At 50.5% G+C, this 115,343-nt stretch carries 102 protein-coding genes (2 of these 102 cut by a window edge); 74 read left to right on the forward strand and 28 right to left on the reverse strand.

The annotated features are described in order from the left end of the window. The 5 genes from AC6ESO_RS02285 to AC6ESO_RS02305 form a co-directional block, all read left to right on the forward strand. Positions 1-1,601, forward strand: the 3' portion of a protein-coding gene (locus tag AC6ESO_RS02285) for a sensor domain-containing diguanylate cyclase (protein ID WP_497089981.1). Its footprint begins 256 nt before the window's first position; 1,601 of the gene's 1,857 nt are visible here — the last part of the coding sequence; its start codon lies off the left edge, out of view; the stop codon is at positions 1,599-1,601. A gap of 130 nt (positions 1,602-1,731) precedes the next feature. Further along, positions 1,732-2,466 (forward strand): hypothetical protein, encoded by a 735-nt coding sequence (locus AC6ESO_RS02290; RefSeq protein WP_497089982.1) that lies wholly within the window; start codon positions 1,732-1,734, stop codon positions 2,464-2,466. Positions 2,467-2,535: 69 nt separating this feature from the next. Continuing rightward, entirely contained in the window at positions 2,536-3,651 is a 1,116-nt protein-coding gene (locus AC6ESO_RS02295; protein WP_497089983.1) for an aminopeptidase, read from the forward strand. 78 nt (positions 3,652-3,729) lie between these two features. Then, positions 3,730-3,969 carry an HPr family phosphocarrier protein gene (locus AC6ESO_RS02300; RefSeq protein WP_091215406.1) on the forward strand — a complete coding sequence of 80 codons (240 nt, stop codon included), beginning with the start codon at positions 3,730-3,732 and terminating at the stop codon, positions 3,967-3,969. 139 nt (positions 3,970-4,108) lie between these two features. Continuing rightward, positions 4,109-4,390: an Fpa/YlaN family protein gene (locus tag AC6ESO_RS02305; protein ID WP_475780457.1), complete on the forward strand. Its 282-nt coding sequence runs from the start codon at positions 4,109-4,111 to the stop codon at positions 4,388-4,390. A gap of 77 nt (positions 4,391-4,467) precedes the next feature. On the opposite strand, the gene cax is transcribed toward AC6ESO_RS02305, so the two are convergent. After that, positions 4,468-5,529, reverse strand: a complete 1,062-nt coding sequence (gene cax / locus AC6ESO_RS02310) for a calcium/proton exchanger (protein ID WP_494817176.1) — start codon at positions 5,527-5,529, stop codon at positions 4,468-4,470. Between the two features lie 408 nt (positions 5,530-5,937). Between cax and AC6ESO_RS02315 the strand changes: the two genes are divergently transcribed. Then, entirely contained in the window at positions 5,938-6,315 is a 378-nt protein-coding gene (locus tag AC6ESO_RS02315; RefSeq protein WP_090978210.1) for an Asp23/Gls24 family envelope stress response protein, read from the forward strand. Between the two features lie 48 nt (positions 6,316-6,363). Here the strand turns inward: AC6ESO_RS02315 and ftsW are convergent, their stop codons facing one another. Both ftsW and AC6ESO_RS02325 read right to left on the reverse strand, forming a co-directional pair. Next, positions 6,364-7,554, reverse strand: a complete 1,191-nt coding sequence (gene ftsW / locus AC6ESO_RS02320; RefSeq protein WP_497089984.1) for a putative lipid II flippase FtsW — start codon at positions 7,552-7,554, stop codon at positions 6,364-6,366. Between the two features lie 6 nt (positions 7,555-7,560). Further along, positions 7,561-7,905 (reverse strand): YugN family protein, encoded by a 345-nt coding sequence (locus AC6ESO_RS02325; RefSeq protein ID WP_494817178.1) that lies wholly within the window; start codon positions 7,903-7,905, stop codon positions 7,561-7,563. A 219-nt stretch (positions 7,906-8,124) separates the two neighbouring features. On the opposite strand from AC6ESO_RS02325, the gene AC6ESO_RS02330 reads away from it, so the two are divergent. The 10 genes from AC6ESO_RS02330 (at position 8,125) to AC6ESO_RS02375 (ending at position 17,440) form a co-directional block, all read left to right on the forward strand. Beyond that, positions 8,125-9,336, forward strand: a complete 1,212-nt coding sequence (locus tag AC6ESO_RS02330) for an amidohydrolase (RefSeq protein WP_497089985.1) — start codon at positions 8,125-8,127, stop codon at positions 9,334-9,336. 85 nt (positions 9,337-9,421) lie between these two features. Further along, complete coding sequence (locus AC6ESO_RS02335) at positions 9,422-9,868, forward strand: CBS domain-containing protein (RefSeq protein ID WP_497089986.1); 447 nt, start codon at positions 9,422-9,424, stop codon at positions 9,866-9,868. 136 nt (positions 9,869-10,004) lie between these two features. After that, positions 10,005-11,741 carry a DNA repair helicase XPB gene (locus tag AC6ESO_RS02340; protein ID WP_497089987.1) on the forward strand — a complete coding sequence of 579 codons (1,737 nt, stop codon included), beginning with the start codon at positions 10,005-10,007 and terminating at the stop codon, positions 11,739-11,741. Next, entirely contained in the window at positions 11,738-13,540 is a 1,803-nt protein-coding gene (locus tag AC6ESO_RS02345; RefSeq protein ID WP_497089988.1) for a hypothetical protein, read from the forward strand. The genes AC6ESO_RS02340 and AC6ESO_RS02345 overlap by 4 nt, the downstream gene beginning before the upstream one ends. A 94-nt stretch (positions 13,541-13,634) precedes the next feature. Further along, the gene (locus AC6ESO_RS02350) at positions 13,635-14,126 is read left to right on the forward strand and encodes a YlbF family regulator (RefSeq protein WP_494817182.1); all 492 of its coding nucleotides are present in this window, start codon (positions 13,635-13,637) and stop codon (positions 14,124-14,126) included. 30 nt (positions 14,127-14,156) lie between these two features. Next, the gene (locus AC6ESO_RS02355; protein WP_090635781.1) at positions 14,157-14,420 is read left to right on the forward strand and encodes a YlbG family protein; all 264 of its coding nucleotides are present in this window, start codon (positions 14,157-14,159) and stop codon (positions 14,418-14,420) included. Between the two features lie 177 nt (positions 14,421-14,597). Continuing rightward, positions 14,598-15,035, forward strand: a complete 438-nt coding sequence (locus AC6ESO_RS02360; protein WP_497089989.1) for a hypothetical protein — start codon at positions 14,598-14,600, stop codon at positions 15,033-15,035. Between the two features lie 118 nt (positions 15,036-15,153). Beyond that, a complete protein-coding gene (locus tag AC6ESO_RS02365) occupies positions 15,154-16,065 on the forward strand; it encodes a selenium metabolism-associated LysR family transcriptional regulator (RefSeq protein ID WP_494817184.1) in 912 nt (303 codons plus the stop codon). Continuing rightward, on the forward strand, positions 16,056-16,907 hold the full coding sequence (locus AC6ESO_RS02370; RefSeq protein ID WP_497089990.1) for a PHP domain-containing protein: 852 nt from the start codon (positions 16,056-16,058) through the stop codon (positions 16,905-16,907). Before AC6ESO_RS02365 ends, AC6ESO_RS02370 begins: the two co-directional genes overlap by 10 nt. 5 nt (positions 16,908-16,912) lie before the next feature. Further along, the gene (locus AC6ESO_RS02375) at positions 16,913-17,440 is read left to right on the forward strand and encodes a MerR family transcriptional regulator (protein WP_497089991.1); all 528 of its coding nucleotides are present in this window, start codon (positions 16,913-16,915) and stop codon (positions 17,438-17,440) included. A gap of 77 nt (positions 17,441-17,517) precedes the next feature. Here the strand turns inward: AC6ESO_RS02375 and AC6ESO_RS02380 are convergent, their stop codons facing one another. Beyond that, positions 17,518-19,368, reverse strand: a complete 1,851-nt coding sequence (locus AC6ESO_RS02380) for an Rqc2 family fibronectin-binding protein (protein ID WP_497089992.1) — start codon at positions 19,366-19,368, stop codon at positions 17,518-17,520. Positions 19,369-19,528: 160 nt separating this feature from the next. Between AC6ESO_RS02380 and AC6ESO_RS02385 the strand changes: the two genes are divergently transcribed. The 20 genes from AC6ESO_RS02385 to spoVM all read left to right on the forward strand — a co-directional run bounded on the left by AC6ESO_RS02385 (position 19,529) and on the right by spoVM (position 42,216). Beyond that, a complete protein-coding gene (locus tag AC6ESO_RS02385; protein ID WP_497089993.1) occupies positions 19,529-22,321 on the forward strand; it encodes a calcium-translocating P-type ATPase, SERCA-type in 2,793 nt (930 codons plus the stop codon). A 92-nt stretch (positions 22,322-22,413) separates the two neighbouring features. After that, positions 22,414-23,424: a MerR family transcriptional regulator gene (locus tag AC6ESO_RS02390; protein ID WP_497089994.1), complete on the forward strand. Its 1,011-nt coding sequence runs from the start codon at positions 22,414-22,416 to the stop codon at positions 23,422-23,424. Positions 23,425-23,482: 58 nt separating this feature from the next. Beyond that, positions 23,483-24,184: a class I SAM-dependent methyltransferase gene (locus tag AC6ESO_RS02395; RefSeq protein ID WP_497089995.1), complete on the forward strand. Its 702-nt coding sequence runs from the start codon at positions 23,483-23,485 to the stop codon at positions 24,182-24,184. Between the two features lie 700 nt (positions 24,185-24,884). Further along, positions 24,885-25,715, forward strand: a complete 831-nt coding sequence (gene dapF, locus AC6ESO_RS02400; RefSeq protein ID WP_497089996.1) for a diaminopimelate epimerase — start codon at positions 24,885-24,887, stop codon at positions 25,713-25,715. A gap of 32 nt (positions 25,716-25,747) precedes the next feature. Then, complete coding sequence (locus tag AC6ESO_RS02405) at positions 25,748-27,625, forward strand: bifunctional homocysteine S-methyltransferase/methylenetetrahydrofolate reductase (protein WP_497089997.1); 1,878 nt, start codon at positions 25,748-25,750, stop codon at positions 27,623-27,625. Positions 27,626-28,035: 410 nt separating this feature from the next. Then, positions 28,036-28,296, forward strand: coding sequence for an extracellular matrix/biofilm regulator RemA (remA, locus tag AC6ESO_RS02410; protein WP_020615370.1), 261 nt, complete (start codon positions 28,036-28,038; stop codon positions 28,294-28,296). Positions 28,297-28,310: 14 nt separating this feature from the next. Continuing rightward, positions 28,311-28,928: a guanylate kinase gene (gmk, locus tag AC6ESO_RS02415; protein WP_494817193.1), complete on the forward strand. Its 618-nt coding sequence runs from the start codon at positions 28,311-28,313 to the stop codon at positions 28,926-28,928. Positions 28,929-28,949: 21 nt separating this feature from the next. Then, positions 28,950-29,159: a DNA-directed RNA polymerase subunit omega gene (gene rpoZ / locus AC6ESO_RS02420; protein WP_090978245.1), complete on the forward strand. Its 210-nt coding sequence runs from the start codon at positions 28,950-28,952 to the stop codon at positions 29,157-29,159. Between the two features lie 104 nt (positions 29,160-29,263). Continuing rightward, positions 29,264-30,490 (forward strand): bifunctional phosphopantothenoylcysteine decarboxylase/phosphopantothenate--cysteine ligase CoaBC, encoded by a 1,227-nt coding sequence (gene coaBC, locus AC6ESO_RS02425; protein WP_497089998.1) that lies wholly within the window; start codon positions 29,264-29,266, stop codon positions 30,488-30,490. After that, positions 30,487-33,018, forward strand: coding sequence for a primosomal protein N' (priA, locus tag AC6ESO_RS02430; RefSeq protein ID WP_497089999.1), 2,532 nt, complete (start codon positions 30,487-30,489; stop codon positions 33,016-33,018). Before coaBC ends, priA begins: the two co-directional genes overlap by 4 nt. A 30-nt stretch (positions 33,019-33,048) precedes the next feature. Then, positions 33,049-33,537 (forward strand): peptide deformylase, encoded by a 489-nt coding sequence (gene def, locus AC6ESO_RS02435; protein WP_494817196.1) that lies wholly within the window; start codon positions 33,049-33,051, stop codon positions 33,535-33,537. Continuing rightward, a complete protein-coding gene (gene fmt, locus AC6ESO_RS02440) occupies positions 33,538-34,482 on the forward strand; it encodes a methionyl-tRNA formyltransferase (protein ID WP_497090000.1) in 945 nt (314 codons plus the stop codon). Beyond that, positions 34,479-35,972 (forward strand): 16S rRNA (cytosine(967)-C(5))-methyltransferase RsmB, encoded by a 1,494-nt coding sequence (gene rsmB, locus AC6ESO_RS02445; RefSeq protein WP_497090001.1) that lies wholly within the window; start codon positions 34,479-34,481, stop codon positions 35,970-35,972. The genes fmt and rsmB overlap by 4 nt, the downstream gene beginning before the upstream one ends. A 134-nt stretch (positions 35,973-36,106) precedes the next feature. Beyond that, positions 36,107-37,153, forward strand: a complete 1,047-nt coding sequence (gene rlmN, locus AC6ESO_RS02450) for a dual-specificity RNA methyltransferase RlmN (RefSeq protein WP_497090002.1) — start codon at positions 36,107-36,109, stop codon at positions 37,151-37,153. Positions 37,154-37,159: 6 nt separating this feature from the next. Next, positions 37,160-37,915, forward strand: coding sequence for a Stp1/IreP family PP2C-type Ser/Thr phosphatase (locus AC6ESO_RS02455; RefSeq protein WP_497090003.1), 756 nt, complete (start codon positions 37,160-37,162; stop codon positions 37,913-37,915). A gap of 5 nt (positions 37,916-37,920) precedes the next feature. Further along, positions 37,921-40,053 (forward strand): Stk1 family PASTA domain-containing Ser/Thr kinase, encoded by a 2,133-nt coding sequence (pknB, locus tag AC6ESO_RS02460; protein WP_497090004.1) that lies wholly within the window; start codon positions 37,921-37,923, stop codon positions 40,051-40,053. Next, the gene (gene rsgA, locus AC6ESO_RS02465; protein ID WP_497090005.1) at positions 40,019-40,972 is read left to right on the forward strand and encodes a ribosome small subunit-dependent GTPase A; all 954 of its coding nucleotides are present in this window, start codon (positions 40,019-40,021) and stop codon (positions 40,970-40,972) included. Before pknB ends, rsgA begins: the two co-directional genes overlap by 35 nt. A gap of 1 nt (position 40,973) precedes the next feature. Further along, complete coding sequence (gene rpe, locus AC6ESO_RS02470) at positions 40,974-41,618, forward strand: ribulose-phosphate 3-epimerase (protein ID WP_497090006.1); 645 nt, start codon at positions 40,974-40,976, stop codon at positions 41,616-41,618. 17 nt (positions 41,619-41,635) lie between these two features. Further along, complete coding sequence (locus AC6ESO_RS02475; RefSeq protein ID WP_494817204.1) at positions 41,636-41,905, forward strand: hypothetical protein; 270 nt, start codon at positions 41,636-41,638, stop codon at positions 41,903-41,905. 230 nt (positions 41,906-42,135) lie between these two features. Continuing rightward, positions 42,136-42,216, forward strand: a complete 81-nt coding sequence (gene spoVM / locus AC6ESO_RS02480; RefSeq protein ID WP_010345573.1) for a stage V sporulation protein SpoVM — start codon at positions 42,136-42,138, stop codon at positions 42,214-42,216. Positions 42,217-42,366: 150 nt separating this feature from the next. On the opposite strand, the gene rpmB is transcribed toward spoVM, so the two are convergent. Then, positions 42,367-42,555, reverse strand: coding sequence for a 50S ribosomal protein L28 (rpmB, locus tag AC6ESO_RS02485; protein ID WP_091215486.1), 189 nt, complete (start codon positions 42,553-42,555; stop codon positions 42,367-42,369). Positions 42,556-42,777: 222 nt separating this feature from the next. On the opposite strand from rpmB, the gene AC6ESO_RS02490 reads away from it, so the two are divergent. The 5 genes from AC6ESO_RS02490 (at position 42,778) to AC6ESO_RS02510 (ending at position 48,286) form a co-directional block, all read left to right on the forward strand. Continuing rightward, positions 42,778-43,137 (forward strand): Asp23/Gls24 family envelope stress response protein, encoded by a 360-nt coding sequence (locus tag AC6ESO_RS02490; RefSeq protein ID WP_210654399.1) that lies wholly within the window; start codon positions 42,778-42,780, stop codon positions 43,135-43,137. Positions 43,138-43,191: 54 nt separating this feature from the next. Continuing rightward, entirely contained in the window at positions 43,192-45,000 is a 1,809-nt protein-coding gene (locus AC6ESO_RS02495) for a DAK2 domain-containing protein (RefSeq protein WP_497090477.1), read from the forward strand. 11 nt (positions 45,001-45,011) lie between these two features. Continuing rightward, positions 45,012-45,866 (forward strand): DegV family protein, encoded by an 855-nt coding sequence (locus AC6ESO_RS02500; RefSeq protein ID WP_497090007.1) that lies wholly within the window; start codon positions 45,012-45,014, stop codon positions 45,864-45,866. A 10-nt stretch (positions 45,867-45,876) separates the two neighbouring features. After that, entirely contained in the window at positions 45,877-47,925 is a 2,049-nt protein-coding gene (recG, locus tag AC6ESO_RS02505) for an ATP-dependent DNA helicase RecG (RefSeq protein WP_497090008.1), read from the forward strand. A 73-nt stretch (positions 47,926-47,998) separates the two neighbouring features. After that, complete coding sequence (locus AC6ESO_RS02510) at positions 47,999-48,286, forward strand: stage VI sporulation protein F (RefSeq protein WP_494817208.1); 288 nt, start codon at positions 47,999-48,001, stop codon at positions 48,284-48,286. A 45-nt stretch (positions 48,287-48,331) separates the two neighbouring features. Here the strand turns inward: AC6ESO_RS02510 and AC6ESO_RS02515 are convergent, their stop codons facing one another. Further along, complete coding sequence (locus AC6ESO_RS02515) at positions 48,332-49,000, reverse strand: SOS response-associated peptidase (protein WP_497090009.1); 669 nt, start codon at positions 48,998-49,000, stop codon at positions 48,332-48,334. Positions 49,001-49,148: 148 nt separating this feature from the next. On the opposite strand from AC6ESO_RS02515, the gene AC6ESO_RS02520 reads away from it, so the two are divergent. Continuing rightward, a complete protein-coding gene (locus AC6ESO_RS02520) occupies positions 49,149-50,459 on the forward strand; it encodes a DUF2515 family protein (protein WP_497090010.1) in 1,311 nt (436 codons plus the stop codon). Positions 50,460-50,512: 53 nt separating this feature from the next. Here the strand turns inward: AC6ESO_RS02520 and mtnB are convergent, their stop codons facing one another. The 8 genes from mtnB to AC6ESO_RS02560 all read right to left on the reverse strand — a co-directional run bounded on the left by mtnB (position 50,513) and on the right by AC6ESO_RS02560 (position 58,512). Continuing rightward, the gene (mtnB, locus tag AC6ESO_RS02525) at positions 50,513-51,163 is read right to left on the reverse strand and encodes a methylthioribulose 1-phosphate dehydratase (RefSeq protein ID WP_497090011.1); all 651 of its coding nucleotides are present in this window, start codon (positions 51,161-51,163) and stop codon (positions 50,513-50,515) included. 2 nt (positions 51,164-51,165) lie between these two features. Continuing rightward, complete coding sequence (locus tag AC6ESO_RS02530; protein ID WP_497090012.1) at positions 51,166-51,858, reverse strand: 2-hydroxy-3-keto-5-methylthiopentenyl-1-phosphate phosphatase; 693 nt, start codon at positions 51,856-51,858, stop codon at positions 51,166-51,168. Next, positions 51,858-53,087, reverse strand: a complete 1,230-nt coding sequence (locus AC6ESO_RS02535) for a 2,3-diketo-5-methylthiopentyl-1-phosphate enolase (protein WP_497090013.1) — start codon at positions 53,085-53,087, stop codon at positions 51,858-51,860. The genes AC6ESO_RS02530 and AC6ESO_RS02535 overlap by 1 nt, the downstream gene beginning before the upstream one ends. Further along, a complete protein-coding gene (gene proC, locus AC6ESO_RS02540) occupies positions 53,084-53,965 on the reverse strand; it encodes a pyrroline-5-carboxylate reductase (RefSeq protein WP_497090014.1) in 882 nt (293 codons plus the stop codon). The genes AC6ESO_RS02535 and proC overlap by 4 nt, the downstream gene beginning before the upstream one ends. Positions 53,966-53,984: 19 nt before the next feature. Then, a complete protein-coding gene (locus AC6ESO_RS02545; RefSeq protein WP_497090015.1) occupies positions 53,985-55,232 on the reverse strand; it encodes a glutamate-5-semialdehyde dehydrogenase in 1,248 nt (415 codons plus the stop codon). Between the two features lie 30 nt (positions 55,233-55,262). Next, positions 55,263-56,378, reverse strand: coding sequence for a glutamate 5-kinase (gene proB / locus AC6ESO_RS02550; protein WP_497090016.1), 1,116 nt, complete (start codon positions 56,376-56,378; stop codon positions 55,263-55,265). A 378-nt stretch (positions 56,379-56,756) separates the two neighbouring features. Further along, positions 56,757-57,947, reverse strand: a complete 1,191-nt coding sequence (locus AC6ESO_RS02555) for a pyridoxal phosphate-dependent aminotransferase (protein WP_497090017.1) — start codon at positions 57,945-57,947, stop codon at positions 56,757-56,759. Between the two features lie 118 nt (positions 57,948-58,065). Continuing rightward, positions 58,066-58,512, reverse strand: a complete 447-nt coding sequence (locus tag AC6ESO_RS02560; protein ID WP_494817218.1) for a hypothetical protein — start codon at positions 58,510-58,512, stop codon at positions 58,066-58,068. A gap of 114 nt (positions 58,513-58,626) precedes the next feature. On the opposite strand from AC6ESO_RS02560, the gene AC6ESO_RS02565 reads away from it, so the two are divergent. After that, positions 58,627-59,424: a carbon-nitrogen family hydrolase gene (locus AC6ESO_RS02565; RefSeq protein WP_497090018.1), complete on the forward strand. Its 798-nt coding sequence runs from the start codon at positions 58,627-58,629 to the stop codon at positions 59,422-59,424. Here the strand turns inward: AC6ESO_RS02565 and AC6ESO_RS02570 are convergent. Continuing rightward, positions 59,413-60,303, reverse strand: coding sequence for a LysR family transcriptional regulator (locus tag AC6ESO_RS02570; protein ID WP_497090019.1), 891 nt, complete (start codon positions 60,301-60,303; stop codon positions 59,413-59,415). The two genes, AC6ESO_RS02565 and AC6ESO_RS02570, sit on opposite strands and share 12 nt — an antisense overlap. Positions 60,304-60,461: 158 nt before the next feature. Here AC6ESO_RS02570 and leuC point away from each other — a divergent pair, with 158 nt between their 5' ends. From leuC to gyrA, 16 genes are all read left to right on the forward strand, one after another. Beyond that, the gene (gene leuC, locus AC6ESO_RS02575; RefSeq protein ID WP_497090020.1) at positions 60,462-61,883 is read left to right on the forward strand and encodes a 3-isopropylmalate dehydratase large subunit; all 1,422 of its coding nucleotides are present in this window, start codon (positions 60,462-60,464) and stop codon (positions 61,881-61,883) included. 30 nt (positions 61,884-61,913) lie between these two features. After that, positions 61,914-62,507 (forward strand): 3-isopropylmalate dehydratase small subunit, encoded by a 594-nt coding sequence (gene leuD / locus AC6ESO_RS02580; RefSeq protein WP_497090021.1) that lies wholly within the window; start codon positions 61,914-61,916, stop codon positions 62,505-62,507. Positions 62,508-62,829: 322 nt separating this feature from the next. Next, entirely contained in the window at positions 62,830-64,293 is a 1,464-nt protein-coding gene (locus AC6ESO_RS02585; RefSeq protein WP_497090022.1) for an N-acetylmuramoyl-L-alanine amidase, read from the forward strand. A 10-nt stretch (positions 64,294-64,303) separates the two neighbouring features. After that, positions 64,304-64,918, forward strand: a complete 615-nt coding sequence (locus AC6ESO_RS02590; RefSeq protein WP_497090023.1) for a GerMN domain-containing protein — start codon at positions 64,304-64,306, stop codon at positions 64,916-64,918. Between the two features lie 17 nt (positions 64,919-64,935). Then, a complete protein-coding gene (locus tag AC6ESO_RS02595) occupies positions 64,936-67,644 on the forward strand; it encodes an S-layer homology domain-containing protein (protein ID WP_497090024.1) in 2,709 nt (902 codons plus the stop codon). A gap of 187 nt (positions 67,645-67,831) precedes the next feature. Next, positions 67,832-68,479, forward strand: coding sequence for an endonuclease III (gene nth / locus AC6ESO_RS02600; RefSeq protein ID WP_497090025.1), 648 nt, complete (start codon positions 67,832-67,834; stop codon positions 68,477-68,479). Between the two features lie 43 nt (positions 68,480-68,522). Next, positions 68,523-68,789 carry an NAD/NADP transhydrogenase alpha subunit gene (locus tag AC6ESO_RS02605; RefSeq protein ID WP_091215539.1) on the forward strand — a complete coding sequence of 89 codons (267 nt, stop codon included), beginning with the start codon at positions 68,523-68,525 and terminating at the stop codon, positions 68,787-68,789. Positions 68,790-68,842: 53 nt separating this feature from the next. Further along, positions 68,843-72,532 carry a dynamin family protein gene (locus AC6ESO_RS02610; protein ID WP_497090026.1) on the forward strand — a complete coding sequence of 1,230 codons (3,690 nt, stop codon included), beginning with the start codon at positions 68,843-68,845 and terminating at the stop codon, positions 72,530-72,532. Positions 72,533-72,842: 310 nt separating this feature from the next. After that, positions 72,843-74,621 (forward strand): ABC transporter transmembrane domain-containing protein, encoded by a 1,779-nt coding sequence (locus AC6ESO_RS02615; RefSeq protein WP_494817227.1) that lies wholly within the window; start codon positions 72,843-72,845, stop codon positions 74,619-74,621. Beyond that, on the forward strand, positions 74,618-76,459 hold the full coding sequence (locus tag AC6ESO_RS02620) for an ABC transporter transmembrane domain-containing protein (RefSeq protein WP_494817228.1): 1,842 nt from the start codon (positions 74,618-74,620) through the stop codon (positions 76,457-76,459). Before AC6ESO_RS02615 ends, AC6ESO_RS02620 begins: the two co-directional genes overlap by 4 nt. A gap of 69 nt (positions 76,460-76,528) precedes the next feature. Continuing rightward, complete coding sequence (gene purT / locus AC6ESO_RS02625; RefSeq protein ID WP_497090027.1) at positions 76,529-77,707, forward strand: formate-dependent phosphoribosylglycinamide formyltransferase; 1,179 nt, start codon at positions 76,529-76,531, stop codon at positions 77,705-77,707. 184 nt (positions 77,708-77,891) lie between these two features. Further along, a complete protein-coding gene (locus AC6ESO_RS02630) occupies positions 77,892-78,719 on the forward strand; it encodes a GDSL-type esterase/lipase family protein (RefSeq protein WP_497090028.1) in 828 nt (275 codons plus the stop codon). A gap of 12 nt (positions 78,720-78,731) precedes the next feature. Further along, positions 78,732-79,706 carry an ABC transporter ATP-binding protein gene (locus AC6ESO_RS02635; RefSeq protein WP_497090029.1) on the forward strand — a complete coding sequence of 325 codons (975 nt, stop codon included), beginning with the start codon at positions 78,732-78,734 and terminating at the stop codon, positions 79,704-79,706. Continuing rightward, positions 79,699-80,685, forward strand: a complete 987-nt coding sequence (locus tag AC6ESO_RS02640; protein WP_497090030.1) for an ABC transporter permease — start codon at positions 79,699-79,701, stop codon at positions 80,683-80,685. Before AC6ESO_RS02635 ends, AC6ESO_RS02640 begins: the two co-directional genes overlap by 8 nt. A 78-nt stretch (positions 80,686-80,763) precedes the next feature. Beyond that, entirely contained in the window at positions 80,764-82,734 is a 1,971-nt protein-coding gene (parE, locus tag AC6ESO_RS02645) for a DNA topoisomerase IV subunit B (RefSeq protein WP_494817233.1), read from the forward strand. Positions 82,735-82,754: 20 nt separating this feature from the next. Continuing rightward, entirely contained in the window at positions 82,755-85,196 is a 2,442-nt protein-coding gene (gene gyrA, locus AC6ESO_RS02650) for a DNA gyrase subunit A (protein ID WP_497090031.1), read from the forward strand. 3 nt (positions 85,197-85,199) lie between these two features. Here gyrA and AC6ESO_RS02655 read toward each other — a convergent pair whose 3' ends face one another. Then, the gene (locus tag AC6ESO_RS02655) at positions 85,200-85,367 is read right to left on the reverse strand and encodes a hypothetical protein (protein ID WP_177245690.1); all 168 of its coding nucleotides are present in this window, start codon (positions 85,365-85,367) and stop codon (positions 85,200-85,202) included. Between the two features lie 197 nt (positions 85,368-85,564). Here AC6ESO_RS02655 and AC6ESO_RS02660 point away from each other — a divergent pair, with 197 nt between their 5' ends. Continuing rightward, the gene (locus AC6ESO_RS02660) at positions 85,565-85,972 is read left to right on the forward strand and encodes a MarR family winged helix-turn-helix transcriptional regulator (protein ID WP_497090478.1); all 408 of its coding nucleotides are present in this window, start codon (positions 85,565-85,567) and stop codon (positions 85,970-85,972) included. A gap of 239 nt (positions 85,973-86,211) precedes the next feature. Here AC6ESO_RS02660 and AC6ESO_RS02665 read toward each other — a convergent pair whose 3' ends face one another. From AC6ESO_RS02665 to AC6ESO_RS02680, 4 genes are read right to left on the reverse strand one after another with little or no spacing between them, the layout of a single operon-like run. Next, positions 86,212-87,555 carry a CapA family protein gene (locus tag AC6ESO_RS02665; RefSeq protein ID WP_497090032.1) on the reverse strand — a complete coding sequence of 448 codons (1,344 nt, stop codon included), beginning with the start codon at positions 87,553-87,555 and terminating at the stop codon, positions 86,212-86,214. A 5-nt stretch (positions 87,556-87,560) separates the two neighbouring features. Next, on the reverse strand, positions 87,561-88,310 hold the full coding sequence (locus tag AC6ESO_RS02670) for an RluA family pseudouridine synthase (RefSeq protein WP_497090033.1): 750 nt from the start codon (positions 88,308-88,310) through the stop codon (positions 87,561-87,563). A 1-nt stretch (position 88,311) separates the two neighbouring features. Then, positions 88,312-89,178 carry a class I SAM-dependent methyltransferase gene (locus AC6ESO_RS02675; protein ID WP_091215567.1) on the reverse strand — a complete coding sequence of 289 codons (867 nt, stop codon included), beginning with the start codon at positions 89,176-89,178 and terminating at the stop codon, positions 88,312-88,314. After that, positions 89,165-89,896 (reverse strand): response regulator, encoded by a 732-nt coding sequence (locus tag AC6ESO_RS02680; protein ID WP_494817238.1) that lies wholly within the window; start codon positions 89,894-89,896, stop codon positions 89,165-89,167. The genes AC6ESO_RS02675 and AC6ESO_RS02680 overlap by 14 nt, the downstream gene beginning before the upstream one ends. Before the next feature lie 80 nt (positions 89,897-89,976). Here AC6ESO_RS02680 and AC6ESO_RS02685 point away from each other — a divergent pair, with 80 nt between their 5' ends. Next, positions 89,977-92,091, forward strand: a complete 2,115-nt coding sequence (locus AC6ESO_RS02685) for a sensor histidine kinase (RefSeq protein ID WP_497090034.1) — start codon at positions 89,977-89,979, stop codon at positions 92,089-92,091. Here AC6ESO_RS02685 and AC6ESO_RS02690 read toward each other — a convergent pair. Then, complete coding sequence (locus tag AC6ESO_RS02690) at positions 92,075-92,398, reverse strand: helix-turn-helix domain-containing protein (protein ID WP_091215574.1); 324 nt, start codon at positions 92,396-92,398, stop codon at positions 92,075-92,077. The genes AC6ESO_RS02685 and AC6ESO_RS02690 overlap by 17 nt on opposite strands. Positions 92,399-92,727: 329 nt before the next feature. Between AC6ESO_RS02690 and araA the strand changes: the two genes are divergently transcribed. Then, positions 92,728-94,221 carry an L-arabinose isomerase gene (araA, locus tag AC6ESO_RS02695; protein ID WP_497090035.1) on the forward strand — a complete coding sequence of 498 codons (1,494 nt, stop codon included), beginning with the start codon at positions 92,728-92,730 and terminating at the stop codon, positions 94,219-94,221. 115 nt (positions 94,222-94,336) lie between these two features. Here araA and AC6ESO_RS02700 read toward each other — a convergent pair whose 3' ends face one another. Next, positions 94,337-96,235 carry a terpene cyclase/mutase family protein gene (locus tag AC6ESO_RS02700; protein WP_497090036.1) on the reverse strand — a complete coding sequence of 633 codons (1,899 nt, stop codon included), beginning with the start codon at positions 96,233-96,235 and terminating at the stop codon, positions 94,337-94,339. Positions 96,236-96,427: 192 nt separating this feature from the next. Between AC6ESO_RS02700 and AC6ESO_RS02705 the strand changes: the two genes are divergently transcribed. From AC6ESO_RS02705 to AC6ESO_RS02720, 4 genes are all read left to right on the forward strand, one after another. Further along, a complete protein-coding gene (locus tag AC6ESO_RS02705) occupies positions 96,428-97,468 on the forward strand; it encodes a FecCD family ABC transporter permease (protein WP_497090037.1) in 1,041 nt (346 codons plus the stop codon). Then, positions 97,468-98,481: a FecCD family ABC transporter permease gene (locus AC6ESO_RS02710; protein WP_497090038.1), complete on the forward strand. Its 1,014-nt coding sequence runs from the start codon at positions 97,468-97,470 to the stop codon at positions 98,479-98,481. Before AC6ESO_RS02705 ends, AC6ESO_RS02710 begins: the two co-directional genes overlap by 1 nt. Before the next feature lie 45 nt (positions 98,482-98,526). Further along, the gene (locus AC6ESO_RS02715; RefSeq protein ID WP_497090039.1) at positions 98,527-100,245 is read left to right on the forward strand and encodes an ABC transporter ATP-binding protein; all 1,719 of its coding nucleotides are present in this window, start codon (positions 98,527-98,529) and stop codon (positions 100,243-100,245) included. 143 nt (positions 100,246-100,388) lie between these two features. After that, positions 100,389-101,624: an aminopeptidase gene (locus AC6ESO_RS02720; RefSeq protein WP_497090040.1), complete on the forward strand. Its 1,236-nt coding sequence runs from the start codon at positions 100,389-100,391 to the stop codon at positions 101,622-101,624. Positions 101,625-102,410: 786 nt separating this feature from the next. Here AC6ESO_RS02720 and AC6ESO_RS02725 read toward each other — a convergent pair. The 6 genes from AC6ESO_RS02725 to AC6ESO_RS02750 form a co-directional block, all read right to left on the reverse strand. Beyond that, positions 102,411-102,947, reverse strand: coding sequence for a GNAT family N-acetyltransferase (locus AC6ESO_RS02725; RefSeq protein WP_497090041.1), 537 nt, complete (start codon positions 102,945-102,947; stop codon positions 102,411-102,413). Between the two features lie 57 nt (positions 102,948-103,004). Further along, the gene (locus AC6ESO_RS02730; RefSeq protein WP_497090042.1) at positions 103,005-103,637 is read right to left on the reverse strand and encodes a hypothetical protein; all 633 of its coding nucleotides are present in this window, start codon (positions 103,635-103,637) and stop codon (positions 103,005-103,007) included. A 12-nt stretch (positions 103,638-103,649) separates the two neighbouring features. Continuing rightward, entirely contained in the window at positions 103,650-104,057 is a 408-nt protein-coding gene (locus AC6ESO_RS02735; protein WP_497090043.1) for a permease prefix domain 1-containing protein, read from the reverse strand. A 1-nt stretch (position 104,058) separates the two neighbouring features. Beyond that, positions 104,059-104,385, reverse strand: a complete 327-nt coding sequence (locus AC6ESO_RS02740; protein ID WP_494817248.1) for a helix-turn-helix transcriptional regulator — start codon at positions 104,383-104,385, stop codon at positions 104,059-104,061. Between the two features lie 181 nt (positions 104,386-104,566). Next, positions 104,567-104,824 carry a hypothetical protein gene (locus AC6ESO_RS02745; RefSeq protein WP_497090044.1) on the reverse strand — a complete coding sequence of 86 codons (258 nt, stop codon included), beginning with the start codon at positions 104,822-104,824 and terminating at the stop codon, positions 104,567-104,569. A 137-nt stretch (positions 104,825-104,961) separates the two neighbouring features. Beyond that, positions 104,962-105,375 carry a VOC family protein gene (locus AC6ESO_RS02750; protein WP_494817249.1) on the reverse strand — a complete coding sequence of 138 codons (414 nt, stop codon included), beginning with the start codon at positions 105,373-105,375 and terminating at the stop codon, positions 104,962-104,964. A 197-nt stretch (positions 105,376-105,572) separates the two neighbouring features. Here AC6ESO_RS02750 and AC6ESO_RS02755 point away from each other — a divergent pair, with 197 nt between their 5' ends. The 8 genes from AC6ESO_RS02755 to AC6ESO_RS02790 all read left to right on the forward strand — a co-directional run. After that, a complete protein-coding gene (locus AC6ESO_RS02755) occupies positions 105,573-106,556 on the forward strand; it encodes a substrate-binding domain-containing protein (RefSeq protein ID WP_497090045.1) in 984 nt (327 codons plus the stop codon). Beyond that, positions 106,553-107,992: a sensor histidine kinase gene (locus AC6ESO_RS02760; protein WP_497090046.1), complete on the forward strand. Its 1,440-nt coding sequence runs from the start codon at positions 106,553-106,555 to the stop codon at positions 107,990-107,992. Before AC6ESO_RS02755 ends, AC6ESO_RS02760 begins: the two co-directional genes overlap by 4 nt. Then, positions 107,989-109,587 carry a response regulator gene (locus tag AC6ESO_RS02765; RefSeq protein ID WP_497090047.1) on the forward strand — a complete coding sequence of 533 codons (1,599 nt, stop codon included), beginning with the start codon at positions 107,989-107,991 and terminating at the stop codon, positions 109,585-109,587. The genes AC6ESO_RS02760 and AC6ESO_RS02765 overlap by 4 nt, the downstream gene beginning before the upstream one ends. A gap of 64 nt (positions 109,588-109,651) precedes the next feature. Continuing rightward, the gene (gene xylF / locus AC6ESO_RS02770) at positions 109,652-110,710 is read left to right on the forward strand and encodes a D-xylose ABC transporter substrate-binding protein (protein WP_497090479.1); all 1,059 of its coding nucleotides are present in this window, start codon (positions 109,652-109,654) and stop codon (positions 110,708-110,710) included. A gap of 183 nt (positions 110,711-110,893) precedes the next feature. Continuing rightward, on the forward strand, positions 110,894-111,991 hold the full coding sequence (locus AC6ESO_RS02775; protein ID WP_494817254.1) for a substrate-binding domain-containing protein: 1,098 nt from the start codon (positions 110,894-110,896) through the stop codon (positions 111,989-111,991). Between the two features lie 96 nt (positions 111,992-112,087). Further along, positions 112,088-113,608 (forward strand): ATP-binding cassette domain-containing protein, encoded by a 1,521-nt coding sequence (locus tag AC6ESO_RS02780; RefSeq protein ID WP_497090048.1) that lies wholly within the window; start codon positions 112,088-112,090, stop codon positions 113,606-113,608. 11 nt (positions 113,609-113,619) lie between these two features. Then, positions 113,620-114,795 (forward strand): sugar ABC transporter permease, encoded by a 1,176-nt coding sequence (locus tag AC6ESO_RS02785; RefSeq protein ID WP_497090049.1) that lies wholly within the window; start codon positions 113,620-113,622, stop codon positions 114,793-114,795. Between the two features lie 100 nt (positions 114,796-114,895). Further along, positions 114,896-115,343, forward strand: the 5' portion of a protein-coding gene (locus tag AC6ESO_RS02790; RefSeq protein WP_497090050.1) for a hypothetical protein. Its footprint extends 23 nt past the window's final position; only the first 448 of its 471 coding nucleotides appear in the window; its start codon is at positions 114,896-114,898; its stop codon lies off the right edge, out of view.

Below are 115,343 nucleotides of genomic sequence, written 5' to 3' on the forward strand. Positions count from 1 at the left end.
ATATAAACAAGGCTGATCGGATAGCGGTACCGTTGCTTAATCGATCAACTGAACCGCAATGCATGGCGACATTAGTGCTCATCAAACGTGGCACAAGCGATGTGCTTCAATCGTTGCTGCATACGACCGCGCTCCTGATCCGTCAAATGTTCTATCATCGTTTTGATGTTATGGTCGTCCGGGATCTGCACAACAGGCAGAAGCTCAGCGAGAAGGAAGCCCGGCATCAAGATACAATGTTTAATGTAGCCAAGAGGCTGCATGATCAGAATGACGTATCGCTGGTGCTACAAGTTTTACTGCAGGATATGGCTGAATTGTATCCGCTCGCTGATGTTAATTTATATTTGTCGCAAGACCATGTTAATAATGATCCGCGGGTCAAACCGCTTATGCTAAGGCATAGTACAGAAGATATATATGCTCGATCCTTTCTTTCCGGGCAGCCGATTGTCAGTACGGAAGAGAACCGCACGAAGGTAGCCGTTCCGATGAGCGGTAAACAAGCCGTTTACGGTGTTCTTAGCATCGTAATGGAAACGACCCATTGGGAAGACGCCGAAATTCGGGCGCTTGTCATGCTTGCGGATACGGCCGGTTCAGCCTTTGAGAATGCCAAGCTCTTTGAACAATCCAATTTGCTGATCAGTGAATTGCAGCTTATCAATGAATTAGCGAAACGTCTGAACCAATCGCTGCGCCTCAATGAGGTATTCGATTTTGCGATGACGGAGCTGCTGCATATTTTCAAGGCGGATAACTGCCATCTGATCCAATTGACGAATGATAATCATAACTTTCAAATCGCGGCGAGCAATGTGCCTTCTGTGGTAGGGGAGCAGTGTTCCACAGCGTACGGATTTTGCGGCATCATTCATAGCACGAAGGAGCCGCTCATCATTTCGGATTATTGGGCTACACGCGTTGTTGATTCCAAGCTCATGGACGAAACAGGCTCTAGGTCGCTAATTGCTGCGCCGGTCATGTCCGGTGCAGATATTTTCGGAGTGATTATGGTGTCCGACAAGAGCGCAAACTACTTTTCCTACGAGAACTACAAGCTGCTTCAGGTTCTTACCACTCACATCGGGCTTGCGATTTCGAATGCCTCCCTTCATGCCGAAGTGAGACGGATGGTCATTACGGATAACTTAACCGGTCTGTACGCTCGAAATTATTTGAATGAACAGATTCAGTATCGACAGAGGAAAGACCCTTGCGGCTCACTCGTATTGGTGGATATCGACCATTTCAAAAAAGTCAATGATACTTATGGTCATCTTATTGGAGACAGCATTCTTGTTGTCGTGAGTGAAGTGATTCGTTCCTGTATACGGGATAGTGATATCGCTGCAAGGTGGGGCGGTGAGGAGCTTGCCGTGTATTTGCCTCAAATCAGATCGATGCAAGCCTATCGAATCGCTGAACGTATCCGCAGTATGGTGGAGCTGCATACGGAACCGAAGGTGACCGTATCCTGTGGATTGTCGGAGTGGACGTTCGAGGAAGAGAAGATCAGTGTCGAATCTTTATTTTATCGGGCAGATATGGCCCTGTACGAGGCAAAGAAGAATGGACGAAATCGCATCATGATTGGATAGCTTACTATTACGATTGAAACGGCAGCGATTTATGGCTGCCGTTTTTTTTGTTGTTCCGTTACATAAAGACAGTCGATGCAACAGACGCTAAGCGAGATAGGCAGAACGGTATGGGCTGGAGGCAAATCGCATGCAAGTAATGAAATGGATGACATGTTGTTTAATCATGCTTACGGTTATCGGCTGCAATTCAGCAGTAGACAATAAATCGCCGGGAGAACTGCTTTCCCTATCTGTGTCAGGCTTGTCTGGAGTTGACCGGTATGCTTTTACAGGAGATACGGGTATTGGTCTTACCGGATTATCCCCGATGAAGGCGATGACGTTTCAAGGTACGGTTGAGAACCATAACAATGTGAAGGTGAAGGCAAATAATCCGAATTCGCTGAGCGGATCCATTCATCCTCTGGAGTATCTCAGACAGCTGGAGAACAACGCACAGACTACGGAATTGATGCCCTCAGAGTCCGGTAATCGAACCGCGGTATTACGTATTACTTCGAATGAGGCAAAAGCGAAGGCGACGTGGGTGCAAACGCTCCGGGGCGAATTTAGCGCGCTTGAGAAGAAAGTGCCTGCAGCTGCCAACAGTAAGATGCAAAGCAAACGAGCGGCGGCGGGCACCGAGAGTGCGCTTGAGAAAGAGTGGAACGAAGAACTCAGCCGTTCCAAGGCACAGCTTGAAGCGATGCTGTCCACGCTTCGCGTGCAATCCAGCTGCCGCCTGGTTATTGATCGCAAGAAGCTGCTGCCTCTTCAATTGGAGGAGAAAACAACGCTGCAGTACAAAGCAGAAGGACAGGATCGGAAGGAGTCGCGCGTTACGAAGATGGTGTTCACGCGAATGGGAGGCGGCCAATTGTAGCCTTCGTGCATCAGCGCTGGAAAAATGGTAGGATAGGTAGTGAATTTATTAACTGGAGGTTATTGAACAATGCGTGATCCTCGAATGCAGAAGCTTGCAGAAAATTTAGTCGGATACTCCATCGATGTACAACCTGGAGAAAATGTCCTTATCGATATGATTGGATCGGAGCGAGAGCTTGCGAAATGCATCATCGAAGAAGTGGCCAAGAAAGGCGGACGTCCATTCGTTGAGACGAGTGACCGTTCCGTATTGCGCTCGATGCTGATGAATGCAACGGAAGAGCAAATTAAACTGTGGGCATCGTTTGACTTGAAACGGATGGAAGCGATGGACGGTTACATAGCAATCCGCGCCGGCGAGAACATTAACTCCCTTGCCGATGTACCTAGTGACAAAATGAACCTGTACGAAAAATATTACCGTCATCCGATCCACTCCGAAGAGCGCGTGAAGCGTACAAAGTGGGTTGTTCTGCGTTATCCGAACGATTCCATGGCGCAGCTCGCTAACATGAGCACAGAGGCGTTCGAGGACTTCTACTTTAACGTGTGTAACCTTGATTATGCGAAGATGGACAAGGCGATGGACCCACTTGCGGAGCTGATGAGCAAAACGGACAAGGTTCGAATCGTTTCCCCTGGAACGGATTTGACTTTCTCGATTAAAGGGATCGGTGCCGAGAAGTGTTCCGGCCAGAAGAACATCCCGGATGGCGAAGTATTCAGCTGTCCGATTCGCGATTCCGTTCAAGGTACGATCACGTATAACACGCCTTCGGTATATTCCGGCGTAACGTTCGAGAACATTAAGTTTACGTTCAAAGACGGCAAGATCGTTGAAGCAACCAGCAACAACACCGAGAAGCTGAACGAAATTTTGGACATGGACGAAGGTGCGCGGTACATCGGGGAATTCAGCTTAGGCTTTAACCCGTATATCCTGAACCCGATGAAAGATATTTTGTTCGATGAGAAAATCGCAGGCAGCCTGCACTTTACGCCGGGACAAGCCTACGAGGAAACCGATAACGGCAATCGTTCCGCTGTTCACTGGGATCTTGTCCTTATTCAAAGGCCGGAATACGGCGGCGGAGAAGTTTATTTCGATGATCGTTTAATCCGTAAGGATGGACGTTTTGTTATTCCTGAACTCGAAGGCCTGAATCCGGAAAACTTAAAGTAAAATTCCCTTGAAGGAATACAAGAATCGGGTTATGATGAATGAAGCTAGCGAAAGTAACTAAATTATGGAGGGATTCCCATGTCCAATAACGCGGCAATCGTAGATATTTCCCAAACGGCTAACAAATTCCAATCGTCCATTGTACTCCAAGCCGAGAATAAATACATTGACGTTAAGAGCATCCTCGGTCTATTCACGACACTGGTCGGCGGACATTCCTACGAGCTCCACGTCCATGGTGCTGACGCTGAAGAAGCGAAAGCGGCACTGGCAGCAGTGTTTGAGAAACATAATCTTAAAGTAAACGTAGTTGAATAGCAGTTTATCATAATCACATATAGCGCCCCGCCGAGATATCGGTGGGGCGCTTATTGTTTTGACCTTGTACATTCCGTTGTTTTCGACTAATATAAAGAATAGATAAATGGATTAGTATCACGCATTAAGGAGGAGTACGATGTCTTCATCCGATGTTCTTATTCATCTGCATCAAAAAGCGCTCAATCTCCTTCACGAGGATGCCACCAAAATCGAAAAGTTGATCGAAGTGCAAATGGAAAATTTGGCGACGAGAAAATGTCCGCTTTATGAAGAAGTATTGGACACTCAAATATACGGCTTTTCCAGAGAAATCGATTTTGCGATTCGTGCAGGACTTGTCGGTGAATCCGTCGGCAAAGAAATCATCAACAAATTAGAAAGAAATTTAGCGCAGCTGTATGAAGCGTTAAACGGGTAGCCGCGATTTTTCGCAGCTGCTCTTTTTTTATGCAACAAAAAAGACGTACCGTCATCTGACGGTACGTCTTTCTTATGCTAGACCAGGTAGAACGAAATGCCCAGAATGATGTAAACGATCAAGAGCAAAGCGCCTTCATACCAATTCGTCTTGCCGTCCTTCGAGATGGACTTGGCAATAAAGACCGATACGGCAATGGCTGCGAGCTCAATCGGAGTGAACACGATGTCCATCGTAGGTCCGAACAGCGTACTGACAAGAATCAGAACCGGTGCAACGAAAAGGGCGATTTGCAAGCTGCTGCCAACTGCAATTTCGACTGCAGCTCCGATTTTGTTTTTCATCGCGAGCATGACCGCTGCACTGTGTTCAGCCGCGTTACCGACGATTGCAATGAGGAAGGCACCGACAAAGACTTCAGAGAAGCCGAAATCAGCTGTAAACGTATGTAATGTACTTACGAGCCATTCGCTGACGAAAGCTGTCATAACGGTTGCCAGGATGAGGAACAAGACGGATATATTTCTCGACCATGCGGCTTCCTCGCCGTGATCCGGCGTTGTTTCTTCGACATCCTCGAGAATGTCCTTATGCGTAACCATGGAGAAGATCAGCCAGAGCACATACGCGACGATGAGAATTATCGCTATCGTGATGCTGAGGAATTTGGTGCTTTCTACCGAGAAATGCTGATTGGAAATGAAGATCGCAGGAATACCCAGTGCAATGACAGCCAAAATCATTAATGAAGAGTTGTGGCTGGCCAGCTGCACATTGAAGTTCTGCTCTTTGAATTTCAAACCGCCCAGAAAGACGCTGGCACCTAATACGAGCAGAAGGTTACCGATAATGGAGCCGGTGATGCTGGCCTTAACCATATCGAATAGTCCTTCGCGGACAAGGAATATCGCAATGATCAATTCCGCCGCGTTTCCGAACGTAGCATTCAGAAAACCGCCAAGCCGCTGACCGGCGTAGTGTGCGACGCTCTCGGTTGCTTTTCCCAAGAATCCGGCAACAAACAAGATCGCGGCCGCTGAAATAATGAATTCAATGGTCGTGCCGAAATGCGCATAATGACTAACCCCGCTTAGTACAAACAACCCGAGAAGCAATGTAAAAAACAATTTCTGATTCACAGTCAAAGGCACCTCGTTCTTCAAGTGGTAATATTGGAAATCTGTTAACACTATAGCTGAAAATGGCGAATGTGTAAACTTGGTAATCGACAAAATGCAAAGATGATTGACAACTTCTCGAGCCTGTATTCATGTTGGAATACGATAACAGGTAGTGGAACAGATGAGAAGAACATCATAAGTTTTATACGTTATTCTCACGTAAAGCCGCAGGAATATGCATGGCTGCTATTATGCTGCTCGGAACGCTGCTTATTCCCGGCCACCGTTGGTTGGAATCACGATGAGAAAACGATTGTGATTACTTCCAAATCGGTTCGGAATCATACAAACTTCAAAGTAATTGCCTTGCTTCGGATGTGCCGTTACATTACAATGGAAACATAAGGTGAACGAGGAGTGAGTGGCATGACAGAAGAACTTCAAACCGGCATCATACGTATTTCAGACGACGTAGTCGCCACCATCGCGGGACTGGCTGCACTTGAGACTCCTGGCATTGCTGCTATGTCAGGAGGCATTTCCGAAGGGCTGGCGAAACGCCTAAGCGGGAAGAACGCACAAAAAGGCGTATCGGTCGAAGTGGGCCAGCTGGAAGCCGCGATCGATTTAAGAATTATCGTGAAATATGGCATTCCCATTCAAGAGGTATGCCGCCAACTGCAGGAGAATGTCCGCGAAACGGTTGCGAACATGACAGGGCTTCACGTCGTTGAAGTGAACATTAAGGTTGAAGGTGTTGCTTTCAAGGAAGAAGAAGTCGAGGAGCTTGCACGGTTGAAATAAGCATTAGCAACAAGAAAGGCATGCCCCAGCGGGGCATGCCTTTTTGATTTATCTACTGCGGTGTTGCTGTTGCTGTTGCTTCTCCGGCTTATTATACTCACGCGAAATGCTGAGCAGGACACCCATGCTTATTAACGAAACAATGAGAGATGAGCCGCCGTGGCTGACAAACGGTAAGGTTACACCTGTAATCGGTATAGCGCCTGTTACACCGCCGATATTGACGAGTGTCTGAACAGCGAACAATCCCACGATCCCGACCCCGACGATGGTGCCATAGCTATCCGGACATCGAACAGCAACGAGTAGCCCTCGCCAGAGGAAAAATAAATAGAAGAGCAAGAAGAGCAAGCTTCCGATAAAGCCGAATTCCTCGGCGATAATGGAGAAAATGAAGTCACTATAGGGATAAGGCAAATATTTAAGTTTCTGTACGCTGTGCCCGAAGCCTGCGCCGGTAATCCCGCCGTGCCCAAGCGCTTGTAAAGAACGCGATAAGTGAAAGGTACTGTTCTGTTCATCCGAAGTCGGGTCCATAAATGCCGTGAAGCGATTAATCCGGTATTGCCAGTTGTCATGATCGTTCATAATGGAAATACTGGCCCAGGATGCGACAACGGAACAGATAATAATCCCCGCGAGAAACAATTGCTTCAAGTTGGCGCCGCCGGCGACAATAATAATTAGGGAGCATGCGCCGATGACGATGCAAGCACCTAAATCGGGCTGCATCATGATTATTAAGCAAATGATTCCGATAATGATGAAGACCGGGACAAGCCCTTTTTTGAAATCTCTAAACTTCTCGCCTTTCTTGGCAATCAGTGAGCCTAAATAAAGGATGAGACCCAGCTTGACGAATTCGGTTGGCTGAATGCCGATCGGCCCAATGTAGAGCCAGCTCTGCGCACCGTTTAATTCTTTGCCGATGAAAGGGACCAGAATGAGCGTAATCATAACGGGGATGAAGTAGAGGATGAAGCCTTTTTTGAACACGGTATAAGGGATGTTCATGACGATGAACATCGAGATCGTTCCTAAGACGGCCCACATCAGCTGTCGTTTCGTATAATACAAGGCGTCAAAATTCGAAGCTTTCGAAATTACAGCCGTGTTGGAGCTTGCGCTGAAAACCATAACAAGACCAAATCCGACTAACAGCAGCGTGAGCACCAGAAGCAAGAAATCCGGCCTGCCGCGCAGGCCGATTGTCTTTGTTTTCGTCGATTGTGGCTTCATAGCCAGCTAGGCAAGCAATTTCTTTAATTCTTGCAGACGCTGAGTTGCCGCATTTAGAATCGGCTGTGGAACAGGCGATTCATAGTCTAGACCATGCGGGAACGTAGCTCGTCCGATATAAACGGATTCCACTTGCAGCACAGCGTGAGAGGACTCCAGCTTACCTTCAATTGCGCGGACATTGAAGCGCAGGAAGTATTCTTCACGGTTTGTGCGGTCTTCCAGCTTCAGGTCGTACGTAGCGCGGTAATATTCCCATTGCCAGCGAACAAAGCCAAGCTTCTCCGCCGACTCGTCAAGGTGCGCGAGGTCGCTAGTCATGCCGTTCAGGCCTGTATTCTCAATAATCATTGGGTGATCCTCCTTCAAGCTTCAGAACAGGTTTTCTTCTTATTCATGATAGTATTTTTCATGGGCCAGTGCAAGCCTAACTCCAGTAGCCACAAGGCGCAAAAAGTGACATATTTACGAAAAATGTTCCCTAAAATCGCCAAAAAACAAATTTCAGTTCACTCTCTCATTCTGGTACAATAGGGGATAAGTCAATTGTGAGCGAGGGGGTTTGTAAGCGTGAGTATAACGGGCAAGATGGAGGCACAGCTGCAAACTGTCTATCCGAATATGGTACAGTGGCGCAGATATTTGCATCAACATCCGGAATTATCTTTTCATGAGAAAGAAACAGCACGGTGGATTGAGCAGCAGCTAGCGGGAATAGGTTGCGAAGTGAAGACGAGAGTCGGCGGAGGATATGGGTTGGTCGCTTCCATTTATGGCGACAAGCCGGGACCGGTTATTGCGCTTCGAACCGATATCGATGCGCTTCCGATTCAAGATGAGAAACAGACGGCGTACATTTCGACAGTACCCGGTGTTATGCATGCATGCGGCCATGATGCGCATACGGCAACGATGCTTGCCATTGCCCGTTTCTATAGTGAAAATAAAGCACATTTTGCAGGAGAGAGAAGATTGATCTTCCAGCCTGCCGAAGAGGTTTCTCCCGGCGGCGCAATGGGGATGATCGCAGGCGGGGCGCTCGAAGGCGTCGATGCGATCTATGGCGTACATCTGTGGACACCGCTTCCTTACGGTTTATCAGCAACGAAGCCGGGGCCGTTCATGGCTGCGCCTGATGAAATTTATATCGATATCGCAGGCAAAGGCGGACATGGCGGTCTACCGCATGAAACCGTGGATGCCGTCGTGGTCGCTTCGGCGATTGTGCAGGCGATACAATCTATCGTAAGCCGAAATGTGAACCCGCTTGATCCGGCCGTTGTTTCGATCGGTTCGATCCACGCCGGTTCGACGGCCAATGTCATTGCGGAGCGCTGCCGGATGACGGGTACGGTACGTACGTTCACCGATGAGGTCCGAGCATTAATTCAGGGCAGGCTGAGAACGATCGTGACGCAGACAGCGGCCATTTATGGCGCTACAGCGGAGCTGGAGTACCGGGATGGGTATCCTCCGGTTGTGAACGATGCGGACGAAGCGGCAAGATTTTTCAAAGTCGCACCTGAAGTGTTTGGCGCTGATGGCGTACAGGAATCTCCGCTGATTATGGCTGGGGAAGACTTCACCTATTATTTGCGCGAAATTCCGGGCTGCTTCATGTTCGTCGGCGCAGGCAACGAAGCTTGTGGAGCTACCTATCCGCATCACCATCCGAAATTCGATCTGGACGAGCGGGCGATGCTGAAAGCGGCGAAGCTAATGATTACGATGGCGGAAGACTATGCGGCAGAAGCGGAAGGAACATCAATTTCTAATTCATAAAAAGTCGACAAACGGCAACCCTAGTGTTGAAGTCCATGCATGCGGCAGCGTGTTCGTGCGATTCATCAAGGAGGGAACTGCAATCGTGACGCGACAAGTGAAGGAATTAATGTCTACCGACTGTGTGACAGCGACACTGCTTGATAATGTTTATGAGCTAGCTGTATTGATGAAGGATCATGATATTGGCTTTGTCCCGATCGTGGATGGGAAGAAATTGATCGGGGTTGTAACGGACCGCGACTTGGTTGTACGTGGCTACGCCGAGAAACATTCGGGTTCCACTGCCGTCGCGGAAGTCATCACGAAGGATGTTGTGACGATCGATGCCATGACGACGGTGGATGAAGCCGCCAAGCTGATGGCATCCCATCAAATTCGCCGGCTGCCTGTAATCGAAGACGGAAATTTGGTCGGCATTGTTGCCATAGGCGATTTGGCGGTTCGAGAGATATTCGTCGATGAGGCGGGCGATGCTTTGAGCAGCATCTCGCAGGAGATGCTTAACGAGCAGCAAACGATTATCCATTAATGACTGAAGAAGCGATTTGGCGTTTAACCGCCGAATCGCTTTTTTGTATGCATAATCCTGACGGAAACTTTAAATACTGAGGGTAGAAACATTAGGCGACATGCATGCAAAATGAGCGAGTCAAGGAGATGATGGGATGTATAAACGCGAGCTTCGCCCCTTATGCGTCCAGGCTGATTTTACCGTGCTTCTTGATGAACGGCATCAGGATGCGGAAGCAGCCAGGGAGCAGTTAAGCCGGTTTGCCGATTTAGTGAAACGGCCCGGACATCTACATACGTACCGGATCACGCCGATGTCGCTTTGGAACGCAGCCTCCACCGGGATGACACCACAAGACATGATTCAAGTACTATCCGAGCAGAGCTGCTATGAAATTCCGCTTCAGGTTTCAAGCGGGATTCGAAAGCTGGCAGACCGCTACGGCAAGCTGATGCTGCAGCAAACCAAAGAAGGGGAGCTGCTGCTCCTGGGTGAGGAAGAACTGCTGAAGCTGCTTAGTGCAAACAAGACGATTGCTGCATTTCTTCTGCCTGCATGCAGCGAAGAGAAGCGAGAAGTCCGACTGGAAGCCAGAGGATTGCTGAAGCAAGAGCTCATTCGTCTGGGGTATCCGGTAGTGGATTTGGCCGGATATCGGCATGGTGAAGCGCTCGAGGTGGAGATTCGGGAGAAAGCCTCGAGCGGCAAATCGTTTCACTTGCGCGATTATCAAGAGCGAGCCGTAAATCTCTTCTATCGTGAGGGTCAAGCGGACGGTGGAAGCGGGGTGCTTGTGCTGCCTTGCGGTGCGGGAAAGACGATCATCGGTATTGCAGCGCTCGCACGATTACGCTGCGACACGTTGATTCTGACGTCGAATGTGACGTCGGTTCACCAATGGAAAACGGAGCTCCTTGATAAAACGACCTTAACCGAGCAGGAAATCGGTACCTATGCGGCATCTGCCAAAGAAGTTCGCCCCGTGACGATTGCTACTTATCAAATACTGACTAACCGCAGGCAAAAGGGCGATGAATACAGCAATATGAGACTGTTTGGAGAGCGGAACTGGGGGCTGATCATCTATGATGAGGTACATTTGCTCCCTGCACCGGTATTTCGCATGACAGCCGACTTACAGGCAACGCGGCGTCTTGGTTTGACGGCAACGCTCGTTCGAGAGGACGGTCATGAGGAGGATGTCTTCTCGTTAATTGGTCCGAAGCGCTTTGACTTGCCTTGGAAGACCTTGGAGTCGCGACAGTGGATTGCTTCGTTATCTTGCACTGAAATTCGATTGCCGCTCGCACATGAGGACATTCAACGTTATGTTGCGGGTACCGAGAAGGAGAAGGTGAGAATAGCAGGTGAGAACTCTGCCAAAATCGAAGTTGTTCGCCGGCTGCTTCAATTCCATGAAGGAAAGCCGGCTCTGGTAATTGGACAATACTTGACACAACTACACCATCTGGCTGAGGAGCTGGGAGCCCCGGTCTTAACCGGCGAGCTGCCGCATGAGAAACGGGCTGCACTTTATGAAGCGTTCAAGGCCGGCCTCATTCCGGTTCTTGTCGTATCGAAGGTTGCGAACTTTGCGGTTGATCTACCGGATGCCGCAGTAGCGATCCAAGTATCGGGAAGTTACGGTTCGCGTCAAGAAGAGGCTCAGCGGATTGGCCGAATATTAAGACCGAAGCGCGGGGATAACCAAGCATGGTTCTATACCGTTGTTTCCCAGGGCACGAAGGAAACTGATTATGCAAGCAGAAGGCAGCTCTTCTTGCTGGAACAAGGCTACACCTATGCACTTAAAGAATGGTCGGAGTTGGAACTGTCATTGCAAGATAATACAGAGCAGTCGATTCAAGAGCTTCGGGAGGCCGCGCTGTGAAGGTACAAGAAATCATGGATCGGCTTACTGGAGCGCAAATCGAAGAAATAAACGCTTGTCCGGTTTGGCGCATGAGTAAAGCTGGGACATGGCCGGAAGTCATGACCAGCCGAACCGACTCTGAGTTAGCATGGTCGATTTTATCGAAGGAAGCTGCGACTGCCTTAGAGGTTGTGCTCTGCGCATTCGGCCCGTTGCCGTTCAGCGAGGAACAGCTGCTGCTTGCTGCTCGCCCCGGCGTGGCGGGAGCGGAGCTGCGCTATGGACTGCTTCAGCTCATGGAAGCCGGTATTCTCTTTGCCGTACGCAAAGGCTGGGGAGAGAAGCAATATTTGCTTCCCGGTGACATATACCTCATCTGGTATGAGGCGATGATCAGCATGCAGCATAAACGCAGAGCCGATATCATACATGTCCCGATAGAGGTTGAAGCTTGGCATATCGTTTCCATGGAAGAGAGCGGTTATACACCGCCGCTAAGCCTCCAATGCTTGCATGTGATGGCAGAGCTGGTAAACACCGGGATGAAACGAACGGCCAAAGGCGTACTGACGAAGCGCACGATTATAAAATGCACGGAGCAGCTTTCAATACAAAGCAACCAGCTCAATGCAGTTGCAGAATTATCCCTTGCAGCACTCGGGGAACCTTATCCGCTGGAGCTGGCCTTTTTTCTTGATATCGCAAAGAAAAATCAGTGGCTGATTGAACTGCAGAATACATACGCACTTCAAGAGGACATATGGGGCAGTTGGCTCGAAAGGGATCCCATGCTGAGGGAGACGCAGCTCCTTACAGAAATCATCGGCACTTACACCGAAAGAAGCCCTTCGGCTGCAGCAGGTATTGCGCTGCTGTGCATGCTGCCGCCTTACCGGTGGTTTCGAATTGCCGATTTGGATGCTCAGCACATGCTTCGTCAAGCTGCTATCGCAAAACCGCTCCCATCCTCTGCCATTACTGCATGGAGCCGTTTGCTAGGTGCGCTAGGGTGGATGGAAACAGCGACGGACGAGCAAGGCGACAAGGTACTCCGTTGGCGCATTCCTCCTCATACTTTACAGCATGAAGACACAGAAGGGCTGAGAACAGACACCTATGAGGGACAAGTGCAAATTACGCCGGATGGCGATGTTTATGTTCCCAGCGATTGCTCATATCGTACGATCTGGCAGATAGAACGGCTAGTGGCTCGGAAACGTACCGACCATATGGCCGTGTATCGTCTGGATGCCCGCAGCTTCAAACAGAACGCCTTGCTTCATACGACGAGCGAAGGGGTAATTGATTTCTTAGAGACCCATTCCGGGGAAACGCTTCCCGAAACGGTACGAGCCGTCATTGTCCAAGCATTCGACCATGCTCCTGGGATCATTCCGAAAAGCCAGACCGTTACGGTTGATGCTCTAAAGCTAACCGAATACATAGAGCCGCTGCCGCTTATTCAAAATGGCAATGTCGTGCAGGCGTACGAACTGCTAACCGAAAGACAGCCTATAAAAGCCATGTTCGTTGGCATTGAGGATGTGCCGTCAATGTGGCTGAAGCAGTTTAGAGCCTATCACAGCTCCACACGAAGGGAACTGATGGAACTGGCTTTAAGCTGGCGAACTCCGGTTAAACTATGCTGTGAAGGCGCTGTTAAGCCGTTTGTTCCCGAACGTATTGTAGACGAGGATGGCCGCTGGAGCGTCATGGGACATTTTGTTCTTGAGGAGAGTTATGCGCCTGCCAAACTTATGCCAGAGATGTGGCAGGAAATGATGCTCGTTTTGCCAACGGATATTGGCAGTTTTTAGCGCCGGGATACGGCCTTCCTCTACCTTTTTCGGTGATTGGTATGGTATGATAACAATTAGGCACAAGCCAAGTGTTCATAAAGGGGCGGATATCATGCAAACAATGCCATTATCAGACCCTATAGAGCTTGAAATGAATGATCATTCCTCGCTTGATATGGGACAGCTGTTATTAAACGCTTACGAAATTGGCGATATGGTAAACCAATCGGCTGAAGTTGCCGAATATGCATATTGGAAGACAGTAGTAGATCAAGATGAGCAGGTGCACTTGCTCGTCAAGCAATTTGACAAAGCGAAAGAGCAGTTTGTCGATTGCGAGCGGTTCGGACGTTTTCATCCGGATTTCAATGCTGCCAAAGATAAAGTGGAAGCGATTCAGCGGCAATTGAACGAGATTGAATGCGTCAGCCGTTTCAAAGCTGCCGAGCAGCAGGTTGATGATCTGCTGCACGATATTGCGAAGCAAATCGCAAGCTCAGTATCGGAAACGATTAAGGTTCCGAGCAATGATCCGCTTCCGAAAGGCGGCGGCAGCTGTGGCAGCGGCGGTTCATGCAGCTGCGGCAGCGGGGGCTGCGGGTAAGCAAAGAGAGGGAGAAACGGGGGAGCTTGCATGTTTTCGGAACGCGTCGGATATATTGTATGGGTAAGTGATCTCAAGGCTGCCCGTTCGCTGGAGAAATACGGCACAGTGCATTACATGTCCCGCAAGATGCACTATGTTGTCATGTACATGAACGCAGACCGCGCTGACGAGGTCGTTCGCAACATGGGGCGCCTGCCTTTCGTGAAGCGAATCGAACGTTCATACCGCAATGAAATTAAGACCGAATATACGCAAGGCGTGCCGGATAAGACACGATTCTATAGTTTGTAAGAGGAGGCCCTGACTGGTATTGCAGTTGGGGCTTTTTCCTATATTTAAACAACCATAAAATTACATTTTTGGGGAGACTTTATTTTAATATTGAAAAATGTGACAGGCATGCTACAATTAAATGGAAAGTACATATAGATCATAAGGCCTACTGCCGGGGAGGAGGGGTGGATCGCGATGAAAGACAAGATGACGGATAGATGGAACACATATGAATCGTTCCACGTCGTACTTGGTGACAAGAAAGTGGCTGATATCGTCATCACGAACCATGCCAAGAGCCGTTGGTCAGATCGCGTGGAAAGCGTGAAGACCGGCTTTGAAGATATTGCGGACTATATGTGGCAATGCTTGAAACAAGGAAGAATAGAGCCTTATTACCGAAACGAGCAGGATGTGTACCTCATTGACGACGATCTCGTATTCGTTGCCGAATTTGCGGTACTGGAGAAAGAAACCGATTTGGCGGGGAACCCGCTGCACAAGATGATAGTAGTCACATTTCTCGGACGAATGTCTGAGACTATTGAACTACGTGATTTGAAATCATACTACTCTTGGCTCAGACATTCCAGAAGAATGACATTAATTAAAAATAGTAGGAAACGGAAATAATATTTCTCAATTATAGAAGAAGCATGGGTGCTCGCGCTCATGCTTTTTAATTTGGAAGCGAGTTTTTGCCATAGTTTGTTGTATAATGAATGTTAACAGAAAGGAAGGGATGCCCTTCATGGCGCTCAATTTTCATCAACTCCATATTTTCTATACCGTTGCAGAGCGCGGAAGCTTCTCTGCCGCAGCGCAAGCGCTGCATATGACGCAACCTGCGGTGACGATGCAGGTGCAATCGCTGGAAGACTACTTCGGCACGAAGCTGCTCCAACGATCCACTAAGCGTATTGAATTGACAGAAGCAGGGCGTGCTCTAATGCCTTACGCTCAGCGCAGCATTGATTTAATTCGTGACACGGACATCCAAATGTCCAAATTCACAACACAGCTCAAAGGAAGGCTGCAGCTTGGTGCCAGCTTGACGATCGGAGAATATATTTTGCCTCGTCTGCTTGGTCCGTTTGGACAGGAATATCCGCATATCTCCATTAGCATGAAAGTGATGAATACGGCGCAAATCATGGAAGAGATCGTCAATCATCAGCTGAATTTCGGCTTGATTGAAGCGCCTGTCAACCATCCGGACATGCATATGGAAGCGGTAATGAGCGATGAGCTGCAGCTCATCGTTGGCAAGTCTCATCCTTTGGCAGATGCGAAGATCGTCGAACTGGAGGAAGTGATGAGCTATCCGTTCGTCCTCCGTGAACAAGGCTCGGGTACTCGGCTGGTCATGGAAGAGCAGCTTCGAGTGAAGAACATGGATCTCTCGGAGATGAAGATTGTCATGGAGCTTGGCAGCACCGGAGCGGTAAAATCAGCCGTTGAAGCGGGACTTGGCATTTCTTTCGTATCTAGCTCTTCGATCAAGCACGAGGTTGCGCTTGGTTTAATCAAGGCGATTCCAATCCGGGACGTCCGTTTTAAACGGCAGTTCTATTCAATCTTCTTGAAGTCGGCGCTGCTGCCGATATCCGCGGTAACCTTCCTCAGCTTCTTGAGAGAAAGAGACTTGCGTCAATGGCTGTAATGAAGCTTCGTGCAGATTTGCACACGCATACAACGGCATCCGACGGCATGCAGCGGCCGGCGGACAACGTTGAAATGGCAAAGGCACGCGGCCTTGGAGCTATTGCGATCACGGACCATGACACCGTGGATGGACTGGCGGAAGCAATGGAAGCGGGAGAGCGGCTGGGAGTCACGGTAGTGCCGGGCGTAGAAATAAGTACTGTCGCAGAAGGACGCGACATACATATACTGGGATATTACATTAACTGGGATACGCCTGCATGGAAAACGAAATTAGCATCGTTAGGCAATACGCGAGATCAGCGAAATAGTATGATTATCGCCAAGTTATGCGAACTCGGTCTCCCCATAACGATGGAAGAAGTCATGGAAGCGGCACGTGCGCAAGGGAAGGACAGCGGTTCGATCGGCCGTCCTCATATCGCTGCCGTACTCGTTGCCAAAGCTTATGTCAGCTCGATGCAGGAGGCGTTCGACCGTTATCTCGGCGAAGACGGCGCAGCGTATGCCAACCCGCCGCGGCTGCATCCTTTTGAAGCGTTGGCATGGATTCGAGAAGCAGGCGGAACAAGTGTTATTGCGCATCCCGGTATATACGGAAATGATGTGCTCGTAGAGTCGATCATTAAGCAAGGGGCAAAGGGAATCGAGGTCTATCATCCGGATCACACGGCCGAAGATGAAGAGCGATATCTAAAGTTGGCAGCTCAGTATAATCTGATCGTTACCGGAGGTTCCGATTTTCACGGCGAACGCCATGGCGTCGTATTTCACGGCGAAATGGGAAGCAAAACTGCCCCGATGGACGTACTGGGTCAACTCAATCCTTCACGGAGGTAGATGCCATGATTGACGGGCTTTATACAATCAAAGAAGTCTCCTTATTGACAGGGCTGTCTACGCAGCTAATCAGGAAGTGGGAGAAGAGATATGAGGCGGTGAACCCGCTGCGTATGCCTAATGGCTACCGCGGTTATACAGCGCAGGATATTGAAATCATTCGTTGGTTAAAGTCCCGAGTCGATGAAGGCAAACCTATAGGCATGGCGGTTGCGGAGCAGAAGCGGCTTCTGGGCAGCAGCTCGGAGGAGAAGACGGAATTCGCCCGAGGCCATTCAGCAGCTGAACGAGAAGGACCTGTCGACGTGCTTATGCACTACTTGGAACAAGTGGATTTGCGAGGCGCAGATCAGGTGTATAAGCAGGTTAAAGCCCTTCATTCCATGGAACAGCTGCTTTCACAAGTAATCAAGCCCGCGCTTCTTGAGCTCGGAGAGAAGTTCGAGCGTGGCGAATTATACGACTGCAAAGATTGCTTCGGCAGTCAATATATACGAGAAATTGTAATGACCAGCAGAATCGGAAGAGAATAAGAAAAGGGGTTATCTGAGCCATGCCGGCGAACATGCGGCTGGTGAGATAACCCCTCTTTTGTTTGTCCTTCAGCAGTCTACGCTTTGATGTGGGAAGGCAGCTCTTTCAAGCGCTGCTCATCCGGCGTGATAAACAGTGTTTTCTGATGATCGTAGATCACGTACCCCGGCTTGGCTCCGCTAGGCTTCTTCACATGGCGGATCAGCGTATAGTCCACGGGCACCGAGCTGGATGATTTGGCTTGGCTGAAATGAGCGGCGAGCATGGCGGCCTCTTCAAGAGTTTGATCATTGAAGGTTGTTCCGCGAATGACAACATGGGAGCCCGGAATATCTTTGGTATGCAGCCAGGTGTCATTCGGAGCTGCGGTCTTGTTGGTCAAGAAGTCATTCTGGGTATTGTTCTTGCCTACATAGATGGCTACACCTTCGGATGATGTATAGCATAACAGCGCCGGCTGTTTCGGTTTCTTCTTCTTTGCACCGCGTTTCTCGCGAGCGCGCATGTACCCTTGCTCGGCAAGCTCGTCACGAATTTCGTCGATATCCGACAACGATGCACTTTCGAGCTGCTGGAGCAGTGAAGCCAAATATTGAATTTCCTCGCGTGTGCGCTCCATCTGTTCGGCAACGATCGTGAGGCTGTTCCGATACTTCGTATATTTCTTGAAATACCGTTGAGCGTTCTGGGAAGGCGTGAGCTGCGGATCAAGCTGAATGGTGATCATCGGCTGCTCTTCTTCGTAATAGTTGATCGTTTCTATGGAACTGTCTCCGCGTTTCAAGGTATGCAGGTTCGTCGTCAGGAGCTCGCCAAGAATGCGGAGATGATCCGCCTCGCTCGCTTCCCGCAGCGTTTCTTCCAGCTTCTCCAGCTTCTTCTCATTCTTGTTACGCTCATTCTGGAGGAAGCGGATGAGATCCGAAACACGCTGCTTCACGGTATCGCGGAGTGCTTTATCGCCGTAGAATGCTTCGAGCAAGGCGCTTACGTTTGGATAATCCGTCTTCTCACCAGTTACATGCGATAGAGCAGTAACGGAGAAAGAGGCTTTGCCATTGTGCGGCAAGGTGACTAGCTGCGGCTCATACCGATGCTCGGCGAATTGCAGCATCATAGCTCGGAATGATGGCCAGAGCAGCTGCGCCGTTAGTTTCACATCATCAGTAGGCTCGTTGAAGCGGACCGTGCTGCTGTTCAAGGCGCGGTAGACAAGCTCTTTGGCTAGTAAAGGACTGATCCCGCTAAATGCAGCAACAAGCAGCTTATCAGGAGTCAGCGAGCTTGGTGAAAGCGGCTTAGGTGCCGTACCGAAGTGAATGCTGTCCTCATCAGGAACCGGCGGGTTAAGCAGTGTATCCGCCGCGTTTACCAGCGCCTGGGTGAATCGATCAGCATCCGTGACGGCGAGCGGATCTTCCTTCCCTTGTTCAGGAGGCGCTACATAGGCAGTACCCGGCATGATGACGCGGAAGCTGCTGATCGCAGGCGTAACATGGTGAATGCCGTCATGGATTGTCTCCGATGCGACGTCGAGCAAAATGATATTGCTGTGACGCCCCATGAGCTCAATGACGATCCGCTTGTAGAACGTATCGCCAAGTTCGTCCCGCTGCCGGATATCAAGGTGAATGATTCGTTCGTTTCCGACCTGGCGCACCGCTTCGATGACGCCGCCTTCGCAATATTTGCGAAGCAGCATGCAGAACATCGGCGCTTCCATCGGATTAAGATAGGACTGCTCGGTCCAGTGGACACGCGGATAGGTCGGGTTTGCCGATAGCAGCAGCTTGCCCTGCGCACCGTTCCCTCGAATTTGCAAGACCAGGTCATGTGAAGTGGGCTGATGTATTTTATAAATGCGCGCACCGATTAAGGTTTGCAGGTCATGCGTGACGGCGCGAGTAACGATTCCATCCAATGCCATGATGCTCTTTATCCCCTTTGTTTCTGTTTCATTTCACTATCATGCCATATTCGAGACAAAAACTTAAGTCCTAAGCTGGGATATTTTGCAGTTTGTCCGAATACATTTAGGCCATATAGGCTGTCCGTCAGGCGGCAAGTAACAGGAGGGAGGGCGGGGCATGGAACAAGGTAAGTGGCACCAGATGGAAACAAGCGAGCTTGCTGAGGCGCTTCAAGCTTCTTTGGATACCGGTCTTGCACCAAGTGTAGCAGCGGAACGTTTGCGTGAAGTCGGTCGAAATGAGCTGACGGAGGGGAAGAAGGTTCCTCCGATTATGCTGTTCCTCGGTCAGTTCAAAGATTTTATGGTGCTAGTGCTCATGGGGGCAACGTTGATTTCCGGTTTGCTCGGCGAATATTTGGATGCGATCACGATTGTGGCCATCATTGTCATCAATGCGATACTGGGGTTTGTGCAGGAATTCAGAGCCGAGAAATCGCTTCGCGCACTAAAGGCGTTATCCGCACCGCTGGCGAAGACTTTGCGCGGAGGCGAGTCTATCGTCGTGCCCGCAAGTGAATTGGTACCGGGAGACCTCGTTGAGCTGGAAAGCGGAGATCGTATTCCTGCTGACATTCGCTTCATTGAGGCGAACAGCTGTTATGCGGAGGAGTCTGCATTGACGGGAGAATCCGTTCCGGTCAACAAGCACTGCTTGGCGATTAAGGCAGAGGAGCTCCCGCTCGGAGACATGCGCAACTTTGGATTTATGGGAACGATGATTACTCGCGGCACGGCAAAAGGGATCGTAGTTCGAACCGGCATGAACACCGAGATGGGCAAAATCGCTAACCTCATTCAGCAGACCGAGACCATGGAAACACCGCTTCAGCATCGTCTTGAGCAGCTCGGCAAAATCCTCATCGTCGTCGCACTGGCGCTGACCGTAATGGTGGTTGTTGCTGGTATCTTGCACGGACAACCTGCTTATGAAATGTTCCTCGCGGGCGTTAGTTTGGCCGTTGCCGCAATTCCGGAAGGGTTGCCGGCAATCGTAACCATCGCACTCGCACTCGGTGTTCAGCGGATGATCAAGCGCCGCGCCATCGTACGAAAGCTGCCTTCCGTGGAAACCCTCGGCTGCGCGTCTGTTATTTGTTCGGACAAGACGGGTACACTGACGCAGAACAAAATGACCGTAACGAAGCTGTGGATCGGCGGTCAAGGGATGGATGTTACCGGAGATGGTTATGAACCGATGGGTTCTTGCTTCGAAGGCGGCAAAGCAGTCGATCTTAAGCAGCATCAACCGCTGCGCAGGCTGCTGCAAATCGCGGCCTTGTGCAACAACGCCACTGTCACTCGTATTGACGACGAGCAGGAGGCGAAACGGAAGAAGTCCAAAACAACCTTCGTTCAGGATGAATGGGTGCTTAAGGGCGACCCGACAGAAGGGGCTTTGACAGTCCTTGCAGCCAAGCTCGGAGTCACATTAAAGTCACTTGACGGACTGTATCAGCGGGTAAAGGAATTCCCGTTTGACTCGGATCGTAAACGGATGTCCGTGCTCGTCAGCCACCAAGGCGGCCGCCTTGTATGTACCAAAGGGGCGCCTGACGTGCTGATGGAGCAATGTTCATACATTCTGTGGGACGGCAAAGTCGTTCCGTTTACAGCAACGTTGAAGCAAAAAGTAAACAATGCAAGCGAAGACATGGCGCAAGCTGCGCTGCGTGTGTTAGGGTTCGCTTACCGGGATTTGCGATCGCATGATGCGGCAGAAGATGAAGCCGATGTGGAGAACCAACTGATCTTCGTAGGTCTCTCGGGTATGATCGATCCGCCGCGCCGCGAAGTTCGCGAATCGATTGCGAACTGCCGCCGTGCAGGAATCAAGACCGTGATGATCACGGGCGATCATCAGCTTACTGCAGAAGCGATTGCCGGCCAGCTTGGCATTATGCCAAGAGGCGGTCTGGCGATCAGCGGACAGCAATTGAACGGAATGAGCGAAGAGCAGCTGGATCGTCTGATCGACAACATTTATGTCTATGCGAGGGTGTCTCCGGAGCATAAACTTCGTATCGTAAAAGCGCTGCAGCGCAAGGGCCATGTCGTCGCCATGACAGGCGACGGTGTCAACGATGCACCTGCTATTAAAGCCGCGGATATCGGGATTGCAATGGGCATCACCGGAACGGACGTATCGAAGGAAGCAGCGTCACTTGTGCTCAGCGATGATAATTTCAGCAGTATCGTGGCAGCGATCGAAGAAGGCCGCGGTATCTATGAGAATATCCGCAAATTTATCCGCTATTTGCTGGCATCCAACGTAGGCGAAATTTTGACGATGTTCCTGGCTATGATGGCCGGACTTCCTCTCCCGCTCGTGCCGATTCAAATTCTCTGGGTCAACCTGGTTACAGATGGATTACCGGCGATGGCGCTGGGCGTCGACCAAGCGGAGAAGGATCTCATGCAGCAGAAGCCGCGTTCGGCGAAAGAGAATATTTTTGCAAGGCGGTTGGGCTGGAAAATCATAAGTCGAGGTATTCTAATCGGGGTTTGCACGTTAGCCGCTTTCTGGATCACGCTCCGAATTGCGCCTAAAGATCCTGCTAATCTGATCCATGCACAGACAGTCGCATTTGCCACACTCGTTATGGCACAGTTGATTCATGTATTTGACTGCCGCAGCTCCCGTTCGATCTTCCACCGCAATATTTTGCAAAATAAATCCTTATTGTTAGCGGTGCTGTCGTCCGTTCTGCTTATGCTCGGCGTGCTCTATATCGAAGCGCTGCAGCCGATCTTCAAGACCGTTCCGCTTGGTTTCCGCGATTGGTGCCTCGTCATTGTGGCAGCGGGCATTCCGACCTTCATGATGGGCATCGGCAGCGTACTCGGCACAACCGAGAAGAAGAAAAAATCGAATTGGCCGCTTAGCGGGCCTAAATCAGTTACTAGATAAGCGAAGGAACCGGTGGATATGCCGCCGGTTTCTTTTTTTGCGGTTAACCTTCCCCTAAGGTTATAGTTTATACTTGGTGCAGGAGGCGGAGGATGAAAATCAACGACTTGGCCAAACAGCTGAATATAACACCGCGGGCGATACGATTATATGAATCGAAGGGTCTGCTTAAACCGGAACGCGGGCAAGAGAACGGCTACCGTTATTATTCCGAAAGCGAAGCGTGGCGACTACAAACGATCTCGTCCTTGCGCGAACTGGGACTTAGCATTGAACAGATCAAAGCACTTATGTTAAGACTGGATCAAGGGGATTCTGTCACCGTTCATCACTATCTTGAATTGCAGCGCATGGCAATGACTTCAAAATGGGTGGAGTGGAAATATGCGATCGGCATGCTCGACGAGCTGATTGCAAGGTGCGAGCAGAAGCAGCAGTTGGACACGGAAGATTTGTTTCAATTAACGGAAGAGCTGAAACTGATTCAGCATAGTCAAGCTACTTGGCTCGATACATGGGTCTTCGATCAGCTGGCGGCTATTTACGATCGATCTGAAGCTATGCTGTCGACAGGAACTGCATTATCTCAAGCTGAATACGAATCGGCGCTGGATTTTATCGTACAGTGGGTATCTCCGAAGTCAGGAGAGCAGGGGCTCGATATCGGAACAGGAACAGGTAATCTAGCGGGTAAGATGCTGATGCTTGGAGCTAATATGTCGGCATTGGATCAATCCAAAGAAATGCTGGCCAAATGCAGGGCAAGATTTCCGGCGATGACCGCTAAACTTGGCAATGCGCTGGCGCTTCCGTTCATGGACAGGCATTTTGCATTTGTTGTGTCGGCTTTTGCGCTGCATCATCTGAATGAAAAACAGCAGCATCTCGCGCTGGATCAAATGGATCGCGTGCTGTCGCCGTGCGGGAGAATTTGTTTGGCTGGGCTCATGTATGATGGTATTTCGAGTCCGAAGCCGGATACCACGAAGCATCCTACGAATCGGCATGAACTGCTCGAGTGGTTCAGAGATCATGACTATATCACCGTATCGCAAGCAATGAATCCATGGATTCATGTCGTTTACGCGGTGCGCAAACATTGACCTTCACCTTGCGTAAACCCTTAAGCTAGCGAGGAAAGACAAATTAGGAGGGAAACGCATGCCAGACCATGATCAAATTTATCAAAGTGAAGCGGAACGCTATGACCAGCTTGTTTCGTTCGAGGATGTAAATCACAATTTGCCGCAAACCATCAAACGAATCGTACCCAATTTGTCCGAAGTGGCCGCGCTCGATATCGGTGCCGGTACAGGCCGATTAACAACGATGCTCGCTCCACTTGTTTCCACCATTACAGCAACTGATGCCTCCGGTGCCATGCTTGAAGTGGCTTCGAGCAAACTGTCAGCTCTTGGACTATCAAACTGGCGTACCGAGGTTGCTAAGCACGATCAGTTACCTCTAGCGGATGATAGTGCCGACCTTGTAACGGCAGGCTGGACCATCTGTTACTCCACTAACAGCGGAGACCGTAGCTGGAGGTCGAATTTGTCCGTGATCATGGCCGAAATCGGCAGAGTCTTGAAACCCGGAGGTACTTTAATCATCTTCGAAAACTTCGGCACGGGCTCTTCGATCCCTAATCCACCGGACTTCTTGACCGATTATTACGCAGCACTCGAAAACGAATACGGCTTCAACCACGAAGCGATCCGCACCGATTATCGATTCGAATCCGTCGCCGACGCCGTTGCGATAACCGATTTCTTCTTCGGCGAATGGCTCAGCACCCAAGTAAAAGCCAACAACAGTCCGCTCGTCGAAGAGTGGACCGGCGTGTGGTGGAAGACGTTTGATTAGTTTTGAGAAAAGAGTAGAGCAGATTAGTTGTGGGATTGGCGTTAATGTTGGTTTGGTTAAATGGTGTTACGCGATTAGCGTTAGTGTACAGTTGAGTTTGTTTGAGGAAGAAGGGAGTCGCTAAAATAGCGACTCCCTTCTTCATTTCAGTGCCGCAGGCAGCCCGCTATTAAGCGCGGGCACCAAGATTGCCAGGCCGCATAGAGGCCTGGCAATCCACCCAAACCAACTTCTCCGCCAGGAAACAGGCGGCCCCAGATTGCCTGGTCGGCGAAGACGACCACTGGCAATCCATCCCCCAGCGCCTAAAGTAAAGCGTGTCCCGAACGGGACGAAAGCGACCCTAGCACGCACCGGATCTAATGCGCCTCTAAGGCGGATCACGTTATGATGGTCCCGTAGGGACACCAGGTGGATAGTAGGCGCTTAAAGTAAAGGCGTGTCCCGAATGGGACGAAAGCGAGGACGAGCACGCATGGAACCCGGGAGCGCTTCTGTGTGGCACAAACGTTATCCCATTCCGGGTGTCCAGAGGGCGGGAGTCCTCGGGGTCCCCCTTTCGAAGGGGGATTTAGGGGGATGCCCTTTTAGTGCAACAAAGTGATGCAATAATGCAAAGATTAAGGTACACTAAATAAATTATAATGGAGTATATAAAAATTTTATTTGAGTTCGATCGGACAAAAGGGAGTGCGAGTAGATGAATTTCACGAAGATGCATGGACTGGGCAATGACTTTATTGTTGTCGAAGGAGAAACGAAATTACCGGATAACGCAGCTGAACTTGCAGAACAGCTTTGCAATCGCTTTTTCGGCATAGGTGCCGACGGACTTGTTTATATTTTACCTTCAGAGAATGCCGATTTCCGGATGCGCATCATGAACTCCGATGGCTCCGAAGCAGAGCAATGCGGCAATGCGATCCGCTGCGTAGCGAAATACGTGTATGATAACGGCTTAACAAATAAAGAAACGCTGACCATTGAAACGCTTGGTGCAGGTGTGCAAGAAGTGCAATTGACAGTCGAGAACGGCAAAGCCGTACTGGTGCGCGTCAACATGGGACAACCGATTCTCGAAGGCTTGAAAGTGCCAACAACCATTGATGCCAATCCGGTCATCAATCAATCGATCGAAGTGGATGGACGCGAGTTCAAATTCACGGCCGTATCGATGGGCAACCCGCACTGTGTGATTTATGTGGACGATGCAGTTAACTTTGATCTTGCTGCATGGGGACCGAAGCTTGAAGTGCATCCAATGTTCCCTCGCAAAATCAACGTGGAGTTCGTAACGGTTCGCTCGAAAGACTTCACGGATATGCGTGTATGGGAACGCGGCGCAGGTCCAACCCTGGCATGCGGAACCGGCGCTTGCGCAACGGTAGTCGCGTCCGTGTTGAACGGGTACACCGATCGCACGGCAACGGTATCGCTGAAAGGCGGAGACCTGTTGATCGAATGGAACGAAGAGAATAACCATGTCTACATGACCGGACCTGCAGCAGAAGTATTCCGCGGAACGGTCTAAGAATCAAAGGATAGTAAGAAGGAGTTTTGAAAATGAAACCGGATTTACGGGAAGCGCTACAAGCGCGCATCTTGACCGGGGACGGCGCGATGGGAACCTATCTCTACGGGATGGGGTTCCCTGTCGGCGTTTCATACGAAGAATTTAATGTATTGCGTCCAGAGGTTATCGCAGATGTGCACCGTCGTTATTATGAAGCGGGAGCACGGGTCATCGAGACGAATACATTCTCGGCGAACCTGGCAAGCCTTTCTCATTATGGATTGGATAATGAAGTTGAAGCGATCAATCGTGCAGGTGTCCGGATTGCAAGAGACGCAGTGGGCAGCGATGCCTATGTTGTCGGCGCTGTCGGTTCGATACGTGCAGGCAAACGCAAGAACATCGCAGCAACCGAGCTGGAGCAGCTGTTTCATCAGCAGATGAGTGCGCTGCTGGATGCAGGTGTTGACGGCATTTTGCTGGAAACGTTCTATGACTTGGAGGAAGCATTGCTGGCGCTTCGTATCGCTCGCAAGCTCTCGGATATTCCGGTCATTTGCCAGTTTGCCGTCGAGAAAGAAGCGGTTACCCAAGACGGACAACCACTTGCTGTCGCGTTCGACAACCTGAAGCAAGAAGGAGCGGACGTGGTCGGCTTCAACTGCAGAAGCGGCCCGAATGGCATCATGCGTGCGATCGATTCAATCGTGGGCGACATCGTATTGCCGCTCTCTGTTTTTCCAAATGCAGGTATTCCGGATTATGTGGACGGCAAATATATGTTCTCGGCGACGCCGGAGTACTTTGCGCAATCGGCTCGTAAATTCGCGGACCGCGGCACTCGGATTATCGGCGGCTGCTGCGGAACAACACCGGAGCATATCGCGGCCATTGCAAAATCGCTGGAAGGGTACACGCCGCAACCGGTTCAGCTGGATGCGCAGCAGCTGCCCGTTCAGCAGGAGCGTATCGTCGTGCATTCGGCGCCGCAACCGGTACGAACAGAAAACAGCCCCAAACAAGCGGAACCAACGATTGTAGATTTGGTAAAAGAGCGCCATACCGTAATCGTGGAGCTTGATCCGCCGAGGGATTTAAACATTCAGAAGTTTATGGATGGTGCGAAAGCGCTGAAGGAAATTAAAGCGGATGCCGTGACCATGGCGGACAATTCATTAGCGGTCACGCGGATGAGCAACATTGCGCTGGCGTCTCTAGTACAGCATCAAGTCGGCATTCGCCCCCTTGTGCACATCGCTTGCCGAGATCGTAACTTGATCGGTACCCAGTCGCATATGATGGGGTTAGATGCACTCGGCATCGACCATGTCCTTGCCGTGACAGGCGACCCGGCTCGTTTCGGCGATTTGCCGGATTCCAGCTCTGTATATGATCTGACATCATTCGAAATGATCCGCATGATCAAGCAGTTGAATGAGGGCGTTGCATTCTCGGGCAAACCGCTTAAGCAGAAAGCAAACTTTATTACAGGCACCGCTTTTAATCCGAATGTCAAATATTTGGACAAGGCGATTGCGCGTCTGGAGAAGAAGATAGATTCCGGCGCAGATTACATCATGACGCAGCCGGTATATGATAAAGAACTGATCGTACGCATTGCGGAAGCAACGAAGCATTTGTCGGTTCCGATCTTCATCGGCATCATGCCGCTTGCAAGCGGGCGTAACGCCGAATATTTGCACAATGAAGTACCGGGAATTCAGCTGTCGGATGACGTTCGCAAACGGATGGCCGGTTTGGAAGGCGAAGAAGGACGTGCGGAAGGCGTTCGAATCGCGGAGGAATTACTGGATACAGCATTGGAATACTTCAAGGGCATTTATCTGATCACACCGTTTATGTTCTATGAAATGACGGTGCAGCTGACAGATTATGTTTGGCGAAAAACGAATGGAAAAACGGGTTAATCCCGTTTTTCTCCATATTTCAGACCGGATCCCGACCAAGCTCGTCCGGCACTGAATATTCTGAAAGAAGAAACGTACTGCATCGTTTATGAACGGCGCCGGCTGTTTCTTCTTGTGTTTATGCAATAATACTTGTTCGTATTGTAAAAATGAATTAGAATAGTCAATGGATGCACTTGCCATGCCGCTTCGGATGCGATAGAATAGGGGACCTGACTATCGGTACACATCTTGTAAGCAATCGGCTGGCCGAACGTATGCTCCGGACATTTTTCGTCAAGAATAATGCAATATTCTGTCATCAATCATGAAGGTTCCGGCAGAAGATTCGACTCCATCATTCTTGCGCTTATCTATACATCGTGTTCAATTGCATGATCATGCACGGGAGATACCGGAGGGGAACAGAAATGGCCATTAAGCTCATTAATATCGGTTTCGGAAATATCGTTTCCGCCAATCGAATCATCTCGATTGTAAGCCCGGAATCGGCACCGATTAAACGGATTATCCAAGAAGCACGCGACCGTCATATGCTTATTGATGCAACATATGGACGCCGCACACGCGCTGTTATTATTACGGACAGCGATCACGTTATTCTTTCGGCCGTACAACCGGAGACGGTTGCGCATCGGCTGTCGACTAAGGATGACGATCACGACGAATAGTGACGGGGAGTATTATGAACAGAGGATTGTTAATCGTATTATCCGGCCCATCGGGCGTAGGCAAGGGAACGGTTTGTTCCGAACTTCGGCATAAGCAGGGTGACCTCATTTATTCCGTATCGGCAACCACACGCTCACCTCGTCAAGGTGAGATCGACGGCATTAATTATTTTTTTAAATCAAGAGAACAGTTTCAAGATATGATCGCGAAGGATGCGCTTCTGGAGTATGCGGAATATGTCGGTAATTACTACGGCACGCCGCGTGATTTTGTTGAGCGTACACTTGCTTCGGGCAAAGATATCATTCTTGAAATTGAAGTGCAAGGCGCGTTAAAAGTCAAAGAGAAGTTTCCACAGGGTGTCTTTATTTTCTTGGTGCCGCCTTCTCTTGATGTGCTCAAACAGCGCATTACCGGACGCGGAACAGAGAATGCCGATATTATTGACCATCGCATGACCGTAGCGGTGGAAGAAATGAATCTTATTCATTATTACGATTATGCAGTCGTGAATGATCAGATTGACGCTGCGTGTCATCGCATACAGAGCATCATCGTAGCAGAGCATTGCCGTCGTGACCGATTTATCGCAGAGCTTGAGGAAGTGAAAGAAGCTTCCGAGAAAGCCTAGCATGAGTGAGGTGAAGGAACGTTGTTATATCCATCGATTGATGAAATGATGAAGAAGGTCGACAGCAAGTATTCCTTGGTTGTCGCAGCATCGCGTCGTGCAAGAATGCTTCGTGACGGAAGCAAAACAGAAATTCGTTCCCCAAGATCCCACAAGTACGTCGGGATTGCCCTTGAAGAAATCTACCAAGACATTCTTGTAGTAGAGAGTACGCTAAACAAGAAGGACTAAGAAATTCATGAAGCACAACGATAACAACCCTAGCGGTTGTTATTTTTTTAACATTTTAGGATTTATCCATTCATGATGCTACAGCGTAAGAGGAGTGATCATAGGTGCTGAAAGGAAAAACAATTGTACTTGGCATCTCCGGCGGAATCGCAGCTTATAAAGCGGCGACCGTGTGCAGCCGATTGGTGCAGGCAGGTGCCAACGTACGTGTCATCATGACGGAATCGGCAACGAAGTTCATTGCGCCGCTTACGTTGCAAACCCTGTCGCGTCATACCGTATACACCGACACGTTTGACGAATTCGATCCATCGGTTGTAGCGCATATCAATGTGGCGGACAGTGCGGATTTGGTCGTGATTGCACCGGCAACAGCCAACATTTTAGCGAAAATGGCACATGGCATCGGTGACGACATGCTGAGTACGACGCTTCTGGCAACGACGGCGCCGATCCTAATCGCGCCTGCTATGAACGTCCATATGTATGATCATCCTGCTGTCGCGCATAACATGGCACTGCTCGCGGAACGCGGAGCGCGCTTCGTAGAGCCGGGAACCGGATTACTCGCCTGCGGATATGTCGGCAAAGGTCGTCTGGCAGAGCCGGAAGAAATCGTGCAGGCTGTGAAGCAATGGTTCGAACAGAGCCAAGATTTAGCGGGTAAGAACGTAATCGTTACAGCAGGCGGAACCGTGGAACGACTGGATCCGGTACGCTTCCTGACCAATGATTCATCCGGCAAAATGGGCTTTGCCCTTGCAGAAGCAGCAGCGAATCGCGGGGCGAACGTTACACTTATTGCAGCTCGTACGAGCGTGGAGCCGATACAAGGCGTGCACATCGTGCATGTTGAATCAGCGGAGCACATGCTGCAAGCCGTGCTCGAGCGTTATGATACGGCAGATTTGGTGATCAAAGCAGCGGCAGTCGCGGATTATCGGCCGGTTGTACGATCAAACCGCAAAATAAAGAAAAAAGAAGAGAAGCTCGTCATCGAGCTTGAGCGGACGACGGACATCCTTAAGACGCTGGGCGAAAAGAAGAAACATCAATTCCTAGTTGGTTTCGCTGCTGAAACCGATCAAGTAGCGCAGTATGCGATGGACAAACTGGTTCGCAAGCATTGCGACCTCATCGTCGCAAATGATGTATCGCAAGAAGGCGCAGGCTTTAACGTCGATACGAATATTGTGCAGCTGTTCGGTGAGGAAGGGCTTGTGGAAGCGATGCCGATGCTTCGCAAACGGGAAGTTGCGGACCGCTTAATGACTATCATTACACAGCGGATGCAAACCAAGGCAGCAGCGGCCAAGGGGGCCGCTGAATGATTGCCAAAGTCATCGTAGATGTGCCGAGCCGTGCGACGGATCGGCCTTTTGACTATACCATTCCCGCCGGTCTGCTTGGCTGGGTAGAGGTTGGCAGTCGAGTAGGCGTTCCATTCGGGGGCCGTGTATTACAGGGATTCGTCATTGGGCTCGCTGATTACGCGGATGTTGACATGAACAAACTGAAGCCGATTGCTGAGCTTTTAGATCATATACCGCCACTATCGCCCGACTTAGTCGAACTGGCCCAATGGATCAGCGAGAAATATTTCTGCGCGCTTACCACTGCACTTCAAGTGATGATTCCTGCCGCGCTCAAAGGGAAAGCCGACTCTGTCGTGACGATCTCAGAGGAAGAACAGGAGATTTCTTGGCTTCAGGCAGGTGCTGGGGAAGCGCCATGGCTTGCGTTTATTCGTGCTAGCGGAGGTCCGGTTCGAATGGCCGCCTTACAGGAACGTTTTCCGGATGAAGCTGCTGCAATCAAGCAGGCTGTTAAGCTGGGGATTTTGACGGAGCAAGTTACGATAAAGGACCGGCTGTCCGTTCGTAAAGTGTTGACGATCTATCCGCCGGATAATGAGGCTTTGGCCCAAGAAGCGTTATTGAATTACTCAGCACGCGCTGCCAAACAGCAAGAAGTGCTTCGCTACATGCTGGAAAACCGCGAACCGATTACAATGACTGCGCTTGTTGAGACATTGTCAACGACATCCAGCACAATTCGCGCCGTTGCAGATAAGGGTTTTATTACACTCCGTGAAGTTGAACAGCAGCGTGATCCATACGCAGGACGTCATTTCAAACGTACAGAGCCGCTTCCGTTAACGGAAGGCCAGCAGGCTGTCTATGAAGAAATCGCGGAAGCCTTGGATGCGGAGGCGTCTCGCGTATTTTTGCTCCATGGTGTCACAGGCAGTGGCAAAACGGAAGTGTACTTGCAAACAATCGAGCGCTGCTTACAGTACGAGCGGCAGGCGATCGTCCTCGTTCCGGAGATTGCTCTCACGCCGCAGATGGTTGAGCGATTCAAAGGGCGTTTCGGCGATTCCGTAGCCGTCTTACATAGTCGGCTATCTAACGGTGAGCGTTACGATGAATGGCGGAAAATTCGCGAAGGCCGCGCGCAGGTTGCAGTCGGGGCAAGATCCGCTGTATTCGCCCCATTCCGGCGTGTAGGCTTAATTATCATTGACGAAGAACATGAGTCTTCCTACAAACAAGAGGAAAGTCCGAAATATCATGCCCGGGATGTTGCTGTTAGACGTGCCAGGCAGCATGGCGCTGCGGTTGTTCTGGGTTCAGCGACACCTTCTCTCGAAAGCTACGCTGCTGCTTCACGCATACTTACCTCCACTTCGGTTTCATCTGATTCAGGAGCAAACGCGTCAGGCGGGGCAGCCCTTCTTCCCATGCCTCACCGGGTCGGCAATCGTCCGATGCCCAAGGTCCATCTGATCGATATGCGCGATGAGCTCAAAGAAGGCAATCGCTCCATGTTCAGTCGCCAGCTCCACGCGGCGCTGCTGGATCGCTTGGAGAAAGGCGAGCAGTCGGTGCTGCTGCTGAACCGAAGAGGTTATTCGACCTTCGTGATGTGCCGCTCATGCGGATATACGGCGCAATGCCCGCACTGCGATATTTCGCTGACCTTTCATCAGAAGTCGCGCGTTATGCGTTGCCATTACTGCGGCCATGCCGAGCAGGCACCTGAGAAATGCCCGACTTGCGAAAGCGAGCATATTCGATTCTTCGGTACAGGTACGCAGCGGGTTGAAGAAGAACTGGCCAAGCTGTTTCCCGGTATTCGTGTCATTCGGATGGATGTGGATACGACGACCGAGAAAGGCTCGCACGAGAAATGGCTGACCATGTTCGGCGAGCGCAAAGCAGATGTGCTGCTCGGCACGCAAATGGTGGCGAAAGGGCTTGATTTTCCATACGTTACTTTAGTAGGCGTCATTGCCGCAGATACGTCGCTGCATTTGCCTGATTTCCGCGCAGCGGAGAAGACGTTCCAGTTGCTTACACAGGTTGCGGGCCGCGCTGGGCGGCATGAGCTGCTAGGTGAAGTTATCGTGCAAACCTACAATCCGGAACATTATGCGATCGTTTCGGCGCAGCATCATGATTATTCGGCATTCGTGCAGGAGGAGCTGAAGCATCGTCGCTTCATGTCGTATCCGCCATTTTGCAGGCTGATTGTAGTGACCTTATCGGATGAACAGCTGACGCTTCTTATTACGGCAGGCGATAAGCTCGCATCCACGCTTCGACAGCTAGCCTATGAATCCGGTGTGAAAGGCTGGATCGATAGTGATGGCAGCCGATTTATCGATATTTTGGGTCCGGTTGCGTCTCCTATTCCGCGTATGAAAGATCGCTATCGTTTTCAATGTATGATAAAATATCGTGGAAACGTTGGGGCCATCGACCTGTTGAAGCAGGCGATCAGCATGATTTCGGGACCGCAGGGTCAACCGCCTGTGCAGATCAGCGTTGACGTAGATCCGCAAGTGATATTATAAGTTTAAATTTTTATTATAGGAGGTCAAATGATGGCTATTCGACTGATTGTTCAAGATCCGGATCCGGTTTTGCGCGAGCGCGCGGCAGAGGTAACGAAATTTAATGCTAATTTGCATAAATTACTTCGCGATATGGCGGAGACGATGTACGATGCGGACGGAGTGGGTCTGGCTGCACCGCAGGTAGGCATCTCCAAACGCGTCATCGTCGTCGATGTTGGCGATGATCATGGTTTGATTGAAATGGTAAACCCGGAGATTATCGAGGCTGAAGGCGAACAGCTTGGACCTGAGGGCTGCCTCAGTATTGCCAAAATCAGCGGTGATGTTAACCGTGCACAACGCATTAAACTAAGAGGGCAGGACCGTAACGGCGTAACGTTTGAGATGGAAGCGACTGATTTTTTGGCGCGCGCTTTTCAGCATGAAGTCGACCATTTAAATGGCGTATTGTTTACGGATATTGCGGTTTCGATCTACGATACGGCTAGCCGTCCTCCCCGAAATGAGAGTGAATAAATGCGAATCGTATTTATGGGAACGCCAGAGTTTGCCGTTCCATCATTGGAAGCCATAATTGCCGCAGGACATACCGTTGAGCTGGTGGTCACACAGCCTGATCGCCCGAAAGGTCGCAAAAAAACGTTGACGCCGCCTCCGGTTAAGGAAGCGGCTCTTCTTCGCGGACTGCCTGTTGCTCAGCCGGAACGGCTGCGTGGATCCGATACTGTGAAGCAGATTGCCGACCTTCAGCCGGACCTGATTGTCACTGCGGCATACGGACAGATCCTGCCGAAAGCGGTGCTGGACGTTCCGCGTCTGGGCTGTATCAATGTTCACGGCTCCTTGCTTCCGCGTTATCGCGGCGGCGCGCCCATCCAGCGCTCCATTATCAATGGTGAGAGCATGACCGGCGTTACGATCATGTACATGGCTGAAGGATTGGATACGGGCGATATGGTCAGCGTTGTCGAGGTACCGATTGCGGAGGAGGATACTTCCGGTACGCTGTTTGAGAAGCTTACTGTGGCCGGTGCTAAGCTGCTTGCAGAAACATTGCCTGCCATTGAAGCCGGAACAGCGAATCGGATCGTGCAAAATCACGAAGAAGCTACATACGCACCAAACCTGTCCCGCGAAGATGAACGGATCGACTGGAGCCGCAAAGCGAGTCAAATTTATAACCAGGTTCGCGGACTTTCCCCGATGGCGGGCGGTTTTACGATCTGGAATGGCGAGCCGTTCAAAGTGTGGGGCTGCCACGCCGTCGATCGCAGCAATGACAAAGCCTTGCCTGGCACGGTAACGAACCTGTCCGATGACGGAATTCTTGTACAAACAGGTGAGGGTTCGCTGCTATTGACGAATATTCAACCTGCAGGGAAGAAAGCGATGGATGCCGTGGAATGGCTGAAAGGGGCCAGACTTGAAGTGGGCACATTGTTCGGCGGTGGTGAAGCATGAGCGGAGGACCGAACAATCGCGGTAAAGGGTCAGGAGGCGTTGCAACCGGGCAAGGTCGCAGCGGCAAGAAACCAAACGGCGCAGTAAAAGGTGCGAAACAACAACAGCAGAAGCAGCCGCCAAGACGTAAAACAGCGCGCGAAGTTGCGTTGGATACGCTTGTGAAGGTGGCAGAAGCCGGAGCGTACAGCAACTTGCAATTAAACCGTGCGCTGCAGGATGCACAGCTATCGCGGCAAGATGCCGGTCTGGCAACTGAGCTGGTGTACGGCACGATCCAGCATCAGCGTCTGCTGGATGACAGGCTGAACATGCTCGTCACGAAAGGCTTTAACAAGCTGACGCCTTGGGTCCTCGTGCTGCTTCGCATGAGTGCGTATCAATTGCTGCTGCTTGATCGCATACCGGCGCATGCTGCCGTGAATGAAGCCGTCTCGATTGCCAAAAGACGCGGCCACAGCGGGATATCCGGCATGGTTAACGGTGTGCTGCGTAATTTGGAGCGCAGCTTGTCTGAACTGAAAGAGCCGATTGAGAATGCGAATCCGGTCAAGCGGATCGGCATCACGCATTCATATCCGGATTGGCTCGTCAAGCGCTGGATCGATAGCTACGGCGAGGCTGTAGCGGAGGAAATTTGCGCATCCGGCAATGAGCCTCCGCACAGCAGCCTGCGCGTGAATCCGCTGCGCTTATCTCGCGAGAAAGCCATTGGCCTCCTTACGGACAATGGGTTAGACGCAACTGCATCGAAGCTTGCCGATGCAGCCATCATCGTTAATGGAGGCGGGAACCTTGCTCAGTCAGAAGGGTATCAGTCCGGACTCTGGACACTCCAAGATGAGAGCTCCATGCTTGTTGCGGAAGTGTGCGCGCCGGCGCCCGGTATGAAAGTGCTGGATTGCTGCGCAGCTCCCGGGGGCAAGACGACGCATCTGGCCGAGCTGATGGAGGATCGCGGGCAAGTGTACGCGAACGACGTCCATCCGCACAAGAAACAGCTAATCGAAGAACAAGCCGCGCGTCTTGGTTTAAACGCCGTTGAAGCGATAACCGGAGATGCGCTCGAGCTGGCTTCGCGCTTCGAGCCGCAGAGCTTTGATCTGGTGCTGCTCGATGCGCCATGCTCCGGTTTCGGAGTGATCAGACGCAAGCCGGAGATCAAATGGACGAAGAGCGAAGCTGATGTTCACGCGATTGCTGCTTTGCAGACCGATCTGCTTCAAGTGGCCGCGAAGCTCGTAAAGCCGGGCGGTACGCTCGTATACAGTACGTGTACGATCGAACGGGAAGAGAATGAAGGGCAAATCGAGAAGTTTCTGGCGAGTCAGCCTGACTACAAGCTTGATGCCAATTGGTCCTCGCATATTCTGCGGCCGCTTAAAGAAGGCCAAGTTATCGATGAGAACTTCAAAGGGATGGTTCAGCTGCTGCCGCAGCAGTTTGGAAGCGACGGGTTCTTTATTGCCCGGTTGAAACGAGTTAACTAACCAGCTGCACAGCATGCAAACGCCCATGACAGCATCAAGTGGCCTGTTATGGGCGTTTGTGGTAAAATAATCAGGGGCACTCTTATCAAGAGGGCTCAGAACATATTTTGATAAAAGAAACAGGTGTAAAAACGATGAAACCGTTCATCTACGACTATACGTTAGATCAACTGCAAGATTGGATGAAAGAGAATGGCGAGCCTGCTTTCCGGGGAACTCAGCTGTTCGAGTGGCTTTATGTGAAACGCGTGAAGAGCTTTGAAGAGATGAGCAATCTCTCGAAGGGTCTTCGGCAGAAGCTGGAAGAACATTTTGCGTTCGTTACGCTAACTGAAATTACGAAATTCGAGTCGAAGGACGGTACGGTGAAGTTCCTCTTCGGCCTGCATGACAATCATGCAATCGAAACGGTTATTATGCGTCACAACTATGGCAACAGCATCTGCGTGACGACGCAAGTCGGCTGCCGGATCGGCTGCACATTCTGCGCATCGACGCTTGGCGGTCTGAAACGCAACCTTACTGCCGGCGAAATCGTCGCGCAGGTTGTGGTGGCGCAGCAAATGCTTGATGCAACGAAAGAGCGCGTATCGAGTATCGTAATCATGGGTTCAGGCGAGCCGTTCGAGAACTATGATGCGACAATGACGTTCCTTCGTAATATGATCCATGAGAAAGGGCTGAATATCGGCCAGCGTCACATTACGGTTTCGACAAGCGGCATCGTGCCAAGCATGTACAAATTCGCCGAAGAGAACACACAGATCAATCTGGCGATATCCATTCATGCGCCTAACGACAAGCTCCGTTCGAAATTGATGCCGGTTAACCGCCGCTTCCCGTTCGAGGAAGTAATGGAAGCTTGCCGCAACTACATTGCCAAGACAGGACGCCGGATCACGTTTGAGTATGCCTTGATCGGCAGCGTGAATGATCAAAGCGAGCACGCTCAAGAGCTGGCTGACGTACTGAAAGGCATGCTATGCCACGTGAATTTGATTCCGGTCAATCACGTGCCGGAGCGCGATTATGTGCGAACCCCGCGCGAGCAGATTTTCGAGTTCCACCGCATTCTAGAGAAGAACAATATCAATGCCACCATCCGCAGAGAACAAGGTCATGACATTGCAGCAGCTTGCGGACAACTACGTGCTAAACATATGGAGTCTACGGCGGGGTGATGAGTTGTGAAAATCGCTTATCGGAGCGATGTTGGGCGTATTCGATCCATTAATGAAGACACAGCTTGGTCGGACTCTTACGAGTTCGGCCTGACTGTGGCGATAGTTGCCGATGGTATGGGCGGTCACAAGGCAGGTGAAGTGGCAAGCCAACTAGCGGTAGACACCTTTCGGGAAGCGCTGGAGGATGTTGCTGCTGGGCTGTCCTTGGAAGAGCGTAAGCTGCTTATGAGGCAGGCTATTCTGCAAGCGAACGAAGTTATTTTTGACATGTCGTCCAACAACGAACAATTTCATAATATGGGAACGACCATAGTTGCCGCACTTATACAAGACGATAACGGAGTCATCGGTCACATCGGCGATAGCCGGGTTTATAAATGGAGAGAAGGCGTCATGACTCAGCTTACTGAGGATCATACGCTTGTTCAAGAGTTGGTTAAATCGGGTCAGATTACGCCGGAAGAAGCGGCGGTCCATCCGAGAAGAAATGTAATTACGCGTGCACTCGGCACGGATGAAGAGGTTGAAGTCGATATCATTTGCACTTCCTGGCGAGCCGGTGATTTGCTTATGTTATGCAGCGATGGTCTGACGACTATGGCTAGTACTTCAGCAATCGTGGAGACTTTAGGGCAGGATGATCTTACGTTGGATCAAAAGGCAGATCAACTCGTACAGCTGGCACTTGATGCCGGCGGAGACGACAATATTACAGTAGTGCTGCTGCATCATGCCGAAGACACAGAGCTCGAGGGGTGATCGACATGATAGGACATGAACTAGGCGGAAGATATGAAATTATTACACGCATCGGCGGAGGCGGCATGGCGCTTGTATACAAAGCCCATGATATTTTGCTCAATCGTAATGTAGCGGTTAAAGTGCTGCGTCAGCAGTTCGTACACGATGAGGAGTTTATTCGCCGTTTCAGACGTGAGGCGCAATCGGCAGCCTCTCTTTCGCATTCCAATGTCGTCAGTATTTATGATGTTGGACAAGAGGACGATACGCATTACATCGTAATGGAATATGTCGAAGGCAACAATTTAAACGAAATCATTAAAGAGCGTGCACCGTTGCAAACGGAGGAAGCGGTTCGAATTGCGATTCAAATTTGCGACGCGCTTGAGCATGCACATTATAATCAAATCATTCATCGTGACATCAAACCACATAATATACTCATCGGCAAGAACGGCCGCGTGAAAGTAACCGATTTCGGCATTGCACGCGCGGTTACCTCTTCGACGATTACCCAAACAGGTTCTGTGGTGGGTTCCGTTCATTATTTCTCACCTGAACATGCGAAGGGCGTCGTAACCGGCGAGAAATCCGACTTGTATTCGCTTGGCATCGTGCTTTACCAGATGGTGACGGGGAAGCTGCCTTTCTTAGGGGAGAGCCCAATCAGCGTAGCACTGAAGCATTTGCAAGAAACATTCGCCGAGCCAAGAACGCTTAATCCGTACATACCGCAAAGTGTGGAGAATGTCATTTTGCGTGCGATGCGGAAGAATCCGGCTGAACGTTATGCATCCGCCAAGGAAATGCTCAGCGATCTGGAAACCTGCTTGCAGCCGGAGCGATTGAAGGAACCGAAGATCACATTCGCCAATTCTGATTTTGATGAGACACGTGTTATGCCAGCGATTCGCGGCAGCATCGTCGATAAGATGACCGACACGATTTCGAATGTGAAAACCGAGCAGTCCGGCACATCGGAGAAAGTGAAAATCTCATCCGAGCAGCCGCCCGATCAAGATCGCTGGAATTCAAATGGTCTTGAAGAGGAGCCGCGCAAGCGCAGATGGGTCAAGCCTGTCGTGACCGTTGCTTCAACGTTGATTATTATTGCTCTTGTCTATTGGGGAGCCATGACCGTTCTAAGCTGGTTTGATATCGAAGAGGTCGATGTACCGTATGTGGTCAATAAGACAGAAACGGAAGCTCGCACCATGCTGGAGAATGCAGGCCTTAAAGTGGAAGAGCCCTCGATTTATACCGATAAAGAAGGGGTTCCCAAGGACGTCGTTTATGAGCAATCCAAGCCAAATCAACGGGTGAAGGTAGGTTCATTCATTAAGCTGTACGTCAGTAAAGGGCCTAAGCTCGCGACAGCCAGCAACTATGCCGGCAAGTCCTATGAGGATACGGTGGCAGCGCTGGTTGCTCTGGGCGTAGCCCAAGACAATATTACGAAGGATGAAACCTTCAGCGATGAGACGCCCGGTACCGTATTGGAGCAGTCTCCTGAGGCCGGAGCTGAATTTGATCCGAAGACAGTGAAATTCAATTTCACGGTCAGCCAAGGGAAAGAAACCTTCCCGATGCCGAATCTGATTAATAAGACGGAGAAAGAGGCCATTTCGATCTTGAAGTCCAAGGGCCTCAAAATTAACGAAGCGGATATCGTTCGCGAGCCTAGCTATAAGGAAAAAGGAACCGTAATTGCACAGTATCCTTTTGATCCCGAGGCTCCGGTTTCCGAAGGAGCGCCGATTACGATCACTGTAAGCTCCGGCTTACCGGAAGAAGCCATTGAATACACGTTCAATATCGTGATATCGCCTGCAGTAGCTGGCAAAACAAGCGAAATCCGCATTACGTATACGGATGCCCGCGGTGAGAATATTGAGTGGGGCAAACGGAAAATTAAAGATACACAGTCCTTCCCGGTTAAGGTCGTGCTTGATCCAAACACGGAAGCGATGGTTACGATTTATCGAGACAATCAATTTACCGACACCTTCTCCAAAACGTATGAAGATGTAAAATCAGGTGAAACCGGAGCGCCGGAAACGGTCCCGGGCACCGAAACGCCGCCGGCAGATCAGCCGGCGCAAACTGAGGAGAATCCAACTGATGGCAATACGACCACAAACGAGACCGACCAATAACAAGACCGATTTAACAGGAAGGATCGTTAAAGCATTGAGCGGCTATTATTATGTAAGGCCGCTCGATGCTTCCTCCGATGTGGAGCCGATCCAATGCAGAGCCCGCGGCATCTTCAAGAAACGCGGCGAATCCCCGCTCGTCGGCGACGTCGTTGAATACGAAGAGACGGAGAACGGCGAAGGAGCCGTAAACCGTATCTTACCGCGCAGTTCGGAGCTGATTCGCCCGCCTGTTGTGAATATTGATCTTGCTGTTCTGGTTTTCTCGGTCACAGAGCCGGCGCTGAACTTGCAGCTTTTGGATAAGTTTTTAGTTCATATCGAGCATGCGGGCATCCAAGCAGTACTTTGCCTTAGCAAGCAGGATCTCGCTGAAGATGGCGAGGATTCCGAAGAAGCGCGAACTGCCATGAACGATGTGCTTCGCATTTATCAACCGATCGGCTATGAGGTGCTTGTGACGAGCTCAAGGCAAGGCGATGGAACTCCGGCACTGGCAGAGCGCCTACAAGGCCATTTGGCGGTGTTCGCCGGCCAATCCGGCGTAGGGAAGTCCTCGCTGCTCAACGCGCTCGTACCGGGCCTCACGCTCGAGACAAACGCAATCAGTAACCGACTTGGCCGCGGTAAGCATACGACCCGGCATGTCGAGCTTGTTGATATTGGCGGGGGTTATGTTGCAGATACACCTGGCTTTAGTCAGTTGGATTTTGCCGAGCTGGGAATTGAAGAATTAGGCACTTGTTTCAGAGAAATGCGAGAGCTTTCTTCCGGATGTAAATTCCGTGGCTGTACACATATTCATGAACCGGAGTGCGCGGTGCTGGAAGCGCTGGGACGCGGAGAAATTGCGCCTAGCCGCCATAGCAACTACGTGCTGTTCATGGAGGAAATGAAAGAGAAAAAGCGGAGGTACTGAAATGTCTATCATTGCACCATCGATATTGTCGGCTAATTTTGCGACACTTGCAGACGAAATCAAAGACGTGGATCGTGCCGGAGCGGATTGGATTCATATTGATGTCATGGACGGCCATTTCGTCCCTACACTGACGTTCGGACCACTTGTCATTAGTTCTGTTCGGCCAGCCACGAAGCTTGTGTTCGATGTTCATTTGATGATCGAACGTCCGGAGCTGCATATTGCGTCTTACGTAGCAGCAGGCGCTGATCGTATTACGGTGCATGCCGAAGCATGCGTTCATCTACACCGCGTTATTCACCAAATCAAAGAAGCCGGATTGCCTGTCGGCGCCGCGCTGAACCCGGCTACGCCGATTAACGTCTTGGAGAACGTGCTGGATGACCTGGATATGGTTCTAATCATGACCGTGAACCCGGGCTACGGCGGCCAGAAGTTTATCCCTCAATCGCTTCAGAAGATTCGTCAGCTGCGCGCGCTGCTTGAATCGCGCGGCCTTGGTGACATGCTGATCCAGGTCGATGGCGGGATCAATGCAACCACTGCGAAGCTTGTCAGAGAAGCGGGTGCCGATGTGTTTGTAGCCGGCAATGCCGTATTCACTGAACAGGATCGCGCAGCGGCCATATCAGCTCTGCGATAGGAGTAGGAGGACTCAAGATGCCCGAATGGTTAAAGAAAGGCTTACTATGCACACTGTTTAGTTTAGGCTGCGGCCTGATGCTGGCGATCTTTCCAAATGTAAAGACTGGCGTCAATTTTCTGTTCTCCATTCTTGCACTTGTTATTGCAATCTTCTATTTCAAGCGGTTTACATCACTGCGCTCGCGAATCGTATTTGGTGTAATGTCGTTGCTGTTCTTTCTTTTCTTTACCGTTTTGATTGCCGTAGTACTTTATGCCAGGGCGCATCCAATGACTACGGCCTAACAGCTGGCTGATGACTTCGGGTTTGGAATAGGACAATCATAGATCGCATAGGATGGTTACATGAACGAACGTTCTTGTAGCCTTTTTTTGTGTGAAAAAGGCTGAGAGGACCGTTACGGATGTTTATTCAGCATACGAAGAACGTTTTGCTCACGCACACGCACATGCAAAACTAGAGCTTATGCTTATGAACGGTTTTGCTGAGGCAAAACTCTTAGGAGGGGTGGAGCATGAAATTTTACACGATCAAGCTGCCGAAGTTTTTGGGTGGCTTCGTGAAGGCGATTCTGAATACGTTCCAAAAGAACTAGCGGCTGCCAGCAAGGTATGAAGTCGCGCTAAGGAACGGTTCGACATGCAGCATCCTGAGCACAGAGCACAGCATTTGGTCCCTCCTGTGCCTAGACATGCAAAAAAGCACCTGATGGAATCAGGTGCTTTTTGTCCATGGCTTAATGCCGTTATACACGAGTCACTTTGCCGGCTTTCAGAGCACGAGTGCTGACATAAACACGTTTTGGTTTGCCGTCAACAAGAATTCTAACTTTTTGAACGTTAACGCCCCAAGTGCGGCGAGTTTTGTTGTTAGCGTGCGAAACATGGTTGCCTACCCCTGGACCTTTGCCAGTAATGAAACATTTGCGAGACATGAAATACACCTCCCTTGAAGAATCACTGCAAATAAACAGACTCCAATATAATAACATAACAAATCACATTCATCAAGCATTTGAAGATTCCATCCCTAAGGTATATAAAGCGCTTAAAATGCAGAAAATGGTCGTAAAATGGGCATTGGGCTTCAAAATCGTCATTATTTATAGTACAATGTTATTTAGTCCATAATAATAACGGTGAAGGAGTGGTTTTCCATGCCCCTGCAGATTAATTCGGAATTAGGCAATGTATTCATAACCGACCATGTTATCTCCGTTCTTGCCGGCTCAGCGGCACTGGATTGTTATGGACTGGTAGGTATGGCTTCAAGAAAGCAGCTGAAAGACGGAATTGCTGAGTTGCTCGGTCGAGATAATTTATCGCGCGGTGTTGAAGTCCACCGAGAGAACGACTACTTACACATTGATTTGTACATCATCGTTAGCTACGGCACAAAAATTTCCGAGGTCGCACATAATATTCAGTCGAAAGTGAAATATGTGATGAATGAGGTCATCGGCGTCAAGGTAGACGTCATCAATATTTTTGTCCAAGGCGTACGGGTATCTCGGTAGGAAGGGGTAATACGTTTGATTAAACGCTTTATTAACGGCTCAGACTTTACAAGTATGGTTCTGAGCGGAGCGGAAAGTTTGCAAAGTAATGTTGAGCGCATTAACGCGCTGAATGTGTTCCCGGTTCCGGACGGTGATACCGGGACGAATATGAATTTAACGATGACGTCAGGAAAACGCGAGCTGCAGAGCAAATCCTCCCCAGCAATAGGCAAAGTTGCGGAAGCGCTTTCTAAAGGATTGCTTATGGGCGCACGCGGGAATTCCGGCGTTATTTTGTCACAGTTATTCCGGGGGTTCGCCAAAAGTATCGTCAACTTGGATCAAATCGATCCGGTGCAGTTTGCTGCTGCACTTCAGAACGGTGTAGACATGGCCTACAAGGCCGTAGTTAAACCGGTTGAAGGGACGATCCTAACCGTTGCGAAAGATACGGCTAAACATGCGGTATCAATTGCTAAGCGCACAACAGATATGACAGAGATGCTGCGCGAGGTTGTAACGAAATCGAATGAATCGCTTGCACGTACACCGGATTTACTGCCCGTACTTAAACAAGTTGGGGTAGTCGATTCCGGCGGTCAAGGACTTGTTTGCATCTATGAAGGTTTTCTGCGTGCATTAACTGAAAACAGCGGAACTGTGGATGACAGTCATGTAGGTTCGGAGGCAGCCTCACCAGAGGTGTTCCCGGCGATGAAGGCTATGCCAGCACCACCGGTTCCACGTCCTAACCTGGTGCCATCCAGCGCGCAATCCCGCTTGGCAACCGAGAATATTGAATTTTTATACGATATGGAATTTTTCATTAATCGGAAGCTTGCAGGCCGCAATGTGCTGCGCTTCGACGAAGCTTTGTTTAAAGGCATGCTTAGCAGAGACGGGGATTCGATTCTTGTCATTGCTGACGATGAAATCATTAAAGTTCATGTTCATACACGCAAGCCGGGGGACGTGCTGAATTATGCGCTGCCTTACGGTGAGCTAACTGAAATTCATATTCTTAACATGCGAGAGCAGCACCGTGATCTACTTCATGATGAAGCTGCACAGCTGAGCGGCAGTACATCGGCAGCACCTGATGTCCTTGAGGATCCACTGAAGGAAACGGCGATTGTGGAGGAAGCGGCGCTTGGGCTTGCAGTCTCGGAAGTGCTGACGGGCACGCCTGCGGCTTCGATCACGGCGGAATCGGCTCATGAGTGGGCAGCATTCGGCATCATCGCAGTGGCCATGGGCGAAGGGATCGCGTCGATCTTCATGGATAACAATGTGGATGTTGTGTTATCCGGCGGACAATCGATGAATCCATCGACAGAGGATTTCGTCAATGCGATCGACTCGCTGTCGGCTGAGCATATTTACTTACTGCCGAACAACGGCAATATCATCTTAGCTGCGCAGCAAGCTGCTGAGCTGTGTGAACGAAATGTAACCGTTATACAAACGAAGAATATTCCGCAGGGTCTCGCAGCTGTTCTGGCCTTTAAGGAAGACGGTACTGCTGAAGAGAACGCAGAAGCGATGAGCGAAGCCGCTAAGCAGGTACGTTCGGGCCAAGTAACCAATGCGGTACGCAATACATCGATTGACGGCATTACCATTCATGAAGGCGATTATATCGGCATCATGGAGAAGTCCATTGTGACAGCTTCCCCAAGCTTACAGGAAACTTGCCGGGAGCTGCTCGCCAGAATGCTGGAAGACGGCGGTGAGCTGGTCACCATTCTCACAGGTGAACAAGCAGACGAAGCCGTAACTGCGGAATTCGTACAATGGGCAACCGAAACCTTTGCACATGCAGAACTCGAAGTACATGAAGGCGGGCAACCGCTTTATCCATATCTATTTGCAGTGGAATAGGGGGTGCTGGAATGGGTGCAATCAAGATATTAACGGACAGTACGGCGGATATTCCAAAGCGTGTCCGTGAGCAGCATAATATCGAAATGGTACCGCTTAAGGTGCTTTTCGGTGAGGATACGTTTCTCGATGGAGTTACCATCACGAATAGTCAATTTTATGAGCGATTGGCCAAAGCGGATATGCTGCCTACCACCTCACAGCCCTCTCCGGTAGAGTTTATGGAAGCGTACGAGCGTGTGCTCGGTTCAGGGAAGGACACTTCTATTATCTCGATTCATCTGTCCTCTGCACTAAGCGGCACTTATCAATCGGCGGTTCTAGGCTCAACCTTGCTTGACGTGCCCGGCGATATCACGGTGATCGATTCCAAATCCGCGTCTTATGGCTGCGGTATGTTGGCTGTTAAAGCAGCAGAGATGGCGGCTGCGGGTGAAACCAAAGAAGCCATTGTCGCCAAGGTGGAACATATGATTAAAGATCGCCGCATGTACTTCTTGCTGGATACGCTTGAGTATTTGCAGAAGGGTGGTCGAATTGGCAAGGCAGCGGCTTTGTTTGGTTCGATCCTTAACATTAAGCCGATCTTGACGATCGACAGCGAAGGCGAAGTAACGGCAGTGGATAAGGTGCGCGGAACCAAGAAAGCGATGCAGCGCATTATCGACTTGTTCAAGAACGACTTCGGCAATGATCCGATTGAAATGACAGTCGGGTGGACACATAAGAACGAGCTGGCGCTTGAGCTTGCAGCTCTGGCGCAAGGACAGCTTAACATACGCAGCATCCGGCAAACCGAGATCGGCTCCGTTATCGGAACGCATGCCGGTCCGGGTGCCGCTGCTTTATTTATTACGCGGGTGTGAGGTAATGGGGATGAAGCTGGATCAAATAACGGTCCGGCAAATGAAAGGCGTGAGTGCTCAGAAGGAATTGGAGCTTCACGCCTTTGGCGTTCATACGATCGCAGATTTGCTGGATTATTTTCCGTTTCGATATGAAGATTATCGGATTCGGAGCTTAGGGGAAACGAAGGATGGGGAGAAAGCGACCGTTGAAGGCAAGATTATGGGCAATCCGCTCCTGCAGCGGCTCGGCCGTGCTAAGACTCGCTTAACCTGTAAGATAGTGATCGACGGCATATTAGTGACGGCCGTGTGGTTTAATCGGCATTTTTTGCAGGATCAGCTGATTCCCGGCCGGGATATCGTTCTGACGGGCAAGTGGGAGCAGCAGCGGCTGCAAATCACGGTGTCGGAATCCGAGTTCCCTGATAAAGGTGCCTCGCGCTCAGGGACTCTCCAGTCCGTCTACTCCGTTGGCGGGAGCGTGACACAGCCATGGATACGCAAAATCATGGCGCAAGCGCTGCTTCAATACGGTCCGATGGTGGAAGAGATACTGCCTGTTGAATTGATGGACAAGCATGGCCTCATGCTGCGCCGCGATGCGGTGAAGCAGATTCATCAGCCTGAAGATATCGCGCAAGGGCAAGCAGCTCGCCGCCGACTTGTTTATGAAGAGCTGTTCTTGTTCCAGTTAAAGCTGCAGGCGTATCGCACGATTAACCGCAAGCGGATGGATGGCGTCGCCCATGTGGTTGATGCGGAATCGATCCGGGTTTTCGTTCGTACGCTGCCTTTTGAGCTGACGGATTCGCAGAAGAAGGTTGTTAACGAGATATTGATCGATATGCGCCATCCTTCCTGCATGAACAGACTGCTGCAAGGCGATGTTGGTTCCGGGAAAACGGTCGTAGCGGCGATTGCGCTATTTGCCGCCTATAAAGCGGGTCACCAAGGGGCGCTGATGGTGCCGACGGAGATCTTAGCGGAGCAGCACTATCGCTCCTTACAGAAGCTGCTAGGCGGTGTTGGGCTGCAGGTTGCACTGTTAACAGGCAGCTTGACGGAGAAGAAACGCCGCGATGTGCTGGCAGGACTCCAGATGGGGCTTATTGACGTGATCGTTGGCACGCAGGCCATTATTCAGGAAGGCGTTAATTTCCGCAGTCTCGGTATAGTAGTAACCGATGAGCAGCACCGGTTTGGCGTTAACCAGCGGAGTGTATTGCGACGCAAAGGGATGAATCCCGACGTGCTTACGATGACTGCGACTCCGATCCCCAGAACGCTTGCGATTACGGCGTTCGGCGACCTCGACGTATCTACGCTGCGCGAACGTCCGCAAGGACGGAAGCCGATTCAGACGAATTGGGTCAAGCATAATATGCTGGACCGGGTGCTCGGCTTCATTCGACGCGAGGTAGAGGCGGGGCGTCAGTGTTATTTTATATGCCCGCTCATCGAGGAATCGGAGAAGCTGGATGTGCAGAATGCGATCGACTTACATATTCAAATCCAGCAAGCTTTCCCGGATTTAAAGATCGGACTGCTGCATGGACGGTTAACTACCTCTGACAAAGATGAAGTGATGCGCGCATTCAGTGAGAATGAAGTGCATGTGCTCGTAGCAACTACTGTCGTGGAGGTCGGGGTCGACGTGCCCAACGCTACATTGATGGTCATTATGGATGCGGAGCGGTTTGGCTTGTCGCAGCTGCATCAGCTGCGCGGGCGAGTAGGACGCGGCGGCCATCAATCCTACTGTGTTTTGATTGCCGATCCGAAATCGGAAATCGGTCGCGAGCGGATGAAAATCATGACGGAAACGGATGATGGCTTCGAGGTTTCGCGGCGAGATTTGGAGCTGAGGGGACCCGGCGATTTCTTCGGGACGAAGCAAAGCGGCGTTCCGGACTTTAAGCTGGCCGACATGGCGGCCGATTTTGCAGTGCTCGAGGAAGCCCGGGACGATGCGGCTGAGATGACGGCGAAGCCGGATTTCTGGACGGCAGCGGCCTATGCCAGACTGCGTGATTTGCTGAAGAAAGAGCAACTTTTTCAAGGGGAACTCTTGGACTAGTTTTTAAAGTGGCTGTCTTAGCATATAGTACAACGAATGGCTTTAAGAAGCCGACGGAGGTGCTAGCCATAAGATGAGCTACACGAAATATGGTATCCGGCCCGAGCTGGTCGAGCGTGTGAAATTGAAGATGAAGAATCCGGTCGTGAAGGATCGTATGAAGATGCTGTTAAATGGTGTGACCAAATATGATTTACAGGATCGCACGAAAGTAAAGAAGCTAGTCAAGACGTCAGCCGGCATCTTACAAGAGTCACTTACGGAGCAGCAAGAAGAGCAATTAATTGCCTTCATCCTCGGTCAAAAAATCGATCCTTCAAACACGATTCACCTTATCAAGCTATGGGCTATGTTCCGCTGATCCTTGGATCGGCGGTTTTTTTTTGCTCATCTGGTGCTGGTGCATTCAAATAGGTGCGATACATGAAGCATCGTCATTCGCCACACTGCCGACTGTTTTGCCAACGGGATACGCCTCAAGCAGCTCAGACGGGAAGGGGGTCAGCAGCGCATGGAGCTGCTGTTGATCCTGCATGGAGCGGTCAAGCCACATCGCTTCATGCTCTTCGTGGAGGATTACCGGCATCCGATTATGGATCGGGGCCATTAGCTCATTAGGCTCTGTTGTCAGAATCGTACAGGTGCTCAGTTTAATGCCTTCCGGAGAAACCCATGTATCATATAGCCCGGCCATGCTGAAAAGCTTGCGGTCGCGTTTCACGATGCGCATCGGCTGCTTGTCCTTCTCATCTTGCCGCCATTCATAGAAACCATCGGCCGGAATAATGCAGCGTTTGCGGCGAATGAGCTGCTTGAATGCCGGTTTCTCCCATACGGTCTCCGAGCGCGCATTGAGCATTTTGTTGCCAACCTTCGGGCTGTCTGCCCATGAAGGGACAAGCCCCCATTTGAGCTCGCCGAGCCGGTTCTGCGTTCCGTCGCCAACGATGGCGAACACCATTTGACCAGGGGCCACATTATATTTGGGCTGATTGTAAGGCACATTCGTGGAAGAAATCCAATAACGTAACATTAGCTCTTCCAAAGATACTGTAATGGTATAACGTCCACACATCGTCTGCAGACCTCCTGCACATATTCGTCCTATTCTCTCCAGTATACTACGGGCGGCTAATTGATTGTAGAGAAGCCCATACTAAATTGTATACCCGTGGACAAGAAGAAACGGATGTCGCCCCATAATGAAAGGAGTGGCGAAGCGCATGGAGCATCAAGGCAGCACGAACCCTTCAGTGATGAAGCGAATCCTATTGGTACTGCGCAGATTGCCTGCACGAATCGTGGCTTATGTAGCGGCGAAGCGGCGGGCGAAACGAGCTTCTTCGAAGCTGGCGCAGCACGCGATTCCAGTGGAGCTCAAGCCGGAGTTCGTCCGGGAGCTGCGAGCAGGTTGGAAGTCACTTGGGGAGCAATCGACAGAATTGCCTAAAGAGCAGCTGTCCGAGTTGTATAACGAGCAGGAACGTGCATTAATCCATCGGATTCGTCACGAAACAGAGATCGCCAATCAGAACAACGTGACTCGTACCGAGGCGTATCGCGCCGTTTATTTTCGGAGTCCTGAGCTGCACTGGGCGTTGCTGGCCCATCTGGTTTCCCGCAATGGCGGCTGGAATATGACGGATCTGCAGGGCGAGCTGCTGCCGCGGCTGCTTGATCGCGCCTATCGCAAGCAGACGTTTCTGCTGCTGGAACGCGCGAATGCTATGATTTTTCAAGATGCTTATCCCCAGCTGCTACTCTACGAGGCTTCGCGGAAGGAAGGGCGGGAGCTCTTCTCGTTATTGCCTGCCTTTGGCGTGTCCGGTTTCATGCGTCCGGTTTGGTCGCAATTCTGGCGTCGGAAAGATGCAGCCACTCTGACCACCGCACTTATCGTGAATGAGCAGCATGTCATTGAAGAACCGCTGGTTCGCAGTACGTTCTTCAAGGAGCATGTCATTCGAAAGCCTGCCTTCCTATTGCAAACGCCGCTACAGACGAATGCTGTATTTATGCCGTATGGCGCACCGTACGAAGGGGCTATGAAGCTTGCAGGATTGGTACTTGAGGATTTCCGCAGCTTGGAGGAGCGAATTGAATTCGGGAAACGACTATATGCCATTCTATATGGCGTTCCAGAGGTGCATCAGGGGGTACTGGCGTTCGTACGTGCCGTGCATCATACAGGCTCAAGAGCCGATTATGCCCCGCATTTATTTACGAAGCAATTGCGATCCCAATCGACAAGAAGTTATGTGGAGAAGCTGGATGGCTGTAAGCTGAAGCGAGGAGCGAAGAAACTAGCTAGTCCGGAGCTGACCGCAGCTTGGCAGGATGTACCTGTAGAGATAGGCAGTCGTACGGATTGGTTTCTGGAGCTAAGTGAGGTAGAGGGATATTTTGAACAGCTTCCGATGCCGGAGGTGTTTGTCATCTCCGAAGAACATTGTCTCGCGATTAACAAAATCGAGTTAGCTGTGCTGGCTGCCCAGCAGCTGAAGCCGAGCACGGCACAAGACAAAAGGCGATAAAGATAAGCTGCAGGCAGCTTGCCTCTATCGCCTTTTTCATCGTGCTGCATCCATTAGCCTTTGCGGTGCAGCAATTCCCAGCGGTATACGTATTCAAACAGAAACTCGAATGCTTCCAGATGGCGTTTCGCTTCAAAGGCATTAGCCCCCCAAGCGTAAATTCCGTGATTACGCAGCATGATGCCCGGAATACGCGGGTCAAGTCGCTCCGTAACTTCCGGTACGATGCTTGGAATATGTGTGAAGTTAGATACGATCGGGATATCGATATGGGCGTCATCTTCCCAAATATTGAAGGCTTTAATGAGTTCAACACCGTCCACCGGGATTGATTTACGCTCCCAGAATAGTTCGGAGACGATGCTGTTATAGACGGAATGGATGTGGAAAATCGCGCCGCAGCCCGTTTGACGGTAGATTTCGCAATGGATCAAGGTTTCAGCCGAAGGCTTGAGGCGAGTGGGCTCGCTCGGTTTACCTGCTTGATCGACGAACAGAAAATCCTCCGGCGTCGACATTGACTTATCTTTGCCGCTAGCCGTGATGGCGAAATTGAATTCCTCCGGCGAGAAGTCGCCTACTCGAATCGAAAGATTGCCGCTCGTTCCCGGAAACCAGCCCCGGGAAGCGAAGAGGCTCTTCACTTCAGTAAGCTCTGCAAGCACGCGCTGCTTGTCTTCTAATGCAATCTGCGCAAATGACATCGTTAGGTTGTCGCCTCCTGCAATTTCAATACATCGATGACGTCATGGAACGTCTTGAACTCGTGATAGGAAAGTCCGAGCTCTTTGCATTTCTGCGTTAAATGAGAGCGTGCGAATACCAGATCAGCAAGCTTCGCTCCTTCAAAATCCGTCACGCTGTCGCCAATTAGAATGCGCTCGTACTGACCTTTAGGGAAGCGGCGAATAATGGTCGTTTTGCACATGCCGCAGTCGGTTTTACATTCGCCTTCACAAGGGTGAGGCCATGTAATTTCGATCTGATCGCCTGAGAAATCACTGCCGTTGCAGTAAATATGATTCTCCGGAATGCTAAACTGCGCTAGAAGCGGGTAGACGAAGAAATCGATGCCGCCGCTAGTGACGTAGAATTCAATTTGATTCTCTTTGCAGTATTGCAGCAAATCAGCGAACCCGGCACGGATAGTAGCATTGGTAATGGCATAGTCGACAACTTCCCGTTTCATCGAAGAAGGCAGCAGTCGGAACAGCTCGCCAACCCCTTGGCGGATCGTCTTGCGTTGCCCGACGATGTCGTTCACGATCGCTTCCCAGCCGGGCGGATTGAAATGCTTGATGATCGCAACAATGTTATCGTTCTCCGTAATGGTGCCGTCAAAGTCGCAAAAGATAACGCGCTGTGGTGATCTGGATGCAGCGTTGCTGTGCATGGTCATTATTCTTTGTACCCCCAGCTGTCAATCGCGGCTTGAAGCGCTTCGTTACCCGGCTTCGCCGCTGCTTCGGGCAGAGAAATGCCTGCTCTTGCGGCTTCAATGGCAATGCGGAAAGCATGTCCGCCAGCGGCTGTTCCCATCGGATGTCCGTGGATGCCGCCGCCTGCATTGACAACGACATCGGTGCCGAAGTCTCGCAATATAAGCGGAACAAGCCCGGGATGAATGCCGGCAGACGGAACCGGGAAGCTTGGCGCAACCGGCAGGGCTGGATCGATCAGCGCTGCTTGCACCGCTAAGTTCTCTTCACGCGGCATGACGACAGAGCCGTATGGCGATGGGAATAGAACAAGATCCGCACCGGCAAGTCTCATCAGCTTACCAAGAAGTAACGGTGCGGCAATACCGTAGTGTACAGAAGGGTACAAGGCACCGGCCATTGCAGGGTGAGCCGCTATAGGTACCGAAATTTCCGGGTCGCTGCTTAGTTCGTGCAGGACGTCGTATCCATAGGCGAGCACATTGAATAGGAGTGCGTTCGCGCCTGCGTTGATCGCCTTTTTCGCCTGAGAGGCAAGCTTGGACGTTGGTCCGGTCAAGTTTACGGCATACAGCAGCTTCTGCCCTGTAACCAGTTCTGCTTGACGCGCAGCTTCCATACACGCTTCAACCCGTTTCTCGAGCGGGGTAAGCGGGTTCTCGAATAGAATCTCATCGTCCTTGATCAGGTCTACGCCGCCCAGCGCTTGTTGATAGAACTGCTCGCGCAGGTTAGGGAGATCATGTCCGATTACAGATTTGAAGATACTCATCAGCAGCGGACGCTCGTTCGCGCCTAGCAGCTTCCGAACACCTTCGATACCGAATTTCGGTCCAGGGAAAGCTGAAACAAAATTGCTTGAGAAATCGAGGTCGAGCAGTTTGATTTTGCCATCCATGGACAGCTTTCCGAATACCGTAACGAGAAGGGCAGGGAGGTCACGGCTGAAGTTCACATCCGGATAGGCGATGAGAAGATCGGCATACCGCTCTCCCGGAGCGGCGCCTTCATGAACGTCTACGGAAATAACGCGGCCCAGATGTTTCTCCATCTCCGCTTTACGCGCTTCCGGCAGGTCCGTCCAGCTGCCGACGGTTAAGCCTACAGCAATTCCTTGTGCTTTCTTATGAAAATCTGCTTTGTCATCGTAACAACGGTAGGTTGCTATACATACAGCTTGCTCACTCATGATGTCGCTTTCCTTTCAATCTCTGCTCCCATTTCAGCAGCGCGTTCAGCAGCACGTGTAATCGCACTGATAACGGCTTGCGAGAAATGGTTTGCATCTAATTTCTCAATTGCAGCTTGCGTTGTGCCGTTAGGCGAGGTCACTTTGCGGCGCAGATCAGCAGGGTTCTCCCCAGTAGCTTTCACCATATGCGCGGCTCCTAGTACGGTTTGAACGGTCAGCTCCCGAGCGGCGTCCTCAGTAAGACCAAGCTGGCTGCCTGCTACAATCATAGCTTCCATTAGGTAATAGACATAGGCAGGCCCGCTGCCAGACAACCCTGTAACGACCTCAAGCAGCTGTTCTTCCACAACCGCCGTTAAACCGACCGCTTGGAACATCGTTTCGGCGAGGTCACGCTGATTGCCCGTGACAGAGGCGGAGAAGCTGATTCCTGTCGCACCAAGTCCGATTGTGCTTGATGTATTCGGCATCGTACGAACAATCGGCATCGGTTTGCCTAGCAGCGTTTCCAACGTGCGAATAGTCATGCCGGCAATAACCGAGATGATGAGTTGACCGGGATGCAGAAGATCCCGCACTTGACTGATTGCTTCTGCAGCATCCTTCGGTTTCATCATTAGAAATACGATATCCGCTTCCTGAAGCATGACGGATTTCTCCGCTTCCAGAGAGGATGTATTCACGCCGTATCGCGACGCGAGCTCTTCCATGCGCGCAGCGTTTTGCCGATTCATCATACTGATTTGACCCGGCTCGGTCAAGCCGCGGTCTAACAGTCCGCGAACCATCGCTTCGGCAATGGAGCCTGCACCGTAGAAACACATTTTAAGCGAGCCAATTGCAGTTGAAACACTAGAAGATGAAAGTATCGTCATGATCGTGAATCCTCCTGTTCTATCCGCGGATTTGTCCGCTGCCATAAATGCGGAATTTGGTTGAAGTCAGTGCAGGTAATCCCATTGGTCCTCTGGCGTGAAGCTTCTGGGTACTGATGCCGATTTCGGCGCCGTAGCCGAATTCGAAGCCGTCCGTAAACCGGGTGGAAGCGTTATGGTAAACCGCAGCCGCATCGATCTGCTGCATGAATTGATCAGCGTGCTCTTGATTCTCCGTAACGATACATTCCGAATGCATCGTGCCGTATTGGCTAATATGGCGCATGGCTTCATCTATGCCGGAAACGATATGAATATTCATAATGTAATCATTATATTCCGTTGCATAGTCCGATTCGGTTACAGCCTTAGCCTCAGGAACGATGGCGCGCGTTCGTTCACACCCGCGGAGCTCGACATTGGCCGCGAGGAAGCGGTCAGCCAATTCGCGAAGATGACGTTCGGCGAAAGCTTCATGGACAAGCAGCGTCTCCATGGAGTTGCAGACGGAAGGGCGCTGTACTTTGGCGTTGAATGCGATATCCGATGCCATCGCAGGCTTCGCGCTGTCGTCCAAGTAAGTATGACAAATGCCGGCACCTGTTTCAATGACAGGGACGGTTGCATTTTCAACAACATTTCGAATTAATGATGCGCCGCCGCGAGGGATGACGACGTCGAGCAGGCCGTTTAATTTCAGCATTTCGTCAACGGAGGCACGGGATGGATCTTCGATCAATTGAAGCGCTTCGGCAGGCATTGAAGTGGAGGCAAGCGCACCGCGAAGCACTTCCACGATACGACGGTTGGATTCAAGCGCTGCAGAACCGCCGCGAAGGACAACAGAGTTGCCGGTCTTCAGGCATAACCCGGCTGCATCGACTGTTACATTGGGACGGGCTTCATAGATCATACCGATAACGCCGAGCGGTACAGTGATTTTGTCGACGCGCAGTCCATTCGGACGTTCGAATGATTCCAGAGTAAGGCCAACAGGATCGTTTAGCTGCACAACTTGGCGAAGTCCCTCCGCAATATCTTTGACACGTGCCGAAGTAAGCGTCAGCCGGTCCAATAATGATTCACTCGTACCGTTCTCGCGTCCACGTTCAATGTCGATCCGGTTCGCCTCAATAATCGAATCTTGATATTGAATCAAGGCATTGGCCATCTCGAGAAGGGCTTCGTTCTTCTGATTCGTTGTCAATCGGTTCATAATACCCGCAGCCTGTTTGGCAAGGGCCGCTTTCTCCCGCACTTCGCTCATATGGTCTCTCTCCCTCATAAGTCCTGTCGTTTAAGCTCTTAGCGTGACCCACTCATCACGGTGAATGACTTCTATCCGGGTTACTTCAACACGTCTGCGAACTTCTTCCGTACTTAGGCCGGCAACGGCCTGCACCTGCCAAGCGGCATAATTGACGACACCTCGGCCAAGCGATTGCTGCTGTTCATTAAACACTTCGACGACATCCCCGGGATGAAAATCGCCTTCAATGGTTCGAATGCCGGCTGGCAGCAGACTTTTGCCTCCTTCGAGGAGCGCTCGTTCTGCTCCGGGATCGACGAAGATGCGGCCTTGCGGCATGGAATGGAAGCCAAGCCATTGTTTCTTTGTCGTCAGATTGTGCTGACTCGTTTCGAAATACGTACCTTTGCCGACACCGGAAACGGCTAGATTCAAATCGCCGGGCTCGACGACACGGCCGATAAATACCGGAACTCCGCCGCGCATCGCGATACGCGCTGCTTCAATCTTCGAGCGCATTCCGCCGGTTCCAACGGACGATCCTGCTCCGCCTGCGACACGCAGAATATCATCGGAAATCTGCTCAACTCGGTCATATCGAACGGCGTTCGGATTCTTGCGCGGATCTTCGGAATAAAGGCCATCCATATCGGTCAAAATAATAAGCCGCTTCGCTTTGACCAGATTGCCGACTAGCGCGGATAACGTATCGTTCTCGCTGAACTTCAATTCATCCGTTGCTACGGTGTCGTTCTCATTCACGATCGGGAGCATGCGCCGATGGAGCAGCTCTTCAATGGTCATCAGCGCATTCTGAATCCGTTTGCGGTTGGAGAAATCGGCCCGGGTAAGCAGAATTTGCGCAACGCCGACACCGCCATGATTGCCATATGACGCGAATGCCTCTTGGTAGGCTTGCATAAGCAGTGCTTGACCGACGGCCGCAGCCGCTTGCTTCTCGTGGACGAGCTTCGGACGAGTGTGATAGCCGATTTTCTTGAATCCGGCGGCGATGGCACCGGAGGTGACAAGCAGCACTTGGTAGCCTGCTTCATGGAGGGCAGCGAGCTCGTGCGCAAAGAAGGCGATTCGTTCCCGATTAATGCCGCCTTCATCGGAGGTTAAGGAGCTGCTGCCGATTTTGACTACAATGGTATCTGTCATATGTCTCCCAAACCTTTCCTAGAAAATAAAAAAAACTCCCATCCTTGTATATACAAAGGACGAAAGTTTAACTTCCGCGGTACCACCTTTATTAACGGCTATGATTGACATGCCGTTCCGCTTTCTTAGACCTGATAACAGCAGGTCGCTGTCCGACTCATCGCCGGCCGTTCCGGGGAAGGTTTCTGCAGCAATAACGGTAAATTCTCACAGCGAACGAATTTACTCTCTGGTCGCATTGCGGAGTGCATACTTGGCCCCATCAAGACGTTAATGGTTTTTAATTAAAGAGAATCATACCATGTCTGCCTGGTACTGTAAAGCAAAGAAAAGCCCATAAAGACAGGCTTTATGGGCAAAGTGAAGATTATTTTTTGATTATTCGAACAGACCCAGTTTACCGATGCGATGAATCGCTTCTTGCAGCCGTTCTTCAGAGGCAAGAAGACCAAGTCGCACGTAATTCTCACCATATGTGCCGAAACCGACACCTGGCGCAAGTACGACGTCAGCCTTCTCTAAGACCAGATCAGAGAAGGAAGAGGAGGTATAGCCTTTAGGCACCGGCAGCCAGCAGAAGAAAGAACCGCTCGGCTTCGCAGCCTTCCAGCCGATTTCGTCCATCGCGCCGAACAAGGCGTTGCGTCTGCTCTCATAAGTAGCAGCGAGATCGGTTACGCATTGCTGTGGACCTGTAAGCGCTGCAGCTGCGGCAGCTTGAATACCGCCAAACAAACTGCAATAGTAGTGATCTTGAATGAGATTGATCAATGAAATAATTTCGGGATTGCCGAGTGCAAAGCCGACACGCCAGCCGGCCATATTGTAAGTCTTCGACAGCGTATAGAATTCAACGCCGACTTCTTTAGCTCCGGGTGTCTGCAGGAAGCTTACGGGTTGTTTTCCGTCAAAACCGATCGCGCCGTAAGCAAAGTCGCTTGCAACAACGATCCCATGTTTGGCGGCGAAATCGACCGTTTGCTCGTAAAACTCCGGACCTGCTGCAGCGCCGGTCGGATTGTTCGGATAGTTGATGAACATAAGCTTCGCTTTATCCGCAATTTCTGGCGATACCGCACTGTAATCCGGCAGGAAAGCATTGTCGGCCGTCAGTGGCATATACTCCATCTTGCCGCCCGCAAGTGCAACCCCGGACCAATAATCCGGATAGCCGGGATCAGGTACGAGGCAGATATCACCGGGATTCAGTAAACATTGGCTAATTTCGATAAGACCTGTTTTGCCGCCGAACAAGATGGCGACTTCTTTCTCCGGATCGAGGTCAACGCCATAATCTTCCTTATACCGCTGAGCGACTGCTTGCTTGAGAAAAGGATATCCGCTGAATGGCGGATAGCGATGATACATCGGGTTCGGAGCTGCCTCTTGGAGCGCAGCTACGATATGAGGCGGTGTAGGCTGATCCGGGTTGCCCTGCCCCAAATTGATGACATCGCGGCCCTTGGCTGCCTGTGCATTAGCTTTGCGGACAAGTCCGGCAAAGAATTGTGCCGGCAAACCGGTCATCCGGTCCGCCGGACTGATTTGAACTGTTTTTATTCCATCCATAGTTATCACTCCACCGTTAATCTAAGCCTAAATGTAGCATAATGTTGGAATGAGTGTCGAGCGCCCGGTTCCTAAAGCGGCGAGGTGGAGTGAAGCTGAGCCGGTACTTTTCAATTACTTACAGATCCATCGCTTTAAGGAAAGGCTTGATATTGGCTTTGAATTGCAGCAGGTAAGGCTTACGGTTCTCGTCAAAAATAAGCAGCAGCTGAGGTTTCTTCGGACAATAGAACAGGAATACATCCTGCGTCATGACCTGTAGAGCACCTGCTTTCACAGCGGTTGGCTGATCAAGCGGAATACGAAACACATAACCGCATTTGTCTTCGGCCTGCAGTTTTGGCGACATTCCGGTTACGGAATTCAGCCATGACTTCGCGTAACCTTGAAACTCGGCATTGTTCGGGACACTCTTAACAACCTTGCCCGCAACGACATCGAAAGCCTGCACTGGCCGCTGCATAGCACCGCCGTCATCCAGTGCTCCGGCACTAACCACAGCAGGAAGAACCAGAAACAAAAGCAGTGCCAGGGCTGATACAATTTTTGTACTCCATCTTCTCATTTACGCAGTCTCCTTAATCGGTACAGGATGGTTTCCTCTTTACAGTGCCCATCTTGACAGCGAAGCATGAGACGATATGATTAGGTAAAACTGAGCAATTCAGGAGGCAATCGAATGAGTGAGAGGAAATTAAAGCTTGCAGTCGTGCAGATGCACGTTGATGCGGGATATCCCGAAGCGAATTTTTCAAGGCTGGAGGAGAGGCTGAACGAAGCTGTTTCAGGACCGGTTAAGCCTGATCTGATCATGTTCCCGGAGATGTGGAACACCGGTTACGCGCTTGAGCAGATCGAGCAGATCGCAGACCAGGACGGAGAGCGCACCAAAGCGCTGCTGTCAGCTTTTGCCCGTGAGCACCAGGTGCAAATTATTGGAGGTTCCATAGCGGAGAAACGCGATGGCGGCGTTTATAATACGATTTATGTGTTCAATGAGAACGGCGAAGTGGTGTCGGACTATTCCAAAATTCATTTATTCCGCCTCATGGATGAAGAGAAGCATCTGCAAGCAGGGGAGAAGCTGGGGACGCTCGAAGTGGCTGATTCCGATGCAGGCATGATGATTTGCTACGATATCCGTTTCCCGGAGCTGGCACGTAAGCTTGCTCTTGGCGGCGCAAAAGTGTTGTTTGTTCCGGCTCAGTGGCCAAACCCGAGATTGCATCATTGGCGGACCCTATTAACCGCTAGAGCTATCGAGAATCAAATGTTTGTTATCGCGTGCAATCGATGCGGAACAAGCGGAACGAGTTCGTTCTTCGGTCATTCTTTAATCATCGATCCATGGGGCGAAATTGTAGCGGAAGCGGGAGAAGAGGAAGTTATTATAAGGGCGGAAATCGATCTGGATCTCGTAGACGCTGTCCGTGCCAAGATTCCGGTATTCGAAGACCGCCGTCCTTCACTTTATTAATGTAGCTTTCATCGTTTCAATAAAAGCCTCGGCCGCTCTCGACAGATAGCGGCCTTTACGGCTTGCTATGACGAGGGTACGAATCGGTGTAGGCGCAGATATCGTTAAATAGACAGGCGTCCGTTCATCGACTTTATCCCTTATAAGCATCTTTGGTACAAACGTGATTCCCATACCCGCAGCCACGAGGGACTGGATGGTTTCGATATTCGTGCTCTCGAATACGATGCGCGGCTCGAAGCCGGCTTGTTCGCACAGTTCCAATACATTTTGCCGGAAGCCCTGGCCTTTCTTCAGTACGATAAAAGGTTCAGCGCTCAGCCTGTCAATGTGAATCGGTTCATTTAACTTTGCCAGAGGATGATCAGGCGGAACTGCGAGCACGATTTCCTCTTCAATAATGGGAACCCACTCCAGCGAAGGCTCGAAGAGGGGCAGTGCAAGTAAGCTAAGGTCGGTTTGGCCGCTTGCGGTCAATTGCTCTAGTTTGGATGGCGTGTCTTCGACAAGGACGACTTCAATTTCCGGATACCTTTTATTGAAGATAGGCAGTACAGTTGGCAGCACGTGCGAACCGGTAATGGATAAACTGCCTACAACGAGCTTCCCTTTGCGCATATGGGCAAGGTCGTCGAGCTCCTGCTTCAATTGTTCGATATTGTCTAATATGTTCTGTGCTTTATCTACAAACACAGCACCTGCGTGCGTCAATTCAACGGAGTTCGTGGTCCGCCGGAATAAAAGCACGCCGATTTCTTTCTCCAGCTTAGACAGCTGCTGGCTGAGTGAAGGCTGTGCGATATGCAGTTTCTCCGCTGCGCGCGAGAAATTCTTTTCTTTGGCAATTTGAATGACGTATTGCAGTTGGCGAAATTCCATGATTGACCACTCCAGAACCAAGTTTTTACATGTTTTATCTTCATAGGCCGTACCTATTGCTGTTATAGATATTATATCTTAGATCAATGAAGAAAGAAATGATATGATGGCTACATTGAATTATTGCTACGAGCAAATGAACTTATGAGGTGAATATAATGGCGAAAAGAACGATGTTTGAGAAAATTTGGGATAATCACGTCATTCATGCGGATGCAGGTAAACCGAGCGTAATCTATATCGATTTGCAGCTTGTCCATGAAGTAACTTCTCCGCAAGCGTTTGAAGGCCTTCGTATGACGGGTCGTAAAGTACGCCGTCCGGACCTTACTTTCGCAACGATGGACCACAACGTGCCTACGAAAGATCGTTTCAACATTACAGATCCAATTTCGAAGCAGCAAATTGATACGCTGACGCAAAATTGCAAAGACTTCGGCGTAACGTTGTTCGACCTCGACAGCATCGACCAAGGCGTTGTTCACGTTATGGGACCTGAACTTGGCCTGACGCATCCTGGTAAAACAATCGTTTGCGGCGACAGCCATACTTCCACGCACGGTGCTTTCGGAGCTCTTGCTTTCGGTATCGGTACTTCCGAGGTTGAGCACGTTCTTGCAACGCAGTGCTTGCAGCAGTCCAAAGCGAAAACCATGGAAATTCGTTTCACAGGAAGCCGTAAACCGGGCGTTACCGCTAAAGATATGATTCTTGGCGTCATTGCAAAATACGGTACGGATTTCGGTACTGGTTATGTAATGGAATTCACAGGCGAAGCGATCAGCAGCCTGTCGATGGAAGAGCGTATGACGGTTTGTAACATGTCTATCGAAGCAGGCGCACGCGCTGGTTTGATCGCTCCTGACGACACTACTTTCAATTACCTGCGCGGCCGTGAATACGCACCGCAAGGCGAAGCGTTTGATCGCGCAATTGCAATTTGGAAAGAGCTTGCAACGGATGAAGGCGCTGAGTTCGATACCGTTCTTGAGTTCGATGTTGATTCCTTGATCCCGCAAGTAACCTGGGGTACAAGCCCGGGGATGGGTACCGACATCACGAAGAACGTACCGGTACCGGCTGAGCTTCCAACTGAGAACGAGCGTAAAGCAGCTGAAAAAGCACTTGAATATATGGGACTTACTCCTGGTACGCCAATGAGTGAGATCGACATCGACTACGTCTTTATCGGTTCTTGCACGAATGGTCGGATTGAAGATTTGCGCGCCGCTGCTGAGATTGCAAAAGGCTATAAAGTTAGCGACCGCGTTACAGCGATTGTCGTTCCAGGTTCAGGCCGCGTTAAGATCCAGGCTGAGAAAGAAGGCCTCGACGTGATCTTCACGGAAGCGGGCTTCGAATGGCGCGACGCTGGCTGCTCCATGTGTCTTGCGATGAACCCAGACGTTCTTCAACCGGGTCAACGCTGCGCATCGACATCCAACCGTAACTTCGAGGGCCGTCAAGGCCGCGGCGGACGTACGCACTTGGTCTCCCCGGCAATGGCCGCAGCTGCTGCGATCATGGGTAAATTCACGGACGTTCGCGACTGGAAAATCAAATCCGAAGTATTGAACTAGTAGCAAGAGAGACGAGAGGAGTTAACGATCATGGAAGAATTTAAACAGCTAACGGGTCTTGTTGCCCCGGTAGATCGCGTAAACGTAGATACAGATGCCATTATCCCTAAACAATTTTTGAAGCGTATTGAGCGCAGCGGTTTCGGCCAATTCCTATTCTTCGAATGGCGCTGGGATGAGCAAGGTAACGTAATTGAGTCATTCAGCCTTAACCAACCTCGTTACCAAGGTTCGGAAGTTCTGATTTCCCGCGCTAACTTCGGCTGCGGCTCTTCCCGTGAGCATGCGCCTTGGGCGATTCTCGATTATGGCTTCAAAGTCGTTATCGCGCCTTCGTTCGCGGATATCTTCTATAACAACTGCTTCAAGAACGGCATTCTTCCAATTCGTCTGAGCGAAGAGCAAGTTGAAGACTTGTTCCAACGCACGGCGAAGACAGAAGGCTATAAGCTGAATGTCAACTTGGAAAATAAAACGCTGACAGATGATGCCGGACTGCACATCGACTTCGACCTCGATGAGCACCGCCGTCAATTCCTGCTTCAAGGCTTGGATGACATCGGCCTGACGCTTCAACACGAAGACAAAATCTCCGCATACGAAGCAAGCCGCGTCGCATTCTAAATTGAACTGGGCAGCCCCAATCATCCGTTGATGATTGGGGCTGTTTTTTTTGATTCTGCGGCGATTTTGCAGTTAGGGCGAGGTTGAGAGTCGGATTAAACGCCGCTCAACCGAAAGAGGCATATCCGCTAACAACTCCGATTATCCTCGAAAAACGCTCATCCACAAGCAATTTTCGTGCGATATGCTTGGTTTACACCCGATAGTTACAATTTTCCTGATTACGCAACTTTTTCTGACAAACTGCGTCTAATCATTGTCTGCAGTCTTCGTCGAATTAAGGCTTGCTGGAAGACGAAATAAATAGTTTTAGAGGTGAAAGATGAAGAAGTTTGTGTCCGCTGTGTTGCTGTTGTCACTCTTGATCTCTTTGTTCCCCAGTCTCGTGGGAGCAGCGGAAGCACCAAAGCTTTATCTGAATGGAAAACAGCTTCAAAGTGCCGCTGAGCCACGCATTGTTGGCAGTTCGACGCTCGTTCCGATCCGAACGGTGACGGAAGGGCTTGGTTTTGATGTGGCATGGGAGAAGCCGAATGTAACCATCTCCAATGGCGATACGAACATGGTACTGACAATTGGCGATAAGAGTGCCATTGTGAACGACCGTGAAGTCGCTCTGGACGCGCCGGCTCTCAATGCGGATGGCTCTACAATGGTGCCGCTGCGTTTTATCAGTGAGCAATTCGGGTTAAGTGTATATTGGGACAAGCTATCCCGTTCGGTTCATCTTTTCCAGCAAACGGTTGTTACACCACCGGTAGTAGATCCGCCGACTGAAACTCCCGATCCAGGAACGAACCCGGGAGATGGAAACGGGGGAAGCCCAGTAACAGATCCGCCGCCAGCAGATATTTCTGCAAGTCTCAAATCAATCGAGTATAATGGTTTAGGCAGTATTTACCTATCCTATGAAGGCGATTTCAAAGACGTCAAAACAGAAGTGCTTCATAATCCGGAGCGCGTTGTCATCGACCTGCCTTATATGAACTTTAATTCCGCATTCACGCCTGCCTTTACGCAGTTAAACAGCTCCACGAAGCTTGGCGAGATATTGATTGATTCTCATCCTACACTTCAGAAGGTGCGTTACTCGTATTATTCGGACAAGCCGGATACGGTAAGGGTGGTGTTGGACCTTCTGGCGCCGACGAATGTTCAGACGGTGAAAGAAGATCATGCCATTCGAATTGATGTCTTGGAGCAAACCGGCCCACCGCCAGTTACACCGCCGGTAACGCCGGGGGATAAGGTTTATAAAGTGGTATTGGATGCAGGCCATGGCGCCAAAGATCCAGGTGCACTTAGTGTAAACGGCCGCCAAGAGAAAGAATACAATCTTGCAATTACGTTAAAGGTCAAAGCGCTCCTTGATCAAGAAACGAAAATCAAGCCGTATCTTACGCGTTCCGACGATACATTCGTTGAGCTTGATGATCGCGCAGATTTTGCAAACAATCTAAAAGCCGATCTGTTTATCTCGTTCCATGCGAATAAGACGGAAAGTGCAACGGTTACGGGCTCAGAGACGTATTACTCACGCGGGGACAGTATTGCCTTGGCGAAAGTAATACACAAGCATTTGGTTGCTGGGACAGGCTTCAAGGATCGCAGTGTAAGACAAGCCGATTTCAGAGTTATCAAGAAGACGACTATGCCGGCGGTATTGCTGGAAGCGGGATATCTCTCCAACAGCGGAGATTCTTCCGTACTCTTCAATGATGCGAAACAGAACAAAATCGCTGCGGAAATCGTAGCGGGCATTAAAGAATATTTAAAACTAAGCTAGGAGAATGCCGATGAAACGTCATATTACTACTTCATTATTATCGGTAATCGTTGCGGCCGCACTTATCGTACCCCTTAGCGCTTGCGGCAATCGGGTTGAACCGCTGACACAAGGCGGAGCCGTTCAAGATCAGCCGGCAGATGGAACTAACAATACCTCTACTTCGGATGAACAGGAAGCTAATAAAGCTAATAATACGCCAACGGAGCCTGCTCAGCCTGATGAGCCTGCGCTTGTAAAAGAGCAGATTTCTGTTTTCTATACGGACGACGATATGATGGAGCTTCATGAGCAGAAGTCTGATATCGAGTACGGCGATCCGAAGGATAAGCTGAAAGCGATGTTCACTGCACTCCAGCAGGATGGCTTAAAGGGAGAGGCTTCTTTATGGAAGCATGCCGAGCTGCTTAGCGCGAAACAAGACGGAGCTGCAGTTACTTTAGACCTTCATTTACCTGATGAAGCCAGACTAGGTGCGCCTGGCGAAATGCTTGCTATACAAGCACTGACACGCACGTTTTTCCAGCTGCAGGATGTTACGTCCATCGATCTATTGGTAGATGGTGAAGCAGTCGATAGTTTAATGGGCCATGAAGAAATCGATCATCCCATTACTAAACCATAAGGAGGAGCTCACAGAATATGCCGCAGCAGAAGAAATGGGTTAAAGTGGTTTCATCGATGTTGGTTTTCTCAGTACTTACAGGGTTTTCTGCAGTAGGCGGTTCGTTAGCGTATGCCGATACAGCTTCGTCTACACGATTCAGCGATGTGCCTGCCGGCCACTGGGCAGAGAAGCATATCGCCAAGCTCGCCACACAAGGGATCGTCAAAGGAACGAATGGTGCGTTCAAACCAGCGGATAATGTGTCGCAGCAGGAAGCGATCGCGCTGGCCATCCGTTTTATCGGTAAAGAGCAAGAGGTTAAGGTGGATGATGCCATCGTCTTCCCGGACACGTTCGAAGTCAGCACTTATTTCAAACCCTATATTATTCTTGCTTTTCAAGAAGGCTTGCTAGATCAGAAGGAAGAATTCGAGCTTGCAGAAGCAAATCCGGGCTCCGCGTGGGGCACGCAGAAAGCAACGCGCGAATGGATTACGAAGCTGATCGTGAAAGCGATTGGCAAGCAGAAAGAAGCCGAGGCGCAAGCAAATAATCCAAGTAGCTTCTCCGATGGAAGTAAAGTTGGGGCAGATTACAAGGGTTATGTGAATGCTGCCGTATCCCTGCAGCTGATTAAAGGAATTACAGCAGATCGTTTTGATCCCAAAGGCTTCATCACGCGCGCATCGATTGCGACCATCTTCAGCAGAGCAGAAACGCAATTCCCGGTAAATTACACGGGTCAACAAACGGCTGTGATGACCAGCATTGACGCAACTTCTGTTCATCTGTACCAGAACGATAAAGAATCTGCGATTGATATGACGCCGGACACTTACGTGTATCGATTCGATTCCGAGAAACCTTCTAAGCTCGCGGATCTCGAACCGAATACGAAACTGCTCGTAATATCGAGTGGGAACAAAGCGCTTTATGTCGAGCAGCTTGACGCTGCCAAACAAGTGGAGAAGCTTAAAGGGACAGTGGATCGCGTCCTAGTGAACGATAGTAAGATTTGGATGTGGATCGGCGATGAGCCGGTTGCCATTACGTATAGCAGTGCGACTGTCGTGACAGATGGAGCCGGCGCGGTAATTAAACCGAGTGCTTTGGCGAAAGACAGCGAAGTGGAGATTACGCGCGATACATACAGAACGAAACCACAAGCGCTCTCCATTAAAGTACAATCGGCTCCGATTAACAATAATGGTCAAGGTACCATTAGCGCGGTTGATACGGCTTCGGCAGCTGTAACGGTGAAAGACAGCGTATCCGGATCCGAGTACAAGTTTAATGTCTCCCCGCAGGTGGATGTCATTTGGCAGGGGCAGATTTTGGATGGCGGATTGTCTCAGCTTCGTGTTGGCGATGCCATTTCGTACGAAGTGAAAAATTCGTTAGTGACCAAAATCACGATTACGCAAACTTCGTCCAAGCTAATACGCGGAGAATTCTACTCGGCGAGCAGCGATGGCAAGACGATTCAATATGTGAAAAATGCAGGAACTGCTCAAAGCGCTCTGGAAGCAAAATTCGTATCGCTATTAGTGGATGTAACAATCGACGGTTTGACAGGCACAACAATTGCTGACCTTGTCAAAGGCGATATTCTTGATATCTCGCTGAATTCGAATGATCAAGTGGTTGCGATCAAAGTTGTAAATCGCAATGTTACGCTGCTGATTGGCGCAACCGTTCGAAATTATGAAAGTGATACGCGGATTTTGGATTTTAAAGATAAAGACGGAAATCCGATGTCAGTTTACTTGACCGATAAAACAAGAATCGATCTGAACGGATCAACGGTTGCCGTAAGTGCTGCTGGCTCACTGCTGTCGAAGAACAGGAAGCTGACCATCGGAGTAACCGATAATAAAGCGGTTCTCATTCAATTCGTATACAAATATAGCGGAACGGTCGCAGCTATTAATTCGAACCAAGTTTCAATCACGCAGAGTAACGGTTCGATCATCACGCTTCCGTTCGAGCTGCCGAATGTCATTGAAATTAACGGTAAAACATCTTCGACGATCGCAGATGTTAAAGTAGGCGATACCGTGACCGCGCTGCTGAATGCAAATCAAGATAAAGTCATCACGCTTCAGGTACAAACATCCATGCAAACGAGTGTATCCTCAACTGATGTTGCAGGCAAACGTTTGAAGGTGAAGACAACGGACGGTTCCATCCTTGATCTGAATGCGAATCTCATGGAGTTTTACAATGAACGCGGTGATAAGATCACACTGGCTGATCTGAAAACAGGTCAAACCGGCAATGTTCAATATGTTGGCTTTAGCCCAGTTTCGTTTAAGCTTGTAAAAGTCACTTACGGCAAGCTGACCGCAGTAAACACGAGTTCCATGGCGATCGTTGATAATAACGGAGTCGTTACTAGCGTGACGCTGGGCGATTCTTATACCGTTGTGAAGAACGGGCTAACGGGAAGCTCTGCTGCGGTTCTTCAAGTCGGTGACCGCGTTGAAGTGAAGCAGGACGCTAAAGATCGCGTCGTTGTAACGGTAAACAGCGGGATCAGCAAGAAGTTCTGGAAGTACAACGCTGCTACCGGCGAGCTTTCTGTTAAGCGAGCTACTCTAACCGAGCTGAACACGTATGCCGTAACGTCGACTACGAAAGTCACCCAAGGCGACCAGCAAATTTCGATCGCTCAATTGAAAGATGGCGATGCGATTCTGCTGTATTTCTACCAGAACGTATTGGTAGAAATCGCGAAGGTGTAAGTACAGCAGGAATGACTGATGTCCCGGTGAAATCGGCCGGGACATTTTTATTTTGCAATTCTGTGAAGTCCTGCACAAATTCACTCATTTAAGGGTCATTTGCAGTTGATTAATGCGACAATATTCGCTACACTTTGATTCGATGGTTCAAATAGGAGTGAGAGATCGGTTGAAGGCGAAAGAGAAAATGGATCATTTTTTAGGTGTCGTCGGCGAGATGTTCCCTGACGCACATTGCGAGCTCCATCACCGCAATCCGTTCGAGCTGACGATCGCAGTACTGTTGTCTGCGCAATGCACAGATGAAACGGTCAATAAAGTGACGGCGGATTTGTTCCAAAAGTACCAGACACCGGCTGATTATTTGGCTGTTCCGCTGGATGAGCTTGAGCACGACATCAGACGGATTGGTCTATTTCGCAACAAAGCTCTGTTTATTCAGAAGTTATGCCGTATGCTCTTAGATGACTATGGCGGAGAAATACCGCAGCAGCATGAGGAACTGACGAAATTGCCAGGCGTGGGCCGGAAGACGGCAAATGTTGTAGTATCCAACGCATTTGGGGTACCTGCAATTGCAGTGGATACGCATGTGGAGCGTGTATCCAAGCGGCTTGGTTTCGCCAAGGCTGATGATAGCGTGCTTGAAGTCGAGAAGAAATTGATGAAGCTTGTTCCCAGAGAACTATGGACAGAGACGCATCATCGATTGATCTTCTTCGGACGATACCATTGCAAGGCTCAGAATCCGAATTGTCCGGTTTGCCCAATGCTAGATTATTGCAAAGAAGGCAAACTGCGTATGAAACCGGCTCTAAACCGAAAGGCTAAGTAATAAGACGTTTGACCCAAAACATAATGGATAAGGATGATCCCACATGAAATGCATTTCCGTATACACGAAAGACTTCGCTTTATTCTCTGATATTTATGAGCAAATCATGGAATCCCCACCGCAAGAAAATGAAGAAATTATTGTGGAAGGCGTGACAGTAAGCGGAGCAGGCGACGTACCGGATCAATATATTGAACGTATGAGACTTAAGCCTGAGTGTGTTGTCATGAAGGAGAAAGAGCGCAACATTACGATTCTTCAACATGGCGAAGTATTTGAGATTTGCGTACCTGCCGTACAACTGGTATAACATCTAGTACGTTCAAGTTCGTCTGAATGAGTAGGAAACAGGGAGAGAGAGAAATGAGCCAAACGATTGAAAAAGCTGCTCATTCGCTGGACACCTCGCTTGCAGAAATATCGCCGATCATGGCAGCCGCCGGGGATGCGCAAGATGCAGCGCGGCTGCTTGAGCTGCGAGATAAGCTAGGGAACGGCAAGTTGACCGTTGCCTTCTGCGGACATTTCTCAGCGGGGAAATCTACTCTCGTCAATCGGTTTTGCGGTACGCAATTGCTGCCGTCAAGTCCGATACCGACGAGCGCGAATGTCGTCAGCATTGAGAATGGGGAAGCGAAAGCGACCATAAAGAAGCTGGTGAACGGGCAGGAGCAAACGCTCGAAGTTCCGGTCAACGAAGTAAACGAGTACTGTAAAGACGGCGAAACCGTATTGTCCATTTCCTTGTCCTATCCGATCCCGCGTCTAGGCACGCATACTGTGCTGCTGGATACGCCGGGCATTGATTCCACTGACGACGCGCACCGGATGGCGACCGAATCGGCGCTTCATTTGGCAGACGTCGTTTTTTATGTAATGGACTACAATCACGTACAGTCTGAAATCAATTTTACGTTTGCCAAACAACTCAAGGAGTGGGGAAAGCCGCTCTATCTGATCGTGAATCAAATTGATAAGCATCGGGAGAGCGAACTGACATTTGAAGCGTATAAACAAAGTGTTGACGAAGCGTTCGGGAACTGGCATTTGGAGCCGAGCGGTATCGTCTATTTGTCGTTGCGTGAGCCGAACCACCCGCACTCGGAATGGACCGCACTCGAAGGTTTGTTCGAATCGCTTGCTGACATCCGCGGACCGCTTGCCCTGTGCAGTGTTGATGCTTCCGCTCGTTATGTCGTTCGGATGCACGGAAAAGCGATGGATGAGCAGGCAGAACCTGAGCGTGAACGTCTGCTTGCTGAAGCAGGCGGCGAAGGGGAAGCAGAGCGAGTTCGTGAGGAAATCGCCGGTCTTGAGGAGCAGCTGCGCGTTCATGCAGCTGAAGCGGAGAGTTTGCGCGTGAAAACTCGCCTCGATGTGCAAAGCATCCTCGATAATGCGAATATAACGCCCGCGGCAACGCGGGATCTGGCACAATCTTTTCTGGAGAGCCGCAAGAGCGGATTTAAAGCAGGTCTTCTATTTGCCGGAGCCAAAACCGCTGCTGAGCAAGAGCGCCGGCTTCAAGCCTTCTTCAAAGATTTATCCGATCTCGTGCAGGCTGGCATCGAATGGCATGTCATTGACTTGCTGCGACGGACTGCAGATCGGATGGGCTGGCGGGATGAAGCTCTTGAGAAGCAGTTGAAGGATACGTTCGGCGGGTTGTTAACGCCTGACCTGTTGATCTCCCTCGTTAACCCTGGCGCCGTAATGGGAAACGAGTATACGATGACTTACAGCCGCGAGCTTGCAGCGGCTGTAAAGGGATTGTTCCGCAAGAGCGCGATGCCTCTCATCGACGCGCTCGGCGACCGCGCAGCCGCGGCTGGCGAAGCTGCCTCGGCGCCGCTGCGCGCACGGCTTAGCGCGCTCGCGCTGCAAGCCGGCGCGCTCGCGCAGCTGGCCGCGCTGCAAGCGCGCGCGGCCGCGCATCTCGCGCGGCTCGCCGCGCTGCTGCCGCCGGCGCCGCCGCGCCCGGCGCTGCCGAAGCCGGTGGCGCTCGGCAGCGCGGCGCACAGCGCCACCGGCGCCGTGCCGCCGGCTGCGCCTAGCGCCGGCACGGCCGCGGCCGTGCCCGCGGCAACAGCCGCAGCCGGCGCGACCGCCGCCGCGGCTGCCGCCGGCGGCGAAAACCCGGAAGCGCCGGCACACCCCGGCGCTTCGCAAGACGCACTCGCGCCGCAGCGCCAAGCAGCGGAGCGGCTGAGCAAAGCGGCCGCTCTGCTGGCGCCGCATGCGTCGCTCGCCCAGGCCGTGCACGGCATGCGCGAGAAGGCGGAGCGCCTTCGCAGCAGCCGATTCACGATCGCGCTGTTCGGTGCATTCAGCGCGGGCAAATCCTCGCTCGCCAACGCGCTGCTCGGCGAGGCGGTGCTGCCCGTATCGCCGAATCCGACGACGGCTGCGGTCAATCGCATCGTACCGCCAACCGCGGAGCATCCGCACGGAACGGCTAAGGTACTGATGAAGTCGCGCGAGGCGATGCTGGACGATTTGCGCTACTCGCTTAACTTACTGGGGGAAGACGCACAGGCGCTCAGCGATGATGCGCTGCTGCAAACCATTCATAAACTGACACCGGATGCCGTGCATGCCGGCGGACGCCCGCATTACAGCTTCTTGAAAGCCGCAGCCAAAGGCTGGGCAGCCCATGAAGCGCATTTGGGCCAGCGTTTGGCCGTAAGCGGCGAAGAATTCCAGCTGTATGTTGCGGAAGAGTCGCGGTCCTGTTTTGTCAGCGAAATCGAGCTGCACCACAGCAATCCGCTGACGGCGCAGGGTATCGTGCTCGTGGATACGCCGGGAGCTGACTCTGTCAATGCAAGGCATACAGGCGTCGCTTTCAATTATATTAAGAACGCGGACGCGATTCTGTTTGTCACCTATTATAATCATGCCTTCTCGCAGGCCGATCGTCAGTTTCTGCTTCAGCTTGGCCGCGTGAAGGATCAGTTTGAATTGGATAAAATGTTCTTCATCGTCAACGCGGCAGACCTGGCAGCGGACGAAGAGGAACGGGACGGCGTACTCGCACACGTGGAACGGAACCTGCAGCAGCATGGCATCCGATTTCCGCGCATGTTCCCGGTTTCCAGCCTTCAGGCGCTGGATGGGAAACGCACGAATAACAAGGCACTCATGGAGCGGTCCGGTATCGGCGCGTTCGAAGCCTCTTTCTTAAGCTTCACCAGCGGCGATCTCGGCGCTTTGGCGGTAACAGCAGCGGAGCAAGAGCTTGCGCGTGCACGCAGCACAATTGCGAACTGGCTGGAGGCTGCTTCCGGCGATGCCCTTAGCCGCGAGCAGGCCAAAGCGGATATTATCGCCCATGCAGCACACGCGCGCAGCCTTGTGGATGAACTGAAAGAGCCGCAGCCAAACGCGAAGCTGCAGCAAGAGCTGAAGGAACTGCTGTTCTATGTGCTTCAGCGCGTACAGCTCCGATTCGGCGATCATTACAACTTCGCATTCAATCCATCGTCCCTGCAGGACGATGGAAGGGATCTGCGCAAAGCGATGTGGACGTCATGGCTGGAGCTTCAGCGTTTGCTGCAAATTGAGCTTGCTCAGGAGCTTGAAGCGACTTCGCTGCGTTTGGATAACATGCTGGGCAAGCTGGCCGTGAAGAAGTTCACGGAGGTTGCCGCAGAAGCGGGCTCGCAGCTTCAAGGCTTCGAAGCCTCCGACTTCAAGCCGGTACAGCCGGAGAGCCCGGAGGCTCAGCCGCCATGGCAAGCGAAGGAAATCGATACGAAGCTGCTTTGGAGCAAGTTCAAGTCGCCTCGCCATTTCTTCGAAGGCGACGGCAAAGCCGCGCTGCGCAGCGAACTGGAAACGCAACTGACAGCGCCTATGCAGCGCTGGCTGCAGGCGGCCGAGGAAGCATGGAGCATCCGTTACGCGGAGCTGTGGAATCAAGCCATGATGCACTGTGCGGATACACTGCGCAAGGATTTGGATGCATTCAGCGAAGGGAAGCTTGCTTCCTTGTCCGATAATGCCGATGTAGAAGAACTGCGCAATGTTCATGCAGCGTTACTTGCCATATAAATCCATACTTAACAAGAAAAGAAGCTTATCCGGCGCCCGATCTGGGCCGGATAAGCTTCTTTATTTTGTGAAAATGAAATCCTGCAAAAACAGGGGCAAATGTGCAAAAACGGAGCAATATGCGCATGTTGGCAATGATTTACGACGATATCGGAGAATACCCCCTAAACTTTACCCGAGATGGAAGAGGAAGCGAATATTGTCAACTATATGCCCCAGCACTCTGTTTGCCGTACCGGACTCATGCTGTTAATATTCATTCATATTCATAAAAAGGTTCATAAAATTGCAACAGGGAGTGGGTTACCCATTGGACGTCTTCAGGCAACTTAAACCGTTTTACTGGGTCGAACGCAGAAATTTGATTGCTTCGATCGGCTTTTTGATCTGCGCGACCGCGCTCGGACTAGTCTATCCGAATTTACTTCGAGTACTGATCGACAAAGTCATCGTTCCCAAAACATTTGAGTGGGTGCCTGCATTATCGCTCGCTGTCGTAGGGGTCGTTACCTTAAAGGGTGGTTTTCAGTTTCTACACGGGTTTTTCGGCGGTCGGCTAGGCAACCGCGTCGCATTCAGACTTCGAAATGCGTGTTACACGAAATTGCAATCGCTGTCGTTTCAGTATTATGACACGGCGAAAACCGGCGACTTGATGTCTCGTCTAACTGCCGATTTGGAAGCGGTTCGAAATTTCATCGCATTCGGTTTTGCGCAAATTTTCAACATGTTTCTCATGATTATCTTCGGAGCCGCGATGATGTTCTCCATTCACTGGCAGCTCACGCTGATTACGCTTGTCACGATGCCGTTTCTGGTCATTGTGGCACTGCGATTCGAGAAGCTGATTCATCCGGCGTTTAGAGAAATGCGTCAAGCGATGAGCCATTTGACGACGGCGGTTCAAGAGAATATTACAGGCGTACGTACCGTCAAATCCTTTGCCCGCGAATCGTTCGAAATGGATAAGTTCTCGGCGCGAAGCGCGGCCTACAAACAAAACCAAATTGCCGCATCCGGCTTGTGGGGACGTTTCTTCCCGGTAATGGAGCTGCTGGCAAGCGCATGTGCGGTTATTCTGCTTGTGGCCGGCGGTACACTCGTTATCCGGGGTTCGATTACGCTGGGTGAGATGGTTGCCTTCTTCAGTATGCTATGGTACATCATCAACCCGATGTGGGCGATGGGCTTCTTGATCAATAACTACACGCAGTCCAAAGCTTCCGGCGAACGGTTGCTTGAGCTGCTGAACGAGTATGTACATGTGAAAGATGTCGAATCTCCGACAATTTTGGATGAGAGCCAGATTGAAGGCCATGTGCAATTTCATAATGTAACATTTAATTATGCGGATAAAGCGCCTGCATTGACCAATGTGAACATTGATGCCAAACCGGGTATGGTCATTGGGATGCTCGGCGGTACCGGTTCCGGTAAATCGACCGTGATCCAGCTGCTGATGCGTGCTTATAACATCAAGACGGGAAGTATTACGCTCGACGGTGAAGATATTCGCAACATTTCGATTGAGAGCCTTCGCTCCCAAATCGCGACGGTATTCCAAGAAACATTCTTGTTCTCTTGTTCGATTCGAGACAATATCGCGTATGCGATCAAAGATGTCACGATGGATCAAATCATAGCGGCAGCGAAGCTGGCCAAAGCGCATGATTTCATCATGGAGCTTCCTGAAGGCTACGACACGATCGTCGGTGAGCGCGGGATGGGGCTCTCAGGCGGTCAGAAGCAGCGGATTGCCATTGCGCGCGCTTTGATTAAGAATCCGCGTATTCTCATTCTCGATGACGCTACAAGCGCCGTAGACATGGAGACCGAGCATGAAATTCAAGCCGGCTTCAGTGAGCTTATGGCGGGTAGAACAACCTTTATTATCGCACACCGGATTTCGTCGCTTCGCCATGCGGATGAAATTCTTGTCTTCGACAATGGTCATATCGTGCAGCGCGGGCAGCATGAGCAATTAGTTGCACAGACTGGTCCATATCAGGATACGTATAACATCCAATATGCAGACCGTCCCAGCGCCGCCACAGCCGAATTAGCAGCAGAAAGAAGGGTCGCACAGTGAGTGAGGAGCAGCAGCAGAAAGGGCAGCCGCGAGGCAGTCATGAGCGTTTCATCTACAAGGATGACGATGCGATCGAGAAACCGTTTAACTGGTCTCAAATTACCCGTTTATTCTCGTATATGAAACCTTATCGGAAACAATTACTGCCTGTCATTATCGTCATGATGGTGCTCGGAACGCTTACGCGTCTGGCCATTCCGGCCATCATCATCATGGCGATCGATGAAGCGATTCAGCCGAAGGACGGCGGAGATCCGAGTCTGAGCAAGCTTTACCTGTTTGCGGGGATTATGTTGACCCTCTATATTATTCAATGGGCAGCTAACACGTACCGGATTCGATATACGAATGTAATCGGCCAGCAGGTCATTTATGATCTGCGCGAGGATCTCTTTAAACATATTCAGAAGCTGTCATTCCGTTTCTTCGACAAACGGCCAGCAGGCTCCGTATTGGTCCGTATTACGAATGACGTCAATGCGCTTCAGGATTTGTTCACGAACGGCGTAGTCAACCTGTTGATGGACTGTGTACAGCTTGTCGGGATCGTCGTCATTTTGCTGGCTTGGAACTTCAAGCTCGGTATTGCCATCATGATTACAGTACCGCTTATGTTCGTTGTTTCTACGGCCTTGCGTAAACGGATTCGTTTCGCATGGCAGGATGTACGGATGAAGCAGTCGCGAATCAATGCGCATTTGAACGAAAGTATTCAAGGCATGCGCGTTACCCAAGCTTATACGCAGGAGAAGTCCAATTTCAGCTTCTTCACGAACATCAATAACACGAATATTAAAGCATGGAATAAAGCTTCTGCCCTTAACCAGGCATTCGGGCCGATTATCGAAGTCACCTCCGCGATCGGTACGTTGATTCTGTTCTGGTACGGCTCGCATCTGATTCAAGCCGGCGCCATTACGGTGGGGGTGCTCGTCGGATTTGCCAACTATGTCGGCAACTTCTGGGAGCCAATTAACAGGCTGGGCCAAATGTACGCACAGCTGCTTATCGCCATGGCTTCCTCTGAGCGGATCTTTGAGTTTATCGATGAGAAACCGACAGTTGGCGAGCAGGAGAATGCAGCCGCACTCCCGCGTATCCGCGGAGATGTGTCGTTCGACTCCATCGTCTTCGAATACGAGAAAGGCCGTCCGGCACTTCGAGGCATTTCGCTTGATGTTACAGCCGGACAAACGATCGCACTGGTTGGACATACCGGTTCAGGCAAAAGTACCATTATGAATCTGCTCTGCCGCTTCTATGATCCGGTGCAAGGCGCTGTACGCGTCGATGGCATCGATATTCGCAACGTCAGCATCGAGAGCTTGCGTTCGCAGGTCGGAGTCGTGCTGCAGGATACGTTTATTTTCTCCGGTACGATTCGCGAGAATATCCGCTTTGGCCGTTTGAACGCTACGGACGATGAAATTGTAAAAGCAGCTACTGCAGTAGATGCACACGATTTCATCATGAGTTTGCCGGACGGGTATGATACGGAGGTTCAAGAACGCGGCAACAGTTTGTCGATGGGACAACGCCAGCTGCTGTCCTTCGCGAGAGCACTGCTCGCTGATCCGCGCGTCTTGATTCTGGATGAAGCAACGGCTAGCATCGATACGGAAACCGAGCTCAAAATTCAAGAGGCTTTGAAGAAGCTCTTGAAAGGCCGGACTTCCTTCATCGTAGCGCATCGATTGTCCACCATTCGTAATGCAGACCGCATCGTCGTGCTGGATCATGGTCAAATCGTCGAGCAAGGCAGCCATGAAGAGCTAATTCGTCACAAAGGCACCTATAATGGTCTGATTGAAGCGCAGTATCGTTTTTTATCGGCATAATTCTTGATTTTTCGCCAAAGAACCTCCACAATGGAAGAAAACATTTCTTCCAGGAGGTTCTTTTTCTATATGTATGGATCACCGCTTTCATCTACGGCTCGTAAAATTATGCTGCTCGGTTCCGGCGAGCTTGGCAAAGAAGTTATCATTGAAGCTCAGCGCCTTGGCGTAGAAACGATTGCTGTCGATCGCTATGAGAACGCTCCGGCGATGCAGGTCGCACATCGTTCCTATGTGATCGATATGCTGGATCCGGCTGCTCTTCGCGCACTGATTGAGCAGGAGAAACCCGATCTGCTCGTTCCTGAAATTGAAGCCATCGCGACTTCCGCCCTGGTGGAGCTGGAGAAGGAAGGCTATCGCGTTATTCCTACGGCACGGGCAGCTTTGCTGACGATGGACCGCGAGGGCATTCGCCGTTTAGCGGCAGAAACACTGAGCTTGCCTACAGCGCCATACCGCTTCGCGGATACGCTGGACGAGCTTAAAGCCGCAGTGGCAGAACTGGGCACGCCTTGCGTAATTAAACCGATCATGAGCTCATCCGGCAAAGGCCAAAGCGTCTGCAAAACAGAAGGAGATGCTGAAGCTTGCTGGAATTATGCCATGGAAGGCGGCCGTGCGAAGAAAACGCGTGTAATCGTCGAAGGATTTATCCATTTTGAGTCGGAGATTACGCTCCTGACGGTACGTTCGGCATCGGGCACATCGTTCTGCGCGCCGATCGGACATGTACAGAAGGACGGCGATTATATCGAGTCCTGGCAGCCGCATGAAATGTCGGCACAGCAAATCGAAGAAGCCGAAGCAATTGCTCGCGCAGTAACGGAGGAGCTTGGCGGCTACGGTATCTACGGCGTCGAGCTGTTCTTGACGAAGGATGGCGTGCTGTTCAGTGAAGTTTCGCCTCGCCCGCATGACACAGGCATGGTTACGATGGTGACACAGGATCTATCTGAGTTTGCGCTTCACGCAAGAGCGATTCTGGGTTTCCCGATTCCAACCATCCGTCTGCTGACGCCTGGTGCTTCTTATACGCTCAAAGCTGACCGCGACTCGGAGCATTTCCAAATCGGCGGGCTGGTGCAAGCGCTGTCGGTACCTAATACGCAAGTGCGCGTGTTTGGCAAACCGGTTACGAAACCGGGCCGCCGTATGGCAGTTGCCCTCAGTTCAGCCGATGACTGCGCGAAAGCACGTGAGCTGGCTAAACAAGCAGCGCATTCCCTCACCATCAACTACGAATAAAATATCGCGCGATAGACTCGCCGAGTATGCTGAAATAACGTCAGCGGTTTCCTTACGGGGGCTGCTGGCGGCGCATACCGGCTTTTTTTGCATCTACGGCAATTGGTGAAATTTGCAAATTACAGCCGAAAGCATTACTTTAAACATTATAGAATTTATTGCGTTTTAAAGGGGAGTTGGAAGCATGAGAAGCGCATCATCAAGCGTGTTATGGAGAACGATTGGGATTTCGGCGCTGGTCTCGACATTGCTGATGATCGGCGGGTTTGGCTATGCGGTAAAGGACATGCTGTATCCGCATGCCGAAGCATACACAGGGGACCAGGGAAAGCCGGCGCTGCCGGAATCAAGCGACCTTGGGAGCAGTAAGGCAATCAACATTACCGCAGTTGGCGACTCGCTGACGAAGGGGACTGGCGACGCAACAGGCGAAGGTTATGTCAAACAGGTCGTAGCGCTGCTTAAGAAGAAATATCCGCTGATTCCTGTCAAATTAAACAATAATTTGGCTGTAAACGGACTGAGGGCAGATCAACTCGCTCATTTGCTTAGTACGGACAAGGGTTATCGTTACGCTTTGCAGCAAGCTAATCTAATTGTTTTCACCATCGGCGGCAATGATTTGTTTCAAATCGCAAACGGTCAATCTGCCGGGGAAATGACGGGAGATATCAGTTTGGATACGGTGAAGAAGGAGCTCCCCAAAGGCATCGACCGATTATCGAAAGTGATCAAGCTGCTGCATGAAATCAATCCAAACGCACAAGTGGTATACACGGGCCTTTATAACCCTTTTTACAATATTACGGACCTTAGAGACGGCAGTTTGCAGGTTCAGAAGTGGAATGAGGAAGCCTATTCGATGCTGCACCGGTATCCGAACATGACCATGGTGCCTTCATTCGATATGTTTGAACGTTCGATTGACAGCTATCTGTCGAACGATCATTTTCACCCGAACCACGAAGGCTATGCACAAATTGCGGCACGTATCGTGCAGTCACTGGAATAGGAGACCTGTCTAATGAGTCTACAACCCCTATCGGAAACAGAAGTCGTCCTCTCCGTTAAAGATGTGAAGAAACGGATTGGCAGCAAAATGATCATTAAAAACGTCTCTTTTGAAGTGAAAAGCGGTGAAATCTTCGGTTTTCTCGGTCCCAATGGATCTGGGAAGACGACTACGATCCGTATGCTTGTGGGGCTGATCAAGCAAACATCGGGCGAGATTCTTATCTGCGGCAGCAATGTGCAGCAAGATCCGGAGAAAGCACTCAGCCATATCGGCTGTATTGTCGAGAATCCGGAGGTTTACGGCTATATGACCGGCTGGGAGAACTTAGAGCATTTTGCCCGTATGCAGCGCGGCATCGGTCAAGATCGCATTGCCGAAGTTGTTGCGATCGTCGGCATGCAGCAGCGTATTCACGACAAAGTGAAGACGTATTCGCTAGGCATGCGCCAGCGTCTTGGCATCGCACAGGCGCTGCTTGGCAGACCGAAGCTGCTCATTCTGGACGAGCCGACGAATGGATTGGATCCGAAAGGGATTAAAGAGCTTCGCGAGTTCGTGCGTATGCTTGCGGACCAGGGAATGAGCTTGTTTATTTCAAGCCATTTGTTAAGCGAAATCCAGCTGATGTGCGATCGTGTTGCCATTATCAGCCATGGGGAAGTGCTTGCTGTCGGTGCCGTTGACGAACTGGTGAACCAGACCGGCAGCTATGTCGTGTGGCAATTTGACCAGACAGAAGCGGGAAGACAGCTGCTTGAAGCAGAGGAGAACATTCGGTTAATCCGCGATGGCGAGCATCGGATCGATGAAAGCATATTGGCGGGCTTGACCGATGCCATCATCACTTCAATGGGGGCGGAACGCATTTCAGCCATCGTTGAGAAAGCCGTACATGCCGGTATTGGCGTCGTTTCGGTACAAAAGATCGCACCAACGCTGGAAGAACTATTTTTGCAAATGACGGAGGGTGAGAGCATTGGATAGATTGCTGCCGCTCATTCAGAATGAGACGCTGAAAATATGGAAGAAGAAGCGTTTCTACGTCGTCGTGCTTGTGCTGCTCGTACTCATTCCGATCTTTACGTATGCCCAAATGAAAATAGCGGAAACCAACCGAAAAAACTTTGCGGATTGGCGGAATCAGCTCGTTCAGCAGATCAATGAGTATCAAAATATGCTTTCCAGCGACCGTATTCCGGAGGAGTGGAAGCGCAATCGCCGAATAGCCGTTCAACAGCTTCAGTATTATTTGGATCACGATGTAAATCCTAACTCACCTAATGGTGTAACCTTTACTCGCAGCTTTATGTCGAATGCCGTTACGCTGTTTTATCCGCTGCTGGTGCTTGCCATTGCCTCTGACCTCGTGTCCGGCGAACGTTCGACGGGAACCATTAAGATGCTTCTCACAAGACCTGTAAGGCGTTGGAAAATTTTACTGAGCAAGCTCGTCGCTTTAACGTTCTATGTTTCATTAACCGTTGTGGTCAGCGCCATTCTCTGTTATCTTATATCAGGCGCGGTATTCGGGTATTCCGGCTGGAAAATACCGGTGTTTACAGGATTTGTCATCCAGGGCTCAACAATTGAGAGCTCGTATGTACATGCCGTTCCACAGTGGCTGTTCGTGCTCATGGAAGGTGGACTGATCTGGGTCTCATCCATGACCGTTGCCATTCTGGCGCTCATGGTATCTGTTCTTGTTCGAAGCACGGCGGCGAGTATCGTTACGATGATGGCGGCTGTCATCGCAGGTACGATCTTGTCGAGTATGTCATCATCATGGGAAAGTGCCAAATATGTTTTCGCGGTCAATTTGCAGTTAACCGATTATTTAGCGGGCTCCCCGCCGCCAATTCAAGGCATGACACTTTCATTTTCCTTGATTATCCTTGCGATTTGGTCGGCAATCGGACTTATCGTTTCATTCGGTGTCTTTACGAAACAGGACATCATGAATTAGAATAGCTTGAAGTGAGCGAATCGGCTTGAATGGAAAAAGAATGCAAGGAAGCGCAATTAAATTTATTAGGAGGACCCTATGACTGAGCAGTTAAATCTTGCGGGCGAAGCGAATTTGGGTGCCGACAGCTATGGTGCAGACGACATCCAGGTGCTGGAAGGGCTGACCGCTGTTCGTAAACGGCCCGGGATGTATATCGGCAGCACAAGCACTTCGGGCTTGCATCACCTTGTCTGGGAGATCGTCGACAACGCGGTTGACGAGCATCTGGCAAAGTTCTGCTCTGCCATCGACGTAACGATCCATAATGATGGTTCGATTACTGTTAAGGACAACGGCCGCGGCATTCCTACCGGCATGCATAAGACCGGTATTCCCACGCCGCAGGTTGTCTTTACGATTTTGCATGCGGGCGGTAAGTTCGGCGGCGGCGGATATAAGAAATCCGGCGGTTTGCACGGCGTAGGCGCATCCGTAACGAATGCGTTGTCGGAGTGGCTGGAAGTGGAAATTTACCGGGACGGTAAAATACATAAGCAGCGCTTCGAGTATTGGGTCGACAACGATGGCAAAGAGCATGTCGGCGAACCGGTAACGGGACTTGTCGTCACCGGCAATACGAACCGTACAGGTACGAAGGTAACCTTTAAACCGGATACACGTGTTTTCCACGGTAATATTTCAATCAATTACGATACGCTTTCTGAGCGGCTGCAGGAGATTGCGTTCCTGAATTCCGGGTTAAAGGTAACGGTAAAGGACGATCGCAGCGGCAAACAAGACCAGTATCACTATGAAGGCGGCGCGCGGCAGTTTGTTCAGTTTCTGAATGAAGATAAAACTGTGCTGCACGATGTCGTTCATTTTGCAGGCGAACGTGATGAAATCGAAGTTGAGGTGGCTTTGCAGTACAACGACGGCTACACGGAAACCTTGGCCTCGTTCGTAAACTCCATCCCAACACGCGGCGGCGGTACGCATGAGACCGGATTCAGAACCGCATATACGCGTGTTATGAACGATTATGCCCGCAAGAACGCAATGATCAAGGAGAAAGACAAGAATCTCGACGGCAACGACCTTCGCGAAGGCATGATGGCGGTTATCAACATCAAGATGTCCGAAGTCGAATTTGTCGGTCAAACGAAGGATCAGCTCGGCAGCTCTTCAGCAAGAAGCGCCGTAGATGCAATCGTCTCTGACAAAATGCAGGTTTTCCTGGAGGAAAATCCGCAGGTTGCACAAATGCTGTTGAAGAAAGCGGTTCAGGCATCAAGAGCGCGCGAAGCTGCACGCAAAGCGCGCGACGAAATCCGCAGCGGCAAGAAGAAGAGCGAAAGCTCCAACCTTGGCGGCAAGCTGACGCCGGCACAGTCGAAGGATGTTACCCGGACGGAGTTGTTTATCGTCGAAGGTGACTCCGCAGGCGGTTCCGCGAAGCAAGGCCGCGACTCCAAGTTTCAGGCGATTCTTCCGCTTAAGGGGAAACCGATGAATCCGGAGAAGGCGAAGCTGCTCGATATTCTTAAAAACGACGAATACAAGGCGGTTATCGCGGCGATAGGCGCAGGGATTGGACCTGAGTTCGACGCGGAATCGTGTAATTATAGCAAAATCATCATTATGACGGATGCCGATACGGACGGTGCGCACATTCAAGTGCTCCTTCTGACGTTCTTCTACCGTTACATGAAGCCACTGATTGATTTGGGCCGCGTCTTTATCGCGCAGCCGCCTCTTTATAAGATTACGCGTAAATCTGGCAAGCTCGAGACCGTCCGGTACGCTTGGTCGGATGAGCAGCTCCAGAATTACTTGAAGGAGTTCGGCAAGAACTTCGAGCTGCAGCGTTATAAAGGACTCGGCGAGATGAACCCCGAGCAATTGTGGGAAACGACGATGAATTCAGAGACGCGTACGCTGCTTCAGGTTCAAATCGAAGATGCAGCCAAAGCGGAACGCCGTGTTTCCACGCTCATGGGCGACAAAGTAGATCCGCGTAAACGCTGGATCGTTGAGAATGTTGATTTTACCGAATATGTTGAATAACAGTTGAGGAGAGTTTCGGCATGAGTATCCTGGAACAGTTTTTGCCGGCGTTTCTTGAGGAGGTCGTGGGTGACCGATTCGGACGCTATTCCAAATACATCATTCAGGACCGCGCCATTCCCGATGTACGAGACGGATTGAAACCGGTGCAACGGCGTATTTTGTACGCGATGTATGATGCAGGCAACACGCCTGACAAAGGGTATCGCAAATCGGCCAAGACGGTCGGTGATGTAATGGGTAATTATCATCCGCACGGCGATTCCTCCATTTATGAAGGCATGGTCCGTATGGCGCAGCCATGGAAAATGGGGCATATGCTCATCGATGGCCATGGAAACTGGGGATCGATCGATGATGACCCAGCTGCAGCGATGCGGTATACCGAAGCGCGTCTATCGCCAATCGCGATGGAGCTGCTTCGTGATATTGAGAAACGAACGGTCTTATTCAAAGACAATTTCGATAATACGACGAAAGAGCCGGTTGTGCTGCCATCGCGGTATCCCAACCTGCTCGTCAATGGCGTAAGCGGGATTTCCTCCGGTTTCGCGACGGAAATTCCACCTCATAACTTGCGTGAAGTAATCGATGCTTGTAATGCCATGATGGACAACCCGGACATCGAGCTTGCGCAGCTGATGGAGATTGTGAAAGGTCCCGATTTCCCGACAGGCGGACTCATCATGGGTGAAGATGGTATCCGAGACGCCTACCTAAGCGGCAAGGGCCGGATTTACCACCGCTCCAAATCGATCATTGAAGACATGAAGGGCGGACGCCAGCAGATCGTCATTACGGAAATTCCGTATCAAGTCGTCAAGTCCCGCCTTGTCACAGCGATGGAGAACATTCGGATCGAGAAGAAGGTCGAAGGCATCGCCGAGGTTCGCGATGAAAGCGGGCGTAACGGTCTTCGCATTGTAGTCGAGCTGAAGAAGGATGCGGATGCGCAAGGCATTCTGGCGTATTTGCTCAAGAAAACCGATCTTCAGGTCGCCTACAACTTCAACATGGTTGCGATTGTGAACAAAACGCCGAAGCAGCTTGGTCTGAAGGACATGCTGACCGCGTACATCGCGCATCAGAGAGAAGTCGTTACCGAGCGTTCTAAGTATGAGCTTGAGAAAGCGGAAGACCGCGCTCATGTACTGGAAGGTTTGGCGAAGGCGCTTAACCTTCTGGATGAAATCATCGCCACGATTAAAGCGTCGAAGAATCGGCAGGATGCACAGCAGAACCTCGTCGCGAAGTTCACGTTTACAGAGCGCCAAGCAGATGCCATTCTGACGCTCCAATTGTACCGTTTGACGAATCTGGAGATTACTTCGATTGAGAAGGAATTGAAGGATATTCAGAAAAAGATTTCGTATTTACGTTCGATTCTGGACAGCGAGAAGAAGCTGCGTTCTGTCATCAAAGAAGAGCTGCTGGAAATTCGCGAGAAATTCGGCATCGACCGCCGTTCCGGCATTCAAGGCGAAGTCGAAGAGCTGAAGGTGAACCTTGAGGTTATCGTCGCTGCTGAAGACGTACTTGTTACACTGAGTCAAGACGGCTATATCAAGCGGACCTCGAAGCTATCGTTCACACGTTCCGGCGGCGAGCTGGGAAGTGCCGGCGTCAAGGAAGGCGACGTTATTCGCACGCTGATCGATGTCAATACGATCGACCAGCTGCTGCTCTTCACGCGCAAAGGGATGTACTATCAACTGCCTGTCCATCAAATTCCGGAGTTCAAATGGAAAGATACCGGGACAGCCGTAGTCAATGTCGTACCAATGCCGAAGGACGACAGCATTATTAGCGTCATTCCTGTGAAGGATTTTGAAGTGCCGGATCGTACGCTGGTCTTCGTCACGAAACGAGGACAAGTGAAACGGACGGAGCTGAAAGAATATAAATCATCGCGTTCCACTGCGATTGCGGCTGTGAAGCTGGCAGATGGCGATGATGTGCTGCGTGTGTCGCTTAGCGACAACAGTAAAGAGCTGCTGCTCATTACGAAGAACGGCATGAGTATCCGTTTCCCTGAGAGTGAAGTCAATCCAATGGGGCGTGTAGCTGCAGGCGTACGAGGCATTACCGTTCGCGAAGGCGATGAAATTGTCGCCGCGGAGTGGGTGACGGGTGACGAAGGCGAAGTGCTTGTCCTAACGGAGCTTGGTTACGGCAAACGTTCCTTGCTGCTTGATTATCCAATCCAAGGGCGAGGCGGCAAAGGTGTTGCAACCTTCGAATTTAAGGAAGGCAGCAGGGTCCGCTCGAATGGAGTTGGTCTCATCGGCGGCCTTCACTGCAAGGAAGCTCGTGACTTGGTGCTGTTAACGGCAGCCGGCACGAATCAGATCGTTTCAACGGAGAAAGCGCCGATTGATGATCGAAAATCGACTGGCCGCGCGGTAACAGCGGTCGATAAGAAGGATGTATTAACGGCGTTCTTCGTTCGGGCCGATTTGTAAAGCTCAATCAAACGGCTGGTGGGGAGAATCGCGTCGCTCCATCATTTCTACAATAAGTTCAAGCACGACCCACAATGGGGCCGGTTCATCTAGCCGGTCGACCCATTGCGGGTCTTTTTGTATGCCGATCTGCGATAATTTACGTACAAGTTCGAGCTTGCGCTCCTCCATATTGCGGATCACGCTCCATTCCTAATTTCGAGCCGGTACAACAGCCTATACCACCAATGTATGTCTAATCTTGTCAAATGGTTCTCTTTCGTAGCGATTAGTCAGACAAAATATTAACTGCATTAACCTTATATTCGACATTTCGGCATGGTATAATAAGGTATAAGATAAAATCGGACAGAAGGCGGGTGATGGTCATCGTTTCTGCGGAATTTGCCCGGTTGTGGATGAAGATGACGAAGGAATGGAAGTCGCATCTGGAGGAAGAACTGGCTCCCGGATTAACGGAAGGACAACTGAGTGTACTGGAGCTGCTGCTCCAGCATCAACCGATGAAACCCTCGGATTTGCTCGGCTATTTGGAGACGACACCCGCTGCAATTACGACGCTGCTTGATCGAATGGAGCGCGGCGGTCTCGTCGTGCGGAATCGAGACGAGAGCGATCGGCGCATTGTATGGGTCACAGTGACCGAGAAAGGGCAAATCGAAGCTGCGCGCGGTATTGCTGTGCGCGATGCTTACATCAGTGAAGCGCTCGACCGGATCTCTTCCCATAATCAGCAGCTGCTGGTCTATCTGCTTGGCAAAGTAGCCAACTCGTAGGTTGTACATATGTGAACGAATAAGTACGGTCTGAGAGGGCTGCTGCAATCGAAAGAGGCCTGTGCATCCGCATGTTCCGATGAGGAACTGCAGCGCACAGGCTTTTTTTTGTTGCAACATTTTCGATTCTACGTGAGTTAGTAATGATAGCCGTTGTAGTCCTTAAGCCATGGATATAAAGAAAAAGGGCTGTCCCGGAAAATGAATCCCAGTACAGCCGTTTCTTTACGTCTATCTGCCTAGCCTGTTACTTTGAACGGCGTGCCGGACATCGATTTCAACCGTTTCATGAGTTGATGGTACATCTGCTTGAGCGACGTGTAATCCGTTCCGGAGAGGTCTTTAAGCGCTTTGGAGGCAATCACCTGCTGCAGCGGAACAACGTCGTAATTGGTCACGCCTTTGCTGGTTACCCGGTGCACCCAAGTAGGGAGCGCCTCCACATTCTGAATGGACGTTTTACCTGTTGGACCGTCTTTGTGAATGCTCACTTTATAGACGACGCCGTAATCCTTCGAATCACCGCGTTGATTGGAAATGAAATTACCCATGGAATAAATAATGAGTCCTTTTCTTACGGAGCCGTCCGGTTCAGCCGCTTCAACCATCTCGTAAGGCTGAATGACATGCGGGTGGGAGCCGGCAATGATGTCGGCACCGGCAGCGATCAGCTTGCGCGCCAGATTCTTCTGCACCTCGTTCGGCTGGGTCTGATATTCGATGCCAAAATGCAGCACGACCGTAATGAAATCGGAGCCAGCCTCGCGGAGCTTCTTGATGTCGCTGATCATCTTAGCTTCGTCGATCAAGGAGACGGCGTAGGGCTGATCTTTGGGCAGCGGAATGCCGTTCGTACCATACGTATAGGCGAGCAGTCCCATTGCAATGCCTTTGCGCTTCGCGATGACAATTCGGTCGGCTTCCGCCCGCGAACGTGCCGTACCTTTCGTTTCGAAGCCAAGCTCCCCGAGCTTCTGAAGCGTCAGTGCAATGCCTTTGGAGCCGCGGTCCAGAGCGTGATTGTTAGCTGTCGTAATGGTCGTGAAGCCGGCATACTTGAGCGCGTCGCCAAGCTCGGTCGGCGCATTGAAGCGCGGATAACCCGAATAGCCAAGCGACTTACCTGCAATCGGCGTTTCGAGATTGGCCAGCGTCCAATCGCCTTGCTCAAGAATCGGCTTCATCGGCTTGAAGAAATGCTCGAAATTATATTTCTTTGTTTTCTCGTTATAGGCGCCGGGAAGCTGCGGCATATGCATCATTACGTCGCCAACAGCCACCCAAAGCGCGTCAACCGACTTCTCAGGCGCTGGAGGCGCGCTCTCAGCGTCTTGATTGTCAGGTTGGGATAAATTAGCGTCATCATTTGGCGATTGATTAGCAGCGTCACCAGCGTTCTCTGGAGCGGGCTCCGAGTCCGTGTCCGGTGCCGGTGCCAGTGGATCCTCATCCGGCGTCGGTTCCTGCGCGACATTCTCCGGTTGGTTATGATTCGGCTCCAAGTGCGGACTGCTCCCGCAGCTGCTTAGAATGAGCAGGACGAGGACGAGTAGGCTGAACAGCGATAATTTGCGTCTATTCATAAGCCCTACAACCCTTCCAGGGGCAGGATTGAACGTGCCCGGATGAAATCGTCATCGCGAAACCGACTCCACGGCTCCGTCCTCGGTGGCAGGGCATGAATGGTAAGCCATTCCTTCGTAACCGGATGCGCTACTCCGATGGATGTCGACCATAGGGCAATATCTTGTTCGCCTTGAACGGCGGGAGCTCCGTATTTGCGATCGAATACGAGCGGACAGCCGATCTCGGCCAACTGAGCCCTGATCTGATGCGAGCGCCCGGTCAGCAGCTTCACGGCGATGAGGGAGAGTCCGCCTAGCTTGGCGACTACCGCATAGTCAAGTATGGCTTCTTTCGAATCCTGTATCTGCTTCTGATGCACGGTAACTATGTTTCTGCCCGCATCTTTACGCAGGAAGTGACGCAATCGGCCGGCAGCTGCCGCAGGGGAGCCATGAACAACCGCTACATACAGCTTATCGAATGAACGACTGCGAACAGACTCCGATAGGCGGGAAGCTGCTTTGGACGTCTTTGCGAACAGCATGGCGCCGCCAACGGGACGATCCAAACGATGGACTAGTCCGACATAGACATTGCCCGGCTTCTGATAGCGGGCTTTCAGATCGTCCTTCAGCAGCGTGACCATATCCATTTCGCCCGTTTCATCGGCCTGCGAAAGGAGGCCCGGCGGCTTAATGACGGCAAGCAGATGGTTGTCCTCATACAGCACAGGCAGAAGCGGGGCCGGCGCTGTAACAGGGTCATGACCCATCTTACTTACCCTCCCAACGTCCCAAGATGCCGCAAGGCAATGTAAGCCCGGAAGCGGAAATCGGGATGCCGATCTCGCCGCAGTGGATGGAGCCTTTATGTTTGCGTCCAACCGTCATGTGCAGCATATTGTGAAGAACTGTCGGCGACAGTCCGGTCGTGTAGGAGTTCACTAGCACGAACAACGGATTCTCTGTAAGAATCGTTGTGCAGAACTCGAGGAAGGGGTAAAGATTTTGCTCCAGCTTCCAGGTTTCGCCGTTCGGTCCGCGTCCGTAGGAAGGCGGGTCCATGATGATAGCGTCGTACTTGCTGCCGCGGCGCTGCTCGCGCTGCACGAATTTGAATACATCATCCGTTATGTAACGAACCGGAGCGGTGCTAAGACCGGATAGCTCGGCATTTTCCTTGGCCCATTGCACCATGCCTTTAGCAGCATCGACATGGCACACTTCTGCGCCGGCTGCAGCGGCAGCGACAGTAGCTCCGCCTGTGTAGGCAAACAAATTCAGCACGCGAATCGGACGACCGGCTTTGCGGATTTTGTCCATCATCCAGGTCCAGTTGACGGCTTGCTCCGGGAACAGGCCCGTATGTTTGAAGCTTGTCGGTTTAATATGAAACTTCAGCTCGCCATAGGAGATGGACCAGCGTTCCGGCATTTTGGTGCGGAACTCCCATTCGCCGCCGCCGGAGGAGCTGCGGTGATAGTGGCCGTCTGCTGTTTTCCATAAACCGCTTTCGTTCGCGATCGGCCAAATAACTTGGGGATCGGGTCTGCGCAGCACGTAGCCGCCCCAGCGCTCGAGTTTTTCTCCGTTGCCGGTATCGAGAAGTTCGTAATCTTTCCATAAGTCAGCGTTGTACATGTGTGTTGTAACCTTCCTTGGCGTTGAATTTGTAGCCTACTCCCCGAACAGTGACAATATAGATCGGGTTTGCAGGGTCGGGCTCGATTTTCTTGCGCAAATTGCTGACATGAACCATCAATGTACGAGTATCGCCCATACTATCATGTCCCCAAACGATCGTGTACAGATCATCGAGTGCAAAAGCGCGGTTCGGTGTTTTGGCCAGACGGACGAGAAGCTCGAACTCCTTGGCCGATAGGAAGACTTCTTTGCTGCCCAGATGAACGGTCCGCGCGGGCAAATCAATTCGTAAACCATCGTATTCCAGCACTTCGCCTACCGCACGGTCGATCGAATATTGACCGATCACAGATTGACGGCGCAGATGTGCTTTAACGCGAGCGACTAGCTGACTTGGACTGAACGGCTTGGTCATATAATCATCGCCGCCTACAGTAAGTCCATGTATAATGTCAGTATCATCGCTCTTACAGCTTATGAACAAAATGGGAACGTTGGAAATCGTTCGGATGTGCTTGCACACTTCGAAACCATCCAGATTCTTGAGTGAGATGTCCAGCAGGATCATATCCGGCTTTAGACCGGCTGCGAGCAGGACGGCATCTTCACCGTTGTCTGTCGTATGTACTTCAAAACCTTCTCGTTCCATATATAAAGTAATCAGCTCGGTAATATCGGCTTCATCGTCAACGACAAGAATTTTGCTACCATTCATCTCCATCTTCCCCCTCTTCCTAGGCTATTATAGCGAATCGAGGGAGGGGTGAGCAATCAACGATTTTTCAGGAGGCTGCTATGATTCGCCGATTATTCCGATCGTTTCTACTCTTTTTACTTCCCATACTCCTGCTCGCAAGCTGCAGTACGCAGAGCGGCGAGGAGAACCCTGCTGCGAAACAAGGTATTCTTGATCTTCGAAATTGGTCGTTTGATAGGGATGGCGAGCTCCCGCTGACTGGGGAATGGACGTTCTTCAGCGGACAGCTGCTGACTCCTGAGTTAGCCATGAGATATGAGGGTTTGCATGTAACGGTTCCTCGTTCCTGGAACAGCTACCCGGGAAACAGCGGCATTAAGAATGGACAAGGCTATGCTACCTATAAATTAACGGTGCTCATCAAACCGACGGATCATGTGCTTGCCGTGCGCATACCGAATATTTTCAGCAGCTATAAGTTCTGGATTAACGGCAAGCAGCTTGCCGGACAAGGGATCGTCGGGACGAGCCGAAGCTCTTCGAAGGCGCAGCAATTCCCGCGGATTGTATCGTTTAATGTAGAAGGTAAGCAGGAGCTGGATTTTGTCGTGCAGGTATCCAACTTCCAGCATCGCAAAGGGGGCATCTGGGTTCCGCTCAAGATGGGCAACAGCGACACGCTCGTCGCGAATCAGATGAAAGCTTCCATCCAGGAAATGCTCATCCTGGGCAGCTTGTTTATCATCGGGATCTATCACATCGGTTTGTATGCTTTCCGCAGGCAGGAGCAGTTTACGATTCATTTTGGTTTATTATGCTTATTCATTGCGGCGAGAGCCGGCGTAACCGGCGAAAATTATATTTTACAGCTCATTCCGCTGTCTTGGGAGATTGGGATGAAAATCGAATATATCGCCTTTTCGCTAAGCGCAGTGGCGGGGTATTTGTACGTGTATCGGCTCTTTCCGATGGATGCATCCAAACGCGTGATCCCTTTCGTAATCGGAATTGGGACCACTTTGGTCGGCTTTGTGCTGTTCACACCTGCAATCGTGTACACGCAACAGATTTCATGGTTTCAAATTTACGTTGTGGCTGTGAGCATCTATACGCTAATCATCCTGGTTACGGCGAAGATTCGCAAACGGATCGGGTCTGCGTTTGTCCTGGCAGGGGTAGCGGTGTTCGTCGTTACGGTACTGAATGACATGCTGTTCTACAACGAATGGCTTCTATATGCACAGCTGATTCCGCTGGGATTGTTCTTCTTTATGCTGATGCAGTCTTTTATCATTTCGAAAAGGTTCTCCAGCGCCATGTACCAGGTTGAGCATGTCTCAAGTGAGCTGAGAGAGCTGAATGTGCATTTGGAGGAGCGTATCGAAGAGCGGACGACCGCGCTGAGTGAGGCGAATGAATCGCTGGCGCAGACGAATCGGGACCTGCATCGTTCGGAGTCGTCACGAAGGCATCTGATGACGAATATTTCGCATGATCTGCGCACGCCGATTACGTTGCTGCAAGGCTACTTGGAAGCTTTTCAAGATGGAGTGGTCAAAACGGAGGAGCAGCAGCAGCGCTATCTGCGAATGATGCTGGGCAAGGTCGGCGGACTTAATCGATTGATTCACGATTTGTTCGAGCTGACGAAGCTGGAGGCCGGACAGACGAGGTTCGACTTTGCGGATGTTCCGCTCAGTCATTGGATTCAACAGCTGCATGATCTCTACGAAATCGATGTCATCAGCAGCGGTATGCGGTTCAGATGCGATTTTCACAGTGCGCACTCCGAACAGGAGGGTCATGCCCATGAAATGGAACAACAGAACCGCATCATGCTGCGCCTGGATCTGCCGCGAATGGATCAAGTTATTGCGAATGTCATTTACAACGCGATTAAACATACGGAGAAGGGGGGCGAGATAGCGCTTTCTTTTTTCTTCGATGAGACAGCAAAACGGACCATCGTAACCGTTAGCGATACAGGCAGCGGAATTGAGGAAGAGCATTTGCCCTTTATTTTCGACCGGTTCTACAAGAAAGAGATTTCCCGGAACTCAGCCGAGGGTGGCAGCGGCTTGGGGCTCGCGATTGCCAAAGAAATTGTGGAAGCACACGGCGGCACAATCGGTGCTGTCAGTACCTTGGATAAAGGGACAATGATCTGGTTCGCGCTGCCTGCAACCCTGCGAAGCGTTAGTCAGCTTGCCTGATAACCGCCATCATCCGATCGATGGATTGCTTTCGGCGTTCCTGATCCATGCCGTTTAGAATACGGATAATTTCGATCGCTTCAGGAGTTACAGGCGTTTCTGGTCTTGCAGCCTCACCGCCGATAATGTAGTCCAGTGATACGTTAAAAAGAATAGCGAGCTTCTTTAACGTTTCATAGACCGGCTGGCGGTTGTTAATTTCGTAATGACTGTAAGCAGAACGGGTAATGCCAATTTGCCTGGCGACTTCTTCTTGTGAAATGTGCTTTCGAAGTCGAAGTTCCCTTAATCGATCTCCCATCGTCATAGTTTCTAGCTCCTTACGTCATTCTTCGCAAACTATTACTAGTGAAAAAGCTACACTTCGGCCCCACTAATAGTAATTTATGATACAAAGTGTATCAGTGTCAAGTGTTAAGTATAGAAACGTTAATAATTAAGTATTGAAAACAAATCTGCAGGAGCGTACAATGGGGTTGGTAGTAGTTGTACGTACAAGTTTACAGCTGTACATACTCTGGTCTTTTGCTTGGATTTAGCGAAAATGTCTGTATGAGTACCGATGTGGTGATTTATTCTGCTATCATGTTCGTACAAGTTAACGATGAATTCAGGATCATGAGGAGGAATATTAACGTGATACAGGTTAAACGTTATCAATTTTGGTTTGTTACCGGCAGCCAGCATCTATATGGACCGGAAACGCTGCTAGAGGTTGCAGATCATTCCCGAATCATTGCAGAGGGTTTGGATCGCGATGAAGCGATCACTTATGAAGTTGTGTTTAAACCGGTATTAACCACGCCCGAAGAAATCTATAGCCTGTGCGCGGCAGCTAATGCGGACGAGCAATGTGCGGGTTTGATCACTTGGATGCATACGTTCTCGCCTGCGAAGATGTGGATTGCCGGATTATCCGAGCTGCGCAAGCCGCTGCTTCACCTGCACACACAGTTTAACCGCGATATTCCTTGGGACTCCATTGATATGGATTTCATGAACTTGAATCAATCCGCTCACGGTGACCGTGAATACGGCTTCATCGGTGCACGCATGGGCATTGCCCGTAAAGTTGTTGTAGGGTACTGGGAGGATGCTGAGGTGCGTGGCCGTATTGCCGGCTGGATGCGCACATCGGTGGCATTCACAGAAGGCCGCTCGCTCAAAGTAGCACGCTTCGGCGACAATATGCGTCAGGTTGCTGTTACAGAAGGCGATAAGGTTGAAGCACAAATTAAGTTCGGCTGGTCGATTAACGGCTACGGAATCGGAGATTTGGCAGCTTATATCGCGCAAGTGACGGAAGAGCAGCTGAATGCGCTGACCGACGAATACGAAGCGGCTTACGAGATCGCGGCTGAAACACGCTCCAATGCTGAGAAGTGGGAATCGATCCGGGAGCAGGCTCGTATTGAGCTAGGAATGAAAGCATTCCTCCAAGAAGGCGGCTTCACGGCGTTCACGACAACCTTCGAAGATTTGCACGGCATGAAGCAGCTTCCCGGGCTTGCGGTGCAGCGTTTAATGGAGGCAGGCTACGGCTTCGGCGGCGAAGGCGATTGGAAGACAGCGGCGCTTACTCGTGTGATGAAGACGATTGCCGGCAATAAAGGGACTTCCTTTATGGAGGACTATACGTACCATCTGGAGCCGGGCAATGAACTCATTCTTGGCGCGCATATGCTTGAAATTTGCCCGACGATCGCCGAAGGCAAGCCTCGTCTTGAAGTTCACCCGCTGGGCATCGGCGGCAAAGCTGACCCAGCCCGTATGACCTTCAACGGTCGCAGCGGTCAAGCCGTGAACGCATCGCTTATTGATGTGGGCAATCGGTTCCGTCTCATCGTGAACATTGTCGATGCTGTAGAAACACCGCATGATATGCCGAAACTACCGGTTGCACGCGTGCTTTGGAAGCCGCAGCCATCCCTGAAAGATTCCGCAGAAGCGTGGATCCGGGCAGGCGGCGCGCATCATACGGTATTCTCGTATGAGGTTACGGCTGAGCAGCTGGTGGACTGGGCAGAGATGACAGGCATTGAATGTGTGATCATCGATCATTCGACAAATCCGCTCGCATTCCGCAATGAGCTGCGTTTGAACGATATGTACTGGCGTTTGCAGCGTTAATTGAACTTATTTTATTTTTTTAAGCAGTTGGCATTTCAAGTTACCGGCTTGTGGGACTTTCCGCCGCGCGATTGCGTGCGTGCGGAATAGTCCCTTTTTTTCGCGATTACGGGCTTTAATTGGCTGAAGTCGAGCTGCCTCCAAACTTATTGCGGTAATTTGCCAGTGCGAGAAGCGGCCATACCAGAGGGTAGCTCTCATATCTCGTATAGAGATAGCCGGGCAATCCTGCACCGGTCGGATACTTCTTTGGAAGCGGGTCCTCCGAATCTAATGCACGTAACAGAAAATCGCATGCTTGCTCCATGGCAGGGGAGGACTGATCGTTAACGGCGACAAGCGCATCGAGCGCCCATGCGGTTTGCGACAGCGTGGAATAGGAGAGCGGGACGTATCGCTTCACAAGATCGCTGCGACAGGATTCGCCAAATCCGCCATCTGGCAGTTGAATGCGATGAAGCCATTCCTTGGCCTTGCGAATTTGCGGATGGTTTGGCGACTCACCGGCGGCGATCAAGCCGGTGAGCGCAGCCCAAGTGCCATAGATATAGCAGACGCCCCAGCGGCCATACCATGAACCGTCAGCCTGCTGCGCGCTATAGAGCCAGTCTGCAGCTCGGCGCATGAATCGGCTGTGAGCGGTTGTCAGCCCGGCATGGCTGCCCAAATATTCCAGCGTTCTGCCGGTTAAATCCGGTGTTGATGGATCCGTAGCGGCATCCTCCGCACCATCGAGCGGTACCCAGCTGATGATTTTGTTGTTCACATTGCGCTCGAATGCCGCCCAGCCGCCGTCGGCGTTTTGCATGGACAGCAGCCATTGCAGGCCGAGCTCCTGAGCATGCTGATAAGGAACCTCATTGGCGAGTCCATGAATGGCGCGCATGGCAGCTGTAGTGTCATCGATATCCGGATTTATCGTATTCGAGTCGGAGAAGCCCCAGCCGCCTGGCAGCGGATGCTCCACGTTCAGCTTCCAGTCGCCAAGCTTGGAATGCTGGTGCTTCAATAAATAATCGCCCGCGGATCGAATGCTCGGATGATTGGCGCGTACGCCTGCTGCTTGGAGGGCGTGGCTAATTAATGCGGTATCCCATACAGTGGAGGTCGTATTCTGCATCGTGAGATCATGATTATCGCGAAGCAGTAGTGACTCCAGTCCTGCAACAGCATGCATGATTATAGGATGACCGATTTCGAATCCCAATGCGCGAAGCGCATGAATCATTAGAATGGTCGCACTGGCATAACAGTACAGCGTACCGTCCGGCTCAATTCGATCCAGCATGTATTGCTGCGCGCGAGCTGTACCTTGCTTGTTAAGGGCCGTAAGCGGCGATAATCCTTGCAAAGAGGGGACTCGCATGGATACATGCTGCTGCCAACTGTTTTGCTGCTCTAACAGCTGCTCAAGCGAAGTATCCTCATAGTGGAAGCGAAGGGGTTCGATGTGAGGAAGCGTGAAAGCAGGCTTGGTAGAACCGAGCAGCATCATCGGGGCCATGTGAACACGAGCATATCCGGAGAACTGAAAGAAGTGAAGCGGCGAGGTTGGAGGCAGCAGCAGCAGTGAGAGTGGAACAGGGAACCAGCGCGGCCATTCATATTGTCCGACAACCGCAAGCAGGAATTTAGACAATAAGCTATTGATACGCGAGAGTCCTCCGAGCTTGGCGATGCACGCGCGAGCCTGCTTCATTCGGGGATTAGAAGGTGATAGACCGGCAAATTGTAAGGCAAAATAACATTCTGCCGTCGCGGCGAGATTACCATCCTCTTCATCGGGATATACACGCCAAGCGCCATCAGCGCCCTGCTTGGTTAAGATTCGCTCACATAAGGAAGCGATTAGCGCTGGCTTCTGAATGCCGGCGCTGGTGAACAGCATAATTGCAGCCGCATCAGTGGTCGTTCCGCTATCAATGAATCCAAGTCGCCAACTGCCGTCTTGACTTTGTTTGCCAAGCAGGTGATGAACCAGACGGTCAATCCCGCGATCGATGCTGGAATCCATGAGAATCGCCTCCATCTGAGACTTGTTCAAGGAATGGTACCTTTTTCACATTAAACTTGCACGTTCTTAGGAAACATTGGGCAAATAAATGGACAAGAGGCGCTGAACTCTTTATTATGGAAATGAAAATAATTCTCAATGATCGCATCAAGCTATAGGTTTGTCATCCGTGCAAAGGTGGTTTATTTTGAAGTGGACGTTCAATCATCCTCACAAACACAGCAATTGGCCATTCATTCCCGGCCGCTCGCTGCCCTACTTATCCTTATTTTCGGTACACTTGCATTGGTTCTAACTGCTGCTATATCTATTTGTGTTGGAGCCGCTGACACATCCTTATCGACGGTTTGGGATGCGCTCTTTCACTTTAATTCGGATTTGACTCAGCACCAAATCATCAGGGAATTGCGTATTCCGCGTGTATTGGCAGGTGCGCTTACAGGAGCGGCTTTTGCCGCAGCTGGTGCGATTATGCAGGGAATGACGCGCAATCCATTGGCAGACTCGGGCTTGCTGGGCATTAATGCCGGTGCAGGCGTTCTGCTGGCGGTATGTTTTGCGTTCTTTCCCGGTATGTCATTCGTGAATCTCATGTTCTTCTCATTCTTTGGCGCCGCTGCGGCTGCTGCACTTGTGTTTGGAACAGGGGCGTTTGTCAAAGGCGGCCTTACGCCGGTGCGTCTGGTTCTTGCAGGCGCTGCCGTAACTGCGCTGCTGCTTGCCATTAGTGACGCGATCGCCATTCATTATCAAGTAGGCCGAGAGCTGGCCTTCTGGCTCGCCGGCGGCATGGCAGGCGTGGAATGGGCGCAAATTCGTATCATTTCGCCTTGGATATTGGGCAGTATTGTCATTGCGATCATGATGTCGCGTTCGATAACGCTGTTAAGCCTTGGTGAAGAAATTGCAATTGGTCTTGGGCAACGTACCGGGCTGATAAAGCTGATCGGAACGATCCTCGTGCTTATTTTAGCCGGAGCTTCGGTTAGCGTCGTTGGGGCTGTAGGGTTCGTAGGACTCATCATTCCGCATATCGCACGGTATTTGGTAGGCGTCGATTATCGGTGGATCATTCCGTGCTCTGCTGTCCTTGGCGCGCTCTTGCTCATCGTTGCGGACATTGGCGCCCGTATGTTCAATCCATACTCCGAAACGCCGCTGGGTGCACTTATTGGAGTCATTGGCGTTCCATTCTTCCTGTATCTGGCGATAAAAGAAAGGAGGGAGCTGTAATGAACACCTTTACAGTTACTCCTGCAGAGAAGGCACGGAAGAAGAAGGCATACACAATAATAGGGTTGATGGGCGGTCTCATTATCCTTGTATTCATTATAAGTATGAGTACAGGCACATTGAGGCTCTCGCCTAGCGATATGATACATACACTGCTTGGCAATGGGACGGCTAATCAAGAACTGATACTCTACCAGTTCCGTCTGCCTCGGATCGTAATGTCACTGCTGATCGGCGCCGGTTTCGCGGTGTCGGGCTGCATATTACAAGGGGTTACGCGAAATGCGCTGGCCGATCCCGGGATCCTCGGTATTAACGCAGGAGCGGGACTGATCGTCATTCTGTATATATCCGTCACACCGATAAACCATGCCATTTTTCTGCTGCCTTTGCTTGCCATGATTGGAGCAGGGGCTACAGCCGCACTAATCTACGGTCTCTCCTATAGACGTCATTATGGCATTTCGACCATTCGCCTTCTGCTTGTCGGAATCGCGGTAGCTGCCGGGATTTCGGCCCTTATGCTCGTCTTGACGCTGAAGCTCAACCCGGATCAATTTAAATTCGTTCAGGTTTGGCTGGCAGGCAGCATGCTGGGCATGGACTGGCGTTTCGTCCTGGCGTTATTGCCTTGGATCGTCGTGCTACTGCCCTTTGTCTACTACAAGGCACGTGTGCTGGACGTGCTGAATTTAGGGGATCAGACGGCTTCCGGGCTGGGTACGGCACTTAACCGTGAACGGTTGTATCTGTACGGGGCAGCCGTTGCACTAGCCGCTTCCTGTGTAGCGGTTGGCGGCGGAATCGCTTTTGTTGGACTGATCGGACCTCATTTGGCACGCAGGCTTGTTGGTCCGCAGCATACGTACTTATTGCCAGCCTCGGCAGTTACAGGCGGTCTGCTGCTCATTATCTCAGATACACTTGCTCGTATGTACGATGTGCCAACAGGGATTGTGGTTGCCATTATCGGAGCACCGTATTTTCTGTACTTGCTCACACGGGCCAAATAACCATTCATACAGCAATATCAACAGTAAGGGAGGGTATTTCTCGCTATGCTTAAACGCTTCATGACGTACTACAAGCCCTATAAAGGGCTGTTCTATCTGGATTTCTGCTGTGCCATCTTCGCCGGCTTTCTGGAGCTGGGGTTCCCCGTTGCGGTCAATCAATTCGTGGATAAGCTTCTGCCAGGGAAAGACTGGAGCCTGATCGCTTGGGCTTGTATCGCCTTGCTTGCCATTTATGCATTTACCGCGTTTCTTAACTATGTCGTAACCTATTGGGGGCATATGCTGGGCATTAATATCGAAACCGATATGCGCCGCAAGCTGTTCGATCATATTCAGAAGCTCTCATTTCGATTCTTTGATAATACGAAGACAGGTCATTTGATGTCCCGGCTTACCAATGACTTGCTTGAAATCGGTGAAATGGCCCATCACGGGCCGGAGGATTTGTTTATTGCCGTTATGACGCTGGTAGGCGCATTCACATTAATGATGCTGATTAACTGGAAGCTGGCGCTTCTCACCTTTGTTGTTGTACCGCTCATGGTATGGCTGGCCATCGTCTTCAGCAAGAAAATGACCAGGGCGTTCCATCAGCTCTTCAGCGATATTGCGGACTTTAATGCGCGCGTAGAAGATAATGTTGGCGGCATGCGCGTTGTTCAATCCTTCGCGAACGAGGAGTTCGAGAAGGAGCAGTTCCAAGTCAACAATCAGCGTTTCCGCTTAACCAAGCTGCTTTCTTACAAAATTATGGCGGCCAACGTTTCGCTCAGCTACATGTTGAAACGTTTTGTAACCCTGTTCGTTATGGTCTGCGGCACTTGGTTTGTCATTCAGCAAGAGCTGACAATAGGGGAGTTTGTCGGATTCTTATTGCTCGCAAACGTGTTTATCGGGCCAATTGAGAAAATCAATGCGGTTATCGAGAGCTATCCGAAAGGTTTTGCAGGCTTCAAGCGATATATCGAGCTGCTTGAGACGGAACCTGAGGTCGCAGATCGGCCCAATGCAATCGTTGTAGAGAATCTGCGCGGCAATATCGCGTTTACCAATGTCAGCTTCGGATACGAAAATGAATCTAAAGTGCTCGAGCATATCAACTTAACCATCCAAGAAGGCGAGACAGTCGCGTTCGTCGGTCCTTCCGGAGCCGGGAAAACGACGTTATGCAGCTTGCTGCCCCGTTTCTATGACGTTGACTCAGGAGGCATTACGATCGACGGCCGCGATATCCGCGATATGAAGCTGAATTCACTGCGCAAAGGGATCGGTATCGTCCAGCAGGACGTATTCCTGTTCTCGGGAACGATTCGCGATAATATCAAGTATGGCAAGATGGACGGAACAGACGCTGAGTTGATGCAGGCTGCGAAACGAGCACAGCTGGAGTCATTTATTCTATCCTTGCCTGAGGGGCTGGACACGATCGTGGGCGAGCGAGGCGTAAAGCTGTCCGGCGGTCAGAAGCAGCGTGTTGCCATTGCCCGGATGTTCCTCAAGAACCCGCCAATTCTTATTCTGGATGAGGCTACTTCTGCGCTCGATACCGAGACGGAGTCCGCAATCCAGCAGTCGCTTGCAGAGCTGTCGCAAGGCCGTACGACGCTCGTTATCGCGCACCGTCTGGCAACAATTAAGAATGCCGATCGCATCGTCGTAGTTACTGAGGATGGCGTATCCGAGCAGGGTAAACATGAAGAGCTTCTTGAAGCCGGCGGCCATTATAGCAGACTTCATCATGCCCAATTTCAAATGACGTAAGGTAGGAAAACACTTGAACGGTGGCCCGAAGTCGGTCTGCCTTTCAGGTGTTTTTGCATCTGCCAATCACGCGCTGGTATAATGGAAATCGGTATCAGGTTATAGGATTTGAGGAATTACCCCTACATAAAGGAGTCGATCAAATGAAATCATTCCAACATCGTCTGGAGCAATACGCGGCACTTGCCGTAGAGGTCGGAGTTAACGTTCAGCCCGGTCAGAAGCTCTGTATTATTTCGCAAATCGCAGCAGCTGATTTCGTCAGAGAAGTGGCGAAACGTGCCTATGAAATAGGAGCAAGCTATGTACATGTCGACTGGAGCGATGAGTTAATTACTCGTACGCGCCTTGAGAAATCGCCGGAAGACGGACTATCCTATTACCCGGAATGGCATGCGAAGGGACGAGTGGCATTAGCGGAAGAGGGGGCAGCTTTCCTCTGGGTCGTTGCCGAGAACCCGGATCTGCTGAACGGAATCGATGCATCCCGGATCGGTCTTGCGACTAAATCCCAGCAAGCTGCGCTGCAGCCGTTCCGTAAGTTTACGCTGAGCAATGAAGTATCGTGGTCGATTGTTGCCGTACCGACGCCGGAATGGGCGGAGAAAGTGTTCCCGGCACTTCCGGCTGTAGAGCGCGTAGATGCCCTATGGGAAGCGATCTTCGCAGCGACGCGGGTGGATGCAGCCGATCCGGTTCAATCATGGCGCGAGCATGCCGACAATCTTCGTTCCAAAGCCGGCCGTCTTAACGAGCGCAGATACAAAGAGCTGCGTTATCGCGGTTCGGCAGGAACCGATGTGACGATCGGACTTCCGGAAGGTCATATTTGGGTAAGCGCGGGGACACGTAACGGGCAAGGAACAACTTTTATCCCGAACATGCCAACGGAGGAAGTGTTCACATCTCCGCTGCGTACTAGCGTGAACGGAACGGTTGTCAGCAGCAAGCCGCTTAGCTACAACGGCAATCTGATCGACAACTTCTCGATCACCTTCACGGAAGGACGTATTACGGCGTATCAAGCTGAGGTTGGTTACGAGGCGCTTAAAGGGCTGGTTGAAACGGATGAAGGCTCGCACTATCTGGGCGAGCTTGCATTAGTGCCTTACCGTTCGCCGATTTCGGATACGAACCTGACATTCTACAATACTCTGTTTGATGAAAACGCAGCCTGCCACTTGGCCATCGGTTTCGCGTTTCCGTTCTGCGTGGAAGGCGGCTTGTCGATGAGCAAAGAGGAGCTTGCGGAACGCGGCTTGAATCACAGCTTAACGCATGTTGATTTCATGATCGGCACCGAGGATTTGGATATCGACGGCGTTCTCCAAGACGGCACACCGGAACCGCTGTTCCGCGGAGGCAACTGGGCATTCTAGCAGCCTAGTTATGCGGACTTCATTTCATATGAACAGAACACACTGAATCAAGCAAGGTGGCGAAGGGATTAACCCTTTTGCCACCTTTTTGCCGTACTAACGAGTCGCCCAGCCCGAAAATAGCCTCCCGACCAGTCACGTTGCAGCAGCCCCTCATCAAGCGATCCCAGTCAACTTGTACAGCCTCTCACAAACCCTCGCAGCTCTAACGAACCGTAGAGGCATTATTTTGGAGAAATAAGCACCTCTAAAATTCTAACGAACCACAGAGGCCTTATTTAGATGAATTGAGCAGAAATGCACGGGTTTTGGAGCAAATAAGGCCTGTAGGATCCGTTAGAATTTCAAATCTCGTTTTTTGGAGCATATAAGCCCCCTACGATTCGTTAGATTTAAAGGGTACGTAGGGTTTGTTAGATTTTCCAATGCCGTCATCTAGCTGGAATAAGCGCTCTGGAGTTCGTTAGCGCGCGAGTCAAGTCATGCGTGAGGTGTGAATCTTTATTCGGTAAGCAACAATTTTGCCAGCTATGCAACATTTCAGTTATTGAAGAGGGCTCGTAGAGTAAATATTGCGCTATTTACCACATTTTCGCCTCAAGACACGGTTTGGCTCCGATATCGCTTGGAAATGTTGCAGTTTGGTCGGCATTGACCATGCTTACCAACTGAATGGGATGAAATGATGCTTATCCTGCAACTTTTAGTCGCCCCCACCCGGTCCCGAGCAAAACAAAAGCTGCCTTAAAAGTGAATACACTTTAAAGGCAGCTTTAGCATTACTAATTAGCTATAAAATTTCTCGTACAAGCAGAACCCGCTAGGCGAAGTTCCTTTGTAGGTATAGCCGAGCCCGCTGTAGAAGGCGTTCAGCTTCTCATTGTTTGCAATGCAATCGAGTCGGATGCGATCTTTCCCTGGGAAGGATACGCCTTCCTCGGCCCAGCGGACAATATCCGCTCCGAGGCCTTGGCCTGCGTATTCACGGCTGATCGCCAAGCGGTGCAAATAGACGATCGATTCATGGCCTTCCTTGCCCCATAAGCCGTGATCCCACTCTCCGGGAACTTGCATCAGCAGGACGATTCCGGCTAATATTTCGCCATCTTTGAAGAGGAACAGCTCGCCTTTGTCGATATGACCGACTACATTATGGTAATCGTCACCATTCAGAAGGGCACTCCACTGCGTGGAGCCTTTACTCTTGAGCCAGGTGGCTGCGCCGACCAGCAGTTCCATGACGGCAGGGGCATCCGCTGCTACAGCTTGGGATGCCAGAATACGTGCGTTGACTCGATTGTTTTTCATGATGTATGAGGGCATAGGCGATTCTCCGTTTTACGTTTTTGATATCATTGTAGCATCCTGCACCAAGAGCGATCAAATAGGAGGGCGTTTGGCGTAGTAATGCATACTGAGCGGCCACCAGATGACTGCGAATATAGGATAGATAGCCCAGATATGATCAGGAGAAGTAACGGCGTTCAGTATAATGAATAAAGCACTGGTCAGCAGTGAGGCACATAGGGCAAACTCAAACCACCTGCGGCTGCGGCTGAAATAAATGGACATCGGCCACCAAAGGGCAGCGTAAGCAGGGAAGATGATCCATGGAAATTGCGGTGAGAGCAGCAAATTAAGCGCTCCGTACGAAACGATGATGCAGAAGCTGCCGATCAGCGCCATCCGGAGCGTCCCGGCGAAGCGGCCGGCATACATGATGATCGGCCACCAAATAATAGCGAAAGCCGCATATAAGAACCATGGATGTTCAGGACTCTGCGTAATATTCTCCACGATGAGGTACAAGATAATCAGCAGGCTGGTAACTGCGGAATAGGCTTTGAGCCTGCCGGAAGCGGCAAAGTACATCGCAATCGGCCATTGAATAATGGCAAAAGCGGGATGAATGACCCACAGATAACCGGGCGAAGTCAGATGGTTCACGAGAATGAGGAAAGCAACGCTCATCAGACTGCCCATCACGGCAAAAGCGACGCGGGGACTTGTCATCTTATGACCTCCTTATTTCCAGCCGAGCCACTTGTAAAACATCACAAGCGGCCACCAAGCGACGGCGAATGTAGGATAGACGAACCAAATCGTGCCCGGCGAGTAATACAAGTTGATAAATACCATGAGGGCAACAATTAATCCGCTTCCCCAGAGCGAGAAACCCAGATGCAGTCCAAATTGCTTTCGAGCGGAAACCGGATCTTTGCTGGTGGTGCCGAATTCCAATTTAATATCAGAGATATCGCCGAACTCTACGATGGCTTTATTGATCGCATCTTCCTCGGATTTGCCGCGTCGCATCAAATCGTACACTTTTTCCTCTAAGTTTTGCGTAATTTCCTCTTGCATGGACTGCTTCTGTTCGCTGTCCGGAATATCCTGAAACCATTCCTCAACATGTGCACTAATCTTCTTCATCCTACAATCCCTCCATGAAAATATTAACGATCTCTTTGATTTCCAGCCATTCTTCAACGGTTTCCTTCAAATAAGCCTTGCCGAGCTTGGTGATCTTGTAATAACGCCGCTTGCTGCCATGCGAAATATCGCCAACGTACGATTCGATCAGTTCTTTGCGCTCCAGCCTTTGAAAGACCGCATACAGCGTGGCTTCCTTGATTTGAAAACGATCCCCGGTCCGCAAACTGATTTCTTTGGAAATCTCGTAGCCATAGCGGTCTTCTTCATAGATCAGCCGCAAAATAATCGCATCGAGATGTCCGCGAATGATATCACTTCGAATCATGTATGGTCCTCCTGTACAAAATAAATAGATCTGTCATTTACTCTGCCACATAGTGCTCTATCTGACATAGTTCTATCTGATGGAGTAAATTTATCACAGATTACTCTACGTGTCAAAGCAATAATAAAGGGTCCCTCTTAGACAAAGAAAAAAGCGTCCACATGGACGCCCTACATCGCTCTTATTTCACTAGTTTACTTAACCAAACGCCGCTCAGCCCGCTAGTCGTCCCGTTGTCCGGACGTGGCCCTTTTTGAATGTTTTTGCTGCGATTCACGGCGTTCTGACCGCCTTGGTTGGCGTTAAATCCTACATCTTTGTTGATCTGTCCGCCGCTTTGAGCCTTCTGGATCCAGGTGAATCGGCGACGATCATTGTGGATTGAAATATTGTACGTGATGTTAATAATCGTCGTACCTCTGCGTAATCTTCCCATCATTCAGCCTCCCATCCTATTTCTATACGATATGAATCTATCAGGGAGGTGATTATGTACATGTCAGTAGTCGATTGCCTCAATTTATGAACGAAAAAACGGGACAGCCCGCAGAGGCTTGTCCCGTTTCATTATCGATGTTATAGGCCTAGGTTAAACTGCCATGTGATGCCGAATTTATCTGTTGTGATGCCGTACAGCTTCGTCCAAAACGTTTCTTGAAGCGGCATGCTGTTCGATCCGCCTTCGCTTAGTTTCGCGTAAATACGTCTAAGTTCGTCGGCATCTTCTCCAACGATTGCAAGGCTAATGTTATTGCCCATTGTAAAAGGCATCCCTGGGAATGTATCTGAGAACATGAGGTTGCTTCCGAGTACATTCATGCGGGCATGCATAATGCCATTCTCCATGCCTGGAGGCAGCGGATGATCAGGATGCGGCGGGATTTCGCCAAATGTCGTCAAATTCGTAATTTCAGTATTGAAAACTTCCGCGTAAAATTCAATAACTTCACGGGTATTTCCTTGAAAGTTCAGGTAAGCATCAACTGACATTCCATTCACTCCTTCAGTGGTTTGGATGAAGAATTTTGGTCTTCATTGCCATATTGTATCATTTACCGATGGAATAGAAAACATGAGTATATTCGAACATTTATTGAGCTTTTATGATGATGCTTGGAGGAGAACTGTGCAGAATAGATGAATCGTGTTAGAATTACGTGAAAATCGCTAATGACTTAGGAGAAAATATGAAAAAGCCTATTTTCTTTACCTTATTTGTGGGGATCTGCCTGGTTGCGTTGACAATAACGTTATATTTGATGTTATATCGTAACGACGATCTCGGTATGTCCGGCAACATGGAAAGTGCGGGCAACCAGACTGCCCCGCATATTGTCATCATATCGCAAGAGCAGGGCAGCTACGTGATGAACGAAATCCAGAAAGGCGCTCGCTCGGCAGCCGCCAGCCATGGGATGTTAATCGACTTCTGGGGAGTGTATCGCTCGAATGTCGAGGAGCTCATTAAGCAGGTTGATATTGCAATCGCTTCCAAAGTGGATGGCATTATTATTGAGGGCGTGGACCGGCCAGACTTTGTGCAGATCGTGAATAAAGCGACGTTTCGCGGGATACCGGTTGTGATGATTAATTCCGACGCGCCGGGGAGTTTGCGGAAGACCTACGTCGGTTCGGATCATTACCAAGAAGGCATCGTAATGGGAAAACATATCGCCGAAGCCTTAAACGGGCAAGGGACGGTTGGCGTCATTACGAACATGGAGAGCTCGGATACGGACAAACTGCGGCAGAAGGGTCTTCGTGAGGTGCTGGCACAATACAAGGAGATTCAATTGGTTTACGCTTCAAAGGATAACGAGCATGTGCAGGCGAATGCGCAAACCAATGATATTCTGAATCATTATCCGAAGGTGAATGCTTTCATCGGACTACCGACTGATTCGGGGAAGAGCATCGTTCAGGCCGGCGACTCCCGTTCACGTATGCATGAATATGACGTATTCATGTTCGACAATTCGCCACAAACGGTCAAATTGATCAAAGAAGGACTGATCGAATCAGGACTGTCGCAGCATTATGAGGAAATGGGGCAGATGAGCGTCGATCTGATGAAACGGTGGCTGGACAGCGATCAGCTCCCGCTCAACAAGCGATACTTTACACCGATCAGTGTTGTGGGCGCTTCCGATGACGGAGGTGGGGCGAAGTGAATACGATCCGTAATAAAATGATGCTGCTGTCCATTCTCATCTGGATCATCATGGCCGTCATTTGGCTGTCGATGAGTTTGTTTAATCAGCGGACGGTGGAGAAATATAACGAGATTTTGCAGCGGTATTTATTGATGAACCAAGCCTCGGAGCAAAGCCAGCAGGCGCTTACTTCGCTAAACAACTACAGAATGTCGCTCTCCCAAGAGAGCCTGGAGCAGTATTTCGACGATAATAATAAACTGCTGCACACCAAATCGGAGCTCAATTGGCTTCGCAATGCGAACAATGCCATGCTGCTCGACAACTTTCAGCATATGCTTGAGAGCCAAACGGAAGCGATGGGGTTAGTCGTTCGGTTTCAGAAGGACAACAATGAGGACGAAGTAGCGAAGAAGTTTGATGAGGCATCCAATATTTCCAAATATATTTCGGAAGCGACTCTGACGCTGATCAGCGGAGAACAGAAGACCTATGATGCCTTCTACCGCAAAATCATTAAGCGCAGCGACGATTTGCTCAAGATGGGCTTCTGGACGCTAGCGCTTGTATCGCTCATGCTGCTCATCTTCTCCTTCCGATTCGTGAACAGCGTGACACAGCCGATCCTTAAGCTGACGCAGTCGGCGAGGGAGCTGTCGCGGGGGAATTTCCACAAGCCCATTGAGATCAATAACAATGATGACATGTCGTTCCTAGCGAAAACATTGGATACGATGCGTTTGAATATTGGGAATTTGTTTGATGAAATTCAGAGCAAGGCGCAGCTGGAATATGATCTGCACAAACATAAGCTGATGCTGAAAGAGAGTGAGCTGAAGAGCTTGCAGAGCCAGATCAATCCGCATTTTCTATTCAATACGCTTAATATGCTGTCGAAGGAGGCGTATTTGGCCGGCGCTGACAAAACAAGTGAGTTGATCAGCTCGGTTGCCGGGATGCTTCGCTACAATTTACGTCGGATGGACAGCAGAGTGACGCTCGGGGACGAGGTTGAGGTGCTGGAAGAATATTTGGCGATTCAGAAGGCGAGATTCGGGGATCGGCTGAAGGTCGTGCGTGAAATTGATGAAGCGGGGCTCGATATCGACGTGCCGATTCTCATTCTTCAACCGCTTGCGGAGAATGTATTTATTTATGCCATTGAACCGTCAGAAGAAGGCGGCACGCTGACGCTTCGCGTGAAGAGTCATGAGGAGCATGTCACGGTAGAGGTGTCCGATACGGGGCAAGGGATGGATGCCGAACAGATTGAACGGCTGCTGGCCGATACGGATAATTCCATCTATAAGGGGCATTCCACCGGCATCGGAATTCGGAACGTGCTGCACAGACTGCAGCTGTTCTACGGGGTTGAAGACATTATACACATTGATTCGAAGATCGGAGAAGGAACATGCATTACGTTAACGCTTCCGAGGAGGCCCAAACTATGATTCGGATATTGATTGTGGATGATGAACCGATCGAGCGTATGGCGCTCCAGCGGATCATTGAAACGAGCTTCACGGAGGTCGAAATTGTCGGACAAGCTGCCAACGGACGAGAAGCGATCGAAATGGCGGAGCTGCTCAAGCCGGATCTGATTACGATGGATATCAAGATGCCCGGCATTAACGGGCTTCAAGCGATTGAACAAATTAAGACGTTTAGTTTAACGGTTAAATTCATTGTGGTGACTGCGTTTGATACGTTTGAGTTCGCCAGATCGGCGCTGCAAATGGGGGTTAGCGACTATTTGCTTAAACCGAGCAAAACATCGGTTATCCAAGAAACGATCGGAAAAGTCGTGCAGGAAATACGGACGAACCGGATGGAGTCGGAGCATCGGCGCATGGATTCGGAGCGCTTGCGCAAAATGCTTCCCATCGTTGAAGCGGATATCGTTTCCCAATTGTTATTTGACGATGCACCGTCTGTGCATCTGAGCGAGATGATTGAATTGCTGGGGCTGCCCGCGACGAAAGGCGGCTTCGTCATCAACCTGCTGCTATCGGAATCGGCATCTGAGGGCAGACTTGAACACGGCCGGCACGAGGAGCTGGAAGGACTTCACGCCGTAATTGTGAAGCAGTTGGCCGATTGGAATGTCCACTGCTGGATCGGTAAAAATACCGGCAATCAAATCCCGGTTATTCTCTTCATGGAAGGCGAGCAGTCCTACCGCAGCTACGCGATCATTATGGGCAGGAAGCTGGTGCAGGCTGCCTTGCGTCATAGCGGCTACGAGCCTTTTGCCGGAATCGGCGATTTATACAGCGACTTGAAAGAACTGCGTAAATCGTATCATGAGTCGATGCTTGCATCCGTTGATCTGTCCTTGCCTGCGCGTTTCTGCCTGTATGAGGATTTGCCTCGTCATGAAAGCAAGTCCATTAGCAGACTGACGATGGATTTGGAGAAAAATGTGCTTGAAGACGTTCGCCGAGGTCATTTTGAAGCCGCGAACGATCTGGTTAGGCAGATTATTGACATCTATGAAGGAGCGGGAGAGCGCGTTGCAATGGCGCAGCAGCGCGTATTTGAAGTCTTGATCATCGTAAGCCGGATGCTGCAGGAAATGGGCGTGGATATCCAAAAGCTATATTATCAAGGACAAACGACTAGCTATGTGCAGCTTCGCACGGAGACGCGAGTGCTCATTACCAGCATTGCGGAGGCCGCGGCACAGAATAATGGCGAGTTGGAGTCAGGCTTGCTTCTGAAGCTGAAGCATTATATTAAGGATCACGCGCATGAGGACTTGTCTTTGGAGCGGTTGGCTGCTGTCGCGGATCGAAACCCGTTCTATGTGAGCAAGCTGTTTAAAGAACATTTTGGCATGAATTATATCGATTATTTGACAGAGTGCCGAATGGAGGCTGCCAAGCAGTTGATGCTGGAGTCGGAAATGAGCTTGAAGGAAATTACGTTCGAGATTGGGTATAATGATCCCAATTATTTCAGCCGCGTCTTCAAGAAGATTGTGGGGCACTCACCGACGGATTATCGAAAGCAGCTGCTGCGTCCGGTGAACAAGAAGCAGCCCTAGTTGAATTCGGATAAGGAGGTTAACCGTGAGGCATGGTTGGCGACGAAATCAATTTGAAGAGAAGCTGCTGTTTAGCTTATTAGGTGTTACGCTGCTTCTTTCTGCTTGCTCACTTGGCGGAGCCGGGCAAGATCCGAAACAGCAGGTTGGCCAATCGCAAGCAGCAGTCAAGACGGATAATAATCATCAAGTGGTCATTGGCTTGTCCCTCGATACGTTAGAGGAAGAACGCTGGAAGAAGGATCGGGATTTATTTAAAGCCGCTGTTGAACGGCTAGGAGCAGAGGTAGATGTTCAAGCGGCTAATGGCGATGATGCCAAACAAATTGCCCAAGCGGAGAATATGATCTCCCATGGTGTGGATGTTCTGGTAGTCGTGCCCCATAACGCCGAAGCCGGAGCCGCTATTGTCGCTAAAGCACATCAAGCGGGCATAAAAGTAATTTCGTATGATCGGCTGATCTTGAATGCCGATGTCGATCTGTATATTTCTTTCGATAACGAGAAGGCCGGCGAGCTTCAGGCGAGAGCTATCGTGTCTAAGGTGCCCAAAGGCAACTATGTGCTGATTGAAGGCGCAGACACCGATAACAATGCGCACATGTTCAAGAAAGGGCAGATGAAGGTGCTTAAGCCTTTCGTGGATCGGGGAGACATACGCATTGTCTATGATCAATTCACGAAGGAATGGATCCCTGCAAACGCCAGAGCGAACATGGAGGAAGCGCTGAAAGCCAATCCTAATGCGATCGACGCCGTCATTGCAGCCAATGACGGAACGGCAGGCGGCGTCATCGCGGCACTGGCCGCCCAGCAGATGGCCAGCCAAATTCCGGTCTCCGGGCAGGATGCCGAGCTCGCAGCCGCGCAGCGGATCGTGGAAGGAACCCAAACGATGACGGTCTATAAGCCGATACCGAAGCTTGCGGAGGCTGCGGCAGACCTGGCGGTTCGAATGGCGAAGGGCGAGAAAGTAAGCACGGTAAAGACGGTATTTAATAAGAAAATCGATGTGCCTGCCATCTTGCTTGAACCCATTGCAGTAGATCGCATGAACATGGATGCCACGATTATTGCCGATGGCTTCCATCAGCGGGCAGATATTTATCGGACGGAGAAATAAGAAGAGGCGGTAGATCAGCGAAGGAGCTGGTCTACCGCTTTTTTTGTACCCGTAACGATCAGAAAGTCAAAATAGTGCAGATGGTATGAAAAAAGTGCTATACGTTAGCGCTTTCATGATGTTTAACCGGTGCTATAGTTGGTTTTGTAAACGCTTTAGTATATTGAGAGGGGAAAACAAATCATGAAAAAAGGTTTCAAATCAATCGCACTGGTACTTGTTATTATGCTGTTCGCAGCAATCGTCGCTGCTTGTGGCGACAGCAAAAAGGTGAGTGTAGGTATCGTATTGCCGACTAAGGATGAGCCGCGTTGGGTGCAGGATGAGACGCGTTTTAAAGCCGCACTGGACGGCACGGATTATTCTACGGAAATTTTGTTCAGCCAAGGTTCTTCTGCGAAAGAGAAAGAGAACGTGGAGACGCTGATCAATAAAGGTATCCAAGTCCTTATCATTTGTCCGCAAGACGGCGACGCTGCCGCAGCTGCAGTAGAAGCAGCTAAAGATGCCGGCGTTAAAGTTATCTCCTATGACCGCCTAATCACGAAAACAGATGCAGTTGACTACTACGTAACATTCGATAGTATCGCAGTTGGTAAAGCACAAGCGCAATATCTGGTTGACCATGCTAAAGGAAACGGCGAGCCGCTTTACTTGTACGCAGGCGCTGCTTCCGATAACAACGCATTCTTGTTCTTCCAAGGTGCTTGGGAAGTGCTGCAGCCTAAGATCGCTGACGGTACATTCAAAGTAGCGAACTCCAGCGAAGCTGAAGGCTTGAAGGATACGGCTGAACTGTCCCGCGATCAACTGAGCAAAATCATTGGCCAAGTAACAACGAACTGGGATGCAAACGAAGCTAAGAACAAAGCACAAACCCATTTGACTGCGGCAGCAGCTGACATGAAAGGCGACGTAGCGATCTTGGCGCCAAATGATGGGACTGCTCGTTCGATCGCTGATGTATTCGCTTCTGATAAAGCGGTTACAAGCTTCGTAGTAACAGGTCAAGACGCGGAGCAAGCTTCTGTTCAATATGTAATTGACGGCAAACAATCCATGACGGTCTTCAAAGATGTTCGTAACCTGGTTAAAGACGCAATGGGTATGGCGATCTCTATCTTGGATGGCAATACGCCTGAAACAACAGGTTCATACAACAATGGCAAGATCGATGTCCCGGCAAAACAAACGGACGTTATCGTAGTCGACAAAGCAAACGTAAAAGAGAAGCTGATCGATTCCGAGTATTACAAAGCATCAGATTTCCAAGGGCTGTAAGTTAAGCAGATCATCAGCAAGTAACGTGGAATAGTGATAGCATCGTCTATCGCTATTCCTTGCTTGTAAGCCTTGTTTGGGTAAGGAGCGACAGACATGAGTGAATTCATATTAGAGATGAATGGGATTTCCAAGGAGTTTACGGGCGTTAAAGCACTTTCGAATGTTAGCTTTAAGGTCAAGAAGGGCGAGATCCATTGCTTAATCGGAGAGAACGGTGCAGGTAAATCTACGTTGATGAAGGTGTTAAGCGGTGTTTATCCGCATGGTACCTATCAAGGAGATATCGTCTTTAATGGCAGTGTTCAAAGCTTCTCGAAGATCAGCGACAGCGTGAAAGCCGGCATAGCCATCATATATCAGGAGCTGGCGCTATTTCCGGATTTGACGGTGTATGAGAATATTTTTGCAGGCAACGAAGTGAAGCATGGCGCGTTCGTGGATTGGAATCAAACGATCGTCAGAGCGAAAGAAATGCTGAAAAAGGTGAAGCTGACTGTAAACCCGGAGGTTTTGATCAAAGATCTGGGTGTCGGGAAGCAGCAGCTTGTCGAAATTGCCAAAGCGTTAAGCAAAGAAGTGAAGCTGCTCATTCTGGATGAGCCTACGGCTGCACTCAATGAGGATGACAGCGAGAATCTCCTGCAATTGCTGCGTGAACTGAAGAACCAAGGCATTACATGCATTATGATTTCACACAAGCTGAAGGAAGTTATTGCGATCGCAGACAAAGCTACCGTGCTTCGCGATGGAAAAACGATTTGTACGCTCGATGCGTCCAAAGGCGAAATTACCGAAAGCGTCATCATCAAGAATATGGTTGGTCGTGAGATCGACGATATTTATCCGAAACGGGCTGACAAGCAATTCGGAGAGCCAATATTGGAGCTGCGAGATTGGTCTGCCTATGATCCGAAGCTGGGTCGAAGCGTTGTGAAGAACGTTCATTTGCAAGTTAAAAAAGGAGAAATCGTCGGCATTGCCGGCTTGATGGGCTCCGGACGAACGGAATTGGCACAAAGCATTTTCGGTAACCCGAAGTCGTATAAATTGCAGGGCGAGATGTATCTGGACGGCAAACGAAGCGTATTCAAGCATCCGAAGGATGCCATTACTGCAGGTATCGCTTATGTGACGGAAGACCGCAAGGGCGATGGTCTCTTCCTGATTCAAGATATTAAGAGCAATATAACGGCTGCGAATCTTCATGAGATTTCATCGCGCGGATTTATCAACAGCAATGAAGAAGTGAGTATCTCGAATAGCTACAAGCAGTCGTTAAATATTAAAGCCCCTTCCATCGAGCAAATCGTCGGTAACTTAAGCGGCGGTAATCAACAGAAGGTATCGCTCGGCAAATGGCTCTTTGTCGGACCGAAATTGTTGATCCTTGATGAACCAACTCGCGGGATTGACGTCGGTGCCAAATTTGAAATCTACACAATCATGAACAAGCTGATCAGCGAGGGAATGAGCATCATAATGATTTCTTCCGAGCTCGGTGAGGTATTGGGAATGAGTGATCGCATCTATATCATGGCAGAAGGCCGCATGAAGGGCGAGCTGTCCATAGAAGAAGCGGATCAGGAAAAAATCATGCATTTTGCAACGCAATAGGGGGAAGACTTGTGAATTTCTATAACGAAGCAAAGTCGTTAATTAAAGTGAATATTCGTGAATATGGCATGTATATCGCCTTGTTCGTCATCATGCTCACATTCTCTATCATGACAGACGGCCTATTCATGTCATCACGGAATATCAGTAATTTGCTTGATGCAACCGGCTATATCGCAGTTCTCGCTGTAGGGATGACGCTAGTCATCGTCATTCGGCACATTGATCTATCTGTCGGATTTGCAGCCGGGTTTCTCGGTGCGATCGCAGCGATTTTCTTAACGCAGCTAGGCGTACCCTTCTATCTGACCATTCCGATCATCCTCGTATTGGGGATTGTAGTCGGTCTGTTTAATGGATTCCTCGTTGCGCAAATCGGTATCCCTTCCTTCGTGGCTTCCTTGGCGGGAATGTTGATTTTCAGAGGCGCACTGCTTAACGTAACCGAGAAAACCGGGACCATTATTATTAAAGATGAGCATTTCAACGCAATCGGGAACGGATTTATCCCTTCGATTGTGAAGATTAACGGACTAAACCTACTTTCCTTGATCTTCGGACTATTCATTATTCTGCTTTATATTGTGATGGAAGTTTCTAAGCGCAGAAACAAACTTAAATACAATTTTGAAGTAACCTCCAAGAACATCTTCATGGTGAAGCTTGTGTTCGTATCAGCGATCATTGCTTATATCACATGGATTATCGCGGGATATAACGGCTTCTCCTGGACCGTAATCATTATGCTGCTCGTTGTCGTTATCTATCAAATTCTAACGTCCAAAACGGTGCTGGGCCGCCATATCTATGCAGTCGGCAGCAACCCGGAAGCCGCGCATTTGAGCGGTATCAGCGTGAAGAAGATCACGTACATCGTTTTCGGTTCGATGGGAATGCTGTCCGCGCTGTCCGGTATCTTGTTCACGGCACGCTTGCAATCGGCAACGACAACGGCAGGGACATTGTTCGAGCTTGATGCAATTGCGGCAGCCTATGTAGGCGGCGTATCCGCAGCAGGCGGGGTTGGTAAAGTAACGGGCTCCATTATTGGAGCGATTGTCATGGCTTCCCTTTCCAGCGGGATGAACTTGCTCGGTGTTGGTATTTCGTATCAATATATGATTCGCGGCGCCGTACTGGCTGCTGCCGTAATATTCGATGTTATGACTCGTAAGAAAAGATCCTAGCAAGAGGTGCCGCTTGGTCCGCGAATATATCGTGGATCAAGCGGTTTTTTGCTGTTGTCGCAAGGAATTGGCGGGTATCCTATTCTTAGGAAACGCGAGCATGGACACGAGGTGGGCGATGTACTTACAGAAAATAAACGAGAAATGGTCGGTGCATGCGAAGGGATACGGCATCGATACGCAAGTGAGGATTACAAATACGACGAAACTCGGTGGCTGTCCGGGGATGTACATGGCTGAGTTCCAGCATGAAGGGAATCGGTATCATCTGTATCATGAACTGCGGAAGCCGGATTATGAACTGCGGATCGTCGATGAATCGTATGCTGTAACTAGCTTTGAGGCGATTTTTGACTGCGGAAACGGGCAAGACATTTTACGTATGATCAATGCTTTCATGCTGAGAAATTATGAGGGTATTCAGACGTCTGTGGATTGCAGCAGTGGACTAGCGAAGGCAAAGCAGGAGATCTATCGAGTCCGCAGTGCAGGCGAACGAGGAGGAGACGCATCACCCAGGAATGTGGTAAAGTCTAGGAGATTACACG

It is taken from the genome of Paenibacillus rhizoryzae (assembly GCF_059686995.1).

Coding starts and splice junctions, on each gene's coding strand:
- AC6ESO_RS02290 (WP_497089982.1), top strand. CDS start 1,732: ATGCAAGTAATGAAATGGATGACATGTTGTTTAATCATGCTTACGGTT.
- AC6ESO_RS02295 (WP_497089983.1), top strand. CDS start 2,536: ATGCGTGATCCTCGAATGCAGAAGCTTGCAGAAAATTTAGTCGGATAC.
- AC6ESO_RS02300 (WP_091215406.1), top strand. CDS start 3,730: ATGTCCAATAACGCGGCAATCGTAGATATTTCCCAAACGGCTAACAAA.
- AC6ESO_RS02305 (WP_475780457.1), top strand. CDS start 4,109: ATGTCTTCATCCGATGTTCTTATTCATCTGCATCAAAAAGCGCTCAAT.
- AC6ESO_RS02315 (WP_090978210.1), top strand. CDS start 5,938: ATGACAGAAGAACTTCAAACCGGCATCATACGTATTTCAGACGACGTA.
- ftsW (WP_497089984.1), bottom strand. CDS start 7,554: ATGAAGCCACAATCGACGAAAACAAAGACAATCGGCCTGCGCGGCAGG.
- AC6ESO_RS02325 (WP_494817178.1), bottom strand. CDS start 7,905: ATGATTATTGAGAATACAGGCCTGAACGGCATGACTAGCGACCTCGCG.
- AC6ESO_RS02340 (WP_497089987.1), top strand. CDS start 10,005: ATGTATAAACGCGAGCTTCGCCCCTTATGCGTCCAGGCTGATTTTACC.
- AC6ESO_RS02350 (WP_494817182.1), top strand. CDS start 13,635: ATGCAAACAATGCCATTATCAGACCCTATAGAGCTTGAAATGAATGAT.
- AC6ESO_RS02355 (WP_090635781.1), top strand. CDS start 14,157: ATGTTTTCGGAACGCGTCGGATATATTGTATGGGTAAGTGATCTCAAG.
- AC6ESO_RS02360 (WP_497089989.1), top strand. CDS start 14,598: ATGAAAGACAAGATGACGGATAGATGGAACACATATGAATCGTTCCAC.
- AC6ESO_RS02365 (WP_494817184.1), top strand. CDS start 15,154: ATGGCGCTCAATTTTCATCAACTCCATATTTTCTATACCGTTGCAGAG.
- AC6ESO_RS02370 (WP_497089990.1), top strand. CDS start 16,056: ATGGCTGTAATGAAGCTTCGTGCAGATTTGCACACGCATACAACGGCA.
- AC6ESO_RS02375 (WP_497089991.1), top strand. CDS start 16,913: ATGATTGACGGGCTTTATACAATCAAAGAAGTCTCCTTATTGACAGGG.
- AC6ESO_RS02380 (WP_497089992.1), bottom strand. CDS start 19,368: ATGGCATTGGATGGAATCGTTACTCGCGCCGTCACGCATGACCTGCAA.
- AC6ESO_RS02385 (WP_497089993.1), top strand. CDS start 19,529: ATGGAACAAGGTAAGTGGCACCAGATGGAAACAAGCGAGCTTGCTGAG.
- AC6ESO_RS02390 (WP_497089994.1), top strand. CDS start 22,414: ATGAAAATCAACGACTTGGCCAAACAGCTGAATATAACACCGCGGGCG.
- AC6ESO_RS02395 (WP_497089995.1), top strand. CDS start 23,483: ATGCCAGACCATGATCAAATTTATCAAAGTGAAGCGGAACGCTATGAC.
- dapF (WP_497089996.1), top strand. CDS start 24,885: ATGAATTTCACGAAGATGCATGGACTGGGCAATGACTTTATTGTTGTC.
- AC6ESO_RS02405 (WP_497089997.1), top strand. CDS start 25,748: ATGAAACCGGATTTACGGGAAGCGCTACAAGCGCGCATCTTGACCGGG.
- remA (WP_020615370.1), top strand. CDS start 28,036: ATGGCCATTAAGCTCATTAATATCGGTTTCGGAAATATCGTTTCCGCC.
- gmk (WP_494817193.1), top strand. CDS start 28,311: ATGAACAGAGGATTGTTAATCGTATTATCCGGCCCATCGGGCGTAGGC.
- priA (WP_497089999.1), top strand. CDS start 30,487: ATGATTGCCAAAGTCATCGTAGATGTGCCGAGCCGTGCGACGGATCGG.
- def (WP_494817196.1), top strand. CDS start 33,049: ATGGCTATTCGACTGATTGTTCAAGATCCGGATCCGGTTTTGCGCGAG.
- fmt (WP_497090000.1), top strand. CDS start 33,538: ATGCGAATCGTATTTATGGGAACGCCAGAGTTTGCCGTTCCATCATTG.
- rsmB (WP_497090001.1), top strand. CDS start 34,479: ATGAGCGGAGGACCGAACAATCGCGGTAAAGGGTCAGGAGGCGTTGCA.
- rlmN (WP_497090002.1), top strand. CDS start 36,107: ATGAAACCGTTCATCTACGACTATACGTTAGATCAACTGCAAGATTGG.
- pknB (WP_497090004.1), top strand. CDS start 37,921: ATGATAGGACATGAACTAGGCGGAAGATATGAAATTATTACACGCATC.
- rsgA (WP_497090005.1), top strand. CDS start 40,019: ATGGCAATACGACCACAAACGAGACCGACCAATAACAAGACCGATTTA.
- rpe (WP_497090006.1), top strand. CDS start 40,974: ATGTCTATCATTGCACCATCGATATTGTCGGCTAATTTTGCGACACTT.
- AC6ESO_RS02475 (WP_494817204.1), top strand. CDS start 41,636: ATGCCCGAATGGTTAAAGAAAGGCTTACTATGCACACTGTTTAGTTTA.
- spoVM (WP_010345573.1), top strand. CDS start 42,136: ATGAAATTTTACACGATCAAGCTGCCGAAGTTTTTGGGTGGCTTCGTG.
- rpmB (WP_091215486.1), bottom strand. CDS start 42,555: ATGTCTCGCAAATGTTTCATTACTGGCAAAGGTCCAGGGGTAGGCAAC.
- AC6ESO_RS02490 (WP_210654399.1), top strand. CDS start 42,778: ATGCCCCTGCAGATTAATTCGGAATTAGGCAATGTATTCATAACCGAC.
- AC6ESO_RS02495 (WP_497090477.1), top strand. CDS start 43,192: ATGGTTCTGAGCGGAGCGGAAAGTTTGCAAAGTAATGTTGAGCGCATT.
- AC6ESO_RS02500 (WP_497090007.1), top strand. CDS start 45,012: ATGGGTGCAATCAAGATATTAACGGACAGTACGGCGGATATTCCAAAG.
- recG (WP_497090008.1), top strand. CDS start 45,877: ATGAAGCTGGATCAAATAACGGTCCGGCAAATGAAAGGCGTGAGTGCT.
- AC6ESO_RS02510 (WP_494817208.1), top strand. CDS start 47,999: ATGAGCTACACGAAATATGGTATCCGGCCCGAGCTGGTCGAGCGTGTG.
- AC6ESO_RS02515 (WP_497090009.1), bottom strand. CDS start 49,000: ATGTGTGGACGTTATACCATTACAGTATCTTTGGAAGAGCTAATGTTA.
- AC6ESO_RS02520 (WP_497090010.1), top strand. CDS start 49,149: ATGGAGCATCAAGGCAGCACGAACCCTTCAGTGATGAAGCGAATCCTA.
- mtnB (WP_497090011.1), bottom strand. CDS start 51,163: ATGTCATTTGCGCAGATTGCATTAGAAGACAAGCAGCGCGTGCTTGCA.
- AC6ESO_RS02530 (WP_497090012.1), bottom strand. CDS start 51,858: ATGACCATGCACAGCAACGCTGCATCCAGATCACCACAGCGCGTTATC.
- AC6ESO_RS02535 (WP_497090013.1), bottom strand. CDS start 53,087: ATGAGTGAGCAAGCTGTATGTATAGCAACCTACCGTTGTTACGATGAC.
- proC (WP_497090014.1), bottom strand. CDS start 53,965: ATGACGATACTTTCATCTTCTAGTGTTTCAACTGCAATTGGCTCGCTT.
- AC6ESO_RS02545 (WP_497090015.1), bottom strand. CDS start 55,232: ATGAGCGAAGTGCGGGAGAAAGCGGCCCTTGCCAAACAGGCTGCGGGT.
- proB (WP_497090016.1), bottom strand. CDS start 56,378: ATGACAGATACCATTGTAGTCAAAATCGGCAGCAGCTCCTTAACCTCC.
- AC6ESO_RS02555 (WP_497090017.1), bottom strand. CDS start 57,947: ATGGATGGAATAAAAACAGTTCAAATCAGTCCGGCGGACCGGATGACC.
- AC6ESO_RS02560 (WP_494817218.1), bottom strand. CDS start 58,512: ATGAGAAGATGGAGTACAAAAATTGTATCAGCCCTGGCACTGCTTTTG.
- AC6ESO_RS02565 (WP_497090018.1), top strand. CDS start 58,627: ATGAGTGAGAGGAAATTAAAGCTTGCAGTCGTGCAGATGCACGTTGAT.
- AC6ESO_RS02570 (WP_497090019.1), bottom strand. CDS start 60,303: ATGGAATTTCGCCAACTGCAATACGTCATTCAAATTGCCAAAGAAAAG.
- leuC (WP_497090020.1), top strand. CDS start 60,462: ATGGCGAAAAGAACGATGTTTGAGAAAATTTGGGATAATCACGTCATT.
- leuD (WP_497090021.1), top strand. CDS start 61,914: ATGGAAGAATTTAAACAGCTAACGGGTCTTGTTGCCCCGGTAGATCGC.
- AC6ESO_RS02585 (WP_497090022.1), top strand. CDS start 62,830: ATGAAGAAGTTTGTGTCCGCTGTGTTGCTGTTGTCACTCTTGATCTCT.
- AC6ESO_RS02590 (WP_497090023.1), top strand. CDS start 64,304: ATGAAACGTCATATTACTACTTCATTATTATCGGTAATCGTTGCGGCC.
- AC6ESO_RS02595 (WP_497090024.1), top strand. CDS start 64,936: ATGCCGCAGCAGAAGAAATGGGTTAAAGTGGTTTCATCGATGTTGGTT.
- nth (WP_497090025.1), top strand. CDS start 67,832: ATGGATCATTTTTTAGGTGTCGTCGGCGAGATGTTCCCTGACGCACAT.
- AC6ESO_RS02605 (WP_091215539.1), top strand. CDS start 68,523: ATGAAATGCATTTCCGTATACACGAAAGACTTCGCTTTATTCTCTGAT.
- AC6ESO_RS02610 (WP_497090026.1), top strand. CDS start 68,843: ATGAGCCAAACGATTGAAAAAGCTGCTCATTCGCTGGACACCTCGCTT.
- purT (WP_497090027.1), top strand. CDS start 76,529: ATGTATGGATCACCGCTTTCATCTACGGCTCGTAAAATTATGCTGCTC.
- AC6ESO_RS02630 (WP_497090028.1), top strand. CDS start 77,892: ATGAGAAGCGCATCATCAAGCGTGTTATGGAGAACGATTGGGATTTCG.
- AC6ESO_RS02635 (WP_497090029.1), top strand. CDS start 78,732: ATGAGTCTACAACCCCTATCGGAAACAGAAGTCGTCCTCTCCGTTAAA.
- parE (WP_494817233.1), top strand. CDS start 80,764: ATGACTGAGCAGTTAAATCTTGCGGGCGAAGCGAATTTGGGTGCCGAC.
- gyrA (WP_497090031.1), top strand. CDS start 82,755: ATGAGTATCCTGGAACAGTTTTTGCCGGCGTTTCTTGAGGAGGTCGTG.
- AC6ESO_RS02655 (WP_177245690.1), bottom strand. CDS start 85,367: ATGGAGGAGCGCAAGCTCGAACTTGTACGTAAATTATCGCAGATCGGC.
- AC6ESO_RS02665 (WP_497090032.1), bottom strand. CDS start 87,555: ATGAATAGACGCAAATTATCGCTGTTCAGCCTACTCGTCCTCGTCCTG.
- AC6ESO_RS02670 (WP_497090033.1), bottom strand. CDS start 88,310: ATGGGTCATGACCCTGTTACAGCGCCGGCCCCGCTTCTGCCTGTGCTG.
- AC6ESO_RS02675 (WP_091215567.1), bottom strand. CDS start 89,178: ATGTACAACGCTGACTTATGGAAAGATTACGAACTTCTCGATACCGGC.
- AC6ESO_RS02680 (WP_494817238.1), bottom strand. CDS start 89,896: ATGAATGGTAGCAAAATTCTTGTCGTTGACGATGAAGCCGATATTACC.
- AC6ESO_RS02685 (WP_497090034.1), top strand. CDS start 89,977: ATGATTCGCCGATTATTCCGATCGTTTCTACTCTTTTTACTTCCCATA.
- AC6ESO_RS02690 (WP_091215574.1), bottom strand. CDS start 92,398: ATGACGATGGGAGATCGATTAAGGGAACTTCGACTTCGAAAGCACATT.
- AC6ESO_RS02700 (WP_497090036.1), bottom strand. CDS start 96,235: ATGGATTCCAGCATCGATCGCGGGATTGACCGTCTGGTTCATCACCTG.
- AC6ESO_RS02710 (WP_497090038.1), top strand. CDS start 97,468: ATGAACACCTTTACAGTTACTCCTGCAGAGAAGGCACGGAAGAAGAAG.
- AC6ESO_RS02715 (WP_497090039.1), top strand. CDS start 98,527: ATGCTTAAACGCTTCATGACGTACTACAAGCCCTATAAAGGGCTGTTC.
- AC6ESO_RS02720 (WP_497090040.1), top strand. CDS start 100,389: ATGAAATCATTCCAACATCGTCTGGAGCAATACGCGGCACTTGCCGTA.
- AC6ESO_RS02725 (WP_497090041.1), bottom strand. CDS start 102,947: ATGCCCTCATACATCATGAAAAACAATCGAGTCAACGCACGTATTCTG.
- AC6ESO_RS02730 (WP_497090042.1), bottom strand. CDS start 103,637: ATGACAAGTCCCCGCGTCGCTTTTGCCGTGATGGGCAGTCTGATGAGC.
- AC6ESO_RS02735 (WP_497090043.1), bottom strand. CDS start 104,057: ATGAAGAAGATTAGTGCACATGTTGAGGAATGGTTTCAGGATATTCCG.
- AC6ESO_RS02740 (WP_494817248.1), bottom strand. CDS start 104,385: ATGATTCGAAGTGATATCATTCGCGGACATCTCGATGCGATTATTTTG.
- AC6ESO_RS02745 (WP_497090044.1), bottom strand. CDS start 104,824: ATGATGGGAAGATTACGCAGAGGTACGACGATTATTAACATCACGTAC.
- AC6ESO_RS02750 (WP_494817249.1), bottom strand. CDS start 105,375: ATGTCAGTTGATGCTTACCTGAACTTTCAAGGAAATACCCGTGAAGTT.
- AC6ESO_RS02755 (WP_497090045.1), top strand. CDS start 105,573: ATGAAAAAGCCTATTTTCTTTACCTTATTTGTGGGGATCTGCCTGGTT.
- AC6ESO_RS02765 (WP_497090047.1), top strand. CDS start 107,989: ATGATTCGGATATTGATTGTGGATGATGAACCGATCGAGCGTATGGCG.
- AC6ESO_RS02775 (WP_494817254.1), top strand. CDS start 110,894: ATGAAAAAAGGTTTCAAATCAATCGCACTGGTACTTGTTATTATGCTG.
- AC6ESO_RS02780 (WP_497090048.1), top strand. CDS start 112,088: ATGAGTGAATTCATATTAGAGATGAATGGGATTTCCAAGGAGTTTACG.